Below are 86,213 nucleotides of genomic sequence, written 5' to 3' on the forward strand. Positions count from 1 at the left end.
TGTTTTTCGTCTGGCTCGATGGTTCGCCTGTACAGCATGCCGACATTCATGAGCTTGTCTCTTGCCTTGCCCAAGGCTGTCAGGTTTCGCTGACACTCAAACCTTCCCGTCAGGATTTCTCACGTTTGGCTGCCGGATGGCCGGTGCATGCTTTGTTTCTCGATGTCAGCGGCCTTGGCGAGGATGATTTTTCCATCGTCGACGAGGCGGTTAGGACAGTGCGCGCCCTGGGCTATGCGCCTGCCATGCTCTTGCGACCTTCCAGGGCGAACCTTGCTCAGCTTCCCCTGGTGGCGCACTGGTGTCGAAGCCTTGAGGTCGGTCGTTTGAAGTTGCCCAACATGCCGGTTTCCAGCCATAGTGAAAGTCCTGAACAGGAAGATCTGCCCGGCCCCCGGGATGTGGACGAATTGCGCCGTCGGATCGGCGGGGATGCCGATGCCTTGCGCAAAGACCTCGACCTTGAAATTCACGATCTCTTTATCTGGGAAATTCTTTTTCCGGCCGGGCATCAGGGGCGCGGCGAATTCGGCGGTTGTCAAGCCGCCAACAGCCTGGGGCATGTCGCGATAAACGGTGATCTGTACCCCTGCTCGTCCTGGCCTTTGGCTTTGGGATCGCTGCTGCGTGCACCCCTCACCGATCTCTGGCAAAGCCCTTTGCGTATGGACGTGCGTTCCGCGATCTCCCGGTTGCCCGCGGCCTGTGGCGGTTGTCGCGATCTGCCGCTGTGTTTGGGCGGCTGCCGCGGGTTGGCCGAAATTTTCGCGCGGCACAGCGAGGGGCGCGACCTGATGTGCCGTGGACCGCGCTGATCTGCTTTTGCCCGAGGATTCAGGAATTATCTGCCATGGCCATTTATCTTGACAACGCCGCCACTTCATATCCCAAGCCCCAAGAGGTCGGACAAGCGGTCGCCGAAGCCCTGCGAGATGTCGGGGCAAACCCCGGTCGTGGTGGACATCAACTGGTTTTAGAGGCGAGCCGCGTGGTTTTTGAGGCGCGCGAGGCAGCAGCCGAGATCATAGGCGCGCCTGACGCAACCCGCATTGCGTTTACCGCCAATGCCACCGAGGCCATCAATATCGGCCTGTTCGGGCTGCTCAAACCGGGCGATCGGGTGGTGACCTCGACCATGGAGCACAACGCGGTGATTCGCCCCTTGCGTGCTCTGCAGGAGCGCGGCGTGAAGGTGATCAAAGTTGACGCCGATGCACGCGGCCGCGTTCACCCCGAGGATATTCGGCGCGCCTGTGCGGAAAAAACCGCGATGGTGATTCTGTCCCATTGTTCCAACGTCACCGGCACGCTTCAGCCGATTGAGGAGATCGGTCCCTGGTGCCGGCGCGAAGGTATCCTTTTCTTTGTCGATGCCGCGCAAAGCGCCGGGGTGTTTGCCCTCCAGGTTGTGGATATGGGCATCGATCTGCTTGCCGTGCCGGGACACAAGGGCCTTCTCGGCCCGCAAGGCACGGGATTTTTGTATGTGCGGGAAGGGCTGAATCCAACCCCGCTGATTTATGGGGGCACCGGCGGCAATTCCAACTCCGAGCTGGCGCCCGAGCAGATGCCTGAGCGTTTGGAAGCCGGCACTCTCAATACGCCCGGATTGGCCGGTTTGACCGCCGGCATCCGCTTTCTTCAGCGCGAGGGGCCGGCTGACATTCGTGCTCACGAGGCTGAGCTGATGACGGAATTGATAACCGGGCTGCAAGGGATTCCCGGCATCAGGCTTTACGGTCCCCGCGAACCTCTATGTCATGGTGCGGTGCTGTCGCTGACCATCGAGGGACGTGACCCCGCGGAAATCGGGTTTCTTCTTGATCGCGAACACGGAGTTTTGACGCGGGTCGGCCTGCACTGCGCTCCCGATGCCCATCGCACCATCGGCAGTTATCCCCGAGGCACCGTGCGCCTGAGCCCCGGGTATTTCAACACCCTGGAAGAGATGCGCTTCGTCGTCTGTGCGGTGGCCTCTCTGGCTGCTCATCCGGGGTCCTGAAAAGTATCATTTACACAAGGAGTTCACTTTCATGAAGCTTCTGCACCGCCTGTTGCCGGCCCTTGTGTTTTTCACTTTGGTTTTGTCCGGATGTTCTCTGCCGCCGGAAAACCCCTTGTCGCGGCAGGATCTTGCACGCACCAATATCTATCGACTCTACCAGATTGAAGAATCTCCCGAGGCGGTGCTCAATGCGCTCAATCGTCAGGGAGAGGTTGTTCTTGAAGGGCATTACCGGCAGCGACCGGTCTACATCAAGCTGCTCTCCACCAGTGAGGGGATTGAAGTCTCTCACTACAACCGCTGAGACGCGCAATGATCAAACATCTTTTGCATGCACTGCAGGCCGCGGCGCAATTGGGCATTGCGACTGAATGGTCACCCTCTTTCAACTTTTACGTATGAGATGAGATCCCGATGAAAAAAATCTACATTCTTGATACCAACGTCCTGCTGCACGACCCCGAGGCGCTGTTCAAGTTCGAAGACAATGATGTCGTGGTGCCGATTACCGTAATTGAAGAAATCGACCGTTTCAAAAAAGATCAGAATGAAACCGGGCGCAACGCGCGCCATATTTCGCGGATTCTCGACGGCATGCGCGCCAAGCACCGTCTGACCGAAGGAGTCCCCCTGGATACGGGCGGCTCTCTCAAGGTCGAGATTTATCGTGAGGAGTTTATTCGCAAGCTGCCCCCGGAACTGCAGAACGATCGCGGCGATAATCGTATCTTAGCCGTGGCCATGCAGTTGAAGGAGCAGTGCGACTGCCGCGTGGTTTTCGTCACCAAGGACACCAACCTGCGCATCAAATCCGATGCCCTGGGCCTGGCCGCCGAGGATTTTGAATCAGATAAGGTCTCCATCGACGAACTCTACTCCGGAACCGCACAGGCGATGCTGAGCAAGGAGGAGGTCGACACCTTCTACGGTCAGGGTTTTCTCGATTTGTCCGGCGAGTATCTGCCCAATCAGTTCTTGACCCTGGTCGATGAGGCCAATCCCTCGCATACTGCCATCGGTCGCTACAACAAGGCTCAGCAGAAGGTGCTTCCCCTGCTGCGCCCGCCCAAAGACGGTCTGTGGGGCATTCATGCGCGCAATCGCGAACAGCAGTTTGCCTTTGACCTGCTGCTCAATGAGGATATTCAGCTGGTGACTCTGGTGGGCAAGGCCGGCACCGGCAAGACCCTGCTGGCCATCGCCGCCGGCCTGCACAAAGTTTCCGACGAGGGCAGTTATGCGCGCTTGCTGGTGTCACGGCCGGTCTTTCCCATGGGTAAGGATCTGGGTTTTCTGCCCGGCGATATCGAAGAAAAGCTGGCACCCTGGATGCAGCCTATTTTTGACAACGTCGAACTGCTGCTCGGCAATGTCGATGAGCGCGGCAAGCGCAAGCGCGGTTACAAAGAACTGGTCGATCTGGGTTTCCTCGAAATCGAGGCGCTCACTTACATCCGTGGTCGCTCCATCCCGCGCCAGTACCTTATCGTCGACGAGGCTCAGAACCTCACGCCCCATGAGATCAAAACCATCGTCACCCGCGCCGGCGAAGGCACCAAGATCGTGCTCACCGGCGACCCCTATCAGATCGACAATCCTTATGTGGATTCCTCCAGCAATGGCCTGAGCTATCTGGTAGAGAAATTCAAGGGGCAAGAGCTGTCCGGCCATGTTATTCTGAGCAAGGGCGAACGTTCCCCGCTTGCCGAACTGGCCGCAAACCTCTTGTAGCAACGTTGGTCTACGTCCCTTGTCCCTGGTTTTTCGTTTTTAGACCAAGGACAAAGGACCAAGGACAAAGGACAGGATTTTCCCCTTATGCTTTTACTTTGCCTTGAATCCTCCTGTGATGAAACCGCCGCGGCGGTCGTGCGTGACGGTCGCGAGGTGCTGTCCAACATCATTGCCTCACAGGTCGATGTCCATGCGCGCTATGGTGGGGTGGTTCCCGAACTGGCCTCGCGTAAACACCTTGAGGCGATGCCGGTGGTGATCGAAGATGCCTTGGAGCGTGCCGGGATCGGCATCGAGGCCATTGAGGGGATTGCCGTGACGCGCGGTCCCGGACTCGTTGGTGCCCTTCTGGTGGCGTTGGCCACGGGCAAAGCCCTGGCCTTTGCCCGCGATATTCCCTGGGTTGGCGTTCATCATATCGAAGGCCATGCCCTGGCCATTCAGCTGGAGCAGGAGGTGACCTATCCCTTTGTTGCCCTGATCGTTTCCGGCGGACACACCCACCTGTATCTGGTCGAAGGGGTAGGGCACTATCGCATTCTGGGGCGCACCCTCGATGATGCGGCCGGTGAAGCTTACGACAAGGTAGCCAAGCTGCTCGGGCTCGGCTACCCTGGCGGCGCCGTGGTCGATCGACTGGCCGCTGAAGGCGATCCCGAGTCAATTGTCTTTCCCCGGCCGTTGTTGCATCAGGATAATCTCGACTTCAGCTTCAGCGGCATCAAGACGGCGGTTCTTAATTATGTGAAGAAACAATCCTCGGAAATCAGCGGCAGCCATCTCAATGATCTGGCCGCGGGTTTTCAACGCGCCGCCGTTGAGGTGCTGACCGCCAAGTCCCTGCGGGCGTTAAAAGCAACGGGGCTGCGGCGACTGGTCGTGGCCGGCGGGGTAGCCTGCAATCGCGGTCTGCGTCAATCCCTGCAACAGGCCGCAAGGGAGGGGGAGTTCGAGGTCTTTTTCCCCACGCCCCTGCTGTGCACCGATAATGCTGCTATGCTTGCGGTCGCAGCCGATGCCTATCTGTCTCAGGGGCATCGTTCCGCCCTTGATCTCAACGCTCTGGCCGGCTGGCCTCTTGACCGGGCGGGCGATGAGTTTTTGTTTTCCTCGATCTAAGCAAATAGCGGTAACGACTGTTCTATGTGGCAGCGCCTGGCTCTAATTCGACAGTTTAAGCTCAATTTCATTCGCCTTCTGCGTGCTCGCGGAACGGCGGATGAAATCGCCAAGGGCCTGGCTCTGGGTGTTTTCATCGGTATGACGCCAACCTTTGGCGTGCAGATGATTATTGCCGTGTTTGTCGCCATTCTGCTGCGCGAAAATAAAATTGCCGCGGCCGCCGGTGTCTGGGTAACCAATCCTTTTACGGCTCCCTTTATTTATGCCCTGGGTTACGAAACCGGGCGGCTGCTGCTGGGCATGGACAGGGTCGCTCTGGTGCGCGAATTCAACTACGAAGCCGTCAAAAGATTTGGCTGGGATCTGTTCTTGCCTCTGACGGTCGGCGGCATTGTTCTGGGAGTTTTGTGCGGAGTGATCACTTATGCATTGACGGTGCGTGCCATTCCCGTGGTCAAAACCTGGCGGGTTCCGCGCTGGCCGCGGCCGCGGCGGCGGAAGGATAAATGATGAAGGAAGAACATCGGCCGCGTAAGCGTTTCGGTCAGAACTTTCTGCGCGACGTCTCGGTGATTGAACGCATTCTTCAGGCTGCGCAACTCGATGAGCAGAGTCGTGTGCTTGAAATTGGTCCAGGCCTCGGGGCCTTGACTGATCGACTGCTGGGCTTGGCCGGACAGGTGAAGGTCATGGAAGTCGACCGGGATCTGGTGGCCAGACTGGAAGAGCGTCGCCACCCCCGTCTTGAAATCCACGTCGGCGATGCGTTGCTTTTACCTTGGGAGGAGCTGCTGAGCGAGCCGCCCTATACCCTGGTGGCCAATTTGCCTTACAACATTTCCAGCCAGGTCTTGTTCCGCATCCTTGACCATCGGCATCTGTTTTCGCGCCTGGTCCTGATGTTTCAAAAGGAGGTCGGTGACCGCCTGTGCGCCGGTCCCGGCACCAGTGCCTACGGTATTTTGTCCGTGCTTTGCCCCCTTTGGTTCGATGTGCGGCGCGTGGTACTGGTCCGTCCCGGAGCTTTTTTCCCGCCGCCCAAAGTGGATTCGGTGGTTTTAGCTTTCGACGCCCTGCCCGGACCCCGTGTACCGGTCGCCGATGAAGCGTTTTTCCGGCGGGTTGTGAAGGCCGCCTTCGCCCAGCGTCGCAAGACCCTGCGCAACACCCTCAAGGCTGCGGGTTTTGCCGAAGCCGATCTGCTCGCTGCGCTCGAGGTCTGCGCCATCAATCCCCAGGCGCGGGGTGAAACCCTGTCCCTTGAGCAGTTCGCGCAACTCGCTGCGGCTTTGCAGAAATAAATTTCGTGTCAAAGGAGAAATAACATTGGAAACCGTCGCCAAAGTCAACGGCCGCCCCGTCAGCCGCAACGAACTCGACAGCACCATGCAGGTCTATGCGCAACAGATGCACCATAAGAATACCGATCAGCTATCCGTGGACCAGTTTCAGGAAGTTTACGATATGGCACTGGAAAAGCTGATTGCCCGGGCGCTGATTTTTCAGGCAGCCTTGGCGGCGGGTATCGTTGCTTCTGAAGCCAGGGTCGAGGAAGAGAAAAACCAGCTCATTGCCCAATTTTCCGACGAGAATGAGTTCTTCGCTAAATTGGAAAAAGCCGGTATGAGTCCCGAATTTTACCACCGCATGGTCCGCGAGGATCTTACCGTCAATCTGATGACCGCCGAAAAAATGAAGGAGCTTCCCGAACCTCAAGCCACGGAGATTGAGGAAATCTACAAACGCTATCCGCAAAAAATGGTCGATCCGGAAAAGGTGCATGCGCGGCACATCCTGGTTGCCGCCCAGAGCGATGAACGCGAGACGGCCTTGGAGCGCATCGGCCGCATCAAACAGGAGGCGACCGCGGCCGAATTCGAACGCTTGGCGCGTGAGCATTCTGATTGTCCGAGTGCACAAGCCGGCGGTGATCTCGGCTATTTCGCCCGGGGCCAGATGGTGGATTCTTTCGAGGACGCCGCCTTCACCCAGGAGCCGGGCCAAGTTGGGGAAATTGTAGAAACTCCCTATGGCTTTCACTTGATTCTGGTGTTGGATAAAACCCCGGAGCGGCGTCTTAGCCTTGAAGAGGCCGAAACGCGTCTGCGCAATTTTCTCAAAGAAGAAGCAGGAGTGAAACTGCTTAAAAACTGGGTCGATGAATTGCGCACCCACGCCGATGTCGAAATCTTTTCCTGATTCCTGCGGAGCCCTCGTTCCGCGGGGGCTCTTTTCCTTCAGTGGTTGCCGCTTGCCAAAGCTTTTCCCATCTTCTATTCTTTAAAAAAGTTCATTTTTTATCTCCGCTGTAACTCTATCAGCTGCAACGGGCAATCGCGCCGCAAGCTGCGGCATTGCTGGCGGTAAAAACTCGCCTGTGGCTCAAACATTCACCGCGGCACTCAACCGTCGCGGCCTGCGTTGCGTGCTGAACTGTTACGCTCCGTTTATCTCAGCTGTTTTCCGGGGGTGTTATGAAAATCATTAGCGATGTTGCTTCCTCAGATGCCGATCTTCAAACCGCGCTCATTCAGATCGAGGCGGTGTTGGGCTGTCTTGAAAAATTCGCACCTTCGGAAAAGTCCGCCTACCTTGTGAATCTTGCCAGTGCCCTGCAAGCACACACCCCCCATTCCTACTATCTGCACTCGGCGCCTGAACAGGTTGCCGCCTGGATCACCGAAGTCTTCGAATTTATGGATGCACGCCGCGATGATGTCGCCCTGCGTATGGTCAGGGGGACTCGTAGCGGTCGTTGGTATCTCCTGACGAATACTCCTGATGCGCCCTATCTGCTTGATTCTTTGCAAGCCCTGCTCTATCGCGAGAGTGTACGGTTTCAGGTGATCGCTCATCCGATCCTGCGTATCCGCCGGCAAAAAGGACAAATCGTTGAAGTTGGCGGCTCTTTGGAAAAAGGTCCGTGCGAATCCTTGATTCTGATGGAATTGCAGGGATTTCAGGACAGCCGGCAGCGTCGCATCGAAGGTGAAATCGCCGAGGTGCTCTCCAGTGTGTTGCAGGTTCATGCACATCAACGAAAAATGTCCGCACGACTGCATCATCTTGAAAAATTGCCCGGAGAGGCGAACAATCGTGAATTCTGGCACTGGTTGCAGAACGATAACTTTCTGCCCTTCGGCTATCGCTGCTGGCAGGTAGCGCAACTTGAAGGCGCAACTCAGGTAAGCCTGGTGGAAGAACCCTTGGGGATTTTTCCCAACCTGCCTGAAATGAAGGTGGGCGAGACTCTACCCCTGGCCCGTTTCTGCGGCGAGATGCATCGTCGTATCCTGCGCTCCGACCAGGTTGTCGCCGAGGAAACAGAAGTCATAAGTCCGGTATTTCGTGGTGAGCGACTGCGCTACCTTGGCTGGCGAGAGATGCTTGATGACGGCAGGTGGCGCGAACATGCTTTCAGCGGTCTTTTTTCGCAAAAATTTCTGGAGGAACCAACCTACTCCATTGCCCCGCTGCGCCGCAAAATTGAAAGCGCCCTGAGCGACCTGGGTATCCCGAAAGGATGCCATGACTACAATAAGACCATTGAAATATTCAATACATTCCCCAAAATCGAAATGTTTTTTCTGGAGTCCGCGGAATTGCGCAACATGGTGCGATCTTTTACCTTCCTTTATCGCCAGGGCGGGGTCAAGGTGGTGGTTGCTCCGAGCCTGTCCGTGCACGGTGCGACCCTGTTGCTGATCCTTCCACGCGAATTCTATGATCCTGAACATTTTGATCGGCTTGAGGCATACATCCGGCGCTTTTTCCGCGCCGAGGAGGCCAAGGCGCGCATCATCCATTTTTCTGCGGAATATTTGAGCCTGCATGTGACCGTGACGCCGGTGGAGCCTGGGGTGCGCATCGACGTGCGCCGTCTGGAAAATGGGCTCACCGAAATTGCCCGTCCCTGGGAAATGAAGTTGCGCGTTTTGCTGGAAAGGCGTTTCGGTGAAGAAGTGGGCGATGAACTCTACAAGCGTTACGCCGAGGGATTCAGCAGCGAATATCGTGCCCTGAGCCACCCGCGTTTTGCATTACGCGATATTCAGGGAATGGAAGCCGTGCGCCGTGACGGAGGGGAATTTTTCAGCCTCTGGGGTCCTTTTCACAATGCCGAGGAATATTTCCGCCTGCAGTTTTACAGCCGCCGCGAAACGTACCTCAACGATTTGATTCCACTACTTGAAAACCTGCATCTGTCGGTTATTGAAGAACTGGATTTCGTGTTGAAGCAGGGCGAAGAAACCTGCTACATCAAGAGCTTTGCCATCCGCAACGCCGACCCCGATGCCCTGCCCCTGGCCGAAGTTCGTGAAAAGCTGCTGGAAATTCTGACTGTTCTGCGTCTTGGCGGGGTGGAAAACGACAATCTCAATCGATTGCTGGTGCTGACCGGCCTGGGCTGGAAAGAGATCGATGTTTTTCGTGGCTATCGCAACTATTACCAGCAACTGGGTGCTCCCTTCACCAAACGCCGCGTCGCTTTTGCCCTGATGCATAATCCCCGGGTTGCCCGGCTGCTGTTTGACTATTTCGACGCGCGTTTCCAGCCGCGTGACGAGTGGCAGGATCAGTCCGTGCGCGAGGAGCAGGCCCTATCGCCCCTGCGCATGGAATTGGCCCTGGCCCTGGAAGACGTCGCGGATATCAACGAAGATCGCATCCTGCGCACTCTGTTCAATCTCATCGATTCCACTGTGCGCACCAATTTTTATCAGAGAAACACCGGCCCTGACTATTTTTTCGCGTTCAAGATCAGCGCCATAGGTATCATCGAGATGCCGGCGCCACGGCCCTTGTTTGAAATTTATGTGCATGCCGCAGATATGGAAGGCATTCATTTGCGTGGCGGCCGGGTGGCCCGCGGCGGCATTCGCTGGTCGGATCGTCCCGATGATTTTCGCACTGAAGTTCTGGGTTTGATGAAAACCCAGATGACCAAAAACGCGGTCATTGTTCCCGTCGGAAGCAAGGGCGGCTTTATCGTGCAAACACCTTTCACCACGCGCGAGCAGGGTGCCGAGCTCTCGCGTGCCGCTTATATGACCCTGATGCGGGGTTTGCTCGATCTGACCGATAATCGCATCGCTGGAAAAATCATCCGTTCTCCCGAGGTGGTGGCGTATGATGAACAGGATCCGTATATGGTGGTTGCGGCCGACAAAGGCACCGCTCATCTGCCGGATACCGCCAACGCCATCGCCCGCGAGTACGGATTCTGGCTCGATGATGCTTTTGCCAGCGGCGGCTCAAAAGGATATGACCACAAGGCGCTCGGCATCACCGCTCGCGGCGCCTGGGAATGCGTGAAACGTCATTTTCGCGAACTCGGCAAGGATATTCAGACCGAGCCCTTTACGGTGGTGGGCATCGGCGACATGAGTGGTGACGTTTTCGGCAACGGGATGCTGCTGTCACGCAAAATCCGCCTGGTTGCGGCCTTTGATCATCGCCATATCTTTATTGACCCTGATCCGGAACCGGAAACGTCCTGGCGTGAACGTGAGCGTCTGTTCCGCCTGCCGCGCTCCTCGTGGGAGGATTATGACCCTGCGGTGATCTCCGAAGGCGGCGGCGTTTTTTCCCGCCAGGCCAAGGACATTCCCCTTTCGCCCCAGGTACGCAGCCTCCTCGGAGTGCGCCACGGGTCCATGGATGGACAGGGTCTGGTGCGCGCGATTCTTCAGGCCGAGGCCGATCTGCTGTGGAATGGGGGCATCGGCACCTACGTCAAGGCTTCCAGCGAGAAACATGAGGATGTCGGTGATCGCGGCAATGACGGGGTACGCATCGACGCCGGCCAATTGCGGGTGAGAGTGGTGGGCGAGGGCGGCAACCTCGGCCTGACGCAGAGGGCGCGTATCGAGTTCGCCCTGGGCGGCGGGGCCATCAACACCGATGCCATAGACAACTCGGCGGGGGTGGATTGTTCCGACCATGAGGTCAACCTCAAAATTTTCATGCAATATCTCGCCGAACAGCAGGTCCTGGCCGATGTTGAAGAACGTGATCGCCTGTTGCTGGAAGTCTCTGACGAAGTTTGTGCTGCGGTGCTGCACAATAATTACACTCAGAGCCTCGCCGTTTCCCTTGATCTGCGTCGCTGCCGCGCCGAAAACGCACCTTTTGTCGACCTCGCCGAGCGTCTGGTCAATGCCGGCCTGCTGGATCGGGCCGGTGAGTTTTTGCCATCCTCCAAAGAGCTGCTTGCTCGTGCCGACAAATCACTGACTCGGCCGGAGTTGGCGGTTCTTCTGGCGTACAGCAAGATGCAGATGTTTCAGGTCGTCCTCGACAAGGGACTGCCCAAAGGGGAGAAGATCCGAGAGTTTCTTGCCGGCTACTTTCCGGCCCCCATCCGTGACCGTTTCAGGGAGCATCTCGATGGACATCCCCTGGCGCGCGAAATCACGGCGACCCTCATCACCAACACCCTGGTCGACCTGGGAGGTTGTGCCTTCATTCAGCGCCTGGGGCGTCGCTCAGGCCGCTCCTTGGCGGACTGCCTCAGTGTGCAGTTCTTTTTCGACCAGGCTTTTGAGGGCCCGGCTCTACGCCTGGAGCTCTTTGCCCTGGACAATCGCCTGCCGGCTGAGCACCAGTATGACATTCTTTTGAATTACACAGAGGTTCTGCAGGAAGTCTGCTTGTGGGCACTTCAGCAGGAGGTGCCGACCGAACTCAACCAGGCTTCCGTCAGCGAATGGCAGGAACATATCTCTGAATTTGTCAACATGCTGGCCGGAGTTGTCCCCGCCGCCGAATGGCAAAGTTGCCGGGACGAGATCTCCGATTTGGAAGAAAAGGGCCTCTCCCGGCAGTTCGCTCGCCAGGTGGCGACTCTTCACTATCTCAGCGATCTGCTGCCGCTTGTGCCCCTCAGTGAAGATACCGGACAGGATCTGCATACCATCGTCTGCACCTATCGTGACCTCGGCGCCCATCTCGAGATTGCCACTATGCGTGAAGCGGCCTTGCGCGTACCCGTTCGCGACCGCTGGGACCGCATGGCCTATGAAACCTTTACCCAGGATTTAAATTCCATTCACTATAATCTGACCGGCGGCGTGCTCAGAGAAGCCGATGGAAACGTGGAGCAATATCTCTCCTCACGGCGTAAAAAAGTTCGCAATCTGCTGACCCTTTTAAAGCAGGTTCAGGGCAGGGATCCCGCCAACTTCCACCCCTTCACGGTCTTGGGGCGTGCCCTGAATGCGCTCATCTAACCGCAGCAGCACGGCCTGGTGCATCGAAGATGGGCGCGAAGCCGGACAAAAACTGCCGAACATCCTCAGTTTGGGGTTCGGCGGTAGCACAACCCCGAATCTGCCGTGAATTCACAGTCTTTCTGTGCGACCTCTTCGAGCTCGATCAGGGAGAAGGATTCTGCTGGGATATCCTTGAGGGCCTCCAGAATCTCATCGCGGCTCAGCTTGGGATCAAAGACGAACAGTCCCTGGGTGCTGTCCTTAATCTCCAACCTTTGCCCGATTTCGGATGACCAGGTCGGGCGCCAATGGATCGGGTCTTTGATCAATAATCCATTCATGGGAAACCTCCTTGTTTTTCCGTCTTTGCCTTGTCAAAATAAAACGTAACTGTTCAGCATGCACCGCAGGGTACGGCGGCAGCGCGTGCGGCAAAAACTCACCTGCGGCTCAAACATTAGCCGCAGCACTCAACCGCCGCACCCTGCGGTACTTTCGGACGTTGCCGCTTTTAGTTACAATAAAACGTTTCAGCCGCAACGTCCAATTGTGCTGCGGCCTGCGGCGCACACAGAACAGCTACTTTGCCACTTAAATATTATCGCCTGACGCCGTGCTTGCAATGCGGACACAACCTGTAACGCCTGTTTACAAAAGAAAGAGGACTTTTCAATGGAAAAACGTCGACTTGGACCCTGTGTCACCTTCTTTCCGCAGCCGACGACTCTCATCGCGACCCGTGATGAAGAAGGCGCGGTAAATTTGATGACGGCCTCCTGGGTGGGGATCGTCAGCAAAACCCCTCCGACCATGGCCGTTGCCTTGCATCAGAGTCGCAAATCCTATCAGAACCTTAAACAGGGAGTAGGGGCTTTCACCGTGAATGTGGTTCCCGCCGGCCTGGCGATGGAAGCCGATTTCTGCGGTCTCAAATCCGGCAGCGAAGTTGATAAAGTGGCCCACGCCGGTTTGGGCCTGGAACCCGCTGCGCAGGTGGCCGTGCCCTTGGTGGCCGAATCCCCGTTGAACGTCGAATGCCGCGTCGTGGGTGAGCAGCAGCTTGGAGAGTATTGCCTGGTGTTGGGCGAAATTCTCGAAATCCACGCAGCGGATGCTGCGTTTGACGATTCCGGCAATATGGACGCTCGCGTCTTCGACCCCCTGGTTTATCTCGGCGGCATCAGGGAATACTGGAGTTTGGGTGAAAAAGCGGGCCGGGCTTATCGCGACGGAACACGGCTGTTTCCTGAGGATGCCAAGGGTCAATGAAGCTGAGCTTATGAAGCATTATTATGTTTACGGAATCCCTGTCCCTGTGAAAAAATACTGGACCATGTCGCGCAACCTGTGATAAACGGGAGAACATCTTTTTGATTATGGTCGGAAGGCCCGGAACCCGTACCGGAGCTGACACCGATTTGCCGGACCCGTTAAAGAAAACAGGACAATGCCGCCTGGATCCGTAAGGACCGGGACGGAAGGCCAAAAGAACCCCTGCCGAGGGCCTTGCCCAACGGCCGAATTCTGCCTTTCGATCCCGCTATCGAAGGGCTTTTTTTTTGTAACTATTCAATCGCATTGCCTACCGCGCCGCACCCTGCGGTGCATGCTGAACAGTTACTTTTATTTTCGGTACCGCGTCTGTTCCGAGAGGGGCGTGAGAGTGAAAAAACGCAAGACCATACTCGATATCCGCAAGATGAAGGGCGACGGGCAGAAAATTTCTGTTCTGACCGCCTATGATTATCCTCTGGCGCGCATCCTGGACGAGGCCGGTATCGATCTGATCCTGGTCGGCGATTCGGTTGCGACGGTCGTTTCCGGATACGACACCACTTTGCCGGTAACCCTCGACGAGATGATCTACCACACCCGCGCTGTGGTGCGCGGTTCACAACAGGCGCTGGTGGTGGCCGACCTGCCGTTTCTCTCCTACCAGGTCGACCTGCGTGATGCACGCCTCAGTGCCGGCCGCCTGATCAAGGAAGGCGGCGCTCAGGCGGTCAAACTTGAGGGGGGCGAAAATGTCGCCGAAACGATCGCCGCCATTACGGCCATGGATATTCCCGTTATGGGACATATCGGACTGACGCCTCAGTCGATTCATCGCATGGGCGGCTACCGTGTGCAAGGGCGCCGGGAAGAACAGGCCCAGCAGTTGCTTGCCGATGCTCGCGCGGTTGAGGCTGCCGGTGCTTTTGCCTTGGTGCTTGAAGGAATTCCACGCTACCTTGCACGTGAAATTACCCACGCGGTATCCATCCCAACCATAGGCATTGGTGCCGGTGTCTATTGTGACGGTCAGGTTCTTGTCATCCACGACATACTCGGCTTGTGTGAAAAATACTCTCCCAAATTCGTTAAAAAATATGCCGACGTGTCCACCGTTATCCGCGAAGGTGTGGATGCTTACATCCGTGACGTGAAAGAAGGGGTGTTCCCGACAGCGGAACATTCCTTCGACTGAGGTTTTAAAGACGGATTTCATGGAAATCATTACCGACATTGCACAGATGCAACAGCTCTGCCTAACGTCCAGGCAGCAGGGCCTGCGTATTGCCTTTGTGCCGACCATGGGCTACCTGCACGAAGGCCACCTTTCCCTGTTGCGAGCGGCACGGGCCACGGGCGATATTCTGGTGCTGAGCATTTTTGTCAACCCCGCTCAGTTCGGAGCAGGCGAGGATTTCGACAGCTATCCGCGCGACCTTTCCCGCGATGCCGAACTGGCGCGCGCCTCAGGTACCAACTGGCTGTTCGCGCCCCCGGTCGGCGCTATGTATCCGCAGGGGTATGGCACCTGGGTCAATGTTGAGGGAATCACGTCCACTCTGTGCGGTGCCAGCCGTCCCGGTCATTTTCAGGGAGTCACCACGGTGGTGTGCAAGCTTATCAACATTGTCCAACCCCATGTGGCCTTTTTCGGACGCAAGGACTTTCAGCAACTCGCCGTTATTCGTCGGATGAGCACCGATCTGAATCTGCCGGTGGAGGTGCGGGGGCTGCCCATCGTGCGCGAGGCCGACGGCTTGGCCATGAGCTCGCGCAATGTCAATCTTTCGCCCGCGCAACGGCAACAGGCACTGGCCCTTTACGCTGCGATCCGCGCGGCGAGTTCGATGGTGCGTGGCGGCGAGCGCGACAGCCTGAGGGTGATACAAGCGGTACGCAAGAGAATTGAACAAGAACCTGAAGCGGCGATCGACTATGTCCAGATCTGCCATGAGCAAACCCTGGCAGACTGCGATGTCGTCCATCGGCATGCCGTTCTGCTGCTGGCGGTCAGAATCGGAGCAACCCGTCTGATCGACAACCATCATCTGGGAGAGGAGATTCCAGAATCATGACGAGAAAAATGCTGAAGTCCAAAATCCATCGCGCCACGGTCACTGGTGCCGACCTGCATTACGAAGGTTCCATCACCATCGATCGCGATCTGATGGAACAATCCGACATTAAGCCTTATGAGGCCGTCGACATCTGGAACGTTACCTACGGCACGCGATTTCAGACGTATGCCATTGAAGGCCAACCCGGCAGCGGCACTATCTGCATCAACGGCGCCGCGGCGCGTCTGGTGTCCCGCGGCGATCTGGTGATCATTGCCAGCTGGCTCGACATTCCTGAAGCGCAGGTGGCTGCCCATGAGCCTAAACTGGTTTTTGTCGACGAGAAAAACCGCTCGACTTCGCAGACTGTCGAAACCGGCGGGCAGGCGGATCTGAAAAAGGCCATCTAGAACCGCCTGTGATGACTCTTTATCGAGCACGCTACCTGGTTCCCATTACCCGTGAGCCCATCGAAGATGGTGCTTTGGTGGCCAGGGGCGGAAAAATCGTCGCCTATGGATCTGCCAAAGACATGGCCGCGGCCCACCCTCGGGCCGCGGTTGTTGATTTCGGCGATGATAGTTTGTTGCTGCCGGCTTTGGTCAATGCCCACACCCATCTGGAATTGACGCATTTCCCCGACTGGTTTCGGCAGCAGGGTGAAACAGAAAAATCCGGCGATTTCATTGACTGGATACTTCAGGTCATTCGCGTCAAGCGGGCGATTTCCCAAGAGCGGCTGGGAGCTTCTCTGCGTGATGGGATTCGTTCCTGTCTGGAGGCGGGCACGGGCGCCGTCGGCGATGTCCTCTCCTGGTTGCCGGGGCGCGAATTTTTTCGCAATGCTCCTCTTTTCGGGCGGCTCTACCTCGAAACCCTCGGTCTGGACCCCGGTCGCAACCGGCAGATGCTGAAGGTTCTCGGCCGAGTCAGTGATGAGTGCCTGGCAGGACGTTTGCGATTGGGGCTTGCGCCCCATTCTCCATACAATCTCAGCAGTCAATATCTCGAAGATATTTTCGAATATGCTCGTCGGCATCGACTGCCGCTGACGACTCATGTGGCCGAATCCCCTGCCGAAGTTCGATTTTTGCAAGATTCTTCCGGGCCCATAGCCGAGCGACTCTATCCCTTTGTCGGCTGGGAGGATATGTTGCCGCCTCCCAGCAAGCACCGGCCCATACCCTACTTGTCCGCACGGGGCGGTCTGGTGGCGGACAACCTGCTCGTGCACGGAGTTCATGTTGAGCCCGCGGACTGTGCCGCCATAGCGCGCGCCGGCGCCTCGGTAGTTCTCTGCCCACGCTCCAACCAGCGTCTCGGGGTTGGCCTGGCAGCCGTTGCCGAATATGTGGCCGCAGGCGTCAATCTCGCCCTGGGCACCGACAGCCTCGCCAGTAATGAGTCCTTGTCGCTGTGGGACGAGCTGGCCTTTGCCCGGCAGGCCTTTGGCGATGCGCTCAGCCCCAGGGATCTCCTCGCCATGGCAACCTGCAACGGTGCTCGTGCTTTAGGATTGGGCGCTGAAATGGGCAGTTTCGCGCCGCGTCTGGGCGCCCATTTTCAAGTGCTGCACATGGAGACGATCCCAGCTCCCGGCGAATTGTTTGACTATCTTGTTGCACCCGGGCGCACCGAGGATGTCAAGGCTTTGTTTCTCGCCGGCCGCGATGTTCACTTTGCTCTTGACTCAGGGCACGAAGTTTGTTAGAAAACCCTTCCATTTTGGGGCGTCGCCAAGCGGTAAGGCATTGGACTCTGACTCCAACATTCCGAGGTTCGAATCCTCGCGCCCCAGCCAATTAAAATAAACGGGTCACTCGAATGAGCCCCGTCAGGATTCGCGCCTTTCCGAGGAAGGGCACCCAGGTGGGGCTTCGGCTCCACCTTTTCTTTTGCTGATTTTCCGCACAAAGTCCGAGATCCCCGACGAATTATTTATTGTCCCATCAAAGGGACGGATTTTTCTTTAATTCGTCCCGGCGCGTTTCCCACCATCGCTGAACCTCTGCAAATGCTCCATCCTAGGGGAATTTTACCGCTGTTGACCTTTGCCTGCACCCGGTGTAAAAAGGGCAACCAGGGGGCGCCATGAAGGATACGCGGGCTTTTATCTATTCAAGCCGTTTTGGCGATTACACCTACGGTGAAGCGCATCCGTTCAAACTTCTGCGCTATCGGCTGACCTTCGAGTTGATCAACGAGCTTGGTCTTTTGAGCAATCCGGCCACGCGCGTGCTGGAGGCAGCCCAGGCCGAAGAGGCAGATCTTGCGCGCTTTCATCGCCGGGATTATCTCGCCGTTCTGCGTGAATTCAGTGCCGCCGAAACGCCCCGCGCGAATTTTCTTTTCGGGCTGGGAGATTTGGAAAATCCTGTATTCCCCGGGGTCTATGATTGGGCGCGCCTGGTGTGCGGCGGAACTCTTGATGCGGCCCGTCTGGTTGCCGATGGCGGTTGCCGGATTGCATTTCACATGGCCGGGGGCTGGCATCATGCACAGGCTTCTCGGGCCTCGGGATTCAGTTACCTCAACGATGCCGTAATCGCCATCCACGCTCTGCTCGAAAGGGGATTGCGGGTCGCCTATGTGGATCTTGACGCTCACCATGGCGATGGAGTTCAGGAGGCTTTCTACGACAACGACCAGGTGCTCACCATCTCGTTGCACGAAACCGGCGACGACTTTTTTCCCCACACCGGCTATGTCGATGAACTCGGCTGCGGGTGCGGTTATGGGTACAGCGTCAATGTCCCCTTGTCCCGGCATTGCGATGATCGTCTTTTTCTGCGCGCCTTCAACCACATCGTTCCACCGCTCCTCTCAAAATTCGCTCCCGATGTTCTCCTTACCCAGATGGGCGTTGATGGTTTGCGTACCGACCCTCTGACGCGTCTGGAACTTACTACTGCCGCTTATGAATCCTGCGCCCGCTGGTTTCGAGATAGCCATTTGCCCTGGGTTGTGCTGGGTGGCGGTGGTTACCACAAGATTAATGTTGCTCGCACCTGGACCCTGCTTTGGGGTATTATTCAGGGGGTGGAACTGCCGGATTTTTTGCCGAAGGTTTTTTGCGGGACAATTTCCGCTCTGGGTTTTCCTGATTATCGATTGCGCGATTTGCCCCATCAGGCTCAATCCGATGATTTCAGTCGTGCAGAGCAGGCTTTGGATGCAAACCTGGAGTATCTTGACCGGCACCTGTTTCCCCTCCACGGAATCGGGCCATGAACCTAAAGGAGGCACCAAGTGCACGCCTTCTCGATCCCCAGGGGGTGCCGCTGTGCTCCTTGGTTGAGATCAATCGCCTGGCCCCTGTCATTAAGGAAGAGCTTTATCGCCGGCTCGTGCCGCGCCGGATTTTTACCGATTATGCCATCGATCCGGGCAGCCTGCGTTGTCCCGATGGGCAGCGCGCCGTCACCTTTATCTGTCCCGAAGGGCTCGGCCTGGTGCGGATCGAGGTCCGTCCGCGTCGCCGGAAACGGGACTGTTTATTCTTCGTGGAGGTGGCCGACACGCCTTATGGCCAGATCGAACTCTCCCTCTGTCTGATCAACGACCTCGACGCGCCACGCTATAACGTCGATGTCGATGAGCTGGGCCGCGACAACTGTTTCGGCACCTTGCGACGCAATCGCGGCGAAGAACTGCGGGCCATGTCCGCCGGACTCGCTCCCAATCAGGTGCGTCGTGGATTGCAGATGTTTTCCCAGTTTTTTGAACAATTTGAAAAGTTTGTCGCAGCTCTCGGCATTTCAGTTATCATTGCTGAACCTTTGAGTTATGATAACGCCGTGCGTTACGAAGGTTATGGATTCGATTACCTCAGCGGCAAAAAACTCATGCTGTGGATCAATGAAGAATTTCAGCCTGGGGGACTCCTGTTTCAGCGTCTCAACGGAGAATCCCCTTTCCGTCGACCCGGCATGGAAAAAACCGTGCGGGGGCGCAGTTGGGCCATTCATGACGGCATCCTTGGACGCCCCTGGGATGGCGTGAAAATTTATAAGACTGTTGGACAACATGCGGGAGTCAATACATTTTCCCAGCGCCTTGGCTGAACGAATGCTTGGAGAAAATTAAGGTTTGTGCTATGAATAATCACATGTCTGCCAGCGAATCCCTTTCCCCACAGTATTATCGCCTCTGGACGCCTCCGTCGGGAACCACGGTCGCCGTGGGTTCCGAACGCACGCCCATGGCTTTGCCGCAAATTCCACTGCCCTTGCACAGGCAGGGCGAGGACCTTTCCCCGCCGGATGACGATGCTATCGGTCAGGGCGTTTTCGACTACCTGCGCGAGTTTCCCGATTGTCCGCACAATCAGGCTTATGCCGAATTGTTGCGTGACGCCTATCCTCACTACATTGCGGAAATCGGCAGCCAGATCGCCATGCTTGATGCCCGGGAGGTCGATCCGCCCTACATCAGACGCAAAATCACCCTGCTTCGCATACTGCTGCTTCTTGATCCGAACAACGCCGGATTGTCCATGCAGTTAGGCATGGCCTATTATCATGTAGGTATGATGTTTTCCGAACTGCGCACCTGCCGTTTCGATCTGCTCACGGCGCTGGCTTACCTGCAAAAAGCCTTGAGCCTTTCGGCGCGCAATCCATCGATATATAATTATCTTGGGCAAATCGATTTTTACTTAGGCGATTATCCCGGTGCGGTCCGTCATTGGCGCGGCATTCACGACCAACTGCCCGATGGGCCCGCCAAGCAGGAGTTGGCTCGCCGCATTGCCGACATCGACCGCGGCGAGGTTCCCGATCACCCGCTGGCCGAGAACTTTGAAAAAATCGGCGAGGCGTTGGCGGCTTTCCGTGAAGGCTTCATCGATGCCGCGCGGCGGGAGATGGAAACTCTTGCCGCTGACGAGCAATTTCTGGCGATATATCAGGCGCCGGAATTCTACCACTTCCTGGGACTGTGCCGAGAGCGTTGTGAGGATTCTCAGGGAGCTATTGCCGCCTTTGCTGAAGCTTTGGGCATTGATGAAGATTTTGCGCCGGCCCGAGAGGCTTTTGAACGTGTGCATGCGCAGAGCTAAGGTCGTCATGGGGTTTTCGCGGTTTGTCGCCGGGGTGGTTATTGCCTTGGGTCTCCTTGTTGGCGGCGCCGGCGTCGCGCTGAGTGCCGTTGAAGAAGACGACAGGATTTTCACTCTCTGGCCTCTCCTTGATTATCGCAGCTCGCCCCAGGTCGATTATGCGAGCCTGCGCGTGCTGGGGCCCCTGTTCAAGTATGAGCGCAAAGGCCCGGAGGTGGAATATGGCCTGCGCCCGCTATTTTTCCGTGCCCAGGATCGCGACAGCGGTCTGCGGATTAGTGAGTACCTCTACCCCGTTGCCTCCAGTCGGCACGAGGACGAGCAAAGCTATTTTCAGTTTCTGCGACTCTACGAAACGGACTTAGATCGCCGTGAGCAGGGCCGCGGCGATCAATTTACTTTGTTTCCTTTTTTGTTTTACGGGGAAGATGAAGAGCGTGGGAAGTATTTCGCTTTTTTCCCCATCGGTGGTAAAATTTATAACCGATTTTGGCGCGATGAAATTCGTTTCACGTTGTTTCCCCTTTACGGTTATACACAGAAGGACGGTACGGAAATCACCAACATTCTGTGGCCCATATATGCACGTATCGAGGGCAAAAATGAAACCGGCGTTAAATTCTGGCCCCTCTATGGACGATCCGAAAAAGAAGGGGTTTATCGCAAACGCTTTGCGATCTGGCCGTTTTATTTCAATGAGCACCTGGGACTGGATGGCGAAAATCCGCGCCATCGGCGCGGCGTTTTCCCTTTTTATCTGGCGCAAGATTCGCCCGTGCGTTCTCAAAAGACCTGGTTGTGGCCTTTTTTTAGTCACATCGTCGACCAAGAGCGTGATTACGAAGAATGGAACCTGCCCTGGCCGCTGGTGCGGCATGCGCAAGGCAGCTACAAAGAATCGCGCAAATTTCTCCCGTTTTATTCCTACGAACGCACCGGAGTCCTGGAGCGCCGCTGGGTAGTTTGGCCGATCTATCTGCACAGCCGCCTGACCACTGAAGATCTGGTGCGGGAACGCGGTCGCGTGTTGTTCTTTCTCTTCTCCAACCTTGAGGAGCGGCTGATTTTGGAAGATGAGCAGGATTATACGCGACTGAAAAGGGTGGCGCTCTGGCCCTTGTTCAATTATGAGCGCCGCATGGGTGTCTCGCATTTTTCCACGCTGGCGCTACTTGAACCGTTTTTTCCCGACCATGACAGTATTCGCCGCAACTGGTCGCCTCTCTGGTCTGTGTATCAGAGCAAATGGGATACTCACGGCAATCAGATCTCCTCGCTTCTATGGAATCTCTACTGGAAAGAGCGCCGCGGCGAAGATCTCGCCTACGAGTTGTTTCCTCTGGTCAGCTATCAGGGCGCTGGGGGGGCGATGAAGGAGTTTAAGCTGCTCAAAGGTCTGGTGCATGTTATCCGCGAAGAAGATGGCGGACGATTCTCTCTGTTTTATCTGCCCTGGGGATTTTCCTGGGGCCGGCAGGCGCAATGACCATGATCGGACGATTTCTTGAATTCATCGGCGGGAAAATTCTTTCCATCGCCCAGACCACCGGGGAGATGTTAAGGCTTCTGGTGCAGACCTTTTATTATTTCAAGGAAGCGCCGCGTAACCTGCCTGCCATTTTTCGCCAGATGAGCGATATCGGCATCGATACCCTGCCCATCGCGACGCTTATGGCCTTCTTTGTCGGCATGGTTCTCGCCCTGCAGACGGGCACTCAGCTTGCGACTTTCGGGACTCAGAACGTTATCGGTGCCATCGTCGGGCTCTCCATGGTCAAGGAATTGGGGCCGGTCATGACCAGCATCCTGGTGGCCGGTCGCGTCGGATCGTCCATGGCCGCTGAAATTGGGGCGATGAAGGTTTACGAAGAGATCGACGCTCTCAAGACTCTGGAAATCAATCCGGTGCGCTATCTGGCCATGCCGCGCATGATTGCCTGTTTGCTTGCGGTGCCCGCATTGACGGTGTTTTCCATCATCGTTGGGATTTTCGGCGGAGGTTTCATCAGTGCCTTTACCCCGCGCATCAACGTGCCCTTCAATGTTTATTTCGACAATCTGGTTCTGGCCCTGGACTACAGTGAGATTTTCAAAGGGCTCCTTAAGGCCACGGTCTTTGGTGGCATCATCGCCCATGTCGGCTGCTATGTCGGCTTCCAGACCACGGGTGGGGCGCGGGGCATCGGGCATTCTACGACACGGGCAGTGGTCATGAGCTTTTTGCTGATCATGATCGCCAACTATTACCTGACGCGACTCACATTGTAGGATAACAGTCTACTTATGGCCAAGACGGAAGAAGAATTCAACGGCGAAGACCGAGGGATGTGGGATAAGCTGGTGCATGGGTTTCCCGGCTCGGTATTTGAAGAGGAACATCGCGGCGAATGTGTTCCCGAATACTCCGAACCGCGTGGCGTTGATATTCGCGTCGAGAATCTCAACAAATCTTTCGGCGATCTGCATGTGCTCAAAGACATCTGCCTGGATATCAAGGCAGGTGAAACGTTTTCCATCATCGGTCCGTCGGGAACCGGAAAAAGCGTATTGCTCAAGCACATCGTCAAGCTGGTCAAGCCCGACAGTGGCCGTATTTTCATTGATGGGCATGACATTTTCGCGGAGAAACCCAAGGACGCGGCGCGCGAATATCGCTACTCCATGGTTTTTCAGACCTCGGCGTTGTTCAACTCGCTCACCGTTGGTGAAAATGTCGGCTTGTGGCTGCGTGAAAAGCGCATCTGCAACGAGGGGCGCATTCGCCGTGTTATTCGCGAGAAACTACGGCTGGTGGGACTTGAGGGCAAAGAGGACATGATGACTTCGGAACTCTCGGGAGGCATGAAAAAACGTGTAGCTATTGCTCGCTCCCTGGCCATGAACCCCGATCTGATTCTTTATGACGAGCCGACAGCCGAACTCGATCCCGTCACCTCGGATGAGCTGGCTCGTGTGGTCATGAACCTCAAAGAAGACATCAGCCTGACCAGCGTCATCGTCAGCCACGATCTCAATTTTGCGTTTCATCTATCCGACCGGGTGGCCATGATTCACGATGGCCGCATCATTGAAGTCGGCACCCCTGCCGAACTCAAAGCCAGCGAGAATCCAAATGTGAAAAAATTTATTTACACAACGACCAAAGGAATTACGGGGAGCTGATATGGCCATATCAACGGAAAAGAAAGTCGGATTGTTTTTCCTCGTTGCGCTGGTGGCGCTTGCCTTGCTGATCGAGTTTGTTGAAGAGATCCGGCCCTTTGAAAGCCAGGTGGAGTATGTGGCCTATTTTAGTTCACTGGTCGGGCTCAACCAGGGCGACCCGGTGCGCATGGCCGGCGTACAGGTAGGAAAAGTCAGGTCCATCGAGTTGGAGGACCATCGCATCAAGGTTGTATTACAGGTGCGGGAGGGAACCTCCGTCAAGGAGGACAGCGTGGTGCGGGTGCGCCAGACCAATCTTCTGGGTGGGCAATTTCTCGGCATCGATTTCGGTTCCGTGGATAAGCCGGTGTTGCCGTCGGGTTCGGAATTGCCGACGGAGCCCACAGTCAATATCGATGAAATGCTGACCGATCTCGACCGCAATCTCAAGATCGCCCTAGGTGACTTCAGCGCATTTTTAGAGGATGGGCGCGAGCAGCTTGCCGCTTCCGGAGATCGACTGGCAAGCATTCTCTCCAAGGTCGACGAAGGCGAGGGCACCCTTGGCATGCTGGTGAATGATCCTCGCCTGTTTGATGATGTGCAGCTGGTTGCGGAAAATGTTGCCGAGATAACGCGACGCCTCGAAGCCGGCGAAGGCTCTTTAGGGCGTATGCTCACGGATGACGAACTTTACGTGAGAACCACCGCGGCCCTGACCAACATTCAGGATATCAGCGAGCGCATTCGCCGGGGCGAAGGAACTCTGGGGCAGCTTCTGGTCAATACCGAAATCCATGACCGCACCGCCGATGCTCTGGGCTCCATTCGCGACATCACCGGTAAAATCAATGAGGGCGAGGGCACCCTGGGGCGTCTGGTCCATGATGACCAGCTTTATCTTGAAACCACCGAGACCATGACCCGCATCAACAGCATCGCTGCAAAGATTGATGATGGGCAGGGTACCATCGGTCGCCTGATCAATGAAGACGATATCTACCGCGACGCCAAAACCACCCTCAACAAGGTCGAAAAGACCGTCGACGGTCTTAGTGATGCGGGTCCGCTAAGTGCTCTGGGAGTCGTGCTGGGGACGTTGTTCTAATTGTCCATGGTCCATGGTCCGTGGTCTGGTGACAAGCCGTTTGACTTTTTATGGGGTAAGGGACACCCTCTCCCTGACAACTGACAACTGACAACTGACAACTGACAACTGACAACTGACAACTGACAACTGACAACTGACAACTGACAACTGACAACTGACAACTGACAACTGACAACTGACAACTGACAGCCCCTCACAACCCCCGCAGATTCAGGTACGAAAAACGTGTGAGTTGATTGTGGCGAATCATGGCGGCGATTTCTTCGACGTACTCTTCGCCGCGGATCGAGTAGGCCTGAAGACCCTGGGCCAGATCGACCCCTTTCAGTGGCCGGTTTTCCAGACGCGCCTGATGGCGTTTTTCGCGCAAGGGTGCGTAAGCGCGGTGGGTGTTGAGATTAAGCATGTAGGACCTGAGAGAATCATAAATCGTCGGAAAGCTACGAACCTCATAAATTTCACCCGCAGGCCGATCGGTGGGCACGATGCCCGTGCCTGGAGTGAAGGTCCATTCGCCGAAGAGGTTGTTGGCGACCTGCGCAAATCGTGAGGTGCCCCATCCTGATTCATTGGCCGCCTGCGCCAGTACCAGGGACGGCGGAAGGACATCCACCCGCTTCAGCAATCTCGTCCTTACTTCACAATCACTGAACGGATCGCCGGCGACTCTGTACTTGTCCTGAATCTCGGCGAGACGCTCGGCCTCTTCCTCTGTCGGCAGTCGTCCCTTATCGAAACCACTGATCAGAAATTCAACCAGATCGCGCTCCGATTGGATTTCTTCATTGCCCATCAGGATCATGGGCAATAAAGTGAGAAAGAAAATGCGCTTTCTTTCGTTGACCTGCGAAACACGGTCGAGATCCTGGGGAAGCGAGGTCACGATCAGCTTAGGTACGCCCTGATCAAGGTTGTCCAGATCGTAGTCGTTGAGGGCAAAAAGTCGGGAGAGTTCGGCATGGCCGTCAGGCGCCACCACGACCACGTCGGGCTGGCCGCCATTGGTGGGAGGCGGGGGACCGCTGTCTTGGCAACCCAACAGGACCAACACCATAAGCCCAGCCAAGAATAAATGCTGATAAAGACGGAAGATTTTCATAGGCAATCGCGAAATGTATCAGAATGAAGAGGGGGAGTCAATAACAAAAACGCGCGCGTCGATTAAGGGCTCGGCGCGCGCGTTTTTATTGGAGTTCAGCGTAAGACCGGGTTGGCCAAAGATCCGGAAAGGCGCAGGCGATAGGTGCCGTTTCGATCGGGGCTGACACCGGTGAGCAGGAGGAGCTCGGCGAGATTTGGATCCAGTGTCATTGTCGGCGTAATTTCAATCTGAGCAGTAATCCGGCTGGCCTGCGGAGATTCGGCCAACAGAAGAGTTCCGCGGCCTTCAACAAGGAGATCGCCGTCTGCCGTACGCAGTTCCTCGATGCGCAGGTTGCGGCCCTGCAATTCACCGCGCAGGGTAATGCCACCGAGAGAAAGGCGTCCCTCGCTGGCGCCCAGAGCTTCGAGCCCCGACACGGCCGCGCGGTCGAGTTGCAGTTGAAAGCCCGCCTGCCCCCTTAGTGCTGAAAGATCTCCCGAAGCATCCACGTTGCCACTCAATACGCCCTGGATGGGGTAGGGAAATTCCGTGGGAAGAAAGGGGGCCAAGCCGATTGCGTTGAGAGTCGTGGCAAGATCGCCGTCTTTGTACATCCGTCCCTGCATGGATCCCACGGGGAATCCAGCCGTGACGCCGGCTGCAGGATTGGCGCCGAAGAGAGAGCCCCAGATCGGTGAGATGCGGATAACAGGAATGCGCACCGGCGGCCAGTTGTCCAACTCGGGTTGCCAGGCGACATTGCGCAAGGTCAGGGTCAAGGGCGGAGCCAGGCTCAGGTCGCCGATATCGATGCGCACTCCGGTTTGCTGAAAAATGAGCTGCTCGGCCCGCGCGCGCAGAATCTGGTCGGGAAACAAAATCAGAACCGTCAGGACAAAGGCGGCGATAAAAAGAGTGAAGGCGCCCAGGTGCAAGGCAAATTGGCGCCGCAGGTCAGATTTACTGGCGGTTTTTGTCGGGGATTTGCTGCGTTTGAATAATAATTTCATGCCGGCTTCTGCAGGTAAGAGACGATAAAGGTGGCGTCCAGTTGTGAGCGATCATCAAAGCGGGTTCTGATCCGCAGGTTCTTGGTGTTGAGATGGATATCGGCGGAGTCCATGGCATGCAAGAGCCGCACGAACTGGTCGAGGCGAATGCGTTCCAGGCGAATCTCCACGGACTCTTCGCGAAACTCACCCTGGGTCTGGGGGCTCTGGGGACGCATGGAGACCAGGTTTTCCCGAACTCCGGTGCGATTGGTGACATCTTCAACAAAAGAAAACAGGGAAAATCCCCGAGCGCCCGTCACCAGGTGCCGTTCCGCAACCGTCAGCTCCTGCTGCAGGCGCCGATATTCACGTTGCAGCATACGCACTTCCTCAAGCTGCCGCTCACGGCTGGCAATGCGCGTTTCGGCGGCTGCAACGGCTTCGCGATAGGGCGAAACCACGCCCAGCCACAGAATCAACAGCAGGATTGCGGCGGCGCCGCATGCGAGAAAAATTTTTTCTCTTGGGGACAGGTTGCCGATCATCGTATGAATTCCTCCGGCGTAATCCTCAGATTCAGGCGAAAGTCGACACGGGTGCCTTCCAGGCCCATTTTGGCATCGGTGATCTGCGCATCCCGAAAAAGAGGCGATGTTTCAAGGCTGCGCGACAGCCGATTGATGGCCTCAAAGGAGGTGGTCGTGCCGTCGAGGCGCAACTGCTCCCCGATGAACGAGAGTTCACGCACGTCCAGGGTGACATCCGCCGGTGAGCGCGCCGAAATCTCACGCAGGATGCTCAGGGCCGAACGGTCGCTACCCAGCCCGAGCAGGCGCGCACGATCCTGCAACTGAACCAGGCTGCTGCGCATCTGCGCCGGAACATCGACGATGACCGTAGCCTGGGGGAAGGTTTCACGAAAGATGTTTGACATCTCCTCGCGCAGAGCATCGGCGCGCGACATTTTGTGCGCATAGTTGGTATAGGCGCCGGCGCCGAGCAACACCAGGCACAGCCCGAGCAGCACGGAGGCACCAATCAGACGGCGGCGAAAACCGCTCCATTCGCTCTTCGGCGCCAACTCGCCTTTGAGGAAATTGAGGTTTCTCTCGCGTTCCGGCAGCGCGGTGCGCAACGCCAGGGCCGCCGCCGGGAGAAAGGCCGGCTCCAGTGGTTCTCCGGCGAGCTTGAGTGAAGGAACTTGCACGCTGAGCCCGGCGTCGCTCAGAGTTTGCCGCAGTTCGTTGGTCACGCCCGAGCCGATCAGAATCAGGGGCAGGGGGGGGTGCTTTCCGGCATGGGCAAGGGCCAGATATTCACGCATCATAAGGGACGCGATTTTCTGCGTATCGAGATTTGCCCTGCGCGGCAGGCTGCGATAGTCGGCCACCTGACCGTCTTCGATCCGGGCGAGAACCACCTCTTTCTGGTTGAGGGTGGCCAGCACCCCCTTATCCACATGCTTGCGCAGACCGGCGACCCAGGCAAAGGGCGCCAGGTCCAGCAGGTGCAGAGGGTGTCCGGCTTCTTGAAATTTTTCGGCCATGGCGGCTGCGGCGGATTTTTTGACCGCGGCCGCGGCAATGCTGAACTGGCCGTCCTGCGGGCGAGCCGCGAGAAAATCAAATTCCAAATCTTCGCCATTGGGAACCTGGCCGGCCAATTCCAGCGGTAGAGCCGCTGCGATCTTTTTGGGGTCGGAAAACGGAAACTCCAGGGTGCGGAAGAAGCTGCCCACGGCGGGCAGACAGGTCGCCACCCGATCTCCGAAAGCCAGGTCTCCGAGAATTTCTGACAAGGCCTGGGAAAGGTCGCTTTCGTCAGCGGCAAGAGGGCGCAGGGTTGCCGCCGTAAGGACCGGTCCCGTTTTGGTCATTTCAGCCGTGACGGCACGCAGCGTGCCTTTCTCAATGTCGATACCGATAAATTTTTTAGCCATATCTCTATATTTTCAGTCAACGCGCAGTGAGTGGATTTGATTGTTCCGCTTGCCGACCACGGCGGTCACGGTACGGGTTCCATCATTGACCCATGCCTGCGAGCGGATGCGGTAAAAGTCGCTTCTGAACGTAATGCTGTACGTCAGTTCGGCACTGGTGGGAAATAATTCCCACAGACCGGGAAACTCACGTTGGAAATCCTCGAGAGTCTCAAAGGGTGAAAGATCACGGGCTTCCGCAATGGCCTCGGCTTCTTCGAAAAAGATGCGGCGATCCTCATCGAAATACAGGGTTGCAATGACCTCCGGGCTGGCCGTGTTGAGGTTGACCCGCAAGTTGCCGTAAATCGTGACGTGGGGGCGCAGCCGGTCGACGATCTCCGGAGTAAAGCCCCTGACCAGGGCCAGCTCGTCAAGACTGACCAGGGGACCGTTGCGGGCCATGTAGGGCGGATTGAGGCTCTGATAATAGTTGCTCTCAGCCCCTAGCGCGCCATCCTGATCATAGGTCTCGCTGTCCGTGTCGAGCCAGTCGATGAGGGCCGCCACCATGTCCGCCGGATGGTCGAAGTCGAAATGCTCGAACAGACGCGTCAGGCGCTCTCTCTGCACGGGCTCGGGATTGTTGCCGCGCACCAGGGCGTTGATCGCCAGTCGGCCGTCGAGATCCTCAATGTCGATGGTGATGACACCCTCGTCACCTACCGGAAAATTAGCGACTCCCTGCCCCCAGAGTTCATTGCGGGCATCGTAATGATTCTGGTCTTCCTGCAAAATCATCTGCCCTGCACGAACGCCGCCGCGCGCCAGATAATAGGAGCGTGTGCTGTCGCGATAGGTTTCGACCAGGCGCAGATCCACCAGGGTCGAAAAGGCGAACTCCGTCAGCAGAGCCGACAGCAGGGCCACAACCACCAGCACCATCAGCAGGACCATGCCCTTTTCTTGGCGCAGGAGTGATTTCTTCATGGCTCGATCCGCGGAATTTCAATTGCCGTAAGAAAGGTCAGCGGTCGTCCTGCGGCTTCCATCTCCAGGAAAAGTTCCACCATCTGCGGCAAGCCGCCACCCTCGGTGGCGTTCCACTCATCGCGCCATTCGAGACCGTCGAAAAAGCGTACGCCGAATCGCGAAATCCCGGCGGCAAGACGATGCTCCATGCCTTCGGCGTTGACCCCGGGAAGCAGGCTCTCCTCCATCCGCACCAGAATCGGCGGAGCTTCACGGTCGTCAGGGTTGAGGCGAATCTCGTAGCGAACCTGCGAAATGCCGCTGGCGCGGGGCAGTGTCGGCGAGGTGATCGTCGTTGTCAGTTCAAGGTAGTCTTGGCCAAGGATATCGCCCTCTCCCCCACGAAACAGGGTGTCGCGGGCCGTCGGCCGAAAATAGGTGCTGCGGATCTCGCGGCCCATGCGATCGAAAAGCACCCGCGCCTGGTGATAAATCTCGCCGTCGCCTTCCAACTCCTCCTTCGCCGAGCTCAAAGAGGCAAAGACGCCATAGGTGCTCGTCAGCACGATGGCGGTGATGGCGAGTGCCACCAGAATCTCCAGCAGGGTGAATCCCTTCGCCTCATTCATAGCCTGATCGACTCTCCCGGGCGAAACACGAAAGAGGTCAGTTCAACGCGCTCCATCCGTCGGGCCGGACCCCAGAAGACCAGCACATCGATCTGCTGCACCGCCGGCAGAAGTGTGTCGGAAAAAACCAGTTCCCAGCGGTAATCCTGAAAAGGTTCGTCGAAAACACCTTCAGGTTCCAGTTCGCTGTCACGTCCCAGACGGTAATAAGTTTCGACCTCGCTCATAACTCTCTCAGCCAGCATGGTGGCCCGCGTCAACCGCTGGATTTCGCCTTGAGCGTTGATTGAGCGGTTGCCCAGACTGAGCAGAGTGGTAAGAGCGATGGCAACCACCGCCAGGGCGATCATGACCTCCAGCAGGGAAAAACCTTTGTTGTTTCCCGGGTAAACCATCAGCGGAACTCGCGGTGGTCGTCATAAAATTCGGCGGTGCCCGTCAAGGGAGAAAAACGCACCGTCATTTTTCCTAAACCATCCTCCAGGTGCAACACCGCCTCCTCGAGCCAACCCACCGGATAGATATCCATGGACACCGCGCCGGAAGAAAAGGAGCCTTTGCCGAAAACCTCAACGTTTTTGATGCGCACCGAACCGGGCAATGCGGCCCGACCATAACGACCGGGCAATGCCGTCCACTCGCCATTGAGTTCCTGACGCTGGGTGGCAATCGTGGTGCCGTCGAGATCAAAAGTCATGCGGTGAGTCAGCCCCTGCAAGGCCGCTTCGTTGTAGAGATATTTAACAGTTCCGGCAATCTTTCGCCCAGCGGACTTGAGCTCCGCATCGCCGACACGGCCGAGGAGCGGCACCGTCAATACGGACATCAGCGCCAAAATCAGAACGACAATGCCCAGTTCGATCAAGGTAAAGCCGCGCGCGTTGCCGAGCCGGCAGAGTATGTTATTGGATGTTCCAGTTCTCAATATCGGCATTGCGCCCTTCGCCGCCCGGTTCGCCGTCGGCACCGTAGGAAATCAGGTCATATTCACCGTGTACGCCGGGGCTCAGATAGACATAGGGGTTACCCCAGGGATCCAGAGGAATTTGCCGGATATATCCACCTTCGCGATAATTGTTGGGAATGCGGCCTGTTTCCGGTTTGCGCACCAGTGCCTGAAGCCCCTGTTCGGTGGAGGGAAAAAAGCCGTTGTGCAGTTTGAACATGGCCAGAGCCTCTTCGAAGCTGCGAATCTGCACCTGGGCCTTGGTGCGACGCGCCTCATCGGGCTCGTCGAGAAGCCGCGGCACCACGATTCCGGCAAGAATGCCGAGAATAATTACCACCACCATAATTTCAATCAGGGTAAATCCGCGCTGAGAGTGCTTGAGATATTTCGTCATTTTTTTCATCCTCACCAATGTGTTTTTTATTCCAAAGGCGTTTTTACCTTCAACCGCTTTGCCCTCAGCCAATTCCCTGGCTGGCCTCGAAAATCGGCAGCAGGATGGCCAATACAATAAACCCGACGACCGTGCCCATGAGCAGAATCATAAGCGGTTCCAGCAACGAGAGAAGGGCGTTGATGGTCGAATCAACCTGGTGTTCGTAGGCATCGGCCACTTTGAACAGCATTTCTTCAAGCTCGCCGCTTTTTTCACCGACCGCCGCCATCTGCGACACCATTTTAGGAAAAACTCCCGATCTCAGTAAGGGTTGCGCCAGGCTTTCGCCCTCGCGCACCGCGACAATGGTGTCTTCAAGAACCTTTTTCAGTACGCGGTTGTCCATCAGATTCTGGACGATTTCCAGCGCCGCAAGCAGAGGCACGCCACTGCGCAGCAAAGTGCCCAGTGTGCGTGTAAAGCGCGCGGTGGCCAACAACAGATTGAGTTTGCCGATCAGCGGCAGCGACAACTTGCGCCGATCGAATTGATATTGGCCCTTTTCCGTTTTGAGATACTGGCGCAGGGCGGCCAGAGCGGCAATCAGCAACCCGAGCAGCAGCCACCACCAATCGCTGAGAAAATCACTCGTGCCGATCAACAGTTGGGTCGGAAGCGGCAGGGCGCGATCCATATCATCAAGCATCCGTGTGACCTTGGGCACGACGAACGCCATGAGAAAGAACAGGACACCGATACCGATAATCGCCATGAGAACCGGATAAGCCATGGCGGCCTGAATGCGCGAGCGCAGACGCGCCTGCTCTTCGAGAAAATCGGCCAATCGTTGCAGAACCTGATCCAGCGTACCGCTGCTTTCCCCCACCTTGACCATATTAACGTAAAGGTCGGAAAAAATGTGCGGATGCTGCGCCAGCCCCTGATTGAGCGCCTGGCCCTGGACCACCTCTTCGCGGGTCTGGTTAAGGGCTTTGGCAAAGACGGGTTTTTCCTGCTGCCCGGCCAGAGTCCCCAATGCTTCATCCAGGGGGATCCCGGCACTCAGCAGCGTGGCCAACTGGCGGGTGGCGGCCGCCAGGTCGCCCACGGGAATGCGCCGGCGGGCAATGAGAGACGCCAGGCTGCGCCGGGATTTGACGACTGCGCTCTGCTGCGCGATGTCGGTCGCAACGATGCCCTGGCTCTTGAGTTGCTGCAGGGCCGAGCGACGACCACTGCCTTCAATGACTCCGGAAACTTTTTTCCCCTGGGCGTTATAGCCTGCGTATTCGAAGAGGGGCACCTCAGACGTCCTCCTGAGTAACGCGCATCACTTCTTCCAGACTCGTCTGTCCTTTAAGGGCCTTGCCCAGGCCTGCATCACGCAAGGGTACCAAGCCTTTGCGCATGGCTGCGTTTTTGATGGTCGCCGAATCGCTTTTTTTCAGAATCAGCTCGCGAACCTCGTCGTCGACCGTCAGCAACTCGTAAATGCCGGTACGGCCGCGATAGCCTATATCCATGCATTGCTCGCAGCCGCGTCCGCGATAGACCGTTCCGCCGGCGGGAAAGGTCGTGCTCAGACCCATTTCCGCCAGAACTTCGGTACTTGGTTGATAGGCTTCCTTGCAGTGGGGGCAGATGGTGCGCACCAGACGCTGAGCGAGAATGCCCACCACCGAGGAGGCGGCGAGAAACGGTTCCACACCCATCTCCACCAGGCGCGTGAGCGCTCCGGCCGAATCGTTGGTATGCAGAGTGGAAAATACCATGTGGCCTGTGAGCGCCGATTGGACGGCGATTTCAGCCGTTTCGCCGTCGCGGATCTCGCCGACCATAATGATGTCGGGATCCTGGCGCAGAATGGAGCGCAGGCCGTTGGCAAAGGTCAGGTTGATTTTGGCATTGACCTGGATCTGTCCAACCCCGGCCAATTGATATTCGATGGGATCTTCGACGGTGATGATGTTTTTCTCGCGGCTGTTAAGACGCGTCAACGCCGCGTAAAGGGTGGTGGTCTTGCCCGAGCCGGTAGGGCCGGTGACCAGAAAAATGCCATGGGTTTTATGGATCATGGCATGAATGTTCTGGAGCAAAGTACTTTCCAGGCCGACATCTTCCAGGGTCAGAACATTGGAGCTTTTGTCAAGCAGGCGCAGCACGATGCGTTCGCCGAAGGCGGTGGGCAGCGACGAGACGCGCACGTCCACATCCTTGCCGGCAATGCGCACGCGGAATCGACCATCCTGGGGCAGGCGCTTTTCCGCGATGTTGAGGTTGGACATGATTTTGATGCGCGAAATGATGCTCGCATGAGCCTTGAGCGGCGGCCTGATGACCTCGTAGAGAATGCCGTCGATGCGGTAGCGCACCACCAGTTCGGTTTCGAACGGTTCAATATGGATGTCGCTCGCCCGTTCGCGATAAGCCTGGGTCACCAGGCTATTGACGAAGCGGATGATGGGCGCTTCATCGGAGGTGTCAAGCAGGTCAGCGGGTTCGAGGTTTTGCGGTAGTCCCTCGCCGCGATCGCTGCCGATATCACCGATGATTTCCTGGGTTTCGCCCGCGCGCGCCTCATAGGCCTGATTGATGGCACGCAGAATTTCCTGCGGAGTGGCAACCGCTGATTCTACATACTCGCCGGTCAGGGATACCAGATCATTGAGGGGACGGCTGTCGAGAGGGTCGGCGACCGCAACGAGGATGCCCTCGTCGCTGCGGCGAACGGGGAATATGCGGTATTCCTTGGCAAATCCGATGGGCACAAGGTCAAGCAGGCCATTGTCCAGGGCATCAAGGGAAATCCGCTCAAGAAACGGTATGTCCTGTTGGCGGGCCAGAGCGCGAGCCAATTGCTCGGCGGTTATGACCTTTTTGTCCAGCAGCAGTTCTCCCAGGCGGCGACCTCCAGACGGTTGCGCGGACAAGGCTTCGTCCAGGGCTGCCTGGGACAATCCGGCATCCTCGCGCAGAATTTCACCTATGCGTTTCCAAACGGTCATGGCTATCAATATTCGGGCGGTGCGATGGTCGGCGGCACCAGCATTTTGTGGACCTGATCTTCAATCATCTGTGTCTGAATATCCCGCAGCGGCAAGTCCCCGGCTTGAAATCTGTCCATATCGCCTTTAGCCTTCGTCGTAACGGCAGCAAGATCACCGGCGTCTTGCACGATATGCGGGGTGATGAAAATCAGCAGATTGGTTTTTGTTTCCGTGGTGCCCCTGCGTTTGAACAGCCAGCCCAGGACAGGAATGTCACCAAGCAGAGGTACCTTGCTGATGGTTTCCTGGACGTTGGAATCGATAAGGCCGCCAAGCACGACGGTGCGGCCGTGTTCCGCCAGAATGGTATTGCGCAACTGGCGTTTGGTAAAGGTCGGCCCGACTTGATTGACATCGCCGACAGATTGCAGGGCGATATCCGTCGATTCCTGAAAGACGTTGAGGCGCACCAGGTTGCCCTCGGTGATCTGGGGAGTAAAGCGCAAGGTCAGAGCCACATCGCGGCGCTCCACAGAGACGCTCTGGGCAAGGCCGGTCGTGGCGCCCGTATCAGTGAGGCGCGAGGTGATAATCGGCACATTGCGGCCGACGATGATTTCGGCCTCTTCATTGTCCGATGTGAGCAGACGCGGGGCCGAGAGAATGTTGATGTCCGTGTCGGTTTTGGATAGATCGATCAGTGCCGAGAGCGCCGGCACGGTGATGTCGTTGCCGTCGGGTCCGGTGACGGTGATGGGGCTGAAAATCCCGCCCAGCAGAATGCCGTTGATGGTCTGGGTCAGAAGGTTGGGGACGCCGGTGGTGCCGCCGGAGAGTTGCCCCAGGGAGGCGGGTCCGGTGTTGAGATTGCTGGTGCCGAAAATGACGCTGTCGGAGCCCGTGGCGACCGCACCCTGCAAGGAAGATCCCAGGCGTTGGGTGGCGTCCATGGACAGTTCGAGAATCAGCGCCTCCACATACACCTGCTTACGTTTGATGTCGAGTTGCGCGATGATGTCGCGGATGGTGTCGTAATCCTCGGGCGTACTGTTGATAATCAGCGCATTGGTCGGCTTGTCGGCGGTAATACTAACCGCTCCCAGCGTCTCGCCAGTTTGCTGTTGGGCGGCGCGGGCAGCCTGGGTCGTGCGGGCCTGGGCCTGAATGCCGGTAAGGATTTCATTGAGGGTTCGGGCAAGGGTTTCCGCATCGGCATTCTCCAGGTAATAAACCTGAATGCCCGAGCGCATCTGCGAGGGTCGCTTGTCGAGACGCTTGACCAGGTGGTGGATGGATTCAAGATCCTCCTTGCCGGCGGTTACCACCAACACGTTGGTCGGCTTGAAAGCGATAACCTTGGCCGCGTCTCCTGCCGCGGCTGCAGCCGCGGCCGCGGTGCGCCGCCGGGGCTGCACGGTGGTGCGCTGAGCGATAAACTGCGTTACAAGGCCCGCGATCTCCTCGGCGTTGGCATGCTCGAGGGCGATGACCTCAATGCTGTCCGGCGTGCTGGGAACATCGAGTTGCCTAATGATTATCATCAGTCGTTTGATGTTCTCTGCCGTGTCGGTCACGATCAATGTGTTGGTGGGCGGGTAGGGAATGACACTGCTGGTTTTGGGCACCAGCGGTGTCAACACCGTGGTCGCGATTTCAGCCGCATCGACATGCTGCAAAGGAATAAGTTGAGTAACGAACTGATCGCCCCGCGCACCGACTTGGCTGGGCAGAATGGTCGGCAGAGTATTTTCCTTGGCGTCGCGCAAAGGCACGATCTTGTACACGCTGCCGCTGGGCACGACCGTATAGCCCTTGACGTTGAGAACGCTCAGGAATACCCGATAGGCCTCGTCGAGACTCATGCGCCGCGGCGAAATGATGGTGATTTTGCCGCGCACCGTCTCATCGAAAATGAAATTTCGCCCGGTCAGCTCGCTCATGGTCTGAATCAGGTCGGTCAGATCGGTGTCTTTGAAGTCGACAGCAATCCCCTCGTTGGCCGAATTCGCCGCCGGTTGTGAAAAGGCCGGCACGGGGAAGGCGGCAAAATAGAGAGCCATGGCAAAAAGCGTGTAAAAAAACCGAATCTTCAAGGCAAAGCCTCCTGGAAAGGCAAATCTTTATACTTCAAACCTGTTCGCACACGGATAAAATCTGATAGGTTCTGAAAATAGTTAAAAAAGCAAAAGATCCGCTTTGATCAGATTTGATCCGTGTCCCATTGCTTCTTTAATTGATCTCGTATTCAAAGGTCACCGGCTCGCCGTCGCGCACCAGGCTCACCGCAATGCTGCGCGCCTCGCGCAATTGCTGAAAGATCTGCAACGCCCGCTCCGGGCTGTTGAGTTGGATGTTGTTGATCTCCATCAGAATGTCCCCGCGGCGGATGCCGAGCATATCAAGGAACGAATTGGGGCGGATCATGCGTACGATAAACCCTTCGGTGGCTCCGCCGACGATGCGTGGTTCCATGCGCGCCTGGCGCAATAGCTCATTGAGATTGCCACGGGCATCCTCAGCGGCCTGGCGGGGAATCTGCCATTTGTTGTCACCGATTTGCTGTATGTTATAACGCGCGGCAACAGAATCCTCGGGCACCGCTGCTGCCGCAGCCGCGGTTCTTCGTGTGGCCGGCGCGGCGGGAGCGCCTTCGACGGGGAGCATGAGATTTTCGCGGCTGCCGTCGGGGTGGCGCAGAACCACAAGGTTGCGATCGATTTCTTCGATCACGCCGCCTCCCGGCACCTCTTCATCCAGGCGGTAAAGTTCGGCGATCCGGCCCTCCTGGATCAAAGCGATGGACTGTTCGCCGGCAACCACCGTGCCGATCAGAGTCAGACTGGTACGCGTCGCTCTTTGTGGCGGAGCTTCATCTCTCACTTGTGCAGGTTCAGCTGCCGTGGTCGGGGTGTCTTCCAAGGCAACGATCAAAGGGCCGCTGGAATCAAAGATGTTGCGACTGAGAATGACTTCGTAATCGCTCAAGGGCCTTTGCTGGGCAACCGTGACGCGGCTTTCCGGGCGCATATCGGTCGTTGTGACGGGCGGCGCCAGCCAAAGATCCATGAACACAACGGCGACCCAGCCGGCGGTTATTCCGAGCAGAGCCGCAAGCGCCAGGTAGATACCTGGAAAATAGCGGTGAAAAAGGGCCTGTGCGGTCATTGGGGAAAAATCGTGGCCATCGAGAATAGATTGTGAATTTTCAATGAAAAGCCGTCGTTTCCTGTGAGGATCGGGCACGGGGCGTCTATTGCCCGACATGGGTTGAATTTCAATAGAATTCACTTATAACACAACCGGTCGCACGCTTGCAAATCCAAAGGATTCCTCTCATATTAAATCATCCCAGGCACTCAAAAACGACGGGACAGAGCCAAGTGCAGGGCAACATCCGGTGCGGTATCCACGACAATGTCTTCAGACACGCCAAGGTCCAGTATCCAATGCTCGGAAAAATAAAAACTGCCGCCGACCACAAGTTGGGCAGAGGCTGTTTTGAGTTCCCGCAGGTCACTGCTTTTGAAGAATGCGGAGTGGCCATCGATTTGCACCTTGAGGGCCAGACGTTGCAGAGGTTGCCAGCCCAGACCGGTACTGCCGAACCACACCAGGTTGCGCTGCTGCGCAGGTAGCACTTCACCCCGGGACATCCACAGCATGCCGCCCGAGGCGAAGAGGGTCATATGAAATCTTTCCAGCGAGCGGGCATCACTGAAAGCAAGGCGCCAGTGTGCGTCAAGGCTGCCGCTGCCATGCAAGTGATCCGCGTTTCCCGTCGGCAGCTTAACACCGCCGCGCAGCGCAAAAAACCTGCCGAGAGACAGACTCTCAGCAAAAAGTTCACGGGCCAGAAACACAGACACATCTCCCAGCCCGAGGCTGCTGTTTTGCAGATTGATTTCCGTTTGCGCCTCTTTTTGATAAAAATAGAAAAGACGGTTTTGCGCGCGGTGTTGACGACCTCCTTCGCCTGTGCCCAGGAGATCATGCCAGTTTTCGATGAAACTGTCGAAAATGCCACCCTGGTGTCCAACCAGGGGAAGGTCCAGGCCTGCTTCCCATCCCGGAGCCAGTCCTCGGCGCGCTGACAGGGTAAAGCGATAGGTTTCGCCGTCGAATTCAAGGCGTTCCCTGGCGTTTCGGTCGCCGCTGAAATTATTCGCCGCCTCAAGCACCAGGCGTGCGGAGGTGCGTCCCTGGGGCGTGATCCGCCCGCCTTCGGTGGGGGGGAGGCCGAAAATCTGCACCGTCGGTTGCAGGTTGCGCGTGTAAAAAGGGGAAATTTCGGCGGCTGCAAGGAGCCCCGGCTGGGCAAGGGTGGAGCAAACAAAAACGAGCAGGAGGAAAGGGCGGGGTATCATTGCGGGTCTCCTTGGACACCAGGTCTTTGGGCCACCAGGCGACCCCGTTAAACCCAAGCTGTTTGCAATAAATTACCATCCGGGCGCCGGGCAACCTTCAGCATGGAGACCCGGAGACCCAGAGTTGATTGGTTACAGTTTTGTCGGGGAAAAATCAAAAACAAAATCTAACAGTTCAGTATGCACCGCAGGCCGCGGCGGCCTCGCTTGCGGTGAAAACTCGCCTGTGGCTCAAACATCCACCACCGCACACAACCCCCACAGCCTGCGGCGCGATTGGGCATCGCAGTTGACTCGTTACAACATAATTTGAATTTGTCAGGAGGACACAGCGTATGAAATCATTTCGCAAAGAACTTTGGTTTGAAATCCCTTCTCGGCGCGGGTTTGTCAACATCACCGGCGAGGTTGAAAAATGCCTTAAGGACAGCACCATCCGCGAGGGTTTGTGCCTGGTCAATGCCATGCATATCACCGCCTCGGTTTTCATCAACGACGACGAACGCGGTCTGCATCAGGATTTCGAACGTTGGCTCGAAGGGCTGGCCCCCCATGAACCGCTCAGTCTTTATCTTCACAACAACACCGGCGAGGACAACAGCGACGCCCACCTCAAGCGTACCCTCATGGGGCGCGAAGTGGTGGTAGCCGTCACCGAGGGTAAACTCGATTTCGGTCCCTGGGAGCGGATTTTCTACGGTGAATTCGACGGTCGGCGCCGCAAACGGGTGCTGGTGAAAATTATCGGCGAGTGATGGACGAAGACAAGGCTCTGCTCAACTGGATTTCCCACGCCCCAATCCCTTGTGCGCATAGAGTTCCAGCGCTTCAACCAGGATGCCGAGGGCTTCTTCGGGGCCTTGAATGTCGCCGACCACCGTTTCCTTGTTTTCCAGGGTTTTGTATTCCTCAAAAAACTTGCGGATTTCGGCCATGAGGTAACCGGGCAGGTCGCGGTGGTGGCGATAGTGTGAAAACGCGGGGTCGTGCAGGTTGACAGCGATGATTTTATCGTCGGCGCCCTTTTCGTCGCGCATGCGCACCACGCCGATGGCGCGCGCCACCATGATGGTCAGGGGATAAACCGGCTCCTGTCCGAGCACAAGAACATCAAGGGCGTCGCCGTCCTCGCAGAAGGTCTGGGGAATAAAGCCGTAATTGGCGGGATAATGCACCGCGCCGTAAATCACCCGGTCGAGACGCAGCATACCCGTGTCTTTGTCGAGTTCGTACTTGTTCTTCGAACCCTTTGGGATTTCGATGACGGTGGGAAAACCTTCTTCCAAGCGGTCGAGGTCAATGGGGATGTCATGCCAAGGGTTCATTCGGATTCCTGCGCCCTTTCTTCAAGAAGGTCGGCTAATTTCTGAAGGAAAATACGCACTTCGCAGGTATCCTCCAAGGCATAGGCGGCTTGGGTCCGGCGATCTTCATCATCTCGGACGGTGATCCCGATGCCGCGCTCCTTGAGTTCGCGCATGGCGTCCTCATCGGTCAGGTCGTCTCCCAGGTAAAAGGGCAAAACGTCGCGCTTGTTGAGATCGAGCTTTTCAAGCAGGTAGTCCAGGGCCTTGCCCTTGTCCCAATCGATGTCGGGGCGCAGTTCAAAGATCTTTTTGCCGCCTGTTTTGCGCAACCGCTTGACTTGTGCGAGGACCTGGTCGACGTTTTCTTCCACCTCAAGGTGTTTTTCCTCTGCAACCCGGCGAAAATGCACGGCGATGGCGAATTTTTTGCGTTCGACTTGAACGCCGTCCAGGCACTCGAGGCGCTTTTCCAGCTCTTTTTCGGCGCGGTCGAGATCCGGCAGGTAGTCGGTGCCGGACTGATACTCCATTTTTTTGCCAGCCGGCCCGGCAATGTCAAAACCGTGGCTTCCGGCGTAATAAATGTCTTCGATGCCGGCCAGGTGCCTGACGTCCTGCAAATCGCGTCCGCTGACAATCGCCACCGTGCATAATTTGGCCAGATCACGCACGGTCTGGCGCATCTCCTCCGTGATCCTGGCATCTTCCGGACGCTCGACGATGGGAGTCAGGGTGCCGTCGTAGTCGAGAAAAACGGCTGGGCGTTTGCTTTTCAGTCGGATTTCGATGTGATTGAAGTGGTCCAGGGCAGAAGGCAGTTCGCCTGTGGTGGTCTCATCGGTTACGCCATCCACCGCAACTTCGGCTAAATCGGAAACCACCACGTGGGCGAAACGAGCTAATTCGTCCGCTTGGTCGGCGCGGTCCACCCCGATGACAAGCCCGAAGCCCCCCGCGCGGCCCGCCTCCACGCCCGACTGGGCATCCTCAACAACCACCGCCCGCTGCGGCTCGACACCAAGTTTTTCAGCCGCGGCGAGAAAAACGTCTGGAGCCGGTTTGCCGGCAATGCCGAGTTCCTGGGCATCGAGGCCGTCGACGCGGGTATCGAAAAGCTCGCTTACGCCTGCTGATTTGAGCACCGCGCGGGCGTTGCGGCTGGCGGAAATAATGGCGGATTTGATTCCGAGTTTCTTGAGTTTATGGATCAATTCCACCGTCGAGTCGTAGCGCTTGGCACCTTTTTTTTCGAGTTGTACGTTGAAAAAGGCGTTTTTGCGCTCACCGAGGCCGTACACCGTGTCCTGTTCCGGACTGTCATCCGGACCGCCTTCTGGCAGCTCGATGCCACGCGATGCAAGAAAATCCCTGACCCCGTCCAGACGTGGTTTGCCGTCGACATAACGGGTGTATTCCTTGGCAACGTCAAAGGGCTTGAAGCTTGATCCGGTGCGGGCCGCATAGCCTTCAAGAAACGCATCGAACATTTTTTTCCAGGCCGCGGCATGCACATGGGCGGTCCGGGTGACGACCCCGTCCATATCGAAAATGACGGCATCAAAATCGTCTTTGGACAGAGTTACAACAGGGGAGGGGGGCATGGTGACCTCTTTTCGGCTGATGTTCTGTATTTTCTCTCTCCTTGAACATAACCATAAGCCGAAAGTTGTCAAGAGATGCAACCCTTTACCAGGATATCCTTTGCGAGAAAGCGAGAAAGCGAGAAAGCGAGAAAGCGAGAAAGCGAGAAAGCGAGAAAGCGAGAAAGCGAGAAAGCGAGAAAGCGAGAAAGCGGTTGAAGGCAGGACCGTGGGGCGAAGCCACCGCAACAGGAATAATAATTTTTTTTTGAGTTATTAGTTCAACCACCGATTTTTCATCGGGCACATCTTGAAATTTGACAAAAACGATGTTATTTAAATAACAAAGTTACCTGGTGTGATTTTAGCTGAGGAGAGATGCCATGACTTCACCCTCAAAATTCGCTCTGGGGTTCTTCGCCCTGTTTGCCGCTGCCGTCGGTTTGGCCCGTGGGCTGTCCGACAAGGAGTTTTATCGCCTGACCCGCATGAAAAAAATCTGGGGACGCAACGAGGGCATCACTTTCTTCTTTCTCGCCGACGTGGCTTTGCCCCTGGTCATGGGGCTCGCCTATGTGTCCAGCGGCGTTGCCGAAAGCGGTGTGCTTTATTTGTCGCCTTGATAACAGGCTTTGAAACGCAAAACCGTCAAAACCAGATCCAGTGCCCCTTGACATGGCCGTTTCTGGTGTCTACCTTCTCTGCGGACTAAAAATTCCGTGAGGAGGCTTTTTGCGCATGGCAGCAGATCAGAAAATCGAAAAAGGCACCATCTCCATTCATACCGAAAACATCTTTCCCATCATCAAGAAATGGCTTTACAGCGATCACGAGATTTTCCTGCGAGAACTCGTTTCCAACGCCGTCGATGCCATTCACAAGCTTCAGCACATCAACGTCATCGAAGGTTTGAAACTCACCGACGAATACGCCATTGACATCAGCGTTGACAAGACCGCCGGAACCCTGAGTGTCAAAGACAACGGCATCGGCATGACCGCCGATGAAATCCGCCAGTATATCAATCAGATCGCCTTTTCGTCAGCGGAAGAATTCGTTCAGAAATTCAAGGATCTCGAAGATAAAAACCAGATTATCGGACACTTCGGCCTGGGTTTTTACTCCTCATTCATGGTCGCCGACCAGGTTGAAATACGCTCACTGTCCTACCAGAAAGAGGCCAAGGGCGCTCACTGGAGCTGCGACGGAAGCACCACCTACACCCTCGAAGAGTGCGACAAGGCCGAGCGCGGCACCGAGATCATTCTGCACCTCAATGAGGATTCGAAAGAATTTCTCGAACCCGCGCGTTTGCGCGATATCCTTAAGAAATACTGCAACTTTCTGCCTGTCGCCATCCGCCTGGAAGGCGAAGTGGCGAACGATCAGAATCCGCTGTGGACGCGCGCAGCCAGCGAAATCAAGGACGAGGAATACGTCGAGTTCTACCGCAAGCTCTACCCCTTCTCCGACGATCCCCTGTTCTGGATTCATCTCAATATCGATTTTCCCTTTCACCTCAAGGGCATTCTTTACTTTCCGCGCATCACCACCGAGTTCGATATCTCCAAAAGCCACATCAAGCTGTTCTGCAACCAAGTGTTCGTCTCCGATAACTGCCCCGAGCTGCTGCCTGAGTTCCTCACGCCCCTGCAAGGCTGTCTCGATGCTCCCGATCTACCCCTTAACGTCTCGCGCAGCTATCTTCAGAACGAGCCCCAGGTGCGCAAAATCCGCGAAGTCATCAGTGGGCGCATGGCCTCCAAGGTCGTCGACTTGGCCAAGAAAGACCGCGAGGCCTTCGGCAAGGTCTGGGACGATATTCACACCTTTGTCAAATACGGCATGATGCGCGACGACAAGTTCTCCGACAAAGTCAAGGACCAGGTGCTGTTCCGTACCACCGCCGAAATGAAATACACGACCTTGCCGGAATATCTGGAACGCAATAAGGAGCGCCACGAAAGCAAGGTGTTCTACGCCAACGACGAAGCCGCCCAGGCCACCTATCTCAAACTGTTCAAGAGCCAGGGCCTCGAAGCGCTGATTCTCGACGCGCTCATCGACAGCCATTTCATCCAGTTTCTCGAAATGAAGAACCAAGGAGTGAGTTTCGAGCGCGTCGACGCCGATGTCACCCAGAATCTCATCGAACACGATCAGGGCGGTAAGATCGTTGAAGGCACCGACCAAAAAACCGCCGATGAAAAAATCAAGGCGGCGTTCAGCGAACTGCTCGGCGAGAAAAAGGGCATGAGCGTGCGTGTTGAGAGCCTCAAAGACCCCTCCGTGCCGGCCATGTTGCTGCTGGCCGAACATTCGCGGCGCTTCAAGGAAATGACCCGCATGATGGGCAAGGAGATGGGCGATGCCCTCGACGAATTCACGCTGCTGGTCAACTTTGCCAACCCGGTTGTCAAGAAAATCCGCCATATGAAAGACGAAGGCCGGGCCGACGACGCCCGCCTACTCGCCGAGCAGGTCTACGACCTCGCCATGCTCACCCATAAATCCTTCAACAAAGAGCAGATGGAAGCGTTTCTGGAGCGCAGCAACCGAATTCTGGAAATGGTAGGGAAGGGATAAATATAGCACCGAGGCGGGTCCATGGACCCGCCTCAAGACCGCTCAAGCAGGGGACGGGGTTAACTAATTGACCTTAGTTTAGCCAAAGTCTCTCGCAATGCGTCGCGATTGTTTTCGAAAAATTTTCCTCCACGTCGGGCCGCGACGCTCACCCCGGAGGGAGTCAAGCCGAGCTCCGCGGCTATCTCTCTCCCTTGGTATCCAAAGCGGCGTAAAGCCAGATAACAGATCACGCCCTTGATCTTTGCCAGTTGGCGGTCCCTGTTGAATTCTCTCAATACCGTGCTTTCGACACCATAATGTCGGCAGATGCGTTGGATTAATTCCGGAAGCGCGATTCTACTTTCATCCTGGGCACTCTCTGTTGCTCGGCCGACCAGGTTCGTTACAAAGTCTCCAGCGCTAAGAATACGGTCATCAAATGCAGCATCTTCAGCCAATGTCGGATCCAAAGCGAGACTGCGCCGTTTGCCGCCACCGGATAAGTCTGCCGTATCAAGAGCATTGGTGCTTACGGCAATATATTCTCGATAATTTTTCAGAGCCGTGTGCCGTGAAGCAGAAAACAGCGCCATGATTTCATCCCGCACCTCAGGATTGAACCACTCGCCCTTAAGCAAGGCGGCGTGCCCACACCAGGGGTACGTCTCTAGTTCTTCCAACGTATGTACCAGGCCGGCGCGAAGAGGATTGAGATGGATGTAGCGGATGAGGGACAGCAGGTAGGCATCTTGATCGCACACAATGGATTTGAAGCGATTCTGGAAAACGTAACCGGCCCGCTTATGCCGCAGATTGAAAACAACGGCGTAACCGGTTAACAGGCGACGCATGAAGTACGCCAGGGTAGAAGTGCGCGGACGCAAGAGCAGATGAACATGGTTGTCGAGAAAGGCCCAGGCAAAACAGTCTGTTTCAGACTCGCGTATCAAAAGAGTGAGCCGCTTCAAAAAGGCTGCCTTGTCTTGATTATCGAAAAAGATGTCGCGCTTTTCGATGCCTCTGACGATGACATGCTGGAGGAGACCGGGGATGTCGATTCGAGCGGTTCGTGGCATAAGGTTAGGATAATGATGATTAGTCAAAAAGTCAACCCCGTCCCCTATGGGTGGACCTCGCCATGCTCACCCATAAATCCTTCAACAAAGAGCAGATGGAAGCGTTTCTGGAGCGCAGCAATAGAATTCTGGAAATGGTGGGGAAGGGGTAGAAATAGCATAAACAAAAAAAATGGGGGCGGGTCCTGATGGGGGCGGGTCCTGGACCCGCCCCCCTTGCGTTTCAGGTGGGAAAAATCAATCGCCTGCCGGAATGACGGTGAGGGTGAAGGTTTGGCTTGTGCTCAGACTCGCCTCGTTGGTGGCGGTCAGGGTTATAGAATAGTCTGTTGGGCCAATAACGTCCGGGGCCTCTGTCAAGGTCAGGGTGCTGCCGCTGATCTGCAATGATTGGAGCGGCGGACTGCTGCTGGCCACATATGTAAGGGAACTGCCGCTGATGTCGTAGAAAAACGCCGCAAGGTTGAGGATGATCGGTGCGCCGGCTTTTATTTCCATGCTGTCGATTGCGATAGTAATAGGCCGCACTGCTCCATTTGCGTTGACATCCACCAGCCAGGCCGTGGCTTCTGTTAAGCTAAAATTTGTCGGGCTGGTGAACTTAAACACGCCGTTGGCGAAACCCGACAAGAGGAAACCATTATCCTGCTTGATTACAGACACGGCCAGTTCGTCACGGCTTCCGCCGTAATATCGTACCCAGTCGTTTGCTGGGGTTTCAAGATCCACGAACGCCAGGTAGGCATCAAAGCCTTTGTTTGGGACCTGAGCAGCTCCCGCGATCAAAAATTCAGAACCAGATATTTTCAGCAGAGAGGTGGGAAATGCATGACTGATTTCAGGGCCAAGAAGTTCTTCAACCGGGTTCATGCCATTCGTGTCGGTTTGAATGATAATGATGTCGTAATTGTCACCGAATGAATTGGTGGAGCCAACAATAAAAAATCCATCATTGGTTTCCTCCAGCCCCAGGGCAATTTCATTAAGGTTCGCGCCTCGTTTGCCGAAGATACGCGGCGAGTCAGCCCAAAGGGAAAGGGTATCTTCGCCATCTGCGGTGACTTGGTGCAGAAAGATGTCCGCATCGTTTAAAGAGTTCCCTTCAGAACGGGTTGTTCCTAGAAAGGCAATGTTTCTGTTGGATAGTTCCAAAATATCCACACCTGAATCTGGAAATCCCTTATCACCAAAGGTGTGCTCCCATTTAACTCCGCCATCGGTGCTAATTCTAGCAAACAGCATGTTGGCATATACTTTATCACCCGGCATGCTGAAGTCGGTTCCGGCAATCAAGAGGTCACCGTTGCTGGCTCGGCGAGCCGTGTTGATAGTGCACTCTTCTAGGTTCTCTAACAAGTGGATTGGTGGATCAGAGTCGACGCCCGTATTGATGGTTGCCAAAAATAGCTGACCAATGCCATTTCCGACATGCTTTGTCGTGCCTAGAACGTGAAAGACCTGAGCGCTTTCCTCAATGAGGACCTTAGGGCGATTTATTCCTGGTGACGGGGTAAGGTCAATCGTGTGGACCTTTTTGCCGTTTTCAGAAAATTTTGAAAAACGCACCAGCGATGAATTCGTCCCTGTAGAAACCTCGGCAATCGCAACCATGCCACCGTCTGATGTGGCTTTAAGGCCTGTAATGGGTCCGTCCATATTGGTGTTGACAGTACGTGAAGATAAGGGCGGCAACATGTAGTTGTCGTGGTTGTCAGGGATGCCGGGCATCTCAATGATCACGCCACCACTAAATGGCGGAATGGTCTCGCCATCACTGGCCGGTGGGCTGGTTGCGTTGCCGTCGCTCCCTCCGCCACCACCACAGCCAGAAAGGATAAAGAGCAAAATACAGCAAAGACAAAGATCGCGCCCCCAGTTGTGCATGATTCTCTCCTGTTAGGTTATTTCGTGGTGAAAAATTTTGATAAATTCTTGTATGTAAAGCCGATATTGCTGGCACAGACGAGAGAAAAGTTCATCAGCGAGTTAATTGAATGAGGCAATTGATATTTTTTCTTTTTCGTCTGTCTTATGGGATAAAAAAGCAATAATTGACGGGTTCTTAGGGTTCTTTTGCCGAACGTCGAAAAAATTTTTGGGAAAGATGGCGTGCAAGAAGCAAAGGTGGCATGCGCAACCAATGTGCGCGGATGTAAAGGAGGGTTTTTTCAAATTGATGAGGTCGCAGTTGGCCTTCCGGGGTCAGGGGTACCAGGGTGCGGCGGGCGAGAAAAGCCATGAGCGCACCAATCATTGGATGGGGGGCACTGGCGGCGGAATGCTTCATCACCTCGTCGGGAATGGGTGTTCCCAGAATCTCTCTGCAGAAAAAGAGCGCATAGAACATCGGTCGAATGAGATCCAGTGCCAAGGCCCTCGGTAAGAGGCGATTCCAGAAGTCCGGATCCGCCTCGCCGAAATCCCGCATCAGGTCGTCAAGATCAAAGAGATCGCGCAAACCGCCACTGAGGTCACCGTCCTGAAAGAGATGAACGGCACTGTGCAGCACCATATCTTCGGGTGACAATACCCTCCATCCGCCTTTGCCGCAGGTTTGCGCCCCCTGCCAAAGAAGTTTGGGATTGGGATGCAGGCGACCACTTTCAGGCAAAATGGTGTGGTGAACATCAATCAGCGTTTTGCGCTCGCGATGTTTGAGCGGCGGCAGCTCATGCATCCAGCGCCGATAATATTTCTGGTCATAGGGGTCATGCTTGGTGTGTGCCCAGCCCGCTTGCAGCAACACCTGTTCAGTGCGCGAGAGATCTTCCTTGCGTACCAGAATGTCGATATCGCTGACTTTGCGCCCCTCTCCGGCAGGTAACCCGGCCATGATGTAGGCAGCGCCCTTAAGCAGTATGAAGTCGATGTCCTGATAGGAGAGGATATTGTGAATACACTGGGATTCCCACTCAACGGTGCGCCGATGGTGTTTGCCGACATTTCCCGCTGCAATCAGATGGTCTTTGATTTTCTGCGGGAAACTCTCTGTTATGCCCGCCTGTTCAGCGCGAAAAGAAAATTTGGGAAGCAAGTCGAAGTTACGCGCAATGCGCAGGAACGCATCCCAGCGCTGCGCTGACCAGTGGCGGGTCGCAGATGGATCGAGCAGAGCTTCGATGACCGGCGTCATAGCTTTATCGACCCCCCATCTTTTTCGCAGAGCCGGTCAAGAAAGCCGATGGCCTCGCTCAGATCGCCATAGCTCAATTCATGACACTCGCAGGCGTCGACCAGGGCGCTCAGGGAATCAAAGGCTTTTTCTCCGAGTACATTGAAATTGAACGCATCATTGGCCAGCCAGAGAAACGTCTGCGCTTTGCTTGCGGAGTCCAGAGCCACCTGGGCGCCGGGCTTAAATGTTGGAAAAATGATCCAGCGCGGCGCAGCTCCGCGCGCGGTGCCTTCAAAAGCAGTGGTCGGCGGCTTGAGGTGGGCAACTGTCCCTTTGCGTGTGCCGGGGGTTGCCGGCCCCATGACGGCATCGGGCTCAAAACGGCGAATGACGTCGATGGATTGATTCTTCAGCCCGATGGGGCGCGGGACCGCAATCAGTTCGGTCTCCCCCGGGCGCATCATGGCCAGTTCGTCCGAAAACAGGCGCCACCCGCGCAGTGCCAGCGCCGCACAAAGAGTGCTCTTGCCGGCTCCCGGTGGGCCGGGTAGCACCAGGCCCAGTCCGTTTTTCTCCAGAACCGCGGAGTGAAGCATGAAATACTGGTGCGGCAGGCTGAAGGTGCACCAGTTGACGGCCCATTCAAGCATAGGCAAGGCCAGTTCACGATCAAAGGGTTCAAAGGATTTGCAATCATCGATGGTGAAGCGCGCCCGCTTTTTCCAAGGTGGCCAGCCCATGCTGGGGCTCAGTCGCACCCAGAAATCACTGATATCTTCGCCAAAGGCGATTTCATGGTCGGCATAAAGAAGGGACAGAGGGGCGTGCAGTTCGGGTAAGCTCACCTGAAGGCGCAGTATGAACGGACCAACGCGCAGGAGTAGACCGCCGGGTGTTGACAGACGAGCAGAAATTTGTTCCGTGGGGAGCTCAGCAAGAATCATCTACGGGATGGACCAGCCCGAGACGGGCTAACTTGAGAACGAATTGATGAACGTTGTGGTAAAGATCCGAATCGTTGGCGATGTTTAGACTCTCGCTGATGCTCTGGACCAGACCATCGACGGAGAAAGCAGAGCGTTGCAGGCTTTTAAGCGCTTCCGCGGCTATGGGATTGAGAAGATGAATATCACCGCTGTTGCAGTTGAACGCAATATGCTCGTTGTCCCAGCAACGCCACCTGAGACGCAGAGAATCCGTGGTTTGCCAACGCCGAACCGCTTCCTTCCCCATTAGGCTTGAGTCACGCGAAATGCCGTATGGGCCGACATCATTGCAACCACGAATTGTTGTTGAGAAATGGACTGTCAGGCTTCTCCGAGGTCTTGGTTTTGGATCTGCCCGATCCATTCCGGGGATCACTGAATGGATCCGCGACAGAGGTTTCGTGCTCGTCGAGGGATGCGCCTGCGGCTTCATCGTAGCCACCATAGGCCAGGGCGTCAACCGAGCCATTGGTCTGGGCGAAGAGAGGGCGGCTATAGACCGTCATGACAACCGGAATGCTCATCACACCGGCTTTAAGCAGACGGCGCCTTGTCTCCAACCGCGCTTCCCGATGGGATTGGGTTTCGTTGCCCTCGGCTGCGGATTCAGGCTTCAATATTTCTTTTTTTTCGTCCATAGCTCTATCTACCTGTATTCCGGAAAGTAGTTTAATGCCTTACGGAAAACTTGGCTGAAAATCGCTTCCCATGGGGTCTCATTATAAACACATTCTTTGGATAATCAAGGCATTAACGATTTTGCTTCGGCTTTATGCGTTTGTATTTTGAAAGGCACAGAAATGCATAATGAGCAAAGATTAAATGTGGCGAAAAGCTCTGCTAATCAAAAAAATGTCTTTTCAGTAACGAGTACGATCCGACGCTTGTGCCCAGTGCCGCAACACCTCTTTCGCTTCGTCGCGCAAATCTTGTTGCATGTGAATGGTGCGCGCAGCCGGTGGAGAGCAGATGTCTTGATAAAAAAATTCGTCATCAAAGCCGGCTTCTGCGGCATCTTGCCGCGTTGCCCCGTAAACGATGCTGTCAAGGCGTGCCCAGTACGCAGCTCCCAGGCACATGGGGCAGGGCTCGCAACTTGAGTACAGGGTGCATCCCTGCAGGTTGAATGTCGCCAAATAGAGACAGGCGTCACGTATAGCGATGATTTCAGCGTGAGCTGTTGGGTCGTTGCAGGCGACCACTTGATTCCAGCCCTGCCCAATAATTTGGTTGTCACGAACAATGATCGCGCCGAAAGGGCCTAAACCTTGATTGGATAGGCTTTTTTGCGAAAGTTCTATAGCTTGACGAATAAATAACACCTTTTTTGTCCTAATTAGAGGGCGCGGAGCAACCCGAAGAAAGTGTCATCCGATGGTTGTCGCAAATTGGTGACGCATTAGCATGAACCCAATTACTTATTTTTTTGAAAAACTCTTTAAGTGGCCGCAACATAAAGAAAAGTTATCGGCGGGAAGGTTGGCTGCACTTCGGGGACAATTTTTGTTCACCGGTAAAAAATTTAAAAAAACTGGAACAAAATTTATGTTTTTTTAGAAAAAATTTTTCCCTGTGATTTGTAAGAAATTCGAAAAAAAATTTAAAAAACAACAACTTGAACTTTCTCCCCAGACTCGGAAGGATGATTTGTTAAGAAAGAAAGCTGGCCTTAATCTTGCTAACCCTAACTCCCGTTGTCTTACTCGCCCGGCGGGTACCCTCGTCCACGAGGAAAATCTCAATCTAACAAAAAATTCATTTGAAAAACCGCGAGAAGGTCGGGTAAGGTTCTGTCTGGAATTCTCCCATCAGAATCTGTGTGCTTTGTGACACCTACCCGGCTTTAACACTATAAGGAGGCTGACATCATGTCTTTCCGGGTTGAACGCGTTACGCCGCAGGATGCTTTGTTCCGTGACTATCTTGGTGTACGCTATCAGGTTTATTGTCTGGAGAGGGGTTTTGAAGACCCCGCTCAGTATCCCGATGGCATTGAAACCGACATTTACGATCCTCATGCCGTTCACCTTGCCGCCGTTGAAGAGCAGACGGGGCAGGTTGTCGGCAGTGCCCGCATAATTCTTGATTCCCCCCTCGGCTTTCCCCTTGAGCAGCATTTTAAACTTGATGCAACCTTGGACCATGTCGATCGCAAGGAGTTGTGTGAAATCTCCCGCCTCGCCGTGACCAAGAGCCATTGCCAGGATTTTGGGATCGTCTCGCTGCTTCTGGACCATCTCTTTCTCGAAAGCGGACGCCTGGGCCTGACGCACTGGTATGCTGCCATGGCCAAGAGCCTTGCTGTTCTGCTACGGCGCAGAAAAATGCACTTTCAAGAGGCCGGGCCGGAAATGGTTTATCATGGCATCCGCATTCCCTATATCCTTGATCTTCAGCGAATGGCCGGTAACAGTTCGCATTTTGCCTGCTATGAGCAGGATTTTGCCGAAACTGCTCACTTTGCTCCGTTGAAAACAGCACGCGCCTGATTTTTTCTATCCGCCCGTACCTTTGGTGAAAAATTTCAGGGCGGCTTTGCTGCGCAGCCGGTGCAAGGGGTTTTTCCCCCCGAAAAGAGTATATCCCTTTTTCCACTTTTGCAGGCGCATGTCAAATTGAAGATAGCGCGGCACAGGGCGCAGCTTGCCTTTCCCCGTAATAATTTTGACGACCTCGGTCGTGACCAGTGAAGCGCAAAGGGTACAGGCGGGAGCGACTGCCGGCCCTTTGCGCTTTTCAATGTCGATCCGGGTGGAATCGAGATAACCGGCATGGAAAGCCTGGGGGGCAAGGCCTGCCGCAAAAGAGGCAATTTTTTCTTCGTAAGTCATCCCTGTGCTAATCCCGAAATAATCATCAAAGGACATGCCCGTGGGGGAAAAAACCTGCAAGGTTGCACCAAAACCCAGAGGGGCCGCGGTCACGGCATAGATCCCCATGGCGCGCGCCGTGTTGAAAAGCAAACGCCGGATTTCGAATTCAAAAAAGTCGATACCATCGACATAGACCTGGCAGTCCGCAAGAAACTCCTCCACATTCTCGTTTGTCACGCCCTGGGGAAAGATGCGCAAATCAGCTTCCGGATTGATCTCCCTGACAATTTCTGCCATGACCTGCGCCTTATGGCGGCCCACCGTACTCTGAAACGCGCCGAATTGGCGACTGATATTGGCTCTTTCAAAATCATCCAGGTCGGCGATGTTAAAATTTCCGACACCCATACGCGCTAAGGTCAGCAGGTGGATGCCACCGACGCCACCGGCGCCCGCCACAGCAACGCGGGCCTTCAGCAGCTTTTCCTGATCCGTTTCCGAAACCAGACCGATGTTGCGGGAAAATTCCTGGCTGATAAGCTTTGAAATCGACATTGGCTGGCTCCGGTACGTGCTGCGTATGGTTTAGTTCCTGCAAGGTTTCATTTTTTAGAATTCCAAAGTTCATGCCAAAAGAAATTCGGGACACGGATCAAACCTGATCAATAAATTGGGGACACGGATCAGATCTGATCAATGCGGATTGAAAAGCTTCTTTATCTCTTGAGAAAAAATCAGATTTTATCAGATTTTATCCGTGTCCCATTGATTTTTCCCGCACACCATACCGAAGAAAGGGTCCCGCGATGAAAGACCAGATCCTCAAAGTGCTCGAACTTGCCGTCACCGCCCCATCCGGCGATAACTGCCAGCCCTGGAAGTTCGTTGTTGATTCGCCGCGTGTGCGTCTTTACAACCTCCCCGACAAGGATACCTCTCTTTACAACTTTGAACAGAAGGCTTCTCTCATTGCTCATGGCGCACTGCTTGAAAACCTGCAGATCGCCGCACCGGCGTTTGGGCTCAAGTCAGAAATAAAGCTTTTTCCTGAAGGACAGCAGTCCGATTTTGTCGCTGAAATTCTTTTCGAGAAAGCGGGCGGGCTTTCCGCCGATCCGCTTTTTGACAGCTTGCCGCGACGCAACACCAACCGTCGTCAGTACGAGCGCCGCCCACTCTCTGGTGAAGCGCACCAGGCACTCCTGGCCGCCTCGGATGACATTCCCGGTGCCCAGGTCTATCTGTCCAAGGATGAAGCCGAAAAAAACCAGCTTGCGCAACTGCTCTGCCAGAATGATCGTTTGGTGTTCGAAAATCCTCGTTTGCACCGCTTTCTTTTCGACCATATTCGCTTTACGCCCGAGGAAGCCGCGCGCACCGCTGATGGCATGGACCTGCGTTCTTTCGAGCTTCCCGCCATGGATCGCATGGCGTTCAGTCTGCTCAAAAACTGGAAAGCGGTACAGATCGTCAATTCCCTTGGGTTTCTATCGAAGAAGATAACCAAGCAGGCGGAAAAATTGTGCCGCAGCGCCTCGGCCATCGGTCTGGTGACGATCGCTGAGGACGGCAACGCCGATTTCGTCAATGGCGGCCGCGCCATGGAGCGGGTCTGGCTCGAAGCCACCCGTTTGGGTTTGCAGCTTCATCCCATGGCGGGGCTTGGTTGCCTCATCTACCGAATCGGGCGGGGGGCAACGGGTGAGTTTTCTCAGGAGCACGTCGCCACGCTGCGCGATCTCGAAGGGGGGTTGCGTAAAACCTTCGGTTGCGGCGATGAAACGCTGGCCATGCTGTTTCGCGTGGGCTACGCCGCGCCGGGTTCGGCGCCGTCCTTGCGCAAACCTCTCAAGAATGTCGTTGAGATCAAGGGCACCTGAAAAAATTCGTAACTGCTCCGTTACAAATTTTCAGTACATTCTTAATCGTCCCCCTTCACCGAAGGGGGACGATCAGGGTGCTTTCCTCGAGAACTGATGCTCGATCAGATCCGCGGCTTTTTCCGCCGGGTTGAGCCCCTGCAGTTTTTTGCTGAACGCTAAGGCTTTTTCGCGGTACGAAGGCGTATCCAGTACCCGGCGGATGGCGGCAAAAAGTTGCTGCGGGTTCTTTTCAAGATCAGCCGGCGCAACTTTGATTCCCAGCCCCAGGGCCTCGACGCGGCGCATGTTGAAATCCTGATCGGGGATGGTCGGAATGCCGATGATCGGCCGACCTTGCTCCAGCGCCTGATAGATGGTGCCGTTGCCGCCGTGGCACACAACCAGATCACAGACCTTCATCGCCTCCTCTCCCGCGATGAATTCCTCCAAATAAACTTCCCCCGGCACCGTCTTAAGGCCCCTGGCGGCTGCATCCTTTAATTGCCCCCCCGTCGTGATGATGGCGGCCAGCCCCTGGTCGCGAACCAGATTGTAAAGATTTTCGAAAGAGCCACCCACCCAGGTCGTGCCCATGGTGATGTAAATCAAACTCTTACCTGCGGTCTGGGGTGGCCACCAGTCAGGCAATGGGACTCCCTTCTGCCAGGTGAGGGGACCGACGTAGTGGTAATCGAAGGGCAGATGGCGGGTGGGAAAATAATCCTCGATGTCCGCCATCAGGGTCAGATCATTGCCCGTCAGGCAGTTGGTTGCGGTGACGGTTTTCGCGAGGGAGTGTTTTTTCGACCATTTTTTGAAAGCGTTGGCCACAGTGTCGAAAAGTTGCATTTCCAACCATAGATTCAAAGGATCCAGGCGCCGCGCCAATTTTTCCGGAAGCCGCTCGAAAAACGGCACATAGGGCAGCGCCCGGTATTCGGTGGATGAAACATTGACGATGGCTGCATGCGCGATTTTCTCGATACCCGCCGAAATCATCGAGCTGAAACGCCCGTCGGAAAGCACCAGGTCGGGATTGACTTCGCGGTAAATTTCGCGATCGCTAAGAATCATTTTTTCCAATTCATCCTCGGCAACAAAGCGCATTTTCCCGTCTCGAATGCGCCCGAAAAGATCCTTGGGGTCGATCTGATAAAAAGGCAGGGTCGCAAAGCCTTCTTCTTCGATGAAGTGGCTTTTTGTATCCGGCCCGCTGCCGGCGAATAGAACCTCGTGGCCGCGGTCGCGCAGAGCCCTGGCGACGACCAGAAGGCGGCTAACGTGGGACAGGGTGGGGGTGTAAGGCAGACAGAGAATACGCATGGACAAAACTCCTCGTTAAAGGCATTGGCAATTGAAAACTTAAGCAAAGAATAGATGCAATCAGAGGAAAAATCAAAATTGAACGGGAGTGAGGTGTAAAGGTTTTCCGAAAGACTTGTCGGGAATTTTTACACAAGTGTGGCGACGGTTTAAGGGATTGCTAAAAAGCTATTCAAAAACAGATGGTTATGTTTTGGAATGGACTTTGCTTTCTAGCTAAGTAGAAATCGAATGAAAGGGGGCGTCGCATGGTGCGGCGGCACCCAAGCAATCGTCGAAATGCAGTCTTTTTTGAAGGGAGATGCACAATGAAAAAAATAACAGTAATTTTGGCGGCTTTAATGGTGCTCGGCACCGGCACGGCTTTCGCCCAGCCGTTCTGGACCGGCGCGGTCAACGATGGATTCGACAACTGGGTACAAAATGTTCAGGTGTTCGACTGGGCCTCCTCGGGCAGCGGCTTGGCCATCGGCCTGGCAGACCCCGCGAATATTCAGGTTGGGACGGAATTTACCTTTCTCTATCAGGCACGCTTGTCCGGCTTGGCCAATCCCGCTGGGCAGGATGTTAACTTTCCCGGGTTGAACGACACCTTCGAGTACACCTTTGTTGCGCAGATCACCGAGCGAATTTCCAATGTGATCGATCTCGGCGCGGACGGCCTCCAGGCGATTTTCCGAACCACTGGCGCTGGATCCTGGTATATGTTCCACGACTTCGACACCAATTCGAACACTGCGGCGGGCACCGGTTTCCAGGACGGTACCCAAGTTGCTACGGGGACTTGGTTGCCGGACCAGATCAGCTCGTTTCTGGCCACGGTCCCCGGCGAGCAGGGTCAAGGATCCTTTATCATCGAAGGTCTGCGCGGCGTAGGTACTGAGATTAACCCCGATTTCTTCTATCCGACTCTTCTCGGCGAGGAGCAATTCATTTTTGACATCCGCCTCGAGGGCACCACCAACGTTCCGGCCCTTGACTCCGCCACGACCACCTTTTTTGGCGGTGATGGCCCCTACGAGGCATATACCGTTATGACAACCGACCTGCTGTTCAAGGTTGATGCCAGCAGCCGCTTCAGCGTGATCCCCGAGCCCTCGACGGTGATTCTGTTGGGCTTGGGCCTTTTGGGTCTTGCTGGATATTCCCGCAAGAAGCTTCGTAAGTAAATCAGCTTCGCCTTTCTTTCACTGACGCTTGCTTTCGGGCCGAGGGGCAAATCCCCTCGGCTTTTTTTCATTCAGGAGGTGTTTTTTTTCGGGCGGGCTGATTTGGCACTATTTGTGCTTTAAGAACTTGGAGTATGGAGTGGCGGATCGTTTGAGCGCCAATTATCTTATGGGCGAGGCTTTTTTGTGGACATGACTTCCTGCAATCATTGTCAAGGTGGCGAATTTTCATTGGTTTTTAAGGCGAAAGATTATTTGACGGAAACATCTTTTTCAGTGGTGAGGTGTCGAGGGTGCGGGCTGGTCATGGTCAATCCCCGGCCAACAGTTGACGAGATTGGGCGTTATTATCCGGATCTTTACTATGGCGAGCAGCCCTTTCTTTATGAAAAATTGGACGCCTCAAGTCGTTTCAAGCAGGTTCGGCGCTACGTCAAGTCGGGAGACCGTGTTCTTGACGTGGGCTGCGGGCGTGGGCTGGTTCTGGACAAACTCAAGAACATTGGCTGTGATGTGGTCGGAACCGAGCTCTCAGAGCACAGCTCCAAGTACGCGCGGGAAATTTTGGGAATCGACATCCTGCGAAAAAATCTCGAAGAATGTTCCTTCGAGAGTGGGTCTTTTGATTGCGTGACAATGTTCCATTCATTGGAGCATCTCTATGACCCCCTCGGGGCGCTTCGAGAGGTGCATCGCATTTTGAAGCCAAACGGGCGAGCCCTGGTTGAAGTTCCTCGTTTTGACAGTATTTATAGTTCAATCTTTAAGGACAAGTGGTTTCATTTGGATGTTCCACGACATCTCTATCATTTTGAAGACAAGACTTTGTCAGGGATGCTGAAAAAGGCTGGATTCGAAGTTGTTGATATCAAGAAATACGCAATCATGTATGATTCTTTTGGTGCGCTTCAAAGCCTTCTCAATTGCATCTGCCACGATTTTAACCTTCTTAACGATTTGAATACAAAGAGAAAATTACCTGGCGATATCTTTCAGTCAGGAGACATGCGGCAGAAATTTGACTTGGTCTTGTCGTTCGCTGCTCAGGGGGTACTTTACCTGCCTATGGTTTTTTTAGCTTATGCTCTGATGCTCTTCAATGCCGGCGGTACCTTGCGGATATGGGCGCAAAAAAAAGTCTAATATCTGTTTCTCGCCGGAAAGAATCTATAAGTTATTTTGAGGGTTATCTCAGCCATTCCTTCATGTTTTCCTCTGGATTTTCCAGGATATCGCTCATGCGCCTGAAGAACCGCGCCGCCTGAGCTCCCGCCATCACCCTGCGATCCCAATTCAAAGTAAGCTTCATCGTTTTTGCCGTCGCGAGCTTGCCGTCGCGCACGACAGGTCGTTCTTTGGCAAAGCCGAAGGAGACCCCCAAGGGCGCCGGCCAGGCGCCGATCATGTAGTCGACACCGTATTTACCCGGAGAGCTGATGACTAGGGCGCCACCGCGCCATTTCCACCAGAGCCGCGGGAAGTGCAAGGGGAGGCTGACAATGAAGGATGCCAACCACCCTGGTGTCGAGCAAATGAGGTTGAAAAAATCTCGCCACTGCCTGTTGTTGCTGATGTCGCAATGAGCCAGCTCGTTGAGCCAATCGCCGATTTCGGTCATTGAAAGACGGTCGACATCCTTTAGTACATCCATGAATGTGGCGACCTCGATGCCCGGTTCGTTACGTTCGCAGGCAACGGCGATATTGACATCATGAAAGGTCTGCATGCGGGTTCGCACCGGCGGGAAAAGCGGCAAGCGATAGAGGCGGCGATTGGCATAGGGGAATTCACGCAACCCAAGCGAAGCGGCTTTGGCAACGAAGGCTGTATACGTAGGTTTGCGCCCGTCTGTCCAGCCGCTCCGGATTGTTTCGATATTTGTCAGGTCGATTTCATTGATGAATGTAATGGTGTTGCCAACCCTGACCTCCTTGCCGACGACCGAACGTGCAACGTGAAAAAATTTATGGGGTGTACTTGTCGAGTAGGGATTTTCTTCCATGTCAACCTCCTCAGTCAAAAGTAAGCTCAATTTCGTTAAGAAGCAAAAGATAAGCCAATTCTAAGTTTTTTTCGACGATTTGTCGAAAATTTAGAAAGATTTGTCGGGTTATTTTACATGAAGTAGTTTCCATCCACCTAAAATTTCTGTAAAAAGCCGTTTTCACTAACAATTATCGAATGGATCGGAAATTGCTTTGCGGGGCTTAGGTTGTAATGTTCGCGTCATCGGGTGATCGCTTTCACATTGGTTTGACTTTCACCCCTTGGCCCAACTTAAGGAGGCAAGGATGAAGCGATGGTTGTTGGGATTGATGTTGGTCTTGTTCATGGGCCTGGGAACGGCCCATGGACAACAGTTTTGGGAAGGCTCTCTTTATAACCCGACCTTGGGAACTTTTGTTCCCAAGGTGGTTAACTTTGACTGGGCCGCCTCGGGCAGCGGCATGGCCGAAGGCTTGGCGCCCGCGGGCTCAGCGCACTCCGTCGGCGATCCCTTTGTCATGCGTTACCAGGCTTTTTTGACCAAGGTTGAAGACGCTAACGGTCAGCCAATCCTTTTTCCCGGACTGAACGTGGATTTCGAGTACACGGTGGTGGCCGAAATCCCTCAGCAGATCATCGCTTTTGTTCCTGGCACCACGCGTATTTCCGTGTTTTCCACCCTGCCTGGCGGTCGATTTTATATTTACCAGGATTCCAACCCCAACGCCACCGTTGCGACGGGACTGGGTTTTGATGACGGCAATCTGGTGGCCAGCGGCGTGGTCGATGCCGGCATACCCACCCAGTATATCTATGACTCCAATAATAATGTCGCCATCGGCAGTACGACTCTGACCGGCCAGGTGAATTTCACCAATCCGGATTATATCACCCCGAATCTCAACATCGTCAGCATCCGCCTTGAAACAACAGTCAACTATCCACCGCTTGATTCGGCCACGACTCATTTCTTTGTCAGTCGCCCCGGCGAGGGCAATCTTGCTCCCTATGCTGTTGCCTCCAACGACCTTCTTCTTAAACTCGACGCTAGTAGCAAATTTTTGACCCAGGAATCCTGCATCGAGATCGAAAAACAAATCAGTGTCGACGGCGGCCAGACCTGGTTTGACGCAGATACGCCTGGTGATGCGCCAGGCACAGACAGTGACGCTTTTTATCGTTTTATCGTCAGAAACTGCGGAGTGACTCCCCTTGACGATGTTGCTGTAATTGACCCCACTTTGGGCATTGATGAGATTATTGGGTCTCTTGATCCGTCAGAGGTGGTTGTTCTGACCTTTGACACGCAAGATTTTAATTTCAACAACCTTTTTCAGCCCGGCATCTGTTTTGATCCCACTCCTCCAGAAAAACAAAATACTGTCAATGTGTCTGGCAATTATCTGGGCGAGACTGTCGAGGACAGTGACTCCGCCTGGATCAAGTGCGTGTGCATCGACATCGAAAAGCTCGTCAGCGTCGATGGTGGTCTGACATACCATGATGCCGATTTAGCTGAGTTGGCACCGCAGACGGCCAGTGGCGCTGTCTATAAACTGGTTGTCGGCAATTGCGGCGGCTTTGATTTGACCAATATTCTAGTCACCGACCCCATTCTCGATATCGAAGTCAATATCGGGACTTTGTTTGCCGGGCAGGTTCGGGAAATTTTCTTCAACGATATCGAATTCGACTTCTCCAACCTTGACCAGCCCGCCCGCTGTGATGACGGCCCCGGGGAAAAGCAAAACATCGCATATGCTGCGGGTAATTACAATGAAGGGCTTCCCTCCCAATTTACCGCCACTGATCAGGATCCTGCCTGGGTCGAGTGCGTGTGTGGTGGCAGCATCGGCGATTTCGTGTGGAACGATCTCAACCAGAACGGCCTTCAGGATGCCGGTGAGCCGGGGATTTCCGGCGTGACCGTGAACCTGCTGCAAAACGGCATNACCATCGATTTCGGCTACTACGCTCCCTGTGGCGGTAGCATCGGCGATTTCGTGTGGAACGATCTCAACCAGAACGGCCTTCAGGATGCCGGTGAGCCGGGGATTTCCGGCGTGACCGTGAACCTGCTGCAAAACGGCATGGTCATCGACACTCAGGTGACGGATGCCAACGGTTTCTATCTGTTTACCGGTCTGTGCGCCGGCGATTATGCAGTGGTGGTGGATGAGACCACGCTGCCTGCGGGCTTTGTCGCCTCGCCCTGCGAAGTGGGTATGGACCCGGCCATCGACAGCAACTGCCAGCCGGCCATGGTCAATCTGCCCACCAACAACAGNGTCATCGACACTCAGGTGACGGATGCCAACGGTTTTTATCTGTTCAGCGGTCTGTGCGCCGGTGACTACGAAGTGGTGGTGGATGAGACCACGCTGCCTGCGGGCTTTGTCGCCTCGCCCTGCGAAGTGGGTATGGACCCGGCCATCGACAGCAACTGCCAGCCGGCCATGGTCAATCTGCCCACCGACAACAGCCAGGATCTGACCATCGACTTCGGCTACTATGCTCCCTGCGAGGGCAGCATCGGCGATTTCGTGTGGAACGATCTCAACCAGAACGGCCTTCAGGATGCCGGTGAGCCGGGGATTTCCGGCGTGACCGTGAACCTGCTGCAAAACGGCATNGTCATCGACACTCAGGTGACGGATGCCAACGGTTTCTATCTGTTTACCGGTCTGTGCGCCGGTGACTACGAAGTGGTGGTGGATGAGACCACGCTGCCTGCGGGCTTTGTCGCCTCGCCCTGCGAAGTGGGTATGGACCCGGCCATCGACAGCAACTGCCAGCCGGCCATGGTCAATCTGCCGACCAACAACAGCCAGGATCTGACCATCGACTTCGGCTACTATCTGCCTTGCACCGGTAGCATCGGTGATTTCGTGTGGAACGACCTGAACCGCAACGGCATCCAGGATGCCGGTGAGCCGGGTATTGCCGGCGTGACGGTGAACCTGCTGATGGGTGGTGCCATTGTTGCCACGACCACGACCGACGCCGTCGGCTTCTATGAGTTCAGCGGCCTGTGCGCGGGTGACTATGTGGTTCAGGTGNTGGCAACGACGGTGTCGGCAACGACAGCAACGATCCTGCCGGTACCAGCGTCACGCTGCCCAACGACATGACCAACAACGACAGCGTTGATTTCGGTTACGTTGTCCCTTGCACCGGCAGCATCGGTGATTTCGTGTGGAACGACCTGAACCGCAACGGCATCCAGGATGCCGGTGAGCCGGGTATTGCCGGCGTGACGGTGAATCTGCTGATGGGTGGTGCCATTGTTGCCACGACCACGACCGACGCCGTCGGCTTCTATGAGTTCAGCGGCCTGTGCGCGGGTGACTATGTGGTTCAGGTGNCTGCTGATGGGTGGTGCCATTGTTGCCACGACCACGACCGACGCCGTCGGCTTCTATGAGTTCAGCGGCCTGTGCGCGGGTGACTATGTGGTTCAGGTGGTCAATCCGGCCGGCTATGTGCCGACCTCCCCGCTGAGCGCTGATGGCAACGACGGTGTCGGCAACGACAGCAACGATCCTGCCGGTACCAGCGTCACGCTGCCCAACGACATGACCAACAACGACAGCGTTGATTTCGGTTATCAGGCGGTNGGTGTCGGCAACGACAGCAACGATCCTGCCGGTACCAGCGTCACGCTGCCCAACGACATGACCAACAACGACAGCGTTGATTTCGGTTATCAGGCGGTAGCAGCTTCTATCGACATCGAGAAGTACACCAACGGCCAAGACGCCGATAATCCCACCGGACCCATCGTGCCCGTGGGCAGCACCATCAACTGGACCTACGTGGTGACCAACACCGGCAACGTCGATCTGATCAACGTCATGGTGAGCGATNCCCACCGGACCCATCGTGCCCGTGGGCAGCACCATCAACTGGACCTACGTGGTGACCAACACCGGCAACGTCGATCTGATCAACGTCATGGTGAGCGATGATCAGGGTGTCACGGTGACTTGTCCGCAAACCACGCTGGCNCCCACCGGACCCATCGTGCCCGTGGGCAGCACCATCAACTGGACCTACGTGGTGACCAACACCGGCAACGTCGATCTGATCAACGTCATGGTGAGCGATGATCAGGGTGTCACGGTGACTTGTCCGCAAACCACGCTGGCAGCAGGCCAATTCATGACCTGCACCGCCCAGGGCACTGCCATCGAAGGCCAGTACGCCAACCTCGGCACCGCCAGCGGCGACTACAACGGCATCACCGTTGAAGACGCCGACCCCAGCCATTACTTTGGTGCGGCGGCGGCCATCGACATCGAGAAGTACACCAACGGCGAAGACGCCGATAATCCCACCGGTCCCATCGTGCCCGTGGGCAGCCCCATCGAGTGGACCTACGTGGTCACCAACACCGGCAATGTCAACCTGATCAATGTCATGGTGACGGATGATCAGGGCGTCATGGTGACTTGTCCGCAAACCACGCTGGCCGTGGGTGAAATGATGACCTGCACCGCCAACGGCACCGCCATGGGAGGCCAGTACGCCAACCTGGGCACCGCCACCGGCGACTACAACGGCATCACCGTCATGGACACCGATCCCAGCCACTATTTCGGGGTTGCCCCGAGCATCGATGTCGAAAAGTATGTTTCCACAGATGGAATCAATTGGTTCGATGCTGATGAAGCACCGGGAATCCAGGTTCCGATCTGCCCCGACAAGTCGCCTTGCTTCGACAAGGATAAGGACAGCGACTGGTATTGGGATAAAGACTCGGATCGGGACAGCGACTCGGATCGGGACAGCGACTCGAATTGGGACCGCCGCTCAAAATGGTACAGCGGCTCGGATCGGGACAGTGACTCGGATCGGGACAGTGACTCGGATCGGGATAGCGACTCCGATTGGGACAGCGACTCCGATTGGGACAGCGACTCCGATTGGGACAGCGACTGCGAAAGTAACGTGTTTTTCCGCTACGTTGTTACCAACGACGGGCCTGTGACTCTGACCAACCTGACTCTGACGGACAATGTTTTCAGCACTTCGTCCTGCATCATCCCCGCCACTCTGGCACCGGGACAGAGCTTTGAGTGCGTCATCGGCCCCTTCGAGGCCATGGCGGGCCAGCACACCAATACCGCCACAGCGACCGGGCAGTATCAGGGCATGACTGTCATGGACAGCGACAATGCCAATTACTATGGTTGTGTTGGCAAAGGCACCGGGACGCCGGGTTACTGGATGAACCACCCTGAAGCCTGGCCGGTGGATTCGATCATCATTGGCGGAATCGAATATTCCAAAAAGGATGCCATCGATTACATGAAGAAGCCGGTTAAAAGAGATAAAACGATGACCATGTTCCCGGCACTTGTCTCGGCAAAGCTCAATGTCCTGTCCTGCAACGTATCTTTCTGCATTGACGAGACGATATTGGCCGCTGACGAGTGGATGGCCCAATACGGCCCAGTCGGCAGCGGGGTGCTGGCCAGCAGTTCTGCCTGGTCAATGGGCGAGCCGCTCTACCTGTTGCTCGACGAGTATAATAACGGGCTTCTCTGCGCCCCTTCGCGCGACAAAATCAGTTACCGGGATTGCGACTGGGACTGGGACAGGGACTCCGATAAGGACAGCGACTGGGATTCCGATCGCGACTCCGATAAGGACAGCGACTGGGATTCCGACCGCGACTCGGACAGCAATACAAGCTTTGGAACGGGGACTCAAGGCTATTGGCAGAATCACCCCAAAGCTTGGCCGGTCGACAGAATCACCGTCGGTGGAAAAAGGTACTCCAAGGACGAAGCCATTAAATACATGAAAAAGGCGACCAAAGGGGACGTCACCATGACCATGTTCCACGCCCTGGTCAGCGCAAAGCTCAATGTCGCTTCAGGGACTGAGTCCTCCTGCATCGCCGATACGATCAAGTCGGCGGATTCCTGGATGGATAAGTACGGTCCGGCAGGCGAAAAAGTCCGCGCCGGAAGTTGGGCCTGGCGAAACGGTGAGCCCCTGTACATGACCCTGGATGACTACAACAACGGCAAGCTGTGCGCGCCGTCTCGTGACCAGGATCAAACAAAAAGCTCTAGTACTTCCGGCCCGAAAACGGCAACGTCCGATTACTGGCAAAATAACCCCAAAGCTTGGCCGGTTGACAGAATCACCGTCGGCGATAAAAGGTACTCCATAAGCGATGCCATTAAAAACATGGGAAGGGACTCCAGGTATGATGTCACCGTGACCCTGTACCGTACCTTGGTCAGCGCGAAGCTCAATGTAGCTTCAGGGACTGAGTCATCCTGCATCGCCGATACGATCAAGTCAGCAGATTCCTGGATGGACAGGTACGGTCCGGTCGGCGAAAAAGTCAAGCCCGATAGTTGGGCCTGGAGAAGGGGAGAGCCCCTGCACACGACCCTGGATGACTACAACAAAGGCAAGCTGTGCGCGCCGTAACCTGACCAGGATCAAATAACAAAGCTCTTTGACGGACTCTTCAAGCTGGTCCGGAAGCTGGATCAGAAGATAGCTTGCCTTTCAGATTGATTTTATGCGATACGGGGCCCGATTATTCGGGCCCCATTTTTATTCACCCAGGCTGGCGGGCAACCTTCGCCGATGCTAAGCTTCTTGTTTAAGGGAATCGACAAGGATGCTGGAGAAATTTTTTAAATTCTCACTGGTTGGCGTTACGGCAACAGCTATTCATTACCTGGTGCTGGTGGCCCTGGTGGAATCTCTGGCTGTCAATGCAACATTGGCATCGAGCCTAGGGTTTGCGATCAGTTCCGCGGTAAACTACCGGCTGAACTATCGTTTCACCTTCAATAGCAGCAAACGTCACAGCGAGGCCTATATCCGCTTTCTGTGCATCGCCACAGCTGGGCTGGTGCTCAATGCCATTGCGATCGCGATTTTAACAGGACCCCTGGGCTGGTACTATCTACTTGCTCAGGTCATCGCCACCGTCTGCGTACTTTTCTGGAACTTTACGGGGAATCTGCTTTGGACATTCAAAGAGGTTTGACCTCGCCGAGCCATCTCAGTGACAACGCCGGCAACGAAAATCCTGTGTTATCAGTGGTTGTTCCGGCGTTCAACGAAGAAGGCAATCTGCGAAAGCTCTGTGACGAGCTTTTCAGCGTGTTATTGCCTCTGGGGCTGAGTTGGGAAATCATTCTGGTCGACGACGGCAGCACCGACGCAACCTGGGCGGCTATCGAAAACCTGCACCGCGAAGACCGCAGGGTGCGGGGTATTCGCCTGTCGCGCAATTTCGGGCATCAGAACGCGCTGCTTGCAGGCCTGCATTATGCCGGGGGTGAAGCGGTCATCTCAATGGATGCCGATCTCCAGCATCCCCCCGATCTTATCCCCGATATGGTGACGGCCTGGCAGAAGGGTGCCCGCATCGTCCATACCCTGCGGCGCGATTCCCAAGAGCTGCCTTTTTTCAAAAAATGGAGTTCCCGGCTTTACTACCGGATTTTCTCTTTTTTCACCGGGGTCAAACTCGCGCAAGGAATGGCCGATTTCCGGCTTCTCGACCGCCAGGTTCTCCAGCATATCCTGCAGATGCCGGAAGAAAACCCTTTCCTGCGCGGAATTGTCCAATGGGTTGGCTTTCCCAGCGTCTCTCTGGCGTTTAACAGCCGCAAACGCCACAGTGGTCAAACCAAATATACTTTGCGCAAAATGCTTAAATTTGCATGGCAGGGCATCAGTTCGTTCTCCCTGGTGCCACTGCGTATCGCTGTCGTTCTCGGGTTTGCGACCAGCGGTTTCGCCTTCGCTGGTATCGTCTACGCCATTTACAGCAAACTGATTGCCGGCGAAACGGTCTCCGGCTGGGCCTCGACGATCGCAATTGTCTCATTTTTGTTCGGCGTTTTGTTCATCCTCCTGGGTGTCTTGGGTGAATATCTCGGCAGGATACTCATGGAAGTTCGCAAGCGCCCACAATATCTTGTGAGCGAGACCACCACCGGCGGTGCGCTGAGAACCACGGATACCGCAGAACCGGTGCCGTTCAGTGATAGAAAAAGCTCTCATGGTGAAAGCTGATCCGACAAGCGCGCCGTTGCTGATCGTCAATGCCGACGATTTTGGTCTTTCGGAAAAAGTCAACGCAGGTATCAGCCATGCGCATCAAAGAGGGATCGTCACTTCAGCCTCTTTGATGGCCAATGGCCGCGCCTTCGAACACGCGGTCGACCTGGCCAAGGAGATGCCCTCACTTGATATCGGCATCCACCTGACCCTGGTTGGTGAGAAACCCTTGCTGCCTGCCCATGAAGTTTCGAGCCTGCTGAGCGCCGATGGCGCATTTCTTCCCCATGCTGCCGGTTTCCTGACCCGGTTTTGTCGTGGGAAAATCAGGCTCAGTCAGGTTCGGCGCGAACTAAGCGCCCAAATAGAAAAAGTGCGCGCAACCGGTCTGAGATTATCGCATCTCGATAGTCATCAGCATCTGCATGTTCTTCCGGGGATCGCTTCCATCGTCGCGGAGCTTGCGCGCAGGTATCATATTCCGGCCATGCGCCGACCGGTAGAGACGCCCTTGCCGCAAGAGGTTGTGCGGCAACCTCTGCGTGCAGTTCAATGGGGGGTTCTCAAGGCGCTGACGGCGGCCACGTCATCCGCGGGTGTGATCCTGACGCCTGACCGCTTTTTTGGGTTTTTTTGCGGAGGTCGGCTGTCCGTCGTCGACCTCGAATCATTTATTCAACGCCTGCGTCCTGGAGAGGTCGCCGAAATCATGTGCCATCCGGGCCTTGCCGACGTCTCATCGCCTTACCTTAATTGGCATTACGATTGGGTCGGCGAGCTTGATGCCCTGACCAGCCGCGAGGTTGTTGCGGCCGTGCAAAAACGGGGCGTTCGATTGACCGGATTCTCAGCGCTCGTCGACCGCCGTCCCCGGCAAAAAGATGTTTTTTGATGGAATAATCTGACGATGACTTCGATTGTTCGCTGGTATCCGGCTCTGGGCTGTTTGGTTGTGGCCGTCTTGATGGTTTTAGGCCTGCAAACCGCCCATGCGCAGCCTTCGGAAAATCTTTTTGCCAGCCATGGCCCGGGGGAGCGTCAGTCTTGGCAGCCTCACGGTCAGGTTGACGTCGGCGTCGGAGAGGGTGGAGAGGCCATCCGTATTGCCGCCGCCGAACCGAACGACATCCGGCACGGTGTCCTCATCCCCTTGCGCAAGGGGAATTATTATCGATTTTCCGCTTTGGTCCGTACTCAGGGCGTGTCCGGACCGATCGGCGCCAACCTCTCAATTTACGGAACCTACAATCATACGGGCGGCCTGACCGGCAATACGGACTGGACCCTGGTGGAAGAGGTTTTTCGTGCGACCGCGGACGGTCCCCAGCCGTTTGCCCTGCGCCTCGGCTACTGGAATGCATCCAGCCGAGGTGAAGCCTGGTTCAAAGCCGTGCGGGTCGAGGAGCTGCCGGCATGGCATGGGCCCTATCAGCCCATCGCGATCAGCGCCCCCCAATCCCCCGCGTCGACCCTGCCGTTGAGAATGCTTTTTTTCGCGCTGGCCGTTCCTTTCACGCTGTTTTGTCTGGTCTGGGCGCGCAATGACATTCTGCAGGACCCTCCCAGCCTCCAGGGTACAGCGTCGGTGGGAAGGCGATCTCTGCCGTTGATTGCTCTGCTCGGTGCCGCCTTGCTGGTGCGTCTGGCGGCAGCACTTTCGGGTGAGCCGTCGGCTGAAATCGTCACCCTGAAAAACCTGGCTCTTCACTTGGCCGGTGGCTTTAAGCATTTTCCGGCGGTTTTTCAAGAGGGTTTCCCGGCCGGCGTTCCAATATCCTACGGCTATGTCCTCGCGGCGGTGGGCAGCTTCATCCGTGCCCTGAACTATGAAACCGCAATAATTTTTACCTTCCTGCTCAAATCGCCATTGATCGTCGCGGACCTTATTTTAATCGGGTTCTTGTTTTTCTGGCTGCGCCGCAGGGGTTTTTCGAAGGGGGCATGGGTCAGCGCCGGTTTGCTGGCCTTCAATCCCAGCCTGGTTATGGTCTCTGCCTTCTGGGGGCAGCCGGTGTCAATGCAGGCCTGCCTTTGTCTCGCAGCTGTCCTCGCGCTGCTTGACCGGCGCCTGATTCTTGCGGGAATTTTGCTGGGGCTGGCCGCTTCGACCGACCTTTTTTATCTCCTTTTGGTGGTTTTGTTCATAGCCGTTACGATGCGTCTGACCTCCTGGAAGCTCGCTGCCAGAGTCGCTTACGCATGGGCTGCGACCTTTCTCCTCCTGATTTTGCCCCTGATGGCGGGCGGAGCGGTGTTTTCCCCCCTTCAGCCTGGATCGGTTTCGCCGCCGGCCTTCAACCTCTGGGCCGCGTTCGGCTGGGTCGGGCAACCACCTCCCGTATTGTTGCAATTCGCGGCCGCAATCGGAGGCATTGCAATCTGTGCACTGGCGGTCTGGAGATTTGCCCCAAAAAAAACGATGGCGCACACAGAGCAGGAGCACAGAACCCTGCTGCTCTTTTTGATTGTCGCGCAAGCGCTTTTCCTGGCCCTGCCGGGAATGCAGGCGGCACATTTGCTGAGCGCCATGCTTTTCTCGGCAGCCCTCGCGAGCAGGTCGGTCCATTTCCGATGGATGTTTCTTGGACTGAATCTTCTGCTGTTGTTCAATCTGGGGCACGTCTTCTGGCATCACGACTATCTCGGCCAGAGCGGGCCGGGTTTCTCCTGGGCGATTGCGCTGACGGCGGGGTTATTGCTCCTTCACCTGATCCTCCTTCTGCAGCGGCGTTTCCTGGCCCACGGCAAGGGCCGGAAGCGAGATACAGACACGTCCAGGCATCGAGAAGCCCCGACTGTTCACCAGGAGCCATTTCCCATTCGGATTTGGGATATCTTCGCAGTTACCCTGACCACGGTAATCTATTTGGGAGTGCTGCTCCACCATCTGGGAGAACGAGATTTCCCGACCAGCGGCATCACCGTTCAGGGTGACTCGGCAGGCTATGAACTTGATTTCGGCGCCCCACACGTTCTGACCAAAGCTGTATTCTTCGGCGGCGAAATCGCTCCCGAAATCCGCTTTCTGAAACAGCAGGGGGATCGCTGGGTGCCTCTCTGGAGCCGCCGCGACGGGCTGCTCTATTACTTTACCCGGCAGGATTACCGCAAGACCTATAAGAATGCCGAGCGCGAATTTCCTCCCGTCAGTGCAGAAAAATTACGCATCCTCATTTACGGTGACGGCGCCACGGTCAATGAAATCGGCCTCTTCGACGAAAAGGGCGAAACCGTCACCCCGCTTCGAATTGCCGCGCGCTCTGGCGAAACCTATGCCGGAGCGACGCATCCGCTGTTCGACGAGCCGCATAAGACGCACCTGGTCGGAAGCTATCGGACGAGAACCTATTGGGACGAGGTCTTTTACGCCCGCTCCGCCTTCAATCTCGTGCAGAATGAAATTCCCTATGAACGTACCCACCCACCTTTCGGGAAAACGCTGATCGGCCTGGGCATCAAAGCTTTCGACATGACCCCTTTCGGGTGGCGCATCGTCTGTGCCGGTGCCATCGCCCTGCTGCCGGCGCTGCTTTTTGTCGGCGGCCGGCTACTGACCGCAACCCGCCTCGGAGCCTATAGCGCCATGTTGCTCATGGCCGCCGAAGGCATGACATTTACCTTGGGCCGCATGGCCAACATTGACGGATTTCTCGTCCTGTTTGAGACGGCGCTGTTGATCGTTCTGCTGCGCTGGTATCGCGCTTATGAGAAAAATCCGCACAGCACCCATTGGCGCTGGCTGGCTTTAGCGGGAACTTGTTTCGGACTGGCCCTATCCATCAAGTGGAGCGCTCTGTTTCTGGGGTTTGCCATTTTTCTTCTGGTCGCCGTCTGGAAGCTCTCGCGGTTGTGGCGGGTCTTTCATCGAGGGGAAACCCTCTGGGTGGGACGGCCACTGGCAGCCGGCATAGCACGAGACGCTGCTGCCTGGCTGTTCTGGTTTGCCATCTTTCCCCTGGGAATTTACTATTTCTCCCACGCGGATTTCCTGCAATCTCTTCCGCAGCGGCCCAGCGTCCTCTCCACCCAAGGTGTGAGCGCCTTTTGGGAGCAGCAGCAATTCATCCTGGATTTTCACGGCGGCCGTAAAGCTCAGGATTCCCACTCCCTGGCGGCGCCGTTTTATACCTGGCCCTTGCTGCTCAAGCCGGTACAGGGGATCTTTTTCGATGGCAACATGCCCGAGGGGATGCGCTCCGCCATCAGCATGATGGGCAACCCGGTCATCTGGTGGCTCGGGCTGGTGGCCATGTTGGGTTTGGGGTGGCAGGCGTTGAGAGGCAAGGACCCGGGCGCGATCATGCTTGCGGCTGTCTATTTTCTGCAGTTCACTCCCTGGATTCTGGTGCAGCGCCCGACCTTCATCTATGCCTATGCACCGTTTTTGCCGCTTCTGATTCTGGGCTTGGCTTCCGTCATCGCCCGGCCATGGGTGCGCGAACCAGGCCGGCGCGTTTGCGCGGTTTTGCTTTTGCTCACGGCCGCCGCGGCTTTTTTCCTCTTTTATCCGGCGATTTCAGGCTTGCCGGTTGCGCAGGACTATTTTCAATGGCTCCGCTGGTTTCCATCCTGGTCGAAAATCTAGCCGCGCAGGCCTTTTTCTGTACTGTTTGCCTCAGTCATGATATTTTTTGCCTGAAAATTTGTAACTATTCAGCTGCCACGTCCAAAACAGGACCGCAGGGTGCGGCGGTTGAGTGCTGTGGCAAATGTTTGAGCCGCAGGTGAGTTTTTGCCACACGCGATGCCGCCGTACCCTGCGGTACATGCTGAAAGGTTACGAAAACTTAATACTGTCGGCCTGGGTTGCCCTTGACTTGCGCTATTTACCGGTGAGTATTCACGGATGCAGTTATTTTTTCTCGGAGGATTTTGATGGCGCCGCATCTGAAAATCGGACTTGTGGGCTGCGGGGTGGCCCTGGGTCTTCACACGCAGGCGATCGCCCCCCTGGAAGGGGTGCGGATCGTCGGCCTTTGCGATATCGATGCCGGTCGACTACAGGCGGCCGGCCGGCAGTTCTCCGAGGCACAATGCTTTGCCCGGCTTGCCGACATGATCCGCGAGTGCCGCCCGGACGTTGTTCACATCCTTACGCCCCCGAAAACTCATCTGGATCTCGCTCTGGAAGTGATCGACCAGGGTTGTCACGTCCTGGTGGAAAAACCGATGGCCATGACAGTCGCTGAAGCGGACCGGATCATGGTCGCGGCCCGAGAAAAAAATGTTCAGCTCTGCGTCATGCACAACCACCTGTTCGACCCCCATCTTGAGAAGGTCCGCAACTTTATCGAAAAAGGCGGCATCGGCGAAATCATCGGGGTCCATGGCGTCTTTTTCATCGACCGCGGCAAGATGCTCGAGGAAGGGAACGAACAGCCCGATCATTGGATTCACGATCTGCCCCTCGGCATCTTCGGCGAGCACGCCACCCCGCACATGCTCTACCTGGTCTTGTCGTTTCTCGGCCCGGTGGAGCAGGTCAGGGCCCTGAAAAATACCACCGACCTTTCCGGGCGGACAATTCACGGGCTGGAGATTCTGCTTGACGCCGGAAAAAACACCGGCCACATCTCACTTCTCGACAATATGGATTACCCCCAGTTCATGCTGCGGCTTTTCGGGACCCGGGGCGTGGTCCACCTCAATATGTACGATCTCACCTGGACGGTTGAACGGCACCGCAAGCTGCCCAAGACTCTGGCGGCCATGGTCGCGACTGTCGACATGGCCTCTCAAAGCCTGGGGCGTACCGGCGCTAACGTGGCGCGGATTCTGACCCGGAAGCTGACCCGCCGCCCCGGTCACCGCAAACTGATCAGCACGTTCTACGAGGGCATCCGCTCAAATGCGGCGCCGCCGGTGTCCGGTGAGGACGGGCGCGAGGTGGTGCGGGTTCTCGAGATGATTGAGAGGGAGTGCCTGTGAAGCTGATCGTACAGATTCCCTGCTTCAACGAGGAGCAGACCCTGCCCGAGACCGTCGCCGACATTCCGCGCTCCATCGCGGGGATCTCGGCCGTGGAGATCCTGGTAATCGACGACGGCAGCACCGATCAAACGGTTCAGGTCGCCCGCGACGCCGGAGTGGACCACATCATCCAGAACCGCTGCAACATGGGGCTCGCCCGCTCCTTCCAGAAGGGACTTGACGCCTGCCTGCAACGCGGGGCCGATATCATCGTCAACACCGATGGCGACAACCAGTACTGCGGCGCGGACATCCCCAAGCTGATCGCCCCAATTCTTGAAGGCCGGGCCGACCTGGTCATAGGCAACCGGCAGACCGACAGCATCCCTCACTTCAGCGCCAACAAGAAACGCCTGCAGAAGCTCGGTAGCTTTATCGTGCGGCGCGTCTCGGGCACGGAAGTCGCCGACGCGGTCAGCGGCTTTCGGGCCATGACGCGCGAGACCGCGCTTCGCCTGAACGTCGTCTCGTCCTTCTCCTACACCATCGAGACGGTGATCCAGGCCGGGAAGAAAAACATCGCTATCGCCTCCGTTCCCGTTCGCACCAATCCGAAAACCCGTGAGTCCCGCCTTTACAAGGGGCTGCCCCGCTTCCTGGAGCGCTCGGTCACCACCATGGTGCGCATCTACACCATGTACCAGCCGCTGCGCTTTTTTTCCTATCTGGGCCTGATCTGCATCGGGACCGGCCTGATTCCCTCGGTCCGCTTTCTGTTCTACTACCTGGCCGGGCAGGGGGAAGGTCATGTCCAGTCCCTGATTCTTGCTGCCATACTGTTCATCATGGGCTTCCAGTTTCTGGTCGCGGCCATGATCACCGACGTCGTCTCGCGCAACCGCCAGCTCCTCGAGGAAACTCTGATGCGCGTCCGCCGCATGGAGATTGACCGCGGGAAGGATCACAACGGGCAGTGACGGAAGACACCCCCCTGAAAATCGCCCTGGTGGGCCCGACCTATCCCTTTCGCGGCGGGATTTCCCATTACACCACCCTGCTTTACCGGCACCTGCGCCGGCGCCACGCGGTCGATTTTTTCGCCTTCAGCCGCCAGTACCCCCGCTGGCTTTTTCCCGGCACGACCGATCGCGACACCAGCGGTGCGGCTCTGCGCGAGCCGGGATCGCAGCCGGTGCTCGATTCCCTCAATCCCCTCTCCTGGTTCAAGGTCGCCCGGATGATCGCCGCGGGCGACTACGATGTGCTGATCATTCCCTGGTGGGTCGCTTTTTGGGCGCCGCAGTTCTGGACCATTGCGCGCTGGACCCGGCGCTTCAGCGGCACCCGCGTTCTGTTTCTGTGCCACAACGTCGTCGCCCATGAAACCAGCCCCCTGAGTGCAGCTTTGACCCGAAGTGTTCTGAGGCAGGGGGATTGCTTTCTGGTCCATTCCGGCACCGACGAACAGAATCTCCAGGCGATTCGGCCGCAGGCGCCGGTGCGTCGCTGCTTTCATCCGACCTACGACGTCTTCGATGCGGATATGCCCCAGGCCGACGATCTGCGCCGGCAACTCGGGCTTTCCGGCCGGGTTCTGCTTTTTTTCGGCTTCGTGCGCGAATACAAAGGGCTCAAAGTCCTGCTGCAGGCGCTGCCGGAGGTGGCGGCGAAGATGGACGTGACCCTGCTCGTGGTGGGAGAGTTCTGGAAGGATAAGCAGGACTATCTGGACGAGATCGCCCGCCTGGGCCTGTCCGAACGGGTCATGATCATCGACCGGTATATTCCCAACGAAGAGGTCAACGCCTATTTTTCCTCCGCCGACCTGGTGGTGCAGCCCTATCTTTCCGCCACGGGAAGCGGCGTGGTGCAGACCGCCTTCGGCTTCGGCAAACCGGTTGTGGCCACCCGCGTCGGGAGCCTGCCTGAAGTGATCAGCGACGGACAGACTGGGTATCTCGTGCCGCCGGCTGATCCCGGGGCTCTGGCCGCTGCGATCCTGCGCTTTTTCGAGGAAGAGCGCGGCGCGGCGTTTTCCGCACAAATTCTGGCCGAGAAGGAGCGTTTTTCCTGGGACCATCTGGTTGCGGCCATCGAAGAGCTGGCGCGGAGCGAGCCGTGACGCCGGTGCGGAAAATCCTGGTCACCGGCGCCGCCGGCTTTATCGGACAGCATCTGGTTAAGCTGCTTCTGGATGAAGGGCAGAGCGTTGTGGCGGTCGTGCGCGACGCCACACGCCTCAAAAACTTCTCAGGCCTGCCGCGCCTGGAGATTCTCGCCGGCGACCTGGAAGAGCCGGAAACAATCGGGCGACTGCCTGAAAACGTGGACGGCGTCGTCCACCTCGCCGCCCTGCTCGGGGATTCAGGCCGGGATGAAGCGCAGATGATCGCCGCCAACGTCACATCCACCGAACGCCTGCTTGCCTGGTTCTCCCAATCGCCGGCCCGCGGTTTTGTGCTCCTCAGCACCCCCGGCGTGCAGGGACTGGGGCATCGTGAGGCCCCAGAGAGCGCCCCCTGCAATCCCCATGGGGTCTACGAACGGACCAAGATGCACGCCGAACAGGTCATCCGCTCTCACCCCTTTCGCGGCGACCAGCGCTGGACCATCCTTCGTCCCGATTTCGTCTACGGGCCCGGAGATCTCCGGCGCATCCGCCTCTACCGCCAGATCGCCCGACGCCACTGGGTGCGCATCGGTTCCGGGACCGCCGTGGTGCGTCCCACGTATGTCTCCGATGTCTGTCGGGCCATTGCGAGCTGTCTGTATCATCCGCGGGCCGCCAACGAGACCTTCAACATCGCGGGTCCTGAGCTTTTGACCATCGACCAGTACGTGGACACCATCGCCGACCTGCTCGGGGTGAAGCTTTGGCCCCTGCGCCTGCCGACGCCCCTGTTTCACGCCGCGGCGCCGCTTCTGGCCTGGTCTGCCCGGCGCAGCGGCAAGACGCCGCTGTTCACTCGCAGCCAGGTGGATTTTCTGACCTGCGATCATGGAACCTGCATCCGCCACATCCAGGCGATGCTGGGGTTTGAACCGCAGGTTGCTTTCCGGGAAGGCATGGCGCGGACCCTCGCCTGGGCGCGGCGGGCCGGTCATCTGCCGACGGGCGGAGGGGCCTGAGATGGGGCGTGGAATCCTCTTTGTCCTGTTCAGCCGGGCTCTTTTTATTCTCGGGGGCTACATCATTCACGTGTACGCCGGCCGGGTTTTGTCTCCCTCTCTTTACGGCACCTTCGGCGTCGTCCTGGCCGTGATGACGCTGAGCGCGGTTTTTCTGAACAACGGGGTACGCCAGACGGTTTCCAGACATATCTCCCGGCGCCCGGAGGCGACCGGGAGCATCTACCGCAAGGGCCTGGCCCTGCAGGCGGGGCTGGCCGGCCTGCTTGGGCTGCTGGTGTTTTTCGGCGCAGAGCCCCTGGCCAGGGCTTTCGCCGACCCCGCTCTGGTGGTTCCTCTGCGCATTTGCCTCGGTGTGATCCTCGTGCAGAGTCTCTTCCACGTCCAGATTGGGGCCCTGAACGGGCAGAAGGCCTTCTTCCGGGAAAATCTCATCGGCAGCCTTTATGGGCTGGCGAAACCGTTGGCGACGGTTCTGCTCATTGCCGCGGGGTTCGGCGTCAGCGGCGCGGTGGCTGGGTTTTTTCTGGCGGGCCTGCTTGCCGCGGCGGCAGGAGGCTGGCTCATGCGTCGGGCATCGACTGCAGCACCGGCGGAGATCAAAATTCGCGACCTGCTGCGCGGCTCGCTGCTGGGCATTGTGATTTTCGGGGCCCTGAGCGTCCTGCTGCACGCCGACCTGCTGTTTGTCAAATATTTCGTCAGAGAAGGTCTCGAGGCTGGCTACTACACGGCGGCAGCCGCTTTTTCCAAACCGGCCTACTGGGTGCTGTTCTCCCTCGGAACGGTCCTGCTGCCGCTGCTCTCTTCGGGTTTTGCGGCGGGAGATCTGGACCAGTGCCGGCGCCACCTCGGCCAGGCGTTCCGCTTCTCGACCCTGCTCGTTCTGCCCGCCGTCGTGCTGATCGCCGCTACGGCCGAAGAGTTCATCGTTTTCTTTTACGGTTCCGCTTATGCTCCGGCAGGCCAGCCCCTGGCCATCTTGACGGTCGGCATCTATCTGTTGGGGGTGACCAGCCTTTTGGTCAATGCCCTGCTGGCCATGGGTCATGAGCGGCTCCTGGCCTGGCTGGGCCTTGGCGCCATTGCGACCGATCTGATTCTGAACGCGGCTCTTGTCCCGCGACTGGGCATGTCGGGCGCAGCTCTGGCCACCAGCTTGTGTGCCCTTGGCTTTCTTGGCGTCAGCGCGACCATGCTGGCACGAAAGATCCGTTTCCGTTTCCGATTTTTGAGCTGGGTCCGGCTGGGAATTCTTTGCCTGGCCCTTATTGTCGGCGCCCGCTCCGGCCTTTTGAGCGATTTCCCTTTGCTCCTGCGTTACGGGTTGCTGTATTCTGCGTTCTTGGTCGCGCTGGTCATGATCCGCGAGATCGGCAAAGAGGACTGGCAGGCGGCGCGGCGCCTGATCGGTCTGCAACCCGACCCGAAGCCGAAATAACCTGCATGAACGCTAAAGACTACCTTCGCTATATCCTTCCCAAGACTATCGCCTACCACGCGGTTCGGCGCGGGCTGATTCCGCCGGTCACGCCCATGACGCTGACCTTTTCGATCACGGCGGCCTGCCAGTCGCTGTGCCGAACCTGCAATATCGGCCAGAAGTTCCGCGAAGATCCCGGCCGCCGCGAACGGGATCTGACCCTGGAGGAGATCGAACGGATCTTCCGCCGGGTCGGCCGGGTCTATTTCTTCAACATCAGCGGCGGCGAGCCTTTTCTGCGCAAAGATCTGCCGCAGATCATCGAACTGGCCTGCCGTCATCTGCGCCCGCGCATCATCCACACGCCGACCAACGCCATCGACTCTGAGCAGGTCCGCGATCTGACCCGCGAATCCCTCGCCGTGATCCGCCGCTACGATCCGCAGGTGCCCTTCACCGTTAAGCCCTCCATCGACGGAGTCGGCGAACGCCACGATGCGATCCGGGGAGCGCCGGGAAATTTCGCCGCCCTTCAGCGCACCATCGCCGACCTCAAGGTGATCGAGGCCGAAGATCCGCACTTTCACCTGGAACTCGGAACGGTGATCTCTAATTTCAACGCCGAACACCTGTCCGAGATCGAAGAATTCGTTCACGCCCAGGGGATTCAGAGCTACCGCAACGAGATCGCTGAACAGCGGGCGGAATTTTTCAACCAGAACGATCCGATCACCCCCGACGCGGCCACCTACGAGAAACTGGTCATGCAATTCGCCGAAAAAATCCGCCGCCACACGAGAGGCAAGCACCGCCTGACCCGAGTCAGCGAATCCCTGCGGCTCGCCTACTACGAACTGGCGGTGCGCATCATGCGCGAACAAAGGCAGGTGGTTCCGTGCTACGCGGGGATCTCCAATGTCCACATAAATTTCGACGGCGGGGTGTGGCCCTGTTGCGTACTGGGGTATGGCCAGGAGATGGGAAGCCTTCGCGACAGCGACTACGATTTCCAGAAGGTCTGGCATTCGGACAGGGCGCGGGACGTCCGTAAGTTCATTGGGGCGAAAAAATGCGCCTGCCCCCTGGCGAACCAAGCCTATTCCAACATCCTGTGTAGCCCGGCCTATCTGTTCCGGGCGCTTCGCAACCTTCTCGAAAGCTGATGATGAACCGGCATAATGCGGACAAGCAATCTTCTGCGAAGGACTTTCGGCGCGAATGGGCGGCGCGGGGATTCCTGATCTTGACTGGAGTTGCCCTTCTGGCGAGCGGACTGTTCAGCGATCTCGGCTGGCTCGCTGAAAGGGGCATCGCCCCCTTCGATCCCCGCCACCCGGCGCATGAGCGCTATATGGCGTTCTTCCCGGGGCTGCTGATAATCACCGGGGTGCTGAGCCTGATTCTGGGGACATGGCGGTATCCTCTGTTTGCGCTGCAGCGCCTGGCGGTTGAATCCCCGCGCAAGGCCCTGGGCGGACTGCTGCTCCTTTTTCTGGTGATCGCCGGATGGATCGCCCACGGGCCGTTTCGCAACTATCCCTTCTGCATGGACGAATATAACTTTTTCTACCAGGCGCAGATCTTCAACGAGGGACGGCTCTTTCTGGAGTTTCCCGAAAAGTTTTCCATTTTCACCGAGCAGTACGTCATTTTTGACGAAGGGCGGCTTTTTTCCAAATACGCGCCCGGTTTTCCACTGCTGCTGGCCATCGGGGTTCTCTTCGGTCTTCCCGGCTGGGTCAATCCGCTCCTCGCCTTGGCCACCCTTGTCGTTCTCTATTGCTTCATAACCACATTCATTGACCGCAAAACCGCGCTACCGGCCGTCGTCCTGATGGCCTCCACGCCCTATTTTCTTGGCTATTCGGCCTCCTATTTCTCCCAGCCCCTAGCGCTGCTGCTGACCGCTCTCGGTTTCTATTTTCTGCGCCAGTTCCAATTGACGGAGCAGACACGCTACCTGATTCTCTGCGGTCTGGCGGCCGGCTATGCCGCCATGACCCGGCCATTGGACGCTTTCTGCCTGATGGTGCCGGCGGGATTCTATCTGCTGGTGATTCTCTACCGGAAAAAACAACTGCCCAGGGTGGTGTACCCGCTTGCGGCCTTCAGCCTGCTGTTCGGGATCTTTCTGACCTACAACTACCTTCTGACGGGGCGCATCAGCATTGCCACCTATCCGATCGTCGAAGGGGAATTCAAGGTGGTGGACAGGCAGGCGACCAGCTTCATCGAAAATCTGCTGGGCATCGCGGAATTCTACTGGATAAACGCAAAAGAGAGCCTGCCGCCGCTGTTCGGAAAACACTTTCTTCTCCCGACGGCGATCCTGACGCCTCTTTTCGCGCTGGTAGGAGTTTTTCGCTGGAAATCGGGGTGGAAATGGGTTCTGCTGGCCAATTTCGCGCTGCTGGTGCTGCTCTACAATTTTCACCCGGGGACGGGCTGGCCGCAGTACGGTGCGCGCTACTACTATTCAGGATATTTCGCTGTCGTCGTGCTGGCGGTCTGCGGGCTGCGGGGGATTCTCAATCGGATCGGCACTTCCGCCGCGGTATATGCGTTCGCGGCGATGCTGCTGCTCCACGGCGCCTTCTCGGCCACCGCCATCTGGCAATATGAACACCGGTTCGAGGTGGTGATGGATATCTGGCAGGACATCGAGCGGGCTTGCCCGGGCGAGCAGACGTTGGTCCTCCTCGACAAGCGCTCCTCCCTCTACCGCTCGCCCAAACTCGCCGCCGTCCGATTCGTCGACCTTAGCGACTTCCATCGCAATCCGTTCATGGACCCATCACGGCTGCACCTGAAACATTTCAGACGCTTGAATCCGCGGGAGGTCAGGGAGAACTTCCCGGATCATACGCCCTGTATTTACCGGTATGACATCCTGCGCGAGTAAAAACAACCTCGCCTCACCCAACGTCTGTCGCAAAAGGTCACCGAGCGTACGTCAAATACCGAAATAGAGTCAGGCGTTAAATGGATCCGTTTATTGTTGCTTGTTTGATGTTCTCGGCCAACCTTGAGAAAAAATGTCGTATCTCTGCAATAATGGGCCGTGGCGACCGATATCCAATCTGATTGTGAAAAAAAACCAAAAGCATGAAGTATGGTTAATTTTTTGCAGATAGATATCTCGAACCTCCTGCATCACACTTTTTCGTACATTTCTTCAACAAGGAGATGCCCGCCATGAGCTATTTTGACTTCGTCGAGATTAAAAAAAATGACCCGAGGATTGCCGACGTCTTCAAATTGCGGTACAAGGTGTACGTTGAAGAGTGGGGGTTTGAGCGCGCCGAAGACCATCCCTTGGGGATTGAAACCGACGAGTATGATCAGCAGGCGATTCATATCGCCGCCATTCGCCGCGAAACAGGCGCGATTATCGGCACGGCGCGACTCATCCCGTGCTCGGATATGAAATTTCCCATTGAAAAGAACATGCAGATGGATCGCGACGTCCAAGGTGAATTGCGGATAAAAACCTGCGAAATATCGCGGCTCGCCGTCAGCAAGGATTATCGGCGGCGTGCCGGCGACAATATGATATATAACGGCGAAGTGTTTTCCGCTCAAGGGATGTCCATTCCTGAAGACGAACGCCGCAGCGGCGAAAATGACATTGTGTTGGGGCTTATCCGTAAAATTTGCGAATTCAGCGGGCGCGAAGGATTTACCCATTGGTATGTGGGTATGGCCAAAGGGCTTTATATTCTTCTCAAGCGAAGAAAGATGAATTTTACGCCCATCGGACCAGAAATAGACTATCATGGCCTGCGCCGGCCCTACTTCGGTCGCGTCGATGAAATCGTCGCGGGCAATGAGGATTTTTCGACAATTTATCATCAAGCTGAATCCTTATCCGTTGGGCGCGCGCAGGAGCTGTCGGTTGCAATTTGATACATGGGAGACCAATGGCGGCACAGGAAAAAGGCACAATTCTTATTGTCGACGATGAACCCAACGCTCTCAAAGTTCTGGCCGCCATCATGGGCGAGGAGGGTTATCGCGTTGTAACAGCCGGATCCGTGGAAGCAGCCTTGCCCCGGTTCAAGGAGATTGACTTCGACGCGGTGATAACCGACATGAAAATGCCGGGTCTCAGCGGCATGGACTTGTTCGGCATTCTCGCAAACGAACACCCTGATATCCCGGTCATCTTTCTGACCGCATACGGCTCCGTCGAGTCGGCCGTTGAGGCCATGACGCGCGGGGCCTTCTATTACTTCATCAAGCCACCCGATTATCTCAACCTTAAAGGCATTCTCAGCCGAGCCGTCGAACAGCGGCGCCTCAAGCGCGAGCTGTTTGAACTCAAAAAACGTCTCAACGACGAACGCAAGGAATTTCGCCTGATCGGCAGCGATCCGGAAGTGCGTAAAATCCTGGATATAGTCGATGCGGTACGCGATTCGGAGAGCAGTGTGCTCATCTGCGGCGAAACCGGAACCGGCAAGGAGATGATCGCACGTTCCTTACATTGCGGTGGAACCTGGGCTAAAAAAAATTTTGTTGCCGTCAATTGTGCCGCCATCCCCCGTGAACTGATTGAATCCGAACTGTTCGGGTACGAAAAGGGCGCCTTTACCGGAGCATCCGCCCGGCGCATCGGCCGGGTTGAGCAGGCGGCGGGCGGCACGCTGTTTCTTGATGAGATTGGCGAACTCGACCTTTCCGTGCAGGCCAAGCTCTTGCGCGTTCTGCAGGAAAAGGAAATCGAGCGGCTTGGAAGCAACGAAAAAATCAGTGTTCATTTCCGCCTGGTGTCTTCCACCAACCGCGATCTGCTCGCGGAAATTAAAATGGGACGTTTCCGACAGGATCTTTATTATCGGCTCAACGTTGTTCAGGTAACCGTGCCTCCACTGCGCGAGCGGCGCCCGGACATTCCCTTGCTGGTCGCCGAATTTCTTAGGGAGTTTTGCGCCAGAGAGGGCAAGGTTCTCAGTGTGTCCGATGAGGCTATGGACATCATGCAGTCCTATGCCTGGCCCGGAAACATCCGTCAGTTGCGCAATGTCGTCGAGCGCGCCGTGGTCCTGGCCCGTGGCCAGGAAATTGGTCCTCGCGCACTTCCGGCGGAACTTTTGGGAGCCAACGACAATTCAATTCCAAGCGGTGCCGTGAAAACCATGCGCGAAAGAGAGTTGGCTGCCGTCAAGGAAGCCCTTGAACGATGTGCGGGCAACAAGTCGGAAGCCGCCCGCAGCCTCGGAATCTCGCGCAAGGCGCTTTACAAGAGACTCAACGACTATGGACTATCCTGAAAGTCCCTTTCCCGTCCCGACCCGTCGATGTATATCGGCGGGTTTTTTTATCCACTGTAAACTGTTCAGCATCCACCACCGGTCGCGGTTGCATTGCAGCCGAATCCTTGCCCTTCAGCCGGATTTTTGCGAGTGTGTCTAATGGATACACCGATATCCACGGAAAAATAATGCCTTAGCTAGGGTGTTTCGTTCGGATACAGCAGTCGGTCTGGAATTGTGTCGCCAACGGATACATGTTGTGCCGTGTTTTGTGTGGAATTTTGTAGATAAGAGTAAATTCAATAGGTTGAGTTTTCGGCATTGTTGTTGCTCTATGGCTCTCGTGTCTCTCCTGCCTCACTGAGAGAGACGGAACTTTCGGGAGCTTGTTACTGTGGCAAAAAAGAAAATTCTCGTTCTTGACGACAAACATTTTTCCCGGGTTTGCAGCGCCATTCTCGAACGGGAAGGATTTGTCCCGGTCATTCCAGAATCTGATAAGTTTTTTGATACAATTCACCGCTGGACCGATTATGGGCTGGTCGTCGCGAGTTATCCCATTGCGGAAAAATTTGTTGAAAAAATCCAACACACGGGTACGCCGGTGATCGTTCTCAGCGACTTCGTCAATCACGAAATCCTTGAAAGCCTTAAACAGTTCGAAATTTGTCGGTGCCTCATCAAACCTTTGGATTTTGAAAATTTTATCGGAATTGTTGGAGAGATGCTCGATGACGGAATTTCAATACGGGGAGGATACAGCCTTGCTTAGAAGAATCATTGTGCTGCTATTGGTCGGTTTTTTTCTGTATGGTTGCGGAAGTAAGACCAAAGAAGAAATGCTGCAGGAAGGCATTAAGCTCACAGAAGAGGGAAATGTTACCGGGGGCGTCATCCTCTTTCGTAATGCCTTGGAAAAAGATCCGAATTTCGTTGAGGCTCGTTTTCATCTGGCCAAGGGATATATCGATCTCGAAAGGTATCCTCAGGCCGAAAGAGAATTGCAGAAAGTCAAGCTGCAAGATCCTTCCAACACCCGCATCGATGTGTTCCTTGCCAAAGCCTATATTGAAACCGACCGGCCTGACGAAGCTCTTGAGCAGGTCGAGACCTATCTCGCCTCTCATCCCCCTACGGCAGAAGCGCTGGTTATTCAAGGTCGTGCCTATCTGGTGAAAAAAGATTTCCCTCAAAGTATGGAGGCTTTCCGCAGCGCCAAAGAGATCGATCCGCAGACTCTTGACGCTTATCTCGGCATGGCGTCGGTGTATCTAGCCGAAGGTCATATAGAATCTGCTCTTCCCGTCCTGGAAACAGCCGCCGAACTTCACCCATCCGACAAACGAGCGCTTTTGTTGATTGCCAGGATTGTCATGGCCAGGGGGCAGCTTGACGAAGGCCTGGAAATTTGGAAAAAAGTTCTGGCCATTGACTCGCGCGACATCGACGCCCTTTATCAGGTCGGACTTCTCACCATAAATAGCGGCGACCTCGATGAGGGATCGAAATTTGCCGAAGATCTCATCCGCATTCATCCCAATCGTCCCGAAGGCTTTCAGCTTCGCGGCCTGATTCTCTACGAGAAACAAGAATGGGAAAATGCTGCCGATGCCTTTCAGCGCTCCCTTTCCCATGGCGGCAATTTGCAAAGCCATTATTTTCTCGGTCTTTGTCAATACCGCCAGGGTCGATATGAGGTGGCGCTCAGCGAATTCAATCGCGCCCTGGACATAGACCCCGATTTTACTCCGGCGCGCATGATGCTCGCTTCGACCTTGTTGGTGCAAAATCGTCTTGACGATGCGATTTTTCAGGGGCAGACCGCTGTGGCCAGCGATCCGCGCAATGCCTGGGCGCACAATGTGCTGGGGACGGCTCTGCTCATGAAGGGCCGGTATGAAGAGGGTATGGCCAGTTTGGAACTTGCCACCCAACTCGATCCAGGACTGGCCACGGTTCATCTGAAAAAAGGCGCTGTCAGTCTTGGCATGGGCGATATCCAGCGTGCGGAATCCGCCATGCTCGATGCGGTTCAAGCAAATCCCGATGCCCTGGAAAGTCGTCTTTCCCTGGCGCTGTTTTATGTCCGCCAGGGCCAATCGGACAAGGCGATTGCCTCGCTGCAGGAGGGCTTGGCAAATAATGAGCAGGATGCCTTTATCTATTACCAACTGGCCAACCTGTATTTTCGCCAGGAACGGTTTGACGATGGCGCTGAGGCTCTTGAACAGGCGAAATCGGCCAAGCCTGACTTTCTCGCCCCTTATTTTTCTCTGGGCGTGTTCCACTTGGCCAAGGCTGAGCCTGAAAAAGCTGTTGAAGAATATAAGGGCATTCTGAAACATGCCCCAGATAACTTCCAGGCTCTGACCCTTCTGGCTAATTCCCAGGACCAGATGGGCAACCGTCAAGAAGCCATTGCAACCTTTAAGAAAGCCGTGGATGTCGATCCGGTTCGCGGCACCTTGGTTTACGCCTACAACCTTATTCGGCGCGGTGAAAACCCCAAGGCACTCAGGGTGGTGAGCGAAGGTCTGGGCAAAGCGCCGAATGCTCCGCTTCTTCTGGAAATGCGCGGCAAGATTCATGCTGAACAAAGAGATTATCCCGCGGCCATTGCCGATTTCCGCAATCTTTCCCAAACATCTCCCGATAAGGGCCTGCCTCTTCTTGCGCAAACTCTGGTTGCATCCGGGCAGAACGATGAGGCTGTAGCTCTGGGCCTTAACCTGATCAGCAGCAATCCCGAGGCCCCTTTTGGTTATCTGCTGCTCAGTGCCATTCACAACGCAAGCGATAATAGCGACAAGGCCTACGCGGTTCTTGACGAAGGGCTGCCTAAGGTCAATGACCCTCGGCCCCTCTCCATGAATAAGGCGGGACTGCTGCGCGGACAGGGGAAAAACGCCCAGGCCCTTGAGGTTTACGGGAATGTTCTCAAAGACCATGAAGACTTTTTCCCGGCCGTTTACGGGAAAGCGTCCATTCACCATCAGCAGGGCGAATATGCCGAGGCTTCGCGTCTTTACCGACAAGCTGTTGAACTCAACCCTAATTTTGTGCCCGCACTAAACGACTTGGCTTATCTACTCACCGGCCAGAATCAAGTTAAGGATGGTCTTGATTTCGCGATGCGCGCTTTCCGGTTGGCTCCTACGGATCCGGCGATCATGGACACCCTGGGTTATGCCCTTTACCGCGACGGCCAATCTGATCGCGCCTTGGGTCTGCTTGAATCCGCGGCGCAAAGTCTGCCCGACAATCCCACTGTGCTCTATCATCTCGCGCTCGTATATCACGACTTGGGGAGATCCGGGCAAGCCCTGCAGACACTTGAATCGTCCCTTGCCAAAGGTGATTTCCCCGAAAAAAAACAGGCTCGCGAACTGCTTAACAATTTGAACGGGGCGCAGTGAGGTTGTCCATGAGCAAGTCGCTGGTGATACTTTTGCTGATTGATCTGGTGCTGGCCGCCAACGCTCTTGTTGCTGCGACTCTGATGCGCCTGGGGAATCTAAGCGGCACCTCCGAGCACGCTTTCGGCTGGCCTCATGTTGTTGTCTTTGCTCTGGTTTTGATGCTCTGCGGGTTTTTTGTCGAACTCTACAATCATGAGCGTGAACTCAGTAAAACTGAAATTGCGGTGCGCATCAGTATCTCCATCACCCTCGGCTTCTTT

The 86,213-nt window shown here is 56.0% G+C and carries 74 protein-coding genes, 1 tRNA gene and 1 pseudogene (1 of these 76 only partly in view); 49 read left to right on the plus strand and 27 right to left on the minus strand.

All coding sequences use genetic code 11. From position 1 onward, the window contains the following. From GFER_RS14565 to GFER_RS14605, 9 genes are all read left to right on the plus strand, one after another. Positions 1-815: the 3' portion of an SPASM domain-containing protein gene (locus tag GFER_RS14565; protein WP_040100596.1), read on the plus strand. The gene continues 118 nt to the left of window position 1, outside the view; only the last 815 of its 933 coding nucleotides appear in the window; the start codon falls outside the window, past its left edge; its stop codon occupies positions 813-815. A 35-nt stretch (positions 816-850) separates the two neighbouring features. Next, positions 851-2,002, plus strand: coding sequence for an aminotransferase class V-fold PLP-dependent enzyme (locus GFER_RS14570; protein ID WP_040100597.1), 1,152 nt, complete (start codon positions 851-853; stop codon positions 2,000-2,002). Positions 2,003-2,033: 31 nt separating this feature from the next. Then, positions 2,034-2,309 (plus strand): hypothetical protein, encoded by a 276-nt coding sequence (locus GFER_RS14575; protein WP_052446455.1) that lies wholly within the window; start codon positions 2,034-2,036, stop codon positions 2,307-2,309. Positions 2,310-2,419: 110 nt separating this feature from the next. Beyond that, positions 2,420-3,736, plus strand: coding sequence for a PhoH family protein (locus GFER_RS14580; RefSeq protein WP_040100598.1), 1,317 nt, complete (start codon positions 2,420-2,422; stop codon positions 3,734-3,736). 87 nt (positions 3,737-3,823) lie between these two features. Beyond that, entirely contained in the window at positions 3,824-4,858 is a 1,035-nt protein-coding gene (gene tsaD / locus GFER_RS14585; protein ID WP_040100599.1) for a tRNA (adenosine(37)-N6)-threonylcarbamoyltransferase complex transferase subunit TsaD, read from the plus strand. 24 nt (positions 4,859-4,882) lie between these two features. Further along, positions 4,883-5,371: a DUF2062 domain-containing protein gene (locus tag GFER_RS14590; protein WP_040100600.1), complete on the plus strand. Its 489-nt coding sequence runs from the start codon at positions 4,883-4,885 to the stop codon at positions 5,369-5,371. Then, positions 5,368-6,162, plus strand: coding sequence for a 16S rRNA (adenine(1518)-N(6)/adenine(1519)-N(6))-dimethyltransferase RsmA (rsmA, locus tag GFER_RS14595; RefSeq protein ID WP_040100601.1), 795 nt, complete (start codon positions 5,368-5,370; stop codon positions 6,160-6,162). The genes GFER_RS14590 and rsmA overlap by 4 nt, the downstream gene beginning before the upstream one ends. Positions 6,163-6,187: 25 nt before the next feature. Beyond that, positions 6,188-7,060 (plus strand): peptidylprolyl isomerase, encoded by an 873-nt coding sequence (locus GFER_RS17910; RefSeq protein ID WP_052446456.1) that lies wholly within the window; start codon positions 6,188-6,190, stop codon positions 7,058-7,060. A gap of 275 nt (positions 7,061-7,335) precedes the next feature. Then, positions 7,336-12,093, plus strand: a complete 4,758-nt coding sequence (locus GFER_RS14605) for an NAD-glutamate dehydrogenase (RefSeq protein WP_040100602.1) — start codon at positions 7,336-7,338, stop codon at positions 12,091-12,093. Between the two features lie 65 nt (positions 12,094-12,158). On the opposite strand, the gene GFER_RS14610 is transcribed toward GFER_RS14605, so the two are convergent. Then, positions 12,159-12,416: a hypothetical protein gene (locus GFER_RS14610; protein ID WP_040100603.1), complete on the minus strand. Its 258-nt coding sequence runs from the start codon at positions 12,414-12,416 to the stop codon at positions 12,159-12,161. Positions 12,417-12,747: 331 nt separating this feature from the next. Here GFER_RS14610 and GFER_RS14615 point away from each other — a divergent pair, with 331 nt between their 5' ends. The 13 genes from GFER_RS14615 (at position 12,748) to GFER_RS14675 (ending at position 24,715) form a co-directional block, all read left to right on the plus strand. Beyond that, entirely contained in the window at positions 12,748-13,344 is a 597-nt protein-coding gene (locus GFER_RS14615; protein ID WP_040100604.1) for a flavin reductase family protein, read from the plus strand. A gap of 394 nt (positions 13,345-13,738) precedes the next feature. Next, positions 13,739-14,542 (plus strand): 3-methyl-2-oxobutanoate hydroxymethyltransferase, encoded by an 804-nt coding sequence (panB, locus tag GFER_RS14620; protein WP_040100605.1) that lies wholly within the window; start codon positions 13,739-13,741, stop codon positions 14,540-14,542. A 19-nt stretch (positions 14,543-14,561) separates the two neighbouring features. After that, complete coding sequence (gene panC, locus GFER_RS14625; RefSeq protein WP_040100606.1) at positions 14,562-15,422, plus strand: pantoate--beta-alanine ligase; 861 nt, start codon at positions 14,562-14,564, stop codon at positions 15,420-15,422. After that, entirely contained in the window at positions 15,419-15,814 is a 396-nt protein-coding gene (panD, locus tag GFER_RS14630) for an aspartate 1-decarboxylase (protein WP_040100607.1), read from the plus strand. The genes panC and panD overlap by 4 nt, the downstream gene beginning before the upstream one ends. 11 nt (positions 15,815-15,825) lie before the next feature. Next, a complete protein-coding gene (locus tag GFER_RS14635; protein WP_052446457.1) occupies positions 15,826-17,115 on the plus strand; it encodes an amidohydrolase family protein in 1,290 nt (429 codons plus the stop codon). 15 nt (positions 17,116-17,130) lie between these two features. Next, positions 17,131-17,205, plus strand: a tRNA-Gln gene (locus GFER_RS14640). 290 nt (positions 17,206-17,495) lie between these two features. Next, positions 17,496-18,635 carry an acetoin utilization protein AcuC gene (locus GFER_RS14645; protein ID WP_040100610.1) on the plus strand — a complete coding sequence of 380 codons (1,140 nt, stop codon included), beginning with the start codon at positions 17,496-17,498 and terminating at the stop codon, positions 18,633-18,635. Continuing rightward, positions 18,632-19,468, plus strand: coding sequence for a hypothetical protein (locus tag GFER_RS14650; RefSeq protein ID WP_040100612.1), 837 nt, complete (start codon positions 18,632-18,634; stop codon positions 19,466-19,468). Before GFER_RS14645 ends, GFER_RS14650 begins: the two co-directional genes overlap by 4 nt. Positions 19,469-19,500: 32 nt before the next feature. Continuing rightward, the gene (locus tag GFER_RS17915; protein ID WP_052446458.1) at positions 19,501-20,463 is read left to right on the plus strand and encodes a tetratricopeptide repeat protein; all 963 of its coding nucleotides are present in this window, start codon (positions 19,501-19,503) and stop codon (positions 20,461-20,463) included. Next, positions 20,450-21,949, plus strand: a complete 1,500-nt coding sequence (locus GFER_RS14660) for a hypothetical protein (RefSeq protein WP_139172185.1) — start codon at positions 20,450-20,452, stop codon at positions 21,947-21,949. The genes GFER_RS17915 and GFER_RS14660 overlap by 14 nt, the downstream gene beginning before the upstream one ends. 5 nt (positions 21,950-21,954) lie before the next feature. Continuing rightward, a complete protein-coding gene (locus tag GFER_RS14665) occupies positions 21,955-22,731 on the plus strand; it encodes an MlaE family ABC transporter permease (RefSeq protein WP_040100727.1) in 777 nt (258 codons plus the stop codon). A gap of 57 nt (positions 22,732-22,788) precedes the next feature. Beyond that, complete coding sequence (locus GFER_RS14670; protein WP_040100728.1) at positions 22,789-23,625, plus strand: ABC transporter ATP-binding protein; 837 nt, start codon at positions 22,789-22,791, stop codon at positions 23,623-23,625. A 1-nt stretch (position 23,626) separates the two neighbouring features. Further along, positions 23,627-24,715 (plus strand): MlaD family protein, encoded by a 1,089-nt coding sequence (locus GFER_RS14675; protein ID WP_040100614.1) that lies wholly within the window; start codon positions 23,627-23,629, stop codon positions 24,713-24,715. Positions 24,716-24,911: 196 nt separating this feature from the next. Here GFER_RS14675 and GFER_RS14680 read toward each other — a convergent pair whose 3' ends face one another. The 14 genes from GFER_RS14680 to GFER_RS14745 all read right to left on the minus strand — a co-directional run bounded on the left by GFER_RS14680 (position 24,912) and on the right by GFER_RS14745 (position 38,989). Then, positions 24,912-25,784 carry a glucosaminidase domain-containing protein gene (locus GFER_RS14680; RefSeq protein ID WP_161807416.1) on the minus strand — a complete coding sequence of 291 codons (873 nt, stop codon included), beginning with the start codon at positions 25,782-25,784 and terminating at the stop codon, positions 24,912-24,914. Between the two features lie 128 nt (positions 25,785-25,912). After that, positions 25,913-26,812 carry a type II secretion system protein GspN gene (gene gspN, locus GFER_RS14685; RefSeq protein WP_040100616.1) on the minus strand — a complete coding sequence of 300 codons (900 nt, stop codon included), beginning with the start codon at positions 26,810-26,812 and terminating at the stop codon, positions 25,913-25,915. After that, the gene (gene gspM, locus GFER_RS14690; protein ID WP_040100617.1) at positions 26,809-27,339 is read right to left on the minus strand and encodes a type II secretion system protein GspM; all 531 of its coding nucleotides are present in this window, start codon (positions 27,337-27,339) and stop codon (positions 26,809-26,811) included. The genes gspN and gspM overlap by 4 nt, the downstream gene beginning before the upstream one ends. Then, positions 27,336-28,733, minus strand: coding sequence for a type II secretion system protein GspL (gene gspL, locus GFER_RS14695; protein ID WP_040100618.1), 1,398 nt, complete (start codon positions 28,731-28,733; stop codon positions 27,336-27,338). Before gspL ends, gspM begins: the two co-directional genes overlap by 4 nt. Before the next feature lie 12 nt (positions 28,734-28,745). Next, complete coding sequence (gspK, locus tag GFER_RS14700; RefSeq protein WP_040100620.1) at positions 28,746-29,702, minus strand: type II secretion system minor pseudopilin GspK; 957 nt, start codon at positions 29,700-29,702, stop codon at positions 28,746-28,748. After that, a complete protein-coding gene (locus GFER_RS14705) occupies positions 29,699-30,313 on the minus strand; it encodes a type II secretion system protein GspJ (protein ID WP_040100622.1) in 615 nt (204 codons plus the stop codon). The genes gspK and GFER_RS14705 overlap by 4 nt, the downstream gene beginning before the upstream one ends. Beyond that, complete coding sequence (locus GFER_RS14710; RefSeq protein ID WP_040100624.1) at positions 30,310-30,708, minus strand: type IV pilus modification PilV family protein; 399 nt, start codon at positions 30,706-30,708, stop codon at positions 30,310-30,312. The genes GFER_RS14705 and GFER_RS14710 overlap by 4 nt, the downstream gene beginning before the upstream one ends. Beyond that, positions 30,708-31,247, minus strand: coding sequence for a pilus assembly FimT family protein (locus GFER_RS14715; RefSeq protein ID WP_139172187.1), 540 nt, complete (start codon positions 31,245-31,247; stop codon positions 30,708-30,710). Before GFER_RS14715 ends, GFER_RS14710 begins: the two co-directional genes overlap by 1 nt. Continuing rightward, complete coding sequence (gene gspG, locus GFER_RS14720) at positions 31,216-31,656, minus strand: type II secretion system major pseudopilin GspG (protein WP_200889339.1); 441 nt, start codon at positions 31,654-31,656, stop codon at positions 31,216-31,218. The genes GFER_RS14715 and gspG overlap by 32 nt, the downstream gene beginning before the upstream one ends. A 64-nt stretch (positions 31,657-31,720) precedes the next feature. After that, a complete protein-coding gene (gspF, locus tag GFER_RS14725; RefSeq protein ID WP_040100627.1) occupies positions 31,721-32,941 on the minus strand; it encodes a type II secretion system inner membrane protein GspF in 1,221 nt (406 codons plus the stop codon). Between the two features lies 1 nt (position 32,942). Continuing rightward, positions 32,943-34,643, minus strand: coding sequence for a type II secretion system ATPase GspE (gspE, locus tag GFER_RS14730; RefSeq protein ID WP_040100629.1), 1,701 nt, complete (start codon positions 34,641-34,643; stop codon positions 32,943-32,945). Between the two features lie 5 nt (positions 34,644-34,648). Next, entirely contained in the window at positions 34,649-36,718 is a 2,070-nt protein-coding gene (gene gspD, locus GFER_RS14735; RefSeq protein ID WP_040100630.1) for a type II secretion system secretin GspD, read from the minus strand. Between the two features lie 136 nt (positions 36,719-36,854). Beyond that, entirely contained in the window at positions 36,855-37,790 is a 936-nt protein-coding gene (gene gspC / locus GFER_RS14740) for a type II secretion system protein GspC (protein ID WP_040100632.1), read from the minus strand. Between the two features lie 191 nt (positions 37,791-37,981). Beyond that, on the minus strand, positions 37,982-38,989 hold the full coding sequence (locus GFER_RS14745; protein ID WP_040100634.1) for a DUF3187 family protein: 1,008 nt from the start codon (positions 38,987-38,989) through the stop codon (positions 37,982-37,984). A gap of 335 nt (positions 38,990-39,324) precedes the next feature. On the opposite strand from GFER_RS14745, the gene GFER_RS14750 reads away from it, so the two are divergent. After that, a complete protein-coding gene (locus tag GFER_RS14750) occupies positions 39,325-39,744 on the plus strand; it encodes a secondary thiamine-phosphate synthase enzyme YjbQ (protein WP_040100638.1) in 420 nt (139 codons plus the stop codon). A 21-nt stretch (positions 39,745-39,765) separates the two neighbouring features. Here the strand turns inward: GFER_RS14750 and GFER_RS14755 are convergent, their stop codons facing one another. Both GFER_RS14755 and otsB read right to left on the minus strand, forming a co-directional pair. Then, the gene (locus GFER_RS14755; RefSeq protein ID WP_040100640.1) at positions 39,766-40,314 is read right to left on the minus strand and encodes an inorganic diphosphatase; all 549 of its coding nucleotides are present in this window, start codon (positions 40,312-40,314) and stop codon (positions 39,766-39,768) included. Then, positions 40,311-41,897 carry a trehalose-phosphatase gene (otsB, locus tag GFER_RS14760; RefSeq protein WP_040100641.1) on the minus strand — a complete coding sequence of 529 codons (1,587 nt, stop codon included), beginning with the start codon at positions 41,895-41,897 and terminating at the stop codon, positions 40,311-40,313. Before otsB ends, GFER_RS14755 begins: the two co-directional genes overlap by 4 nt. Positions 41,898-42,259: 362 nt before the next feature. Between otsB and GFER_RS14765 the strand changes: the two genes are divergently transcribed. Both GFER_RS14765 and htpG read left to right on the plus strand, forming a co-directional pair. Further along, positions 42,260-42,499, plus strand: coding sequence for a hypothetical protein (locus GFER_RS14765; protein ID WP_040100643.1), 240 nt, complete (start codon positions 42,260-42,262; stop codon positions 42,497-42,499). A 115-nt stretch (positions 42,500-42,614) separates the two neighbouring features. After that, positions 42,615-44,462, plus strand: a complete 1,848-nt coding sequence (htpG, locus tag GFER_RS14770) for a molecular chaperone HtpG (RefSeq protein WP_040100644.1) — start codon at positions 42,615-42,617, stop codon at positions 44,460-44,462. Between the two features lie 59 nt (positions 44,463-44,521). On the opposite strand, the gene GFER_RS14775 is transcribed toward htpG, so the two are convergent. From GFER_RS14775 to GFER_RS14805, 7 genes are all read right to left on the minus strand, one after another. Then, on the minus strand, positions 44,522-45,547 hold the full coding sequence (locus GFER_RS14775; protein ID WP_052446461.1) for a transposase: 1,026 nt from the start codon (positions 45,545-45,547) through the stop codon (positions 44,522-44,524). 210 nt (positions 45,548-45,757) lie between these two features. Beyond that, a complete protein-coding gene (locus GFER_RS14780) occupies positions 45,758-47,404 on the minus strand; it encodes a hypothetical protein (protein ID WP_040100646.1) in 1,647 nt (548 codons plus the stop codon). 178 nt (positions 47,405-47,582) lie between these two features. Beyond that, positions 47,583-48,653: a nucleotidyltransferase domain-containing protein gene (locus tag GFER_RS14785; RefSeq protein ID WP_040100647.1), complete on the minus strand. Its 1,071-nt coding sequence runs from the start codon at positions 48,651-48,653 to the stop codon at positions 47,583-47,585. After that, on the minus strand, positions 48,650-49,579 hold the full coding sequence (locus GFER_RS14790; RefSeq protein ID WP_040100649.1) for an HprK-related kinase A: 930 nt from the start codon (positions 49,577-49,579) through the stop codon (positions 48,650-48,652). Before GFER_RS14790 ends, GFER_RS14785 begins: the two co-directional genes overlap by 4 nt. Beyond that, a complete protein-coding gene (locus GFER_RS19020) occupies positions 49,566-49,868 on the minus strand; it encodes an HPr-rel-A system PqqD family peptide chaperone (protein ID WP_040100651.1) in 303 nt (100 codons plus the stop codon). The genes GFER_RS14790 and GFER_RS19020 overlap by 14 nt, the downstream gene beginning before the upstream one ends. Before the next feature lie 37 nt (positions 49,869-49,905). Next, positions 49,906-50,259 carry a hypothetical protein gene (locus GFER_RS19025; protein WP_040100653.1) on the minus strand — a complete coding sequence of 118 codons (354 nt, stop codon included), beginning with the start codon at positions 50,257-50,259 and terminating at the stop codon, positions 49,906-49,908. Between the two features lie 222 nt (positions 50,260-50,481). After that, a complete protein-coding gene (locus GFER_RS14805; protein WP_074669588.1) occupies positions 50,482-50,943 on the minus strand; it encodes a nucleoside deaminase in 462 nt (153 codons plus the stop codon). 546 nt (positions 50,944-51,489) lie between these two features. On the opposite strand from GFER_RS14805, the gene GFER_RS17920 reads away from it, so the two are divergent. Beyond that, positions 51,490-52,110 carry a GNAT family N-acyltransferase gene (locus tag GFER_RS17920; protein ID WP_052446462.1) on the plus strand — a complete coding sequence of 207 codons (621 nt, stop codon included), beginning with the start codon at positions 51,490-51,492 and terminating at the stop codon, positions 52,108-52,110. A 6-nt stretch (positions 52,111-52,116) separates the two neighbouring features. On the opposite strand, the gene GFER_RS14815 is transcribed toward GFER_RS17920, so the two are convergent. After that, the gene (locus GFER_RS14815; protein ID WP_040100655.1) at positions 52,117-52,989 is read right to left on the minus strand and encodes a ThiF family adenylyltransferase; all 873 of its coding nucleotides are present in this window, start codon (positions 52,987-52,989) and stop codon (positions 52,117-52,119) included. 251 nt (positions 52,990-53,240) lie between these two features. On the opposite strand from GFER_RS14815, the gene GFER_RS14820 reads away from it, so the two are divergent. Beyond that, positions 53,241-54,314: a nitroreductase family protein gene (locus GFER_RS14820; protein WP_040100657.1), complete on the plus strand. Its 1,074-nt coding sequence runs from the start codon at positions 53,241-53,243 to the stop codon at positions 54,312-54,314. Between the two features lie 72 nt (positions 54,315-54,386). Here GFER_RS14820 and GFER_RS14825 read toward each other — a convergent pair whose 3' ends face one another. Further along, positions 54,387-55,619 carry a glycosyltransferase gene (locus GFER_RS14825; RefSeq protein WP_040100659.1) on the minus strand — a complete coding sequence of 411 codons (1,233 nt, stop codon included), beginning with the start codon at positions 55,617-55,619 and terminating at the stop codon, positions 54,387-54,389. Positions 55,620-55,927: 308 nt separating this feature from the next. On the opposite strand from GFER_RS14825, the gene pepA reads away from it, so the two are divergent. Both pepA and GFER_RS14835 read left to right on the plus strand, forming a co-directional pair. After that, a complete protein-coding gene (pepA, locus tag GFER_RS14830) occupies positions 55,928-56,788 on the plus strand; it encodes a flocculation-associated PEP-CTERM protein PepA (protein WP_040100661.1) in 861 nt (286 codons plus the stop codon). 192 nt (positions 56,789-56,980) lie between these two features. Continuing rightward, entirely contained in the window at positions 56,981-57,931 is a 951-nt protein-coding gene (locus GFER_RS14835; RefSeq protein ID WP_082048109.1) for a class I SAM-dependent methyltransferase, read from the plus strand. A 43-nt stretch (positions 57,932-57,974) separates the two neighbouring features. Here the strand turns inward: GFER_RS14835 and GFER_RS14840 are convergent, their stop codons facing one another. Further along, entirely contained in the window at positions 57,975-58,790 is an 816-nt protein-coding gene (locus GFER_RS14840; RefSeq protein WP_052446463.1) for a 2-oxo acid dehydrogenase subunit E2, read from the minus strand. 502 nt (positions 58,791-59,292) lie between these two features. Here GFER_RS14840 and GFER_RS14845 point away from each other — a divergent pair. The 20 genes and pseudogenes from GFER_RS14845 to GFER_RS14940 all read left to right on the plus strand — a co-directional run. Next, positions 59,293-61,905, plus strand: a complete 2,613-nt coding sequence (locus GFER_RS14845) for an SdrD B-like domain-containing protein (protein WP_459542345.1) — start codon at positions 59,293-59,295, stop codon at positions 61,903-61,905. Next, positions 61,902-62,198, plus strand: a complete 297-nt coding sequence (locus GFER_RS14850) for an SdrD B-like domain-containing protein (RefSeq protein WP_040100667.1) — start codon at positions 61,902-61,904, stop codon at positions 62,196-62,198. The genes GFER_RS14845 and GFER_RS14850 overlap by 4 nt, the downstream gene beginning before the upstream one ends. After that, positions 62,146-62,742 (plus strand): SdrD B-like domain-containing protein, encoded by a 597-nt coding sequence (locus GFER_RS14855; protein ID WP_040100668.1) that lies wholly within the window; start codon positions 62,146-62,148, stop codon positions 62,740-62,742. Before GFER_RS14850 ends, GFER_RS14855 begins: the two co-directional genes overlap by 53 nt. Then, positions 62,693-65,224 (plus strand): DUF7507 domain-containing protein, encoded by a 2,532-nt coding sequence (locus GFER_RS19550; RefSeq protein WP_082048111.1) that lies wholly within the window; start codon positions 62,693-62,695, stop codon positions 65,222-65,224. Before GFER_RS14855 ends, GFER_RS19550 begins: the two co-directional genes overlap by 50 nt. Before the next feature lie 196 nt (positions 65,225-65,420). Beyond that, positions 65,421-65,795: a GtrA family protein gene (locus tag GFER_RS14865; protein ID WP_040100670.1), complete on the plus strand. Its 375-nt coding sequence runs from the start codon at positions 65,421-65,423 to the stop codon at positions 65,793-65,795. Further along, positions 65,774-66,832, plus strand: a complete 1,059-nt coding sequence (locus tag GFER_RS14870; protein WP_161807418.1) for a glycosyltransferase family 2 protein — start codon at positions 65,774-65,776, stop codon at positions 66,830-66,832. Before GFER_RS14865 ends, GFER_RS14870 begins: the two co-directional genes overlap by 22 nt. Next, on the plus strand, positions 66,801-67,709 hold the full coding sequence (locus GFER_RS14875; RefSeq protein WP_139172197.1) for a carbohydrate deacetylase: 909 nt from the start codon (positions 66,801-66,803) through the stop codon (positions 67,707-67,709). The genes GFER_RS14870 and GFER_RS14875 overlap by 32 nt, the downstream gene beginning before the upstream one ends. A 15-nt stretch (positions 67,710-67,724) precedes the next feature. Next, a complete protein-coding gene (locus tag GFER_RS14880) occupies positions 67,725-71,402 on the plus strand; it encodes a phospholipid carrier-dependent glycosyltransferase (protein WP_040100672.1) in 3,678 nt (1,225 codons plus the stop codon). Between the two features lie 290 nt (positions 71,403-71,692). Then, on the plus strand, positions 71,693-72,745 hold the full coding sequence (locus GFER_RS14885) for a Gfo/Idh/MocA family protein (protein WP_040100674.1): 1,053 nt from the start codon (positions 71,693-71,695) through the stop codon (positions 72,743-72,745). Then, entirely contained in the window at positions 72,742-73,704 is a 963-nt protein-coding gene (locus GFER_RS14890) for a glycosyltransferase family 2 protein (RefSeq protein WP_040100675.1), read from the plus strand. The genes GFER_RS14885 and GFER_RS14890 overlap by 4 nt, the downstream gene beginning before the upstream one ends. After that, a complete protein-coding gene (locus tag GFER_RS14895) occupies positions 73,701-74,849 on the plus strand; it encodes a glycosyltransferase (protein ID WP_082048113.1) in 1,149 nt (382 codons plus the stop codon). The genes GFER_RS14890 and GFER_RS14895 overlap by 4 nt, the downstream gene beginning before the upstream one ends. Further along, positions 74,846-75,856, plus strand: coding sequence for an NAD-dependent epimerase/dehydratase family protein (locus tag GFER_RS14900; RefSeq protein ID WP_040100676.1), 1,011 nt, complete (start codon positions 74,846-74,848; stop codon positions 75,854-75,856). Before GFER_RS14895 ends, GFER_RS14900 begins: the two co-directional genes overlap by 4 nt. Before the next feature lies 1 nt (position 75,857). Next, positions 75,858-77,297, plus strand: a complete 1,440-nt coding sequence (locus GFER_RS14905) for a lipopolysaccharide biosynthesis protein (protein WP_040100677.1) — start codon at positions 75,858-75,860, stop codon at positions 77,295-77,297. Between the two features lie 5 nt (positions 77,298-77,302). Beyond that, complete coding sequence (locus GFER_RS14910; protein WP_040100679.1) at positions 77,303-78,442, plus strand: radical SAM protein; 1,140 nt, start codon at positions 77,303-77,305, stop codon at positions 78,440-78,442. 80 nt (positions 78,443-78,522) lie between these two features. Beyond that, entirely contained in the window at positions 78,523-80,181 is a 1,659-nt protein-coding gene (locus tag GFER_RS14915; RefSeq protein WP_161807419.1) for an ArnT family glycosyltransferase, read from the plus strand. 293 nt (positions 80,182-80,474) lie between these two features. Continuing rightward, on the plus strand, positions 80,475-81,185 hold the full coding sequence (locus tag GFER_RS14920) for a PEP-CTERM/exosortase system-associated acyltransferase (protein ID WP_052446466.1): 711 nt from the start codon (positions 80,475-80,477) through the stop codon (positions 81,183-81,185). Between the two features lie 14 nt (positions 81,186-81,199). Then, positions 81,200-82,552, plus strand: coding sequence for a sigma-54-dependent transcriptional regulator (locus GFER_RS14925; RefSeq protein ID WP_040100683.1), 1,353 nt, complete (start codon positions 81,200-81,202; stop codon positions 82,550-82,552). Positions 82,553-82,928: 376 nt separating this feature from the next. Then, positions 82,929-83,306 (plus strand): DNA-binding transcriptional response regulator, encoded by a 378-nt coding sequence (locus tag GFER_RS14930; RefSeq protein WP_040100685.1) that lies wholly within the window; start codon positions 82,929-82,931, stop codon positions 83,304-83,306. Then, positions 83,299-85,950 (plus strand): XrtA/PEP-CTERM system TPR-repeat protein PrsT, encoded by a 2,652-nt coding sequence (gene prsT / locus GFER_RS14935; protein WP_074669611.1) that lies wholly within the window; start codon positions 83,299-83,301, stop codon positions 85,948-85,950. Before GFER_RS14930 ends, prsT begins: the two co-directional genes overlap by 8 nt. Before the next feature lie 8 nt (positions 85,951-85,958). Beyond that, positions 85,959-86,213: pseudogene (locus GFER_RS14940) on the plus strand (hypothetical protein); the annotation flags it as partial.

The sequence above is a fragment of the Geoalkalibacter ferrihydriticus DSM 17813 genome, from assembly GCF_000820505.1.
Classification (GTDB): Bacteria; Desulfobacterota; Desulfuromonadia; order Desulfuromonadales; family Geoalkalibacteraceae; genus Geoalkalibacter; species Geoalkalibacter ferrihydriticus.

Coding starts and splice junctions, on each gene's coding strand:
- GFER_RS14570 (WP_040100597.1), top strand. CDS start 851: ATGGCCATTTATCTTGACAACGCCGCCACTTCATATCCCAAGCCCCAA.
- GFER_RS14575 (WP_052446455.1), top strand. CDS start 2,034: ATGAAGCTTCTGCACCGCCTGTTGCCGGCCCTTGTGTTTTTCACTTTG.
- GFER_RS14580 (WP_040100598.1), top strand. CDS start 2,420: ATGAAAAAAATCTACATTCTTGATACCAACGTCCTGCTGCACGACCCC.
- tsaD (WP_040100599.1), top strand. CDS start 3,824: ATGCTTTTACTTTGCCTTGAATCCTCCTGTGATGAAACCGCCGCGGCG.
- GFER_RS14590 (WP_040100600.1), top strand. CDS start 4,883: ATGTGGCAGCGCCTGGCTCTAATTCGACAGTTTAAGCTCAATTTCATT.
- rsmA (WP_040100601.1), top strand. CDS start 5,368: ATGATGAAGGAAGAACATCGGCCGCGTAAGCGTTTCGGTCAGAACTTT.
- GFER_RS14605 (WP_040100602.1), top strand. CDS start 7,336: ATGAAAATCATTAGCGATGTTGCTTCCTCAGATGCCGATCTTCAAACC.
- GFER_RS14610 (WP_040100603.1), bottom strand. CDS start 12,416: ATGAATGGATTATTGATCAAAGACCCGATCCATTGGCGCCCGACCTGG.
- GFER_RS14615 (WP_040100604.1), top strand. CDS start 12,748: ATGGAAAAACGTCGACTTGGACCCTGTGTCACCTTCTTTCCGCAGCCG.
- panC (WP_040100606.1), top strand. CDS start 14,562: ATGGAAATCATTACCGACATTGCACAGATGCAACAGCTCTGCCTAACG.
- panD (WP_040100607.1), top strand. CDS start 15,419: ATGACGAGAAAAATGCTGAAGTCCAAAATCCATCGCGCCACGGTCACT.
- GFER_RS14635 (WP_052446457.1), top strand. CDS start 15,826: ATGACTCTTTATCGAGCACGCTACCTGGTTCCCATTACCCGTGAGCCC.
- GFER_RS14645 (WP_040100610.1), top strand. CDS start 17,496: ATGAAGGATACGCGGGCTTTTATCTATTCAAGCCGTTTTGGCGATTAC.
- GFER_RS14650 (WP_040100612.1), top strand. CDS start 18,632: ATGAACCTAAAGGAGGCACCAAGTGCACGCCTTCTCGATCCCCAGGGG.
- GFER_RS17915 (WP_052446458.1), top strand. CDS start 19,501: ATGAATAATCACATGTCTGCCAGCGAATCCCTTTCCCCACAGTATTAT.
- GFER_RS14660 (WP_139172185.1), top strand. CDS start 20,450: ATGCGCAGAGCTAAGGTCGTCATGGGGTTTTCGCGGTTTGTCGCCGGG.
- GFER_RS14670 (WP_040100728.1), top strand. CDS start 22,789: ATGTGGGATAAGCTGGTGCATGGGTTTCCCGGCTCGGTATTTGAAGAG.
- GFER_RS14675 (WP_040100614.1), top strand. CDS start 23,627: ATGGCCATATCAACGGAAAAGAAAGTCGGATTGTTTTTCCTCGTTGCG.
- gspN (WP_040100616.1), bottom strand. CDS start 26,812: ATGAAATTATTATTCAAACGCAGCAAATCCCCGACAAAAACCGCCAGT.
- gspM (WP_040100617.1), bottom strand. CDS start 27,339: ATGATCGGCAACCTGTCCCCAAGAGAAAAAATTTTTCTCGCATGCGGC.
- gspL (WP_040100618.1), bottom strand. CDS start 28,733: ATGGCTAAAAAATTTATCGGTATCGACATTGAGAAAGGCACGCTGCGT.
- gspK (WP_040100620.1), bottom strand. CDS start 29,702: ATGAAGAAATCACTCCTGCGCCAAGAAAAGGGCATGGTCCTGCTGATG.
- GFER_RS14705 (WP_040100622.1), bottom strand. CDS start 30,313: ATGAATGAGGCGAAGGGATTCACCCTGCTGGAGATTCTGGTGGCACTC.
- GFER_RS14710 (WP_040100624.1), bottom strand. CDS start 30,708: ATGGTTTACCCGGGAAACAACAAAGGTTTTTCCCTGCTGGAGGTCATG.
- GFER_RS14715 (WP_139172187.1), bottom strand. CDS start 31,247: ATGCCGATATTGAGAACTGGAACATCCAATAACATACTCTGCCGGCTC.
- gspG (WP_200889339.1), bottom strand. CDS start 31,656: ATGACGAAATATCTCAAGCACTCTCAGCGCGGATTTACCCTGATTGAA.
- gspE (WP_040100629.1), bottom strand. CDS start 34,643: ATGACCGTTTGGAAACGCATAGGTGAAATTCTGCGCGAGGATGCCGGA.
- gspC (WP_040100632.1), bottom strand. CDS start 37,790: ATGACCGCACAGGCCCTTTTTCACCGCTATTTTCCAGGTATCTACCTG.
- GFER_RS14745 (WP_040100634.1), bottom strand. CDS start 38,989: ATGATACCCCGCCCTTTCCTCCTGCTCGTTTTTGTTTGCTCCACCCTT.
- GFER_RS14750 (WP_040100638.1), top strand. CDS start 39,325: ATGAAATCATTTCGCAAAGAACTTTGGTTTGAAATCCCTTCTCGGCGC.
- GFER_RS14755 (WP_040100640.1), bottom strand. CDS start 40,314: ATGAACCCTTGGCATGACATCCCCATTGACCTCGACCGCTTGGAAGAA.
- otsB (WP_040100641.1), bottom strand. CDS start 41,897: ATGCCCCCCTCCCCTGTTGTAACTCTGTCCAAAGACGATTTTGATGCC.
- GFER_RS14765 (WP_040100643.1), top strand. CDS start 42,260: ATGACTTCACCCTCAAAATTCGCTCTGGGGTTCTTCGCCCTGTTTGCC.
- htpG (WP_040100644.1), top strand. CDS start 42,615: ATGGCAGCAGATCAGAAAATCGAAAAAGGCACCATCTCCATTCATACC.
- GFER_RS14780 (WP_040100646.1), bottom strand. CDS start 47,404: ATGCACAACTGGGGGCGCGATCTTTGTCTTTGCTGTATTTTGCTCTTT.
- GFER_RS14785 (WP_040100647.1), bottom strand. CDS start 48,653: ATGACGCCGGTCATCGAAGCTCTGCTCGATCCATCTGCGACCCGCCAC.
- GFER_RS14790 (WP_040100649.1), bottom strand. CDS start 49,579: ATGATTCTTGCTGAGCTCCCCACGGAACAAATTTCTGCTCGTCTGTCA.
- GFER_RS19020 (WP_040100651.1), bottom strand. CDS start 49,868: ATGGGGAAGGAAGCGGTTCGGCGTTGGCAAACCACGGATTCTCTGCGT.
- GFER_RS19025 (WP_040100653.1), bottom strand. CDS start 50,259: ATGGACGAAAAAAAAGAAATATTGAAGCCTGAATCCGCAGCCGAGGGC.
- GFER_RS17920 (WP_052446462.1), top strand. CDS start 51,490: ATGTCTTTCCGGGTTGAACGCGTTACGCCGCAGGATGCTTTGTTCCGT.
- GFER_RS14815 (WP_040100655.1), bottom strand. CDS start 52,989: ATGTCGATTTCAAAGCTTATCAGCCAGGAATTTTCCCGCAACATCGGT.
- GFER_RS14820 (WP_040100657.1), top strand. CDS start 53,241: ATGAAAGACCAGATCCTCAAAGTGCTCGAACTTGCCGTCACCGCCCCA.
- GFER_RS14825 (WP_040100659.1), bottom strand. CDS start 55,619: ATGCGTATTCTCTGTCTGCCTTACACCCCCACCCTGTCCCACGTTAGC.
- pepA (WP_040100661.1), top strand. CDS start 55,928: ATGAAAAAAATAACAGTAATTTTGGCGGCTTTAATGGTGCTCGGCACC.
- GFER_RS14835 (WP_082048109.1), top strand. CDS start 56,981: ATGACTTCCTGCAATCATTGTCAAGGTGGCGAATTTTCATTGGTTTTT.
- GFER_RS14840 (WP_052446463.1), bottom strand. CDS start 58,790: ATGGAAGAAAATCCCTACTCGACAAGTACACCCCATAAATTTTTTCAC.
- GFER_RS14865 (WP_040100670.1), top strand. CDS start 65,421: ATGCTGGAGAAATTTTTTAAATTCTCACTGGTTGGCGTTACGGCAACA.
- GFER_RS14880 (WP_040100672.1), top strand. CDS start 67,725: ATGACTTCGATTGTTCGCTGGTATCCGGCTCTGGGCTGTTTGGTTGTG.
- GFER_RS14885 (WP_040100674.1), top strand. CDS start 71,693: ATGGCGCCGCATCTGAAAATCGGACTTGTGGGCTGCGGGGTGGCCCTG.
- GFER_RS14905 (WP_040100677.1), top strand. CDS start 75,858: ATGGGGCGTGGAATCCTCTTTGTCCTGTTCAGCCGGGCTCTTTTTATT.
- GFER_RS14910 (WP_040100679.1), top strand. CDS start 77,303: ATGAACGCTAAAGACTACCTTCGCTATATCCTTCCCAAGACTATCGCC.
- GFER_RS14920 (WP_052446466.1), top strand. CDS start 80,475: ATGAGCTATTTTGACTTCGTCGAGATTAAAAAAAATGACCCGAGGATT.
- GFER_RS14925 (WP_040100683.1), top strand. CDS start 81,200: ATGGCGGCACAGGAAAAAGGCACAATTCTTATTGTCGACGATGAACCC.